Source organism: Mesorhizobium sp. M0011 (assembly GCF_040324155.1).
Taxonomy (GTDB): Bacteria; Pseudomonadota; Alphaproteobacteria; order Rhizobiales; family Rhizobiaceae; genus Mesorhizobium.
Genome location: NZ_JAMYVQ010000004.1, coordinates 225811 through 309676, shown reverse-complemented (window position 1 = coordinate 309676; position 83866 = coordinate 225811). Strand labels below are relative to the sequence as shown.

Genomic DNA, 83866 nt, shown 5'->3' with positions numbered 1-83866 from the left:
ATCCGGCGGGGGGGCGGGTTTTTTTTTAAAAGACACCGTAATCGGGTGGCGCGGGGGCTACTTCGGCCCCGGGCGGCGCCAGGGGGGCCCCAAAAATTGCGGCGGGCGCGCCGTGGCGGGCGCGCCCACCGCCGATGAGGAAGGTCAGTGTCTTGCGATCAGGCAAAGCTGTCGCGCAGGCTGGTCGCGGTGCCGGTGAAGCGGCCACGCACCACACCGACGACCGCGCCGAGCACCAGCCAGAACACCAGATTGGTCACGGTCACCGCCACCACGAACTGGTGATGCAGCCCTTCCGGAATCGCCGTCTCGTAACTGTCGGGCTGCGGTGCACCGACAACATGCGGTGCGACGATCAAAAAGACGGCAAGGATCGCCAGCGGCAGCGACTTGCGGAACGCGATCAGGCCGAGACCGGCAGCGGTTGCCGCCACCGTTGCCCACCACCAGATCTGCCGCTGGGTGAGATCGGCGGCCGGCATGGCTGGCAGTTCCGGCGGCAGGCCGAGGCCCGGTGCCAGCGTGAACACGGCAAAGCCGGCAAGGCCCCAGAACACGCCCTGGCGCCAGCCACCGATGCCGCCGGCGAATTCGGAGACCGCGACCAGGATCAAGGCGAAGCCGATGCCGGTGACGATATTGGCAAGCACGCTGAAGGCGAAACGCTCGAAACCGTCTGCCGGCGCCCAACCTTCGTCTGCCGGAGCGGCTTCCGCCGCAGCCGGGGCAGCAGAGCTCATCGCATCTCCCGCCGGAGCAGTTGTGCTCATGGCATTGCTATCCGTTGCGGCCGGAGTGGCATGGTCATGGTGATGCCCCCCGCCCGCCTGTTCGTAGACTTCCGCCTTCAGGATCAGCGGCACGGTGGCGTAGGCCTGCATGCAGGCGAGAACGACGCCGGCCACGAGCCCTGCGATCGCCGCGATGAACACGACGTTGCGAAACAGGTTCATGATGTCAGCCCCTCGTCAGTGGCAGGGAAACGCCATCGAATGGCGATAGTCGTGAGCCGCGTTGTGGACCGCATCGATATGCGAGAAGCCGACAAAGCCCATCACGAAAATGCCGAGCAGCCCGGCGAGCGCGAGCTGCATGAAGCGCGACTGCGAGGAGACGGAGGCGCCGAGGGAGACGGAAGCGGTAGTCATGTCTTGTCCTTTCGCCCTCCACCCGAGGGCATCGAAGTCAGTTTCCTGTCGCCGGCAGGTCTCCTGGCTCGCGGATCAGCGTCCTTCCCCACCTTCCCGAAGAAAAAATCTTCAGTGGCATATGGAGAGGACTACCGCACACAGTTGCGGGGGCAGCCACGGCATTGGGCAAAAACTCGCCCTCACCGCATTCCCTCTTGGCTCCAAAATGGAACCGACGACACCGGCGACTATAGGCAGAATCCTCGCCTCCGGCAAACCAAATTCCGCCGGCAACCATTGCGAATGCGTCGTGCCAATGCAGGATCACCGGCGCGGTGATTGGCAAAATTCCTGGCTTCCCGGCGCTGGCCCAATGCCGCAGCTGATCAGAGCTCCCGGTCTTCTTTTGTCCGGGGCAACCGTGATAGTCCTCCAGCGGGCTGAATCAGAATGCGAGACCATGAGCATCCAAACGCCGACCGCACCCGTTCCGGATCGACCAAAGCGCATCGTCGCCATCGACATCGTGCGCGGCATCGCGCTGATCGCCATGGCGAGCTACCATTTCACCTGGGATCTGGAGTTCTTCGGCTATACCGATCCCGGCCTGACCGCCTTCGGCTGGTGGAAGATCTACGCGCGCGGCATCGCTTCGACCTTCCTGTTCCTGGTCGGCGTCAGCCTGTATCTCGCCCATGGCCGACAAATCCGCTGGAACGGCTTCTGGAAGCGGTTCGCCATGGTCGCCGGAGCCGCGATCGCGATATCGGTCGTCACCCGTATCGCCACGCCGGATGGATTCATCTTCTTCGGCATTTTGCACGAGATCGCGCTGGCCAGCCTGCTCGGCCTCGCCTTTCTGCGGCTGCCGGCACTGCTGACGCTTGTCGTCGCCGCGCTCGTCATTGCGGCGCCTGTCTATCTGCGCCTCGAGGCGTTCGATCACCCATGGCTGTGGTGGGTAGGCCTGTCGGCGAACAATCCACGCTCCAACGACTACGTTCCGTTGTTTCCATGGTTCGGCGCCGTGCTTGCGGGCATCGCGGTGACGAAACTCGCCGCCGGTTCAGGCGTGCTTACCCGGCTTGCCGAATTGGCGCCCGGTCGCTGGGCCAACCCGCTGGTCTTTATCGGCCGGCACAGCCTGGCGTTCTACCTGATCCACCAGCCATTGCTGATCGGCTGCGTCTGGCTGTTCTCGCAGATCATGCCGGCGCAGGTCGAAACCCCGCAGGTGAATTTCCTCAAAACCTGCCAGCTGTCCTGCGAGCAGTCGCGCGACACCGAGTTCTGTACGAGCTACTGTGCCTGCATGCTCGATACGCTCGAGGGCGAGGCGACGCTTGATCGGCTCTACAACAACGACCAGACTGCGGAATGGAAGACGCATCTGTCCGATCTCGCCGGCATGTGCACCGCCAAGACGGACAGCAAGTTGATGGAGGAAGGGGTCAAATGACCGAGAACCAGCCGAAGCCGGGGCTCATACCGTGGCCGCCGCTGATCTACACCGCCGCCATCGCCATCAGCATCGCGCTGGGCCTGCTCTATCCCCTGCCCTGGATCGGTGACCTGCTGGGCGATATCCTGTTCGCGGCCGGCTGGGTGGCGCTGTTTGCCGTCGCCGCACTCTGGTTCACCGCGATCCGCACCATGATCCGGGCCAAGACCACGCTGAACCCCAACGCTGTGCCCGATCACCTTGTCACCACGGGTCCCTTCGGCATCACCCGCAATCCGATGTATCTGGCCAACACCCTGCTGTTGATCGGCGTCGCCTTTGTCTCGGGCATCGTGTGGTTCCTGCCGCTCGCGTTCATCGCCGCCTATGCCACGCAAAAAATGGCGATCGAAGGCGAGGAAAAGATGCTGGCGGCAAAATTCGGCAAGAAATACCGCGACTACGCGAAACGCGTGCGCCGCTGGATTTGAGCTGCCGTTCTGGTTTCCATCGCGTAGAGGTTTTGACAGGTGCACACTTCGGCGATTAGCCTAAGTCTTGCGAACTTCGTCATCCTAGGGCGAAGCAGGAGCGCAGCTCCGTCGCGGAGACCCTAGGATCCATGCCGTGACCTCGGTCGAGGAGTGCAGCGGAGCAAAATTCTGCGCCGTCGCGGCGCATTGAAGTCATGGCATGGATCCTAGGGTCTGCGCCGCGTCGCTACGCTCCTTGCTCCGCCCTAGGATGACGAAGGAATGGACGTTTCCGCTAATTCCGAACGCTAACGCCCGATAGAATCCAGTCCGCTCAGGTATTCACACCAAGCTCCACCAGCCGCTCCACACAAGACTCCTCGGCCTGATCGAGTTCGGCGAGCGTCTCCTCGAGGTCGCGGCGCTTCTGCCGGAGATCCTCGCGCTTTTCCTCGATGCGCTTGATCATCAGGTTGAGCTGGCCGACTTCGCCGGGCGGCTCCTTGTACATCTGGATGATTTCGCGGATTTCGTTGATCGAGAAACCAAGCCTCTTGCCGCGCATGATCTGACGGATGAGGTGCCGGTCGGAGGGGCGAAACAGCCGCGTGCGGCCACGCCGCACCGGCTGCACCAGCCCTTCGTCCTCGTAAAAGCGCAGCGTCCGCGTCGACACGTCGAACTCGCGGGTCAACTCGGTGATCGAATAATATTCTCGCATTGCCACTCCCGCACGCCGAAACCAAGGGGCGATCGCCATGCCGGCGTCACCCTTATGTCCCGAACCAAAACCCATGCCATGCCGGAATCGACATGGCGCCCCGCGCAAGCCTCGCACGGCATTTACGTAAAAGTCAATTAAGCCAAAAGGGGTGCCTTCAGGGCACACCGAACCACCACGTGGCAATGCCGAGAAATGCAAAGAAACCGACGACGTCGGTAACCGTGGTGACGAAGACCGCCGAAGCGACCGCCGGATCGATCTTGAAACGATCGAGCAGCAGCGGGATCAGGATGCCGGCCAGGGCGGCCACGAACATGTTGATGATCATCGCCGCCGCGATGATGCCGCCCAGATTGGGGTCACGGAACCAGGCTGCGGCAACGATGCCGATCAGGATGGCGAAGACGATGCCGTTGATGAAGCCGACACCCATCTCGCGGCGAATGATGCGGCCGGCATTGTAGATGTCGAGATCCCTGGTCGCCAACGCCCGCACGGTGACGGTCATGGTTTGCGAGCCGGCATTGCCGCCCATGCCGGCGACGATCGGCATCAGCACCGCCAGTGCCACGATGTGTTCGATCGTGCGGTCGAACAGGCTGATCACCGACGCCGCCAGGAACGCGGTCAGAAGGTTGATAAGCAACCACGGAACGCGTGAGCGCGAGGTCGAAAAGATGCTGTCGGAAAGCTCTTCGTCGCCGACGCCGCCCATGCGCATCAGATCTTCCTCTGCCTCCTGCTGGATGACGTCGACGACATCGTCGATCGTCAGAACGCCAACCAGCCGTTCGTTCTCGTCGACGACCGCGGCCGATAAAAGATCGTACTGCTCGAATTCCCGCGCCGCCTCTTCCTGGTCCATGGTGGCCGGAATGGCGTGCCGCGTCTCGTGCATCACTTCCTCGACCTTGACCGAACGCTTGGTGCGCAGGATCTGGTCGAGGTCGATGGCGCCGAGCAGCTTGAAGCTCGGATCAATGACGAAGATCTGGCTGAAGCGCTCGGGAAGGTTGTTGTCTTCGCGCATGTAGTCGATGGTCTGGCCGATCGTCCAGAACGGCGGAACCGCGACGAACTCGGTCTGCATGCGGCGGCCGGCCGTCTCTTCGGGATAATCGAGCGATCGGCGAAGCCTGATCCGCTCGGTGAACGGCAGTTGAGACAGGATCTCGTCCTGGTCTTCCTGGTCGAGATCCTCGAGAATGTAGACGGCGTCGTCGGAATCGAGCTCCTGCACCGCCTGCGCGATCTGCGCATTGGGCAGATTGTCGACGATCTCCATACGGATCGCCTCGTCGACCTCCGTCAGCGAGGAGAAGTCGAAATCAGCGCCCAAGAGTTCGACCAGCGCGCGGCGCTGTTCGGGATGCAGCGCCTCGAGCAGGTCGCCGAGTTCCGACTGGTGCAGGTCGTCGACTTCATGCTTGAGGGTCAGCGTGTCGCGGTCGGCGATCGCCGCGCCAATCCGCGCAAGGAAGGACGAAAGCACGGCGCCGTCCTCGCCATAGATATCGGCGTGGTTGTCCTCGGCGGCCCTGGCGCCGGTCATCCGTTCGTGCTCGCCTTCCACCAGCGCCTCCCGCCACAAGAATCCCGGAAAAGGTGCAAATCAGGTCTAGAGCATCGGACCCAAAAGGGGAAACCGGTTTTGGAAGAATCCGACGCTCAGAAAGAAAGTGGCGTAAAGTGCGGGAATATCAAACGAAATGCGCCCGGCCCGCAGCGGGCGAGACCGGTACAAATCGGACTCTGGGAAGAGAATGGTGCGGTCGAGAAGACTCGAACTTCCACGGGTTGCCCCACAGCGACCTCAACGCTGCGCGTCTACCAATTCCGCCACGACCGCACGTGGTAGAGCCGGAACCGACCGGCTCGCGGCGTGTAGCAAATCGTTTCCGGCGAAACAAGTGCACGGCAAGCAATAATGTCAGGCGATTGGCATAATGCTCCACAGGGTCCGAACGCAGCCCCGGAACTGGACGTTTGCGCCTGATATCGCCATATGGAAGGCAAGTTGATGTCACCCAAAGGTGCGAGGCGGTTTTGGGACGCGACATGCATAAGCGAAAAGACGATACGCCATGCCCGAACGCAGCCAGATCGCCACGTCGTTCCTGCCGCTCCCCGGTTCAGCACCGGTCGAATGGCTGATCGAGCCCGGCCTTACCGCCTATCCCGAAGCACTTGCCTTCATGGAGGCGCGCGCCGAGGCGATCCGCAGCGGGGCCGCCGGCGAAATGGTCTGGCTGGTCGAACACCCGCCGCTCTACACGGCCGGCACCAGCGCCCGCGGCGAGGACCTGATCGACGCCAACCGCTTCCCGGTGTTCGCGGCCGGCCGCGGCGGCGAATACACCTATCATGGGCCGGGCCAGCGGGTCGCCTATGTCATGCTTGATCTGAAGCGGCGGCGCGAGGACGTCCGCGCCTTCGTCGCGGCGCTCGAACAGTGGATCATCGGCACGCTGGCCGCCTTCAATGTGCGGGGCGAGCGCCGGGAGGACCGGGTCGGCGTCTGGGTCGTGCGGCCGAACCGCCCTGCCCTGCCGGACGGCTCGCCGGCCGAGGACAAGATCGCGGCCATAGGCATTCGGCTGCGGCGTTGGGTGAGCTTCCACGGCATCGCCATCAATGTCGAGCCCGATCTCGACCATTTCAGCGGCATCGTGCCTTGCGGCGTGCAGGACCACGGCGTCACCAGCCTCGTCGACCTCGGCCTTCCCCTGACCATGGCCGACCTTGATCTCGCGCTGAAATCCGCCTTCGAGGATGTCTTCGGTCTCGCCACGGTCCTGCCTGTCGAAGCCCCGCGCAAGGCCGGTTGAGCCTTCCTGATCCGGTACGGCTCAGATCAACTGAGCGGAGGCCCACAGGACGCCATAGCCATGGATGGCGAACACCGCCAGCAACGCCGCGGCCATGGCGAGGCGGTCGATGGTGCGGATCGGCTTCAGCTCGTAACGCGGCTTGACCCCGCTGCTCATCGTCAACAGGCTGAGGATCGAAAACACCGCTCCCGTCGCGAGCAGGAAATTGGAGGAAAAGCCGGCCTGCCAACCCACGGCCAGGAAAGCCGAGAGCAGGAAGAAGGAAGCCAGCGCCAGCGCGACCGGCCCCGGACAGATCTGGCGCAGCACCTGACCGCCGTCGAACTTCCACACCGGCACCAGATTGGCGATGTTGAACAGGGCGGCGAAGCCCGCCAGTGTCTCCAGCAGCGCCGCCGCCAGCCGATGTCCTTCAGCGCCGGCAAAGGTGCTGGCGGCGATAGCGATCGGCACCAGGAATGCGGAGAAGCCGGCGCCCATCAGCGCCACGAAGGCCACCTCGAAACGGCTGTCATAGGGCCGCCCGCCAATGGCGATGCCGCCGAGCAGCGGAATGAAGATCATCCGTGCCCGGTTGTGGCCCATCAGGCGGAATGCCGCCATGTGGCCGAGTTCGTGCAAGGCGACGACCGACGTCAGGATCGCGGCCAGCGCCAGGCCGCCGAGGTGAAGGCCGAAGAACGGCCACAGGATCAGTGCCGACAGCGCGGCGAAGCCGACCTGGCTGAGCGGATGCTCGAACCAGCCGCCCTTGCGATACTGCCCGGTCCGCGCCCAGCGCTGCAGTTTGCCAAGCTCGCGGCGCATGGCGAAATAGCGGAACACCAGGAAGGCAACGCCGCGATAGCGATCGGTCTGGCTGAGCGTCACCCGCGTGCCGTTGCCCTCGGAAACGAGCTCAGTGGTCTCGCGAAAATCCTTCCAGAATGAAGCGTCGAGCGCGGTGTCCTCGATGACGCGCATCGAGAAGCTGATACCTTCGACGACGTCCTCAAACCGCGACTTGCGTTCGATCGGCTTGCCGTCGCGACCTTCCCACGACAGCGTGATGCGGGCCACGCCCTCGCCGTCCGGCGCCTCGGCGGAAAGGATCTCACCGGACCAGCCGGCATCGCTGCCGAGCGGCCACAGCGCCTGCCAGAGGCGCTGCCGGTCCATCGCCACCAGACGAGTCAACCGGATCGTGCGCAGACCCAGCGGCACGGTCATCAAGAGAAAGATTAGCCCGAGATTGCTGGCCACCAGAATGGCCGTGACGATGGGCGACACCTGGACGTTGCTCCCTGTCTTGCCGGGGCACCCTAACGCCGCGACGGCAAGAAAAGCTTAACGGCGGAACGGCCTTCGACCGTGCGGGAACAGCGACGGCGAACGCCGCCAAATCACATGGCTCCGATCCAGATCGCCATGGAAACAAGGAATGTGCTCATGCAAACCAGTGAGATGACATCCTGAACCAGATCGGTCATAACTCTCTCCTGTTGTTGATATGTTCGCATTTTGTTCTAATTTTGTCTCAAAGTCAACGGGCACGATCCGCCCGCATCCGGATTTTTGCGGCGATCAGATCGGCAGGGTTAAGAAAAGGTTGATGGGCGTCGGACGGTGCTACGTGGTGAGATCGCAGCCTTTGCGATTAGCCAATACACCCATTGCTTCGTCATCCTAGGGCGGAGCAAGGAGCGGAGCGACGCGCACAGACCCTAGGATCCATGCCGTGACCTTGGGGCGATGCTACGGTGCAGAATTATCGCTCTGATAAAGGTCGCATATCCTCGACCCCTGCATTTGTCTCGAAAGTAACGGCATGGATCCTAGGGTCTACGCTCCGCTCCGCGGAGCTCCGCCCTAGGATGACGACATCGGAGACTAAAGCGGCACCACTTTGCCGTCGGCTAGCGTAACGCGCCGGTCCATGCGCGATGCCAGTTCGTGATTGTGGGTGGCGATCAGCGCTGCGAGGCCCGATTGCTTGACCAGTGCCGCCAGCGCCTCGAACACATAAGACGCGGTGACCGGATCGAGATTGCCGGTCGGCTCGTCCGCCAGCAGCACCAGCGGCGCATTGGCAACCGCGCGGGCAATGGCGACGCGCTGCTGCTCGCCGCCGGAGAGTTCGGACGGCCGGTGCGACGCGCGCTTGCCGATCTGCATGTAATCGAGCAGCTGCGCCGCGCGCTCGGCCGCGTCCTTGCGGCTCAGCCCTTTGATGAGCTGCGGCATCATGATGTTTTCCAGCGCCGAGAATTCCGGCAGCAGGTGATGGAACTGGTAGACGAAGCCGACATCGTTGCGGCGGATCGCCGTGCGCTCGTCGTCGGAGAGCCGTCCGCAGGCACGACCGGCGAGGATGACGTCACCCGCGTCGGGCCGCTCCAGCAGGCCAGCGGTGTGCAGCAGCGTCGACTTGCCGGTGCCCGACGGCGCCACCAGTGCCACCATCTCGCCGCGCTTCAGCGCGAAATCAGCGCCATTGAGAATGGTCAGCTTGCGCGGCCCCTGGACATAGTGCCGCTCGACGCTCTTCAGCTCGATAATGACCTCGGCCACTACTCGTACCTCAAGGCTTCGACCGGATCGAGACGCGCGGCCCGCCATGCCGGGAACACCGTTGCCAGGAAGGACAGGCCGAGCGCCATCAGGACGACATAGGTCGTCTCGCGCGGATCCATCTTCGCCGGCAACTGGCTGAGGAAATAGAGCTCCGGATTGAACAGCACCTTGCCGGTCATCCATGAGAAGAACTGGCGGATGGATTCGATGTTGGTGCAGATCAGCACGCCGAGCAGCACACCGGCGAGCGTGCCGGTCACGCCGATCGCCGCGCCCGTCATCAGGAAGATGCGCAGGATGGCGCCGCGCGAAGCCCCCATGGTGCGCAGGATGGCGATGTCGTGGCCCTTGTCCTTCACCAGCATGATCAGGCCGGAGATGATGTTGAGCGCCGCCACCAGCACGATCAGCGTCAGGATCATGAACATGACGTTGCGCTCGACCTGCAGGGCGGAGAAGAAGGTCTCGTTGCGCTGGCGCCAGTCGACCATGTCGATCGGCCGCTGCGCCGCCGCCTCCACCTTCGGTTTCAGCGCATCGACATCGTCGGGATTGTCGACATAGATCTCGATCGTCTGCGCCCGCCCATCCATGTTGAAATAGAGCTGCGCTTCCGAGAACGGCATGTAGACGATGGACGTGTCATACTCGGACATGCCGACTTCGAAGATCGCCGCGATCTTGTAGCCCTTCATGCGTGGCGTGGTGCCGATCGGCGTCACGTCGCCGTCGGGCGAAATCAAGGTGATCGTATCGCCAAGCGTCAGGCCGAGATTCTCGGCCATGCGCTTGCCGATGGCAACGCCCTCGCCGGAGTCGAAATCGGCGATCGAACCCTGCTTGATGTTGCTGGCAACGATGGCGATCTTGCTCAGATCCTCGCCGCGGATACCGCGCACCAGCGCTCCGGTCCCGCCGCCGACATTGCCTTGCGCAAGCACCTGGCCATCGATCAGCGGGATGGCATATTTGACGCCTGCTACACCGTTGATGCGGCTGGCGACCTGCGCATAGTCCTCCAGCGGCGAATCGAGCGGCTGCACGATCAGGTGACCGTTGACGCCGAGGATGCGCGTCAAAAGCTCCGCCCTGAAACCGTTCATCACCGCCATGACCACGATCAGCGTGGCGACGCCGAGCATGATGCCGAGGAAGGAGATCGAGGCGATCACCGAGATCACCGTCTCCTTGCGCCGCGAACGCAGATAGCGCCAGGCAACCATGCGCTCGAAGATGGAAAAGGGTCCGGCGCCGACCGGTCTTGCCGCCACCGCATCGCTCATGCGGCGACACCGAAGCGCTTTTTCACGTCTGCGATCGGCAGCGTCTCGCGCTCGCCGGTCTTGCGATTCTTGATCTCGATCTCGCCGGCGGCGACACCGCGCGGGCCGACGATCACTTGCCAGGGCAGGCCGATCAGGTCGGCGGTGGCGAACTTGCCGCCGGGCCTCTGGTCGGTGTCGTCATAGAGCACGTCCTTGCCGGCGGCGACGAAAGCGGCATGCAGCTCGTCGCAGACGCGGTCGCACTCGGCGTCGCCCGCTTTCATGTTGATCAGCCCGATGTCGAACGGCGCCACCGCCTCCGGCCAGATGATGCCGTTGTCGTCATGGCTGGCTTCGATGATCGCAGCGACCAGCCGCGACGGACCGATGCCATAGGAGCCTCCGGAGACGAAATGATCCTTGCCGTCTGGGCCGGTCACCTTGGCGCCCATGGGTTTCGAATATTTATCGCCGAAATGGAAGATGTGGCCGACCTCGATGCCGCGCGCCGAAACCTTGTCGCTCTCGCCGATCTTCTCCCACGCCGCCTCGTCATGCATCTCGTCGGTGGCCGCGTAGGGTGTCGTCCAAGTCTTGACGATATCGCCGATCTCGGCGGCATTGGCGAAGTTGGTCTTCTCTCCGGGCACATCGAGCGAAAGATAGTCGCGGTGGCAATAGACCTGGCTCTCGCCGGTGTCGGCCAGGATGATGAATTCATGGCTGAGATCGCCGCCGATCGGCCCGGTGTCGGCCCGCATCGGTATTGCCTGCAGCCCCATGCGCGTAAAAGTCCGGAGATAGGACACGAACATCCTGTTGTAGGCCGCCCTGGCGCCCTCGAAGTCGAGGTCGAAAGAATAGGCGTCCTTCATCAGGAACTCGCGCGAACGCATGACGCCGAAGCGCGGCCGCACTTCGTCGCGGAACTTCCACTGGATGTGGTAGAGATTGAGCGGCAGGTCCTTGTAGGACTTCACATAGGCGCGGACGATCTCGGTGACCACTTCCTCATTGGTCGGGCCGTAGAGCATGTCGCGGTCCTGCCGGTCCTTGATACGCAGCATCTCCTTGCCGTAGTCGTCATAGCGGCCGCTTTCGCGCCACAGATCGGCCGACTGGATGGTCGGCATCAGGATTTCCAGCGCACCGGCGCGATTCTGCTCCTCGCGAATAATGCGGCAGACCTTGTCCAGCACTCGCTTGCCGAGTGGCAGCCACGAGAAACTGCCCTGCCCCTGCTGGCGGATCATGCCGGCGCGCAGCATCAGCCGGTGCGAGACGATCTCGGCCTCGCGCGGATTTTCTTTGAGGATAGGCAGGAAATAGCGCGACAAACGCATGGACTGGTCCGTGAGTGAGGATGGCCGCGTCAGAATCGGCGCGACTTTGGCTTGCTTGACCCGGCTTCATAGCCATTTCAAGGCGGAATGGGAACCCGGACGCTTCGGCCCGAAAAGCGGCAATCGATTTTCAAAAAGCACGGGATAGCCGGGATCAGAAGCGTCGCACCGTCCTTCGCCCGCCCAGAAGACCCACGGCGCCGCAAGGCCTCCCGGTCACCGCGCGCGTCTTGATGATCGTTCGCCAAGCAACGCCTGCCACACTATTGTGCAGTGCAGCACGAGAATGCCCGTTTCAAGGCAAAATTCTTCGTGACATTGTCATTCGCCTTAGGCTAATGTACCTCGATAACCGAGAGGGTAGAAAAAAATCTGCTCTCCTACGCGGTCAAAGTCTTGGGAGGATGCGATCTAGGCGCGGTTACTCGCTGCCGCCGGAAACCGGAAACAGATCGGACGCGTTTAAATTGCAAGGCCTCGTGCCTTGCATTTTTTTTGTGCAATCATCTGCTTAGCGCAACGCGTTGCCAAACCACCTTACCTAGCGTCAGCGCTCGTCCGGCCGCAAAACGGCACGGCATTCCTGTCTGGAACCAAGCTGTTCCGACGGATGAAAACGTCTTTGCCGGACAAATCTTCTTGGGCCGGGACCGGCTATTTGGCTGGGGTTTGGCTGAATTCCGGCACGATGTGCGGGATGTCGTTGAGGCTGTATCCCAGCCCATGCGTCAGGCCATAGAAAATGCCCATCAGGATCGCGGTGGCGATGGTGGTGCGGATCACGGCGCGCAGCATGTGAGGTCCGCGCGGCGCGCTCGGAACCGTGCCAAGCGTCACGTCACGATCGTCGTCCTGCGTCCTCACGCTGAACGGCAGCACAGCGAACAGCACCACCCACCAGGTCGCGAAAAACAGGGCGGTGAACGAAACCCAGCTCATGATTGCTCCAGTTCGATCAGCGTTCCGAAGAAATCCTTCGGATGCAGGAACAGCACCGGCTTGCCGTGCGCGCCGATCTTCGGATTGCCGTCGCCCAGCACGCGGGCGCCGGCGGCCTTGAGCTGATCGCGCGCGGCCAGGATGTCATCGACCTCGTAGCAAAGATGATGCATGCCGCCGGAAGGATTCTTCTCCAGGAAGGCGGCGATCGGCGACCCCTCGCCCAAGGGCTCCAGAAGTTCGATCTTGGTGTTGCCGACATTGACGAACACCACCGTCACCCCATGCTCCGGCAGCGCCTGCGGCGCGGTCACTTCGGCACCCAGCGTGTTGCGATAAGCGGCGACGGCGGCCGCCAGATCCGGCACGGCAAGCGCGACATGGTTGAGACGTCCGAGCATTGGCACTCCCAGGTAAGGGAGTAGGGGAACAAGGGAGTAGGGGAAGACAGATATATCAGCTGCTTGCTCTTCCTACTCCCCTATTCCCCTATTCCCCTATTCCCCTATTCCCTTTCGTCACCTTGTGACGAATACAGTCACCAGCGGCTTCTTGCCCCAGGCTTCGTTGGCGGCGCCGCGCACGGCGCGCCGCACTGCTTCCTGCACCAGGTCGAGGTCTTTTCGGCGCTGACGGGGGATCGAGTCCACCGCGCCGATTGCCGCATCGATCATCAAGTCTTCCAGCGACTCGCCACGGCTATCGGCTTCGGCGACGCCGATGGCGACCAGGTCGGGGTCGCCCGCAAGCTCATATTTGTCATCCAACACGACATTGACCGCCACGTGGCCGGCAAAGGACAGCTTGCGCCGGTCGCGGATGCCCATCGCCTGATCGGTGCCGATCAGTCTGCCATCCTTGTAGATACGGCCGAACGGCACCTGATCCATGATGGTGGCTGGGCCGGGAGCAAGCCTGAGCATGTCGCCGTCGCGCACCTGCGCCACCTGGCCGATGCCCGATGTCGACATCAGCGAGCCCTGCGCCACCAGATGTGCCGCCTCGCCATGCACGGGAACGCCGATCTGCGGGCGCACCCATTCATACATCTTGCGCAATTCGCTGCGCCGCGGATGGCCCGAGACATGCACCAGTGCATCGCCGTCCTCTATGATCTTGACGCCGAGGTCGATGAGACGGTTCTTGATCTCGAGGATCGCCTTCTCGTTGCCGGGAATGGTACGCGAGGAAAACACCACCGTGTCGCCGGCCGTCAGTGACACCGACTTCATCTCTTCGCGCGACAGCTTGGCCAGTGCGGCCAGCGGCTCGCCCTGGCTGCCGGTGCAGATGATGACCAGGTTTTCGCGCGGGATGAAACCAAAATCCTCCTCGGCGATGAACTCCGGCAGACCGTCCATGTAGCCGAGTTCGCCGGCCACATCGATGACCCGCTTCAGCGAACGGCCAAGCACCAGACACTGGCGTCCGGCATCGCGCGCCGCTTTGGCGATCGAGACGATGCGTCCGACATTGGAGGAGAATGTGGTGACGGCGACACGCCCCTTGGCAGCCTGGATGACGCCTTTGAGGCCCTCGCCCACAGCCACTTCCGAAGGCGACTCACCTTCGCGCAGCGCATTGGTCGAATCACAGATCAGCGCCAGAACGCCCTTGTCGCCATAGGCCCGGAAACGCGCCTCGTCGGTCTTCGGCCCGATCGTCGGCTCCGGATCGATCTTCCAGTCACCGGTATGGATGACGGTGCCGGCCGGCGAGGTGATCGCCAGCGACATCGGCTCGGGAATCGAGTGCGCGACCGGAATGGCTTCGATCTCGAACGGGCCGACGGTGAATTTCTCGCCCGCCCGGTAGATCGTCACCGGTATTTTCGGCGCGCCCTGCTCGCCTTGCCGCTTGGCTTCCAGCAGGCCGGCGCTGAACGGCGTCATCCAGACCGGTGCCTTCAGCTTCGGCCATGTGTCGAGCAGCGCGCCGTAATGGTCTTCATGCGCGTGCGTGATGATGATGCCACGCAGATTGGCGAGGTTCTCCTCGATGAAGCGCGTGTCGGGCAGCACCAGGTCGACGCCCGGCAGGCTGGCATCGGGGAAGGTCACTCCGACATCGATGACGATCCATTCGCGCGCATTGGGCGGCCCGTAGCCGTAAAGAGCGAAGTTCATGCCGATCTCGCCGACGCCGCCGAGCGGCACGAAGACGAGTTCGGCGGTTTCCGCTTTCGCCATGATTTTTCCCTTCCTGGCCCTCAGGCCAAGCCCAAAAAGCAATTCCGGGAAAAGTGTGTAACGGTTTTCCCACCGGAGTTGCGCAAAAACAAACAGTTAGAACCGTTCATGAACGGCCCTATGCCCTGGCCGAAGCGACCGCGCCGAAATGCACATCGCCGGCGGCGATCGTCCGAACCGAACCTTCATCGTCGCGGATCACGAAACGGCAGTCCTCGTCAATGGTCTCGAACACCCCACGCACCACATTACCGTCAATTCTGACAGCAACCTCGCCGCCGAGCCCCGCAGCACGATCAAGCCACCGACGCCTGACGGCGGCAAGTCCGCGCCCCTCGTCCCACAACCGGGCATTCTCGCTCCAGGCATCCGACAGCGCCAGGAAAAGTGTTTCCGCATCGCATGCCGCGCCCAGCGCGCTGAGTGATGTTGCGGGATAGGGCAAATCCTCGGGGTATGCCACCACATTGACGCCGATTCCGACCGCCACCCCGAAACGGCCGCCTTCCAGGATTGCCGATTCCAGCAGGATGCCGGCCAGCTTGGCGCCGGAGGCAAGCACGTCGTTCGGCCATTTCAGTTCGAAACGGTTTTTCCCTTCGCTGCCACCGTCGAGGCCGATGGCGATCCGGCCCTTCGGCACCACGGCATCGAGAGCATCGGCCAGCGCCAGCCCGGCGACGAAGCCCAGCGTCGCGGCAAGGCGAAGCTCTGCCTTGGTGATGACGAGCAGCGTCGCCGCGAGGTTGCCTTCGGGGGTTGCCCAGACGCGGCCGCGCCGGCCACGCCCGCTTTCCTGTTTCTTGGAAACGACCCACAATTTGCCGGGGTCGCCTGCCCTTGCGTGGTCCAGTGCCAGCGCATTGGTGGAGCCGACGCTCTCATGCGCCTCGAGCCGGAACCCATCCGACGCCGAGGTTGGAGCCAGCCGAAATGCCATGCCGACTAGAAAAACGTCTTGGCGGCGGCTTCGGCATAGGTGCCGATCGGCCCGCCGATCAGCACGTAGAACAGCACGAAGGCGCCGGAGACGCCGAGCACGACACGCAATTCCGTCGCCATCGGCACGAAACCGCCGACCGGTTCGTCGAACCACATGATCTTGATGATGCGCAAATAGTAATAGGCGCCCACCACCGAGGCCAGCACGCCGATGATCGCCAACGCATAGAGATTGGCGTTGATGGCGGCGAGGAAGACGTACCATTTCCCCCAGAAGCCGGCGAGCGGCGGGATGCCGGCCAGCGAGAACATCAGGATGGTCAGGATCGTCGCCATGATCGGATTGGTCGACGACAGGCCGGCCAGCTCGCTGATCTGCTCGACATTGCCTTCCTTGCGCCGCATGGCGAGGATGAAGGCGAAGGTGCCGAGCGTCATCACCAGATAGATCAGCATGTAGATGGCAACGCCGCGCACGCCAGCCTGGCTGTTGGCGGCAAGGCCGACCAGCGCATAGCCCATATGGCCGATCGAGGAATAGGCCATCAGCCGCTTGATGTTGGTCTGGCCGATGGCGGCGAAAGCACCAAGCGCCATCGAGGCGATCGAGATGAAGACGATGATCTGCTGCCAGTCGGAGGCGATCGGCTTGAACGCACCCATGGTGACGCGCACCATCAGCGCCATCGCCGCCATCTTCGGTGCTGCCGCCAAAAAGGCCGTCACCGGTGTCGGCGCGCCCTCATAGACATCTGGCGTCCACATGTGGAACGGCACCGCCGAGATCTTGAAGGCCAGGCCGGCCAGCACGAAGACGAGGCCGAAAACGAGACCGAGCTGGCGCTCGCCGCTGCCGAGCGCAGAAGCGATCTCCTGGAAGCCGGTGTTGCCGGTGTAGCCGTAGACCAGGCTGATGCCATAGAGCAGCATGCCCGACGACAGCGCGCCGAGGACGAAATATTTGAGGCCTGCTTCGGTCGAGCGCAGATTGTCGCGATTGATCGCGCACAGCACATAGATCGCCAGCGACTGCAGCTCGAGGCCGAGATAGAGGCCGATCATGCTGTTGGCCGAGATCATCAGCATCATGCCGAGCGTGCAGAGCAGGATCAGCACCGGATATTCGAACTTGTCGAAGCGTTCAGCCTTGGCGAAGCGCATCGACATCACCAGCGTCACCGCCGAACCGATCAGCGCCAGCACCTTCATGAAGCGGCCGAAGGAATCCTGGATGAAGGCATTGCCGTAAGCGCTGCCCTGCCCGGTCCGGAAGATCAGCCAGGCGCCCGCGATCGCCAGAACGGCAACCGCAAGGCCGGTTACCGTGTTGGCCGTGTTGGCGCGCGAATAGGCTCCGACCATCAGCAGCGCCAGCGCGCCGACGGCAAGGATCAGCTCTGGCGTCGAGAGCGACAGGCTGGAGAGAAGGTCCGGCGTCATGGTTCGCAAAACCTCTGGTCAGTTCGCCGCCGCGGTCTGCGCGGCGCCGATGGATGCAGTGACATTGGTGACGAGCGACTTGACCGATTCGGCCGTCGCGTCGAAGACCGGGGCGGGATAGACGCCGAAGAAGATGACCAGCACGACCAGCGGATAGATGATCACCTTCTCGCGCGGCGACAGATCGAGCAGGCCCTTCAGGCTCTCCTTGGTCAGTGCGCCGAAGATCACCCGGCGGTAGAGCCAGAGCGCGTAGGCGGCCGACAGGATGACGCCGGTGGCGGCGAAGAACGCCACCCAGGTGTTGACCCGGAACACGCCCAGCATGGTCAGGAACTCGCCGACGAAGCCGCTGGTACCGGGCAGGCCGACATTGGCCATGGTGAAGATCAGGAACACCGTGGCGTATTTCGGCATGTTGTTGACCAGGCCGCCATAGGCGGCGATCTCACGTGTGTGCATGCGGTCGTAGATGACGCCGACGCACAGGAACAGCGCGCCGGAGACGAGGCCGTGGCTGAGCATCTGGAAAATCGCGCCCTGCACGCCTTCCTGGTTCATGGCGAAGATGCCCATGGTGACGAAGCCCATATGAGCAACCGACGAATAGGCGATCAGCTTCTTCATGTCTTCCTGCATCAGCGCCACCAGCGAGGTGTAGATGATGGCGACGACGGACAGCGCGAAGACCAGCGGCGCGAACATTTCCGACGCCAGCGGGAACATCGGCAAGGAGAATCGCAGGAAGCCATACCCCCCCATCTTCAACAGGATGCCGGCCAGGATGACGGAGCCCGCCGTCGGCGCCTCGACGTGCGCATCGGGCAGCCAGGTGTGCACCGGCCACATTGGCATCTTCACCGCGAAGGAGGCGAAGAAGGCAAGCCATAGCCAGGTCTGCATGTTGGCCGGGAAGTTGTGGGTCAGCAGCGTCGGGATGTCGGTTGTGCCGGACTGGAAGAACATCGCCATGATGGCGAGCAGCATCAGCACCGAGCCGGCGAGCGTGTAGAGGAAGAACTTGAACGAGGCGTAGACGCGCCGCTTGCCGCCCCAGACGCCGATGATGATGAACATCGGGATCAGGCCGGCTTCGAAGAAGACGTAGAACAGCACGATGTCCAGCGCGCAGAACACGCCGATCATCAGCGTTTCGAGCAGCAGGAAGGCAATCATGTAGGCCTTCACGCGCTTCTCGATCGATTCCCACGACGCCAGGATGCACAGCGGCATCAGGAACGTCGTCAGGATGACGAACAGCATCGAGATGCCGTCGACGCCCATATGGTAGGAAATGCCGGAGTCGAGCCACGCGACCTTCTCGACGAATTGGAAGCCGGACTGCGAATTGTCGAATCCGGTCCAGATGAACAGCGAGATGATGAACGTGAACGTCGTCGTCAACAGCGCGATGGAGCGGATGTTGCGGCGTGCATTTTCGCTGTCGTCATTGATGAACAGGATAAGCAGCACACCAACCAGCGGCAGGAAGGTGACCAGCGAGAGGATTGGCCAGGCGGTCATCAGAGCATCATCCAGGTGACGAGTGCGGCAACGCCGATCAGCATGGCGAAGGCGTAGTGGTAGAGATAGCCGGTCTGCAGCTTGACGACGCGGTCGGTGACATCGACGACGCGCGCCGAAATGCCATCCGGGCCGAGGCCGTCGATGATGGTGCCGTCGCCGGTCTTCCACAGGAAATGACCGAGGCGCTTGGCGGGCCGCACGAACAGGAAGTCGTAGAGCTCGTCGAAATACCACTTGTTGAGCAGGAAGGCGTACAGCCCGCGATGCTGCGCGGCCAGGTTGACCGGCATTTCCGGCGAGCGGATGTAGAATTTCCACGCCAGCGCGAAGCCGATCAGCATGGCGATGAATGGCGACAGTTCGACCCACAGCGGCAATTCGTGGATGTCGTGCAGGATGTGGTTGTCAGGCAGCGTGAACAGCGACGCCTTCCAGAACTCGGCATAGCCCTCGCCGATGAAGGCGCCGTGGAAGATGACGCCGGCAAACAGTGCGCCAGCGGCCAGGATGAACAGCGGCACCAGCATCACCGGCGGCGATTCATGGACATGGTGCATCACCTCATGGCTCGCCCGCGGCTTGCCGTGGAAGGTCATGAAGATCAGCCGCCAGGAGTAGAAGGAGGTGAAGCAGGCGGCGATGACCAAAAGCACGAAGGCCATGCCGGCAACCGAATTGTGGCCGGCAAAGGCGCTCTCGATGATCGCGTCCTTGGAGAAGAAGCCGGCGGTGCCGATGACCGTCACCGGAATGCCGACGCCGGTTAGCGCCAGCGTGCCGATCACCATCATCCAGTAGGTGGTCGGGATCAGTTTCCTGAGGCCGCCCATCTTGCGCATGTCCTGCTCGTCGGACACGGCATGGATGACCGAGCCCGAGCCGAGGAACAGCAGCGCCTTGAAGAAGGCATGCGTGAACAGGTGGAAGATCGCCGCGCCATAGGCGCCGACGCCGAGTGCGACGAACATGTAGCCGAGCTGCGAGCAGGTCGAGTAGGCGATGACGCGCTTGATGTCGTTCTGGACGAGACCGACCGTCGCCGCGAAGAAGGCGGTGAAGGCACCGATGAAGGTCACGACAGTCAGCGCCGAATGCGAGAGTTCGAACAGCGGAGACAGCCGTGCCAGCATGAACACGCCGGCCGTCACCATGGTGGCGGCATGGATCAGCGCGGAAACCGGTGTCGGGCCTTCCATGGCATCCGGCAGCCAAGTGTGCAACGGCACTTGCGCCGACTTGCCCATGGCGCCCATGAACAGCAGCAGGCAGACGATCGTCATGGCCGCCTGCTTGTCCAGCGCATAGCCGAGGAAGGTCAGCACCGCGGCGCCGTGCGGGGCGCCTTCGGCCGGAATGAACGTTGCCGCATTGGCGAAGATGGTGCCCAGATTGACCGAGCCGAACAGCACGAACACGCCGAAGATGCCGAGTGCGAAGCCGAAATCGCCGACGCGGTTGACGACAAAGGCCTTGATTGCCGCGGCATTGGCCGACGGCTTCTTGTACCAGAAGCCGATCAGCAGGTAGGACGCCAGCCCCACGCCTTCCCAGCCAAAGAACATCTGCACGAGGTTGTCCGCCGTCACCAGCATCAGCATGGCGAAGGTGAACAGCGACAGATAGGCGAAGAAGCGCGGCCGGTTCGGATCGTGGTGCATGTAGCCGATCGAATAGATGTGGACCAGCGCCGAGACGGTGTTGACCACCACCAGCATGACCACCGTCAGCGTGTCGATCCGGAGCGCCCAGGACGCTTCCAGCCCACCCGACTGTATCCAGCGCAGCACCGGCACGGTGAACACCTCGCCATGGCCGAAACCGATGGTGAAGAACGCGACCCACGACAGCACGGCCGCGATCACCAGGAAACCGGAGGTGATGTATTCGGACGCCTTGGCGCCGAGCGACGTGCCGAACAGGCCGACGATCAGGAAGCCGAGCAGGGGAAGGAAGACGATGGCCTGATACATGGTGGTTCCGTCAACCCTTCATCATGTTCACGTCTTCGACCGCGATCGAGCCGCGGTTGCGGAAGAAGACGACGAGAATGGCAAGTCCGATGGCGGCCTCGGCCGCCGCGACCGTCAGCACGAACAGCGCGAACACCTGGCCGACCAGATCGCCCAGCGCCGCCGAAAAGGCGACGAAATTGATGTTGACCGCCAGCAGGATCAGTTCGACCGACATCAGGATGACGATGACGTTCTTGCGGTTCAGGAAGATGCCGAACACGCCGAGCGTGAACAGAACAGCCGATACGGTCAGATAATGTGCGATGCCGACAACCATCTCAGAGTCCCTCGCCTGTCTTGACCTTGCGGATTTCCATGCCGGTCGCCGGCGTGCGGCCGACCTGGGCCGCGATCGACTGCCGCTTGACGCCCGGCTTATGGCGCAGCGTCAGCACGATGGCGCCAATCATGGCGACCAACAGGATGAGGCCCGAAATCTGGAAGTAGTAGAGGTAGTCGGTATAGAGGATGTCGCCGAGCGCGGCGGTGTTGGTCCGCGTGGCGAGATCCGGAATGGGCTTGGAGACCGTCGAAGCGAGCTGCGGCGCGAACGTATAGCCGCCGAGAACGACGATCAGCTCCGCCGCCAGGATCAGCCCGACCAGCGCGCCGATCGGCGCATATTGCAGGGCGCCTTCCTTCATCTCGGCGAAATCGACGTCGAGCATCATGACGACGAACAGAAACAGCACCATCACCGCGCCGACATAGACGACGAGCAGGATCATCGCCAGGAACTCGGCCCCGGTCAGCATGAACAGGCCGGCGGCGTTGAAAAAGGTCAGGATCAGGAACAGCACCGAATGCACGGGGTTGCGCGACGAAATGACCATGAACGCCGACGCCACCGCGACAAAGGCGAAGAGGTAGAAAAAGGCCGCCTCTAGTCCACTCAACATTGGGGATCCCCCGGGTTCCTGTACGAACAGGACGCTCGTCCTGTTTGTTGTCTCTGGCCTGGTTCCGCCTCCGGTTCCAAAGCCGCGTTGTCCTAGCCCATGTTCCGATCGGGTTGAAAGGCCCGATCGAAAGAAACATGGGCCACTCTGTATTCCGGAGCATGATCTGGTCCGAAAAGTCCGCAACTTTTCGGGATCATCCTCTGGACGAGGCCCCTGCCCCGCCCATGCGTCAAATATCAGCGGTAGGGCGAGTCCAGCGAGATGTTGCGCGCCAGTTCGCGCTCCCACCGGTCGCCATTCGCCAACAGCTTGTCCTTGTCGTAGTAGAGTTCCTCGCGCGTCTCCGTCGCGAACTCGAAATTCGGCCCCTCGACGATGGCGTCGACCGGGCAGGCTTCCTGGCAGAAGCCGCAATAGATGCACTTCACCATGTCGATGTCGTAGCGAACCGTGCGGCGCGTGCCGTCATTGCGGCGCGGGCCGGCCTCGATGGTGATGGCCTGCGCCGGGCAGATCGCCTCGCACAATTTGCAGGCGATGCAGCGTTCCTCGCCATTGGGATAGCGGCGCAACGCATGCTCGCCGCGGAAGCGCGGACTGGTCGGCCCCTTCTCGTGCGGATAATTGATCGTCTCTTTCGGCGCGAAGAACTGGCGCATCGACAGGAAGAAAGCGCTGACGAAATCCTGCAGCAGCAGCGATTTGGCGGCTTGGGAAAGAGCGGACATCACGCAAACCCCGTGATCTTGAGGAAGGCCGCGGTGGCGACCACCATGAACAGCGAGATCGGCAGGAACACTTTCCAGCCAAGCCGCATCAATTGGTCGTAGCGGTAGCGCGGCACGAAGGCCTTCACCATGGAGATGCCGAAGAACACGAAGCAGACTTTCAGCACGAACCAGATGACGCCCGGCACCCAGGTGAACGGCGCGAAGTCGAACGGAGGCAGCCAGCCGCCGAGGAACAGGATGGTGGCCAGCGCGCACATCAGCACGATGGCGACATACTCGCCGAGGAAGAACAAAAGGAACGGCGTCGACGAGTACTCGACCATGTGGCCGGCGACCAGTTCCGATTCGGCTTCCACCAGATCGAAAGGCGGCCGGTTCGTCTCGGCCAGCGCCGAGATGAAGAAGATGATGAACATCGGGAACAGCGCCAGCCAGTTCCAGTCGAGGAACGTATTGGGCAGGCCAAGCCGCGTACCAATTCCATCATGCTGCGACAGCACGATATCGGTGAGGTTGAGCGAGCCGGCGGTGAGCAGAACAGTGACGATGACGAAGCCGATCGAGACTTCGTAGGACACCATTTGTGCCGCCGAACGCAGCGCGCCGAGGAACGGATATTTCGAGTTGGAGGCCCAGCCGCCCATGATCACGCCATAGACCTCGAGCGAGGAGATGGCGAAGACATAGAGGATGCCGACATTGACGTTGGCGATCGCCCAGCCCTGATCGACCGGGATGACCGCCCAGGCCGAGATCGCCAACACGGCCGACACCAGCGGCGCCAAAAGGAACACGCCCTTGTTGGCGCCTGACGGGATCACCGGTTCCTTGAAGACGAATTTCAGCAGATCGGCGAAGGCCTGCAGCGTGCCCCAGGGGCCGACGACGTTCGGGCCACGGCGCAACTGCACCGCCGCCCAGATCTTGCGGTCGGCGTAGAGGATATAGGCGACGAAGATCAAAAGCACGACGATCAGCACGACCGACTTCAACAGGATCAGCAGCGCCGGCAGCACGTAGAAGGAGAAGAAAGTGTCCATGCTTATTCCGCCGCCTGCTTGAAGCCGCTCTTGGCCAGTGCCGAGCATTCCGCCATCACGGCCGATGCCCGCGCGATCGGGTTGGTCAGGTAGAAATCCGTCACCGGCGAGGTGAAGGCGCCCTTGTTCAGCCGCCCGCCGAGCTTCGCCACCCCAGCGATGTCCTCGGCATTGCCGGCCGCAACCTGGTCGATACGGGCCAGATGCGGGTATTCGCCATAGAGCTTGGCGCGCAGTTGCGGCAGCGAATCGAACGGCAGTTTCTTGCCCAGCACATCCGACAGTGCCCGCAGGATCGCCCAGTCCTCGCGCGCCTCGCCCGGCGCGAAGCCGGCGCGGTTGGTCTGCTGCACACGCCCTTCGGTGTTGACATAGGTGGCCGACTTTTCCGTGTAGGCGGCCGCCGGCAGGATGACATTGGCGCGGTGCGCGCCCTGATCGCCATGCGTGCCGATATAGACGACGAAGGCGCCGCCGGTCTTGGCCATGTCGATCTCGTCGGCGCCGAGCAGGAACAGGAGCTCCATTTCGCCCAGCATGCCGGCAACGTTTCTGCCGCCCTCGCCCGGCACGAAGCCGAGATCGAGACCGCCGACGCGCCCGGCCGCATTGTGCAGCACGGCAAAGCCGTTCCAATCCGCGCGGGCAGCGTTGACGGCGGCGGCGAGCTTGGCCGCCTGACCGAGCACGGCCGCGCCATCGGCGCGCGCCAGCGCGCCCTGGCCGACGATGATCAGCGGATGCGTCGCCTTCTTCAGCACCTGGAAGAACTTGCCATTGCCGTCAGCCAAATCCTTCAGCGAATCCGGTCCGGCGCCCAGCTGTTCGTAGTCGTAGCGTGTGTCGCCGACATCGCCGATGACGCCAACCGGCAGATTGCCGGTCCGCCAGCGCTTGCGGATACGGGCGTTGAGCACCGAGGCTTCATAGCGCGGGTTGGCGCCGATGATCAGCACCGCGTCGGCCTGCTCGATGCCTTCGATGGTCGGGTTGAAGATGTAGCTCGCCCGGCCCAGCGCCGGATCGAGTGCGGCACCATCCTGGCGGCAATCGGTATTCTTCGAGCCAAGCGAAGCCATCAGCAGCTTGAGCGCGTAGATTTCCTCAACCGCGGCAAGATCGCCCGATATGGCGCCGATCTTTTCGGGCGCCGTCTTCGACACCGCGTCCTTGATCGCAGCGAAGGCCTCGGCCCAGCTGGCGGCAACCAGCCTGCCGTCCTTGCGCACATAGGGGCGGTCGAGACGCTGCGTGCGCAGGCCGTCCCAGATGAAGCGGGTCTTGTCGGAGATCCACTCCTCGTTCACCGCCTCGTTGACGCGCGGCAGGATCCGCATCACTTCGCGGCCCCGGCTATCGACGCGAATCGCCGAGCCGACCGCATCCATCACGTCGATGGATTCGGTCTTGGTCAGCTCCCACGGTCGCGCCTGGAAGGCGAATGGCTTCGAGGTCAGCGCGCCGACCGGGCAAAGGTCGATGACATTGCCCTGCAGCTCCGAGGTCATCGCCTGTTCGAGATAGGTGGTGATCTCTGCATCCTCGCCACGGCCGATCAGGCCCAGTTCGGAAATGCCGGCGACTTCGGTGGTGAAGCGGACGCAGCGCGTGCAGTGGATGCAGCGATTCATCACCGTCTTGACCAGCGGTCCGATGTATTTGTCTTCGACCGCGCGCTTGTTCTCGTGATAGCGCGAGGAATCGACGCCGAAGGCCATCGCCTGGTCCTGCAGGTCGCATTCGCCGCCCTGGTCGCAGATCGGGCAATCCAGCGGATGGTTGATCAGCAGGAACTCCATCACGCCTTCCCGGGCCTTCTTGACCATCGGCGTGTTGGTGAAGATTTCCGGCGCCTCGCCATTCGGGCCGGGACGCAGGTCGCGCACATTCATGGCGCAGGAGGCCTGCGGCTTGGGCGGCCCGCCCTTCACCTCGATCAGGCACATGCGGCAATTGCCGGCGATCGACAGCCGCTCATGGAAGCAGAAGCGCGGCACTTCCGCGCCAGCGTCTTCAGCCGCCTGCAGCAGCGTGTAGTGGTCGGGTACAGTGATCTCTTTCCCGTCGACCTTGAGCTTTGCCATTCGCCTCAAACCCCTGCGGAGTTCCCGCAATCTCTTTTTCCGGACGCGGTCGAGACCACGTCGGGCACTTCATTCACTTCTTGACGGCGAGCGCCGCCGCTTGGGCTGTCCAATCGTCGCGGCCGATGCGGCCGCCGAGCGACAGATAGTCCTCGACCCAGGCAACCTCTTGCGGCGTCCATGCCGCGATCTGGGCATACGTCCAGATGCCGAGGCCGTTGAGAACCTTTTCCAGCTTCGGCCCGATGCCCGAGATGGCCTTGAGATCCGCCGGTTTGGCCGGCTTCTCCATGGCGTTGGGCTGCCTGAAATCCTCGGGCATCAGCGCATCGCCGGCGCCGCTTGTCGCCGGAGCGGCATTCGCGGCCGGCACGGCAGTGGCGGCTTCCTTGGCGGCAATATCGGTGACCTCCCTGGCGAAGGACTGCGCCTCGGCAATCATGCTTTTCGCCGTCGCCCGTGCCTTGGTGGAGGAAGGACTTGGATCTTCGAACTGCGCGACGCGCGCCTCGAAATCATCGACGATCGGCTGCAGCAGCCGCTGCGAGGCTTCTGCCGCACCTGAAAGCGCGCCCAGCCAGACGCCGAAAGCATGGTTGGCGAGCCCGAGGCCAAGCGCCGACATCGCCGCCGCACCCGCCACGGGATGCACGAAAAGGTTGACGGCGCTGGCCATCTCCTTCGGCATCATCCTGGTCAAGTCCTGGTTCATCTTCTCGATCTGGTCCAAATTGGGCATCAGCGGGTTCGAATACGGCGCCATAGAGTTCTCCTGGTCGTTTCTTCGTTCGCCCCGCCCTTCGCTGCGGACTTTCGTCCGCGTAAAACGTTCTTCTATTCCGCCGCCACCATCACAGGCTCGGTCCGGTGCGCATTGCGCGAAAACTCGTCGATGCGCCGCTCCACTTCGCCGCGGAAATGCCGCATCAGGCCCTGGATCGGCCATGCCGCCGCGTCGCCCAGCGCGCAGATCGTGTGGCCCTCGATCTGCTTGGTGACGTCGAGCAGCATATCGATCTCGCGCTTCTGCGCCTCGCCGCGCACCAGCCGTTCCATCACCCGCCACATCCAGCCGGTGCCTTCGCGGCATGGCGTGCACTGGCCGCAGCTCTCGTGCTTGTAGAAGTAGGAAAGCCGCGCGATCGCCTTCACGACATCGGTCGACTTGTCCATGACGATGACAGCCGCGGTTCCAAGGCCGGATTTGAGGTCGCGCAAGGCGTCGAAATCCATTGGCGCGTCGATGATCTGCTCGGCCGGCACCAGCGGCACCGAGGCGCCGCCCGGTATGACCGCCAAAAGATTGTCCCAGCCGCCACGAATGCCGCCGCAATGCGTCTCGATGAGCTCGCGGAACGGGATCGACATCGCCTCCTCGACCGTGCACGGATTGTTGACGTGGCCGGAGATGCAAAACAGCTTGGTGCCGACATTGTTGGGTCGGCCGAAGGACGAGAACCAGGCCGCACCGCGGCGCAGGATGGTCGGCGCAACCGCGATCGATTCGACATTGTTGACCGTGGTCGGGCAGCCATAGAGGCCGACATTGGCAGGGAATGGCGGCTTCAGCCGGGGCTGGCCCTTCTTGCCTTCGAGGCTTTCGAGGAGCGCTGTCTCCTCGCCGCAGATATAGGCGCCGGCGCCGTGGTGCATGTAGATGTCGAAATCGTAGCCGGACGTGTTGTTCTTGCCGATCAGCTTGGCCTCATAGGCTTCCTCGATCGCGCGCTGCAGCGCCTCGCGCTCGCGGATGAACTCACCGCGCACATAGATGTAGGCGGCAATCGCGCCCATGGCGAAACCGGCAAGCAGCGCGCCCTCGACCAGCGTGTGCGGGTCGTTGCGCAGGATGTCGCGGTCCTTGCAAGTGCCGGGCTCGGATTCGTCGGCGTTGATGACGAGATAGCTCGGCCGGCCGTCGCTCTGCTTGGGCATGAACGACCATTTGAGCCCGGTCGGGAAGCCTGCGCCGCCGCGGCCGCGCAGGCCCGACGCCTTCATCTCGTTGACGATCCACTCGCGCCCCTTGGCAACGATGCCGGGCGTGTTGTCCCAGGCGCCGCGCGCCATCGCGCCGGCCAGCGATTTGTCGAACAGGCCGTAGATATTGGTGAAGATGCGGTCTTTGTCCTGAAGCATTTTTCGTCCCTCAGACCGGCTTCTTGCCGAAGACGCGGATGTATTCGGCCACGCCACCCTTGGCGAGCGCCTTGGCCTGCTTGACCCAGTCGTCGCGATCGATGCGGCCCTGGAAAGAGAGATAGCCATCCACCCACTCGCGTTCGGCCTTCTTCCACGACGCGACCTGCGCGAAGGTAAAAATGCCCAGCGTATGCAGGATGCCCTCGATCTTGGGGCCGACGCCGGAGATCAGCTTCAGGTCATCGACCTGTACCGGTTTATCGATGCCGGCCGGACGGTTCTTGTCCTCGAGCGACGGTTTGGCCGGCTTGGCTGCCGGTACCTTGACCTCCGGCGCCTTGAAGGCGGATGCCGGCTCGGCCTTGGTTATTGGACCGTTGCGCTGCTTGGAAACCTGCTCGACCTTGGAGTCTGCCTTGTTGGCATTGGCGGCCGAATGCAGTGGGGCGGCAACGCTCGCCGCCTTTTCAACCGTCGGCGCGACCTTGGTTTTTGAAGGCGTCTTCAATGCCGGGCTGGTTTCAGGGGCGTCGGTCTTCGGCTTGCTGGTGTTGGACGGCGCGACAGGGGCCGCAGCCGGTGCCGGCACGGGCCCTGCGATGATCGCGTCGGGCGCCGCCCTGGCAGCCCTGGCCGCTTCCCTGGCTTCCCTTTCACGGGTCGACTTGAGGATCGCCTTTTCGCTCTTCAGCGTGGTGAGGCCGGAGGCCGGCTCCGAGCCGGTACGGCCGTTCTGCGGCCCCGGTTCCACCGAAGCACCCTTGCCGGCGTCATAAAGATCGATGATTTCAGCCAGGCGTTCCGGCGTCAGATCCTCGAACGTGTCCTTGAAGATCATGACCATCGGCGCGTTGACGCAGGCGCCAAGGCATTCGACCTCTTCCCAGGACAAGGTGCCTTTGTCGTTGGCGTGGAACTGGTCGTGATGGATCCTGGAGCGGCAGACATCCATCAGCGCTTCCGAACCGCGCAGCATGCAGGGCGTGGTGCCGCAGACCTGGATATGCGCACGCGTGCCGACCGGATTCAGCTGGTACTGCGTGTAGAAGGTCGCGACCTCGAGCCCGCGGATACGCGGCATGCCGAGCATGTCGGAGATCGTCTCGATCGCCGCCTTCGTCACCCAGCCTTCCTGCTCCTGCGCTATCATCAGCAAGGGAATGATGGCCGACTGTTCGCGACCCTTCGGATATTTCTTGATCCATTGCTTCGCCGCGGCCGCATTCGCCCGGTTGAAGGCGAAGGAGGCTGGCTGGACGCTGGCTTCTGCGAGACGGCGGACTGACATTTAGCGATCGACCTCACCAAACACGATGTCGAGGGAGCCGAGAACGGCGGTGACGTCGGCCAGCATGTGGCCGCGGCAGAGGAAATCCATCGCCTGCAGATGCGCGAACCCCGGCGCGCGCAGCTTGCAGCGGTAGGGCTTGTTGGAGCCGTCGGAAACCAGATAGACGCCGAATTCGCCCTTCGGCGCCTCGACCGCGGCGTAAACCTCGCCGGCTGGCACGCGATAACCCTCGGTGTAGAGCTTGAAGTGATGGATCAGCGCTTCCATCGAGCGCTTCATCGCCTGGCGCTTGGGCGGCACCACCTTGCCGTCGAGGTTCGACACCGGGCCGGTGCTTTCCTTGCCGAGCAAGAGATCGACGCACTGGCGCATGATCTTCGCCGACTGGCGCATTTCTTCCATGCGCACGAGGTAGCGGTCAAAGCAGTCGCCGTTCTTGCCGATCGGAATGTCGAAATCCATTTCCGAATAGCATTCATAGGGCTGCGACTTGCGCAGGTCCCAGGCTGCACCCGAGCCACGCACCATCACGCCCGAAAAACCCCAGGCCCAGGCATCCGCCAGCGAGACGATGCCGATATCGACATTGCGCTGCTTGAAGATGCGGTTGCCGGTCAGCAACTGATCGAGGTCGTCGATCGACTTCAGGAACGGGTCGATCCACTTGCCGATGTCCTCGACCAGCTTCTGCGGCAGGTCCTGATGGACGCCGCCGGGACGGAAATAGGCGGCATGCATGCGCGAACCGGAGGCGCGCTCATAGAACACCATCAGCTTTTCGCGCTCGACGAAGCCCCACAGCGGCGGCGTCAGCGCGCCGACGTCCATAGCCTGCGTCGTCACATTGAGGATGTGCGACATGATGCGGCCGATTTCGCAATAGAGCACGCGGATCAGCTGCCCGCGCTTCGGCACTTCGATGCCGAGCAGGCGCTCGGCGGCGAGCGCGAAGGCGTGCTCCTGGTTCATCGGCGCGCAATAGTCGAGCCGGTCGAGATAAGGGATCGCCTGCAAATAGGTTTTGGCTTCGATCAGCTTTTCGGTACCGCGATGCAAGAGCCCGATATGCGGATCGACGCGATCGACGACTTCGCCGTCCAGCTCCAGCACAAGGCGCAAAACGCCGTGCGCCGCAGGGTGTTGCGGGCCGAAATTGATGTTGAAGTTGCGGACCGAGGTTTCAGCCATTTACTGCTTTGCCTTCTCGTCCCCGGGCAGCACGTAATCGGTGCCTTCCCAAGGGGAAAGAAAATCGAAATTGCGGAATTCCTGCTTGAGCTCGACCGGCTCGTAGATGACGCGCTTGGCCTCGTCGTCGTAACGCACCTCGACGAATCCGGTCAGCGGGAAATCCTTGCGTAGCGGATGGCCTTCGAAACCGTAGTCGGTCAGCAGGCGGCGCAGATCCGGGTGGCCGGAGAACAGCACGCCGTAGAGATCGTAGGTCTCGCGCTCGAACCAGTCGGCACCGGGAAACACGCCGGTGATCGACGGCACCATCGTCTCCTCGTCGGCCAGAACCTTGACGCGGACGCGCACATTCTGCTTCGGCGACAGGAGATGATAGACGACGTCGAAGCGCTTGGCCCGCGACGGATAGTCGGCGCCGCAGACATCGATGATCGAGATGAACTGGCAGCGCGCATCGTCGCGCAGGAAGGTCATGACCTCGACCAGGTCGCGCGGCTCTACATGAACGGTAAGCTCGCCATAGGCAATCGCCGCTTCGTTCACGCGGCCGATCAGCTTCTCGCCGAGATAGGTCGACAGTTCGCTCAGGGATGCGGTCATGGATTTACCGTTCGATCGTGCCGGTGCGGCGGATCTTCTTCTGCAGCAGAAGAATGCCGTAGAGCAGCGCTTCGGCGCTCGGCGGACAGCCGGGCACATAGATGTCGACCGGCACGATGCGGTCGCAGCCGCGCACCACCGAATAGGAATAGTGGTAGTAGCCACCGCCATTGGCGCAGGAGCCCATCGAGATGACGTAACGCGGTTCCGGCATCTGGTCGTAGACCTTGCGCAGCGCCGGCGCCATCTTGTTGGTCAGCGTGCCGGCGACGATCATGATGTCGGACTGGCGCGGGGACGCGCGCGGCGCGACGCCGAACCGCTCCGAATCATAGCGCGGCATCGAGGTGTGGATCATCTCGACCGCGCAGCAAGCGAGGCCGAACGTCATGAACATCAGCGACCCGCTGCGCGCCCAGGTGATGAGCGCCTCGGTCGAAGTGACCAAAAAGCCCTTGTCGGCCAACTCATTGTTGATCTCGAGGAAGAAGGGATCGTCCTCCCCCACCGGCCTGCCGGTGTTGGGGTCGATAATACCCTTGGGCTTCGGCGCGACGAGGGTGCCTGAACTGTCGTTCAATCCCATTCCAGCGCTCCTTTTTTCCATTCATAGGCAAAGCCGATGGTCAGCACCGCCAAAAACACCATCATCGACCAGAAACCGAGCATGCCGATCTTCGAAAACGACACCGCCCACGGAAACAGGAAGGCCACTTCCAGGTCGAAGATGATGAACAGGATCGACACCAGGTAGAAACGGATGTCGAACTTCATGCGCGCGTCGTCGAACGAGTTGAAACCGCACTCATAGGCGGAAAGCTTTTCGGGATCTGGATTGCGGTAGGCCACCAGAAAGGGCGCGGCCAGCAGCGCCAGGCCGACAACCAGCGCCACGCCTATGAACAGGACGATGGGCAGGTATGAGCTCAAGAGTGCGTTCATGCTCGGCTTTCCGTTGGCGCCAATCCACTTTGATTACAGCACCGGACCCTAATGCGGAAGCGTGACAGTTTAACCGCTGAACCGTTTTAAGGGCCTATGCTGCAACGCGGCGAGGGTTAGCGCAGCACTTCCAGCGAAGCAAGTCAAACCTTGTTCAAAACACCGACCTGGACGGCATATCGCGGCAAACTGGTCCGATCCGCTCCTGTTTGATTTCCTGCGCCTATTACTCCACTTTTCTCTCCTGACATGGATGCCGCCAAAACCCTGCTAGCATGGGTTGGAATCAGCCTTTCGACCCTCGGTCAAAACACTTCAAAGTGATGCCTGCATGAAGGAAAAGATCTCGCTCCCCACGGCCCGTCGCATCGCGCTTGCCGCCCAGGGGTTCCTCGATCCCCGCCCGACCGGTACGCCCGACCGCCGGCATTTTGCCCGCACCCTCTCCCGCACCGGCCTGCTGCAGATCGATTCCGTCAGCGCCGTGGTGCGCGCTCATTATATGCCGCTCTATTCGCGCCTTGGCCCCTACCCGTTCTCGCTGCTCGACAACGCGGCCGTGACGCGCAAGCGCACTGTTTTCGAATACTGGGCGCACGAGGCCTCCTTCCTGCCGGTCGAGACATACCCGCTGATGCGCTGGCGCATGCAGCGCGCCGAGCGCGGCGAGGAAATGTATCTGGGGCTCGCCAAATGGGGCCGCGAGCACGCCGGCTACATCGAAGAGATCTACCGCCAGGTCGCCGAGCGCGGCCCGATCGCCGCTTCCGCGCTGGAGGGCCAGAAAGGCTCGGGCGGCTGGTGGGGCTGGAGCCATGCCAAGCACGCCTTCGAATGGCTGTTCTGGGCCGGCCGCATCACCACGGCGCACCGTCGCGGGTTCGAGCGTTTCTATGATCTGCCCGAGCGCGTGCTGCCGCAGGCGGTCCTCGACCTTCCAGTGCCGACGCCTGAGGACGCGCACCGCGAATTGCTGCGCATTTCCGCCCGCGCCCACGGCGTGGCGACTTCAGGCGATTTGCGCGATTATTTCCGGCTGTCGCCCGCCGACATGAAAGGCCGGCTGGAGGAGCTCGTCGAAACAGGCGAGTTGATGCCGGTGCGTGTCGAAGGCTGGGACAAGCCGGCCTATCTTCACCGGGACGCCCGCCAGCCGCGCAAAGTCGAGGCCCGCGCCCTGCTGGCACCCTTCGATCCGGTCGTCTTCGAGCGTTCGCGCACCGAGCGGCTGTTCGACTTCCACTACCGCATCGAGATCTACACGCCGGCCGACAAGCGGCAATACGGCTATTATGTCCTGCCGTTCCTGCTCGGCGACAGGATCGTGGCACGCGTCGACCTCAAGGCCGATCGCCCGGCCAGCATACTGCGCGTCCATGCGGCCTATGCGGAGCCCGGTGCACCGCCTGAAACCGCTGCAGAGCTGTTCGAGGAATTGAAGCAGATGCAGGGCTGGCTCGGTCTCGAACGCATCGAAGTGACGCCTGCCGGGGATTTGGGGCCGGCGCTGGCCGACATCGCCGTGTCGTAAGCTCGCGTTGACACCGCCGCCCGCAAAAGCCTAAATCCGGTTCCAGATGGTCCCTTGCCCGCAACGGCAAGGGCTAAGAGGGAATGCGGTGCGGGGCAAAATCCCAAATCCGCGGCTGTCCCCGCAACTGTAAGCGAAGAGCCAAGGCCGAAAGCCACTGGGGAGTTCCCGGGAAGGCGGCTACCAAGGCGATGACCCGCGAGCCAGGAGACCTGCCGTCTGCGACTTTAGAATCCGATCGCCCGGCGGGTTTCCGGGCAAGGAGCACGATCTTGGACCACGACAGCAGTTTTTCGGCTGGCACAGCGGATATCTCGTCCGGCCATGATGATGCCTTGGCCGGCGTCACCATCATCGTCTGCGCCTCCTGCCGCGATGAGACCGGCGCCGACGCTCATCCCCGCGCCGGCGAATTGCTGGCGGACGACACGCGCCGCGCCGCATCTGGCGACGACATCCGCATCCGCAGCGTCGAATGCCTCGGCAATTGCAAGCGCCGCCTCAGCGCCGCCATCCTGCGCGACGGTTGCTGGAGCTATGTCTTCGGCGACCTGACAGCGACCAGCGGCGCCGACCTCATCACGGGTGCCAAGCTTTTCGCCACCTCGATCGACGGTCTGATCCCGTGGCGTGGCCGTCCCGATAGCCTGAAGCGCGGCCTCGTTGCCCGCATCCCTCCCCTAGACCTGCTGAAGGATTGACCATGACTGCCCCAGATTCGCCTGCGAACCTCTCCCGCGTTCCCTGCACCGTCGTCACCGGCTTCCTCGGCGCCGGCAAGACGACGCTGGTCCGTCACCTCCTGGAAAACGCCGGCGGCAAGCGCATTGCCATCATCGTCAACGAATTCGGCGACATCGGCATCGACGGCGAGATCCTCAAGGGCTGCGGCATAGACACCTGCCCGGAGGAAAATATCGTCGAACTGGCCAATGGCTGCATCTGCTGCACCGTCGCCGACGATTTCGTCCCGGCGCTCGACAAGATCCTCGCGCTGACGCCGAGGGTCGACCACATCCTGATCGAGACTTCGGGCCTGGCGCTGCCCAAGCCGCTGGTCCAGGCCTTTCAATGGCCGAGCGTGAAGAGCCGCGTCACAGTCGACGGCGTCATCGCCGTGGTCGACGGGCCGGCACTGGCCGAAGGCCGCGTCGCCAACGACATGAATGCCTTGCAGGCGCAGCGCGCCGGGGACGAGACGCTCGACCATGACGATCCGGTGGAAGAAGTGTTCGAGGATCAGATCGCCTGCGCCGACCTGATCATCCTGTCGAAGAGCGACCTGATGGACGCCGCCGGCACCGCCCGCGCCAACGCCATCATCAACGAACATTCCGCCCGCGCGGTGAAGATCGTGCCGACGTCGCATGGCAAGGTCGATCCCTCCGTGCTGCTCGGTCTCGGTCTCGCCGTCGAGGACGACATCGAAAACCGCAAGTCCCACCATGACGGCGCATTCGACCATGAGCATGACGACTTCGACACCTTCATCGTCGACATTGCCTCGATCGCCAATCCGGACGAGTTGGCAAAGCGCGTCGCCACCGTCGCCGAAGAAGAGAACGTGCTGCGCGTAAAAGGCTTCGTCGAGGTCGGCGGCAAGCCCATGCGGCTCTTGCTGCAGGCCGTCGGGCCGCGCGTCAATCATTACTATGACCGCGCCTGGACCGCGCAGGACGACCGCCGCTCGCGTCTCGTCGTCATCGGCCTGAAGGGGCTGAACCGCCCGGCGATCGAGCGTATACTCGCCGGCTGATCTCGGACACGGGTTGCGATGCACATCCTCACCACGACATCCGCCTCGCTCGACGACCTCGCCGAGCCGGTCGATCTGCGGCAGGCGCCGGCGGATATCGTGGCCCTGTCCTTCACCGACAGCGACCTCGCCGGACTGGCGGCAGCCTGGAAGGCCGATGCCGGCCGCCTGCCCTCGATGCGGCTGGCTGCCCTGCGTGACCTGCGCCATCCCATGTCCGTCGACCTCTGGGTCGACAGCGTCGCCCGTCACGCCAAGGTCATCCTCGTGCGCATCCTCGGCGGCTACGACTGGTGGCGCTACGGCTGCGACCAGCTTGCCTCGACCGCCCGCGCACACGGCATAAAGCTGGCGCTGCTGCCCGGCGAATGCCGCGACGAGGATCTGCGCCTGATCGAAGCCTCGACGCTGCCGCGCGAGGAGCTCGATGGCCTGCTCGACTATTTCCGCGAGGGCGGCCCGGCGAATATGAGCGCGCTGGTGCGGAGGCTGGCGCGACTGGCGGGACAGGATGCGGCTTTTGCAGAGCCGGTTCCAGTGCCGAAAGCCGGGTTTTATGAGCCAGGACTTGGGGTCGTTGGTGATCCTTCACACCCCCCTCTGTCCTGCCGGACATCTCCCCCGCAAGGGGGGAGATCGGACTTCATCAAAGCCGGCTCTTTTCCCGTTTCATTAGAAGCTGACGCGTCCGCAACCTCGACAATTGGCGAAATCTCCAATGACAGCGCAATCTCCCCCCTTGCGGGGGAGATGTCCGGCAGGACAGAGGGGGGTGTGAAGGAACTCGACGCTGACAACGTCAACGCTCCTATCATCCCCATCCTGTTCTATCGCTCGATGCTATTGGCCGCCGATGTCGCGCCCATCGATGCGCTTTTCCACGCGCTCCGCCAGCGCGGCATCAATCCGGTCCCCATCTTCGTCTCCAGCCTCAAGGACCCCTCATCCCTGGCGTTCGTGGAAACCGCACTCGCCGCGCTCAATCCCGCCGCCATCATCACCGCGACCGCTTTCGCGTCCGGCGCCGAACCCGGCATTGAAACCCTGTTCGACCGCGCCGGCGTACCGGTCTTCCAGGTCATCGTCGCCACCACCCGCCGCGACGTCTGGGAGACCAACCAGCGCGGCCTGGCGCCCGCCGACCTCGCCATGCATGTCGTGCTGCCCGAACTCGACGGCCGCATCCTGGCCGGCGCCATTTCCTTTAAGGGCGAGAGCGAGATCGATCCAGCACTTGGCCACCGCGCCTTTGCCAACCGGCCGGAACCGGATCGTGTGGCGCAAGTGGCTGACCGCGTCGCGGCCTTTATCCGCCTGCAGGAGACAGCCCGCGCCGAACGCAAGCTGGCCATCCTGATGCCGGATTATCCCAGTGCCCCCGGCCGCACCGGCTACGCCGTGGGTTTGGATGTCCCGTCCAGCGTGCTGGCCATGCTGCAGGACCTCAGCGAACAGGGCTATGTCGTTGAGGGGATTCCGCAAACGCCGCGTGAGTTGCTGGCGCGGCTGGGCCAGGGCGGGCATGGCTTGGCCTTGAGGGATTATGTGGAGTTCTCGAAGGCACTGCCGTCTGCAGCAATTGCTGCCGTAGATGCAGCTTGGAAGGCTGAATATGAGATAGGTTTGTGCGAGGCACCCCCCTCTGTCCTGCCGGACATCTCCCCCGCAAGGAGGGAGATCGGCAGTTCCGCCATCGGCGCTCATTCTGCGACGTTCGTAGCTGGCGAAAGCGGCAATGAGAGCTCAATCTCCCCCCTTGCGGGGGAGATGTCCGGCAGGACAGAGGGGGGTGCTCAAGCGCCAACCGCCGCCCACTTCCCCTTCCGCGCTGCCACCTTCGGCAACATCACGGTCGCCCTCGCCCCAGACCGCGGCCGCTCCGTCGACCGCCGCGCCGACTACCACGACCCGACGCTCCCGCCGCGCCATGCGCTGATCGCCTTCGGCCTGTGGCTGCGCAAATCGCTCGGCGTCCATGCGCTCGTCCATGTCGGCGCGCATGGCACGCTGGAGTGGCTGCCGGGCAAGACCGTTGCGCTTTCGGAGAACTGCTTTCCCGAGATCGTCACCGGCGCCATGCCCGTCATCTATCCCTTCATCGTCTCCAACCCCGGCGAAGCGGCGCAGGCCAAGCGGCGCATTGCCGCCGTCACCCTTGGCCACCTGCCGCCGCCACTGACCGATGCCGAGCTGGACGAGAACCAGCACAAGCTGGAACGGTTGGTCGACGAATACGCCCAGGCCGACGGGCTCGACCGCCGCCGCCGCGACCGCCTTGCCAAGCTGATCGTCGAGACGGCGCAGAAGACCGGCCTCGCTTCCGAAGCCGGCGTCGCCACGACCGACGCGCCCGACGAAGCGTTGCGCCGCATCGACGCCTGGCTCTGCGACCTCAAGGATTTTGCCATCAAGGACGGGCTGCATATCTATGGCCGCGCCCCTGAGGACGAGCCCGACGCCATGCGGCGCCAGAGTGCGGCAGCCGAGAAGGCGGCGCTGCTCGCCGCACTCGATGGCCGCCACGTCAAGGCCGGCCCGGCCGGCGCGCCCGCGCGGGGTCGCTCGGACGTTCTGCCCACCGGCCGCAACCTGTTCACCTCGGACCCGCGCACCATGCCGACGCCGACCGCTTATGATCTGGGCAAGGCAGCGGCGGAGGAAGTGGTGCGCGGCTACATGCAATCGCATGGCGACTGGCCGCGCTCGCTGGTCATCGATCTCTGGGGCTCGGCCTCACTGCGCACCGGCGGCGAGGAGATCGCGCAAGGATTGGCGCTGATGGGCTGCCGGCCGCAATGGGATTCGGCGACCGGCCGCATCACCGGCATCGAGGTATTGTCGCCGGCCACGCTCGGAAGGCCACGCGTCGATGTCACCTGGCGCATATCAGGCCTGTTCCGCGATATGTTCCCGACCCAGATCGCACTGATCGATGCCGCCGCCAACGCCGTTGCCGCTCGCGACGAAGAGGATTCGGAAAACCCGCTCGCAGCCAGGACCCGCGCTGACGGCAAGATCAGCCCTCGCATCTTCGGCACCTCGCCCGGCACGTACGGCGCCGGCGTCGAGGATATCTTGTCCTCCGGCAACTGGGCGGCGCGCGAAGAAATCGGCCGCGCCTATCTCGACGCCACCTCGCACGCCTATGGCGGCGCAGAAGGAGAAGGCATCTCGGTGCCCGGCGCCTTCGAAACCCGCATCGCCGAGGCCGATCTTCTCGTCCACACCGGCGACGACCCCGGCCGCGACATCCTCGAAGGCTCCGCCGACGTCGCCTTCATCGGCGGCTTTTCGGCCGCCTTGGCAACGCTCGGCAGGAATGCCGACGTCATCGTGCTCGACACCACGGACCCGCAAAAGCCGAAGCCGCGCTCGGTCAGCGAGGCTGTGTCGCGGGTGGTTCGCGCACGCGCCGTCAATCCACGCTTCATATCAGGCCAGATGCGCCATGGCCCGCGCGGCGCCTCCGAATTCGCCGAAACGGTCGACCGGCTGGTCGGCTTTGCCGAAACCACGCACGCCATTTCGGGAGCGCTGATCGAGGCGGTGCATGATGCCTATCTCGGCGATCCCGAGGTTCGCGCCTTCATCCTGCGCGAAAACCCCGCCGCTGCCAAAGTCATCGCCGAGCGCTTCCTGTCGGCGCGACGGCGTGGCCTCTGGCATCCCCTGCGCAATTCCATCGACGACGACTTGACGGCCATGATTGCCGAGGCCGAGGCGCTTGGGGTGGCTGCATGAACGCCTTCTCGCGCCGCGGCGCCTGCCCGGCTTTGTCGGCGCCAATGCAAACCGGCGACGGGCTTTTGGTGCGGCTCAACCCGGTCGCTGGAGGCCCATCTTCTGGAGGATTGTCGCCGAAGCTTTTGATCGGGTTAGCCGAATCGGCTTTGCGGCATGGCAACGGCATCATGGAAGTGACCGCGCGCGGCAGCCTGCAGATACGCGGGCTGACGGCGGACAGCGCGGCGTTGCTGGCGGCGGAGGTCGATGCGCTTGATATCGCGGTGCGCACCGGCGTGCCGGTCGAGACCGGGCCGCTGGCCGGCATCGATCCGCAAGAGATTGCCGATCCCCGGCCACTGGCCGAGCGGATCAGGGCGGCGATTGGCGAGGCTGGGCTGACGCAACGGCTCGGGCCGAAGGTTTCCGTGATTGTCGATGGCGGTGGGCAGTTGACCATGGATGCGGTGACGGCCGATGTGCGGCTGAAGGCGGTGCGGGCCAGCGCTGGCGTGCTGTGGGCTGTGTCTGTTTCAGGTGACGGCCAAAGCGCGAGGCCGCTTGCGACGGTCGATGACGATGTAGCGCGCGATATTGCCGTTGCGGTGCTCAGGATGATTGCCGAGAAGAGTCGGGAGGCGCATGCGAGGGATTTGACGGACCGCCAATTGGCCTCTCTCGCAGGTTGGCACTCCGTCACACCCCCCTCTGTCCTGCCGGACATCTCCCCCGCAAGGGGGGAGATCGGCAGTTCCGACGCCGGCTCTCGTCCTGCAACATCGGCGGTGGACGTGACGTCGGCAATTGGCGAAAGCGCCGATGACGGCTCAATCTCCCCCCTTGCGGGGGAGATGTCCGGCAGGACAGAGGGGGGTGTGCAGGATCGCCGGCCTATCGGTCTTTTCTCTTTATCGACCGACCACGCCCTCGGCATCGCTCTCCCCTACGGCAGCATGCCGGCGGACAAAATCATCTCTCTCGCCCAGAGTGCCCTCACCCTCGGCACCACCGAAATCCGCCTCGCCCCCGGCCGTGCCCTGCTTTTCCTTGGTCAACCAACCGCCGCCAACCAAACCCTTCAGCACACCGCCGCCACCCTCGGCTTCGTCACCGCCCCCACCGACCCGCGCACGCGCATCGCCGCTTGCCCCGGCACACCGGCCTGCGCCTCCGGCCGCATCGCCACGCGCGACATTGCCGAGACGATTGCCGCTGAAACTGCCGACATCCCAGACCTCACCCTGCACATTTCCGGATGCGCCAAGGGCTGCGCCCACCCCGGCGTAGCGGCGTTAACAATAGTCGGCGGCGAAAACGGAGCCGGACTTGTCGTGAACGCGACGGCAAAGGCTCTTCCTGCCGGCTACAGGCCGGGCTATGACGCCGCGCGCGGCATCAGCCGCGTCGCGGCAATGATCCGCAGCGCACGATATCAAGGCGAAACCGCCGCCGCTTGCCTGACAAGGCTCGGGCCGGTGGCAATCGCCGAGGCTTACCGACAGGCCCAAACTGAAAAACGGAAATGAGCATGGCCGCCTACGACTATATCCATGACGGCACGGCGATCTACGAGCGCTCCTTCGCCATCATCCGCGCCGAGGCCGATCTGTCGCGCTTCTCCGAAGCCGAGGCCGATGTCGCCATCCGCATGATCCATGCCTGCGGCCAGGTCGAAGCCGCCAGTCATTTCGTCTTCTCCACCGATTTCGTTGCCGCCGCGCGCACCGCTTTGGCGGCTGGCGCGCCAATTTTCTGCGACGCGGAAATGGTCTCGCATGGCGTCACCCGCGCCAGGCTGCCGGCCGGCAACGAGGTGATCTGCACCTTGCGCGACCCGCGCACGCACGACATCGCCAGGGAGATCGGCAACACCCGTTCGGCCGCCGCGATCGACCTGTGGGGCGAGCGCATGGCCGGCTCGCTGGTCGCCATCGGCAATGCGCCGACCGCGCTCTTCTATCTCCTGGAAAAACTGCGCGACGGCGCGCCGAAGCCAGCGGCCATCATCGGCATGCCGGTCGGCTTCGTCGGCGCGGCCGAATCCAAGGATGCTTTGGCCGAGAATTCCTATGGCGTTCCCTACGCCATCGTGCGCGGCCGGCTCGGTGGCAGCGCCATGACCGCCGCCGCGCTCAATTCATTGGCGAGGCCGGGCCTGTGAACGCCTTTCTCAAAGGCCGTCTCATCGGCGTCGGCACCGGTCCCGGCGACCCCGAACTGCTGACGCTAAAAGCCGCGCGCGTCTTGGCGGAAGCCGATGTCGTGGCCTATTTCGCCAAGCGCGGCAACAACAGCAACGCGCGTGCCATTGTCGAAGCGCAGTTCCGGCCCGAAATGACGGAATTGCCGCTGCTCTATCCCGTCACCACCGAAATCGACAAGGATCACGACGACTACCGCTCGCAGATCACGGCTTTCTACGAGGAGTCCGCCGAGAAGGTCGCCGAACACCTTCAGGCGGGCAGAATGGTTGCCGTGCTGTCCGAGGGCGATCCGCTTTTCTACGGCTCCTACATGCATCTGCATGTGCGGCTCGCTCATCGCTTCCCGACCGAAGTCATTCCCGGAATCACCGCCATGTCCGGCTGCTGGTCGCAGACTGGTGTTCCGATCGTCCAGGGCGACGATGTGCTGACGGTGCTGCCCGGCACGATGAGCGAGTTCGAGCTGACGCGCCGGCTGGCTGACACCGATGCCGCCGTCATCATGAAGGTCGGCCGCAACCTGCCCAAGATCAGGCGTGCGCTGGAGGCTACGGCCAAGCTGTCGCGCGCCGTCTATGTCGAGCGCGGCACCATGGCCGGCAGCGTGTCGATGAAGCTTGCCGACAAGCCGGACGACAAGGCCCCCTATTTCGCCATCGTGCTGGTCGCCGGCTGGTCCGGCCGCCCCGGCGCTTTGGGAGCGCAAGCATGAGCGGCCGTCTCACCGTCATCGGGCTTGGCCCCGGCAATACCGATCAGGTCACGCCGGAAGCCAGCCGCGCCGTCGCCGAGGCCAAATTCTTTTACGGCTACAAACCCTATCTCGACCGGCTGGACCTGCGCCCGGATCAGACCCGCGTCGCTTCCGACAATCGCGAGGAACTTGCCCGCTCCAAGGACGCACTGGTCAAAGCCGCCGAGGGCCACGACGTCGCGGTGGTTTCCGGTGGCGATCCCGGCGTGTTCGCGATGGCGGCGGCCGTCTGCGAGGCGATGGAGGCCGGACCGGCCGAATGGCGCGCGGTCGATGTCGCTGTGGTGCCCGGCATCACCGCCATGCTGGCGGTCGCCGCCCGCATCGGCGCGCCGCTTGGCCATGATTTCTGCGCCATCTCGCTGTCCGACAATCTCAAGCCGTGGGAGCTGATCGAATTGCGTCTGCTGGCGGCGGCCGGCGCCGGCTTCGTCATCGCGCTCTACAACCCGATCAGCAAGGCACGCCCCTGGCAGCTCGGCCGCGCCTTCGAATGCCTCACCGCGATCCTGCCAGGCACCACGCCAGTGATTTTCGGCCGCGCCGCCGGCCGCCCGGACGAGCGTATTGAGGTCTACCTGCTGGCAGACGTCGACGCGCAAAAGGCCGACATGGCGACCTGCATCATCATCGGCTCGCCGGAAACCCGCATCATCAAGCGCGCTGAGAAGCCGGCGCTGGTTTACACGCCGCGCTCGTCCACGGGGCGGACAAAATGATCGACCATCACGGTCAGCGCTTCAACGCTTTCAGCCGCGGGAACATCCGGCAAGGTTGGCCGTTGGATCATGACCACCTCGAGGCCAAGCGCCCGCGCCGCGGCGATCTTGCCATAAGTCGCTTCGCCGCCGCTGTTCTTGGACACGACGACATCGATGCCTTGCTTTTCGAGCAGCGCGCGTTCCTCCGCCTCACGAAACGGGCCACGGGCCAGAAGATAGCTCGCATCCGGCACGGCAAGCTTGGGCTCGATCGCGTCGACGCTGCGGACGAGATAATGATGCTGGGGCGCAGCTTCGAAAGCGGCGACCTCTTGCCGGCCCAGCGCCAGGAAAACACGGCGCGGCGCCAGTCCAAGTGCTCGCGCGGCATCGCCGGATGTATTGACCTCAGTCCAGCGGTCGCCTTCGACAGGCTCCCAGCCGGGGCGTCGCAGCGCAAGGATCGGCACACCGGCCGCGCGCGCGGCTTGCGCCGCATTGGCGGAGATCTGCGCCGCATACGGGTGCGTCGCGTCGATCAGCAGGTCGATAGGCTCTTTCCGCAGATAGTCGGCCAGCCCATCGGCACCGCCAAAGCCTCCGCTTCGCACCGGCACGCCTTGCGCGACCGGGCTTTCAGTGCGGCCAGCCAGCGACAGCGTGACCGAGGCGCGCGCCGCCAGTTTTCCGGCCAGTTGCCGGGCTTCGGTGGTGCCGCCGAGGATCAGAATACGGTGGGTCATCATGCCTGCTGAAGGTCCGCGCGGTGCCAAGCTCACCCCAAAATGGCTCACAATCGTCGGCATCGGCGAGGACGGTTTAGCGGGTCTCGGCGACGAGGCCAAGCAGCGGATTGCCCAGGCGGAGATCATCTTCGGCGGCAAGCGGCACCTGGCGCTGGTCGCTTCCTGCGCCAAGGGCGAGCCGCACCCGTGGCCGGTTCCGTTCGATGCCGAGATGGCTGACGTGCTGGCGCTTGCGGGTAGGCGCGTCTGCGTGCTCGCTTCCGGCGATCCGTTCTTCCACGGCGTCGGCGCCACCCTCGCGCGCAAGGTCAAGCCACAGGAGATGCATGTCATCCCCGCACCGTCGGCCGTTTCGCTGGCGGCCGCGCGCCTTGGTTGGGCGCTGCAGGACATCGAGACCGTCTCGCTGCACGGCCGGCCGCTCGACTTGATCCGGCCGCTGCTGCAGCCAGGCGCGCGCATTTTGGCACTGACGTCGGATAGCGATGCGCCGGCGGCAATAGCGCGCCTGCTCACCGAACTCGACTTCGGCGCCTCGCGGCTGACAATCCTGGAGGCACTAGGCGGGCCAAGCGAAAACCGGCGCACCGCCCGCGCCGATGCTTTCGATCTCGAAAACATCAATCCGCTCAACGTGCTGGCGATCGAAGTTGAATCCGGTCCGGACGCGCGCGTCCTGCCTCTCACATCAGGTCTTGCCGACCATCTGTTCGATCACGACGGCCAGATCACCAAACGCGAAATCCGTGCGATCACCCTGTCAGCGCTGGCGCCCAAGCGCGGCGAATTGCTGTGGGACATCGGCGCCGGCTCCGGTTCTATCGGCATCGAATGGATGCTGGCCCATCCTTCGATGCGCACCATAGCCATCGAGGCCGATCCGATCCGCGCCGCCCGCACTGGCCGCAACGCCGCCGCATGCGGCGTTCCCGGCCTTGTCGTGGTCGAAGGCAGCGCCCCCAAGGCACTTGCCAGGCTGGACACGCCGGACGCGATCTTCATCGGCGGCGGCGGCAGCGATGCCGGTGTCTTGAACGCTGCCATCAAAGCGCTGCGCACTGGCGGCCGTCTTGTGGCCAATGCGGTGACGCTGGAGATGGAAGCCTTGCTTCTCGCCCGCCATGTCTCGCTTGGCGGCGATCTCACCCGCATCGCCATCTCTCGCGCGTCGCCGGTCGGCGCGATGCAGGCATGGCGGCCAGCCATGCCGGTCACGCAATGGAGCTGGGTGAAGCCATGATGGTCGCGGGTATTGGCAGCCGAAAAGGCGTGAGCGTCGAGGACGTGCTTGCGGCGATAGAAACCGCTGTGGAAGCGCATGGGCTTGCGATGACGGCGCTTTCGGCACTGGCGACGACCGAGTTCAAGAAGGATGAAGAAGCGATCTCTGCCGCTGGCCGCGTGCTGAATCTTCCGGTCATCGTCGTCGATGATGCAGCACTTCAGGCCGTCTCGTCGGACACGCTCAGCCATTCCGAGCTCTCGCAAGAACTCGCCGGCACCCCATCGGTTTCCGAGGCATCCGCCCTTGCCGTCGCCGGCAAAGGCGCCAGACTGCTCGGGCCCCGCACGGTGCTCGGCCCGGTCACCTGCGCCATCGCCATCAGTGGAGATGCGCCATGACCGTCCATTTCATCGGCGCCGGTCCGGGTGCCGCCGACCTCATCACGCTGCGCGGTGCGAGGCTGCTGGCAAGCTGCCCGGTCTGTCTTCACGCTGGTTCGATCGTCGCACCCGAATTGCTGCAGCACTGCGCGCCGGGGACAAAACTGATCGACACCGCACCGATGTCGCTCGACGAGATCGAGGCCGAGTATGTCGCGGCCCATAAGGCCGGCCATGATGTCGCCCGTCTCCATTCCGGCGACCTGTCGGTGTGGAGCGCTGTTGCCGAGCAGATCCGCCGGCTGGAAAAGCACGGCATCCCTTATACGCTGACGCCCGGCGTCCCCTCTTTCGCCGCTGCCGCCGCCGCATTGCGCCGCGAGCTGACCATTCCCGAGGTCGCGCAAAGCCTGGTGCTGACCCGCATTTCCGGACGCGCCTCGAAAATGCCGCCCGGCGAAACGCTGGCCGGCTTCGGCCGTACCGGCGCCACGCTTGCCATTCATCTGGCCATCCACGCCATCGACCGCGTCGTCGTCGAGCTGACGCCGCACTATGGCGGCGATTGCCCGGTGGCGATCGTCTTCCGCGCCTCCTGGCCGGACGAGCGTGTGCTGACCGGCACGCTGGCGACCATCGAGGCACAACTCGCCGCCGACCCGATGGAGCGCACGGCGATCATCTTCGTCGGCCGCTCGCTGGCGGCGGAAGGTTTTGGCGAGAGTTCATTGTACGACGCCCACTACCAGCGGCGTTTTCGCGGACGGGACGGATTGTGAGCGGCAGCACCAAAAACAACGGCCAAAACGCCACGCTCGAAAAAGCCTTGTCCCGGCTGAACTTCAAGCCGCGCCGCCTGGAACCGGGGCACGTCTGGCTGGCCGGCGCCGGCCCCGGCGACCCCGGCTGCCTGACGCTCGAAGTGTTGGCGGCTTTGGCCGAGGCGGATGCGCTGGTCTACGACGCGCTGGTCTCATCAGATGTCGTCGCCGTTGCGCAAAATGCCGAGCTTTTCTTTGCCGGCAAGCGCGGCGGCAAACCGTCAATGAAACAGGACGACATCACCGCGCTGCTGGTGCGGCTGGCGCGCGACGGCCGCCGCGTCGTCAGGCTGAAGGGCGGCGATCCCTATATTTTCGGCCGTGGCGGCGAAGAAGCTCTGGCGCTGGCGCGGGAAAACATCCCGTTCCGCGTGCTGCCAGGCCTGACCTCGGGCCTCAGCGCGCTGGCCGCGACCGGCATTCCCGCCACCATGCGCGGCATCAACAAGGCGGTGATCCTGGCCACCGGCCACGCCGCCGGCACCGATGACGATCTCGACTGGGCGGCAATCGCCCGCACCGGCCAGCCTGTCGTCGTCTATATGGGCATGGCCAATCTGCCGCTGATATCAGCGGCACTGCTGGATGGCGGACTGGCGCCGTCGACACCGGCGGCAGTGATCGTCGCCGCGACGACGCCGCAGGAACGAACCGTCGTCGCCACGCTCGCCACCATTGCCGAGGAAGCCGCGGCCGCCGGCCTTGCCTCGCCGGCGCTGATCGTCGTCGGCGGCATCGTCGCCATGCGCGCGGCACTGGTAGGTGCTTTGTGACCGCCCGCGCGATCATCATCGGCGCGCCGCGCTCCGGCTCCGGCAAGACCAGCGTCACCATCGGCATTTTACGCGCGCTCACACGGCGCGGGTTGAAAGTGCGCGGCGCCAAATCCGGCCCCGACTATATCGACCCCGGCTTCCACACCGCCGCCACGGGCCTGTCCGGCGTCAATCTGGACAGCTGGGCGATGCCGCCATCGCTGCTCAACGCGCTCGCCGCGCAGGCCGCCGATGACACCGATTTCGTCATCCTCGAAAGCGCCATGGGCCTGTTCGATGGCATTCCGGCCTCGCCGGGGCGCACCGGCTCGGCGGCCGATCTGGCCCGGCTCTACGGCCTGCCGGTGCTGCTGGTGCTCGACGTTTCCGGCCAGTCGACCACCGCGGCCGCCGTCGCCAAGGGTTTTGCCACCTATGATCCGGACGTGCGCATGGCGGGCGTCGTGCTCAACCGGCTGGGCAGCGAGCGGCACCGCAAGCTGTGCAGCGAGGCCATCGAGGCGATCGGCCTGCCGGTCGTCGGCGCCATCCTGCGCGATCCCACGCTCAATTTGCCCGAACGCCATCTCGGCCTCGTCCAGGCTGGAGAATATGACGACCTGATGGCGCATCTCGACCGGCTGGCCGACATGGCGGAAAAGTCGCTCGACCTCGATGCGATCATGACCCTGGCGACACCCCTCACCCCGGCACATGGCGGCTTCGACGACGCGCTGGCGCCGCCCGGCCAGCGCATCGCGTTGGCCGAGGATGCCGCCTTCACCTTCCTCTATCCACATGTCGCCGCCTACTGGCGCAAGGCGGGTGCGGAAATCGTCCCGTTCTCGCCGCTCGCCGACGAAGCGCCCCACGAGACCTGCGATGTCTGCTGGCTGCCCGGCGGCTATCCCGAGCTACACGCCGGCAAGCTCGCCGCCGCCGCGAATTTCCGCGCCGGGATGGCGTGTTTTGCAGCAACAAAGCCCATCCATGGCGAGTGCGGTGGCTTCATGGTGTTGGGCGAAGCGCTGGAGGATGCGTCGGGCGAAACGCATGCGATGCTCGGCCTGCTCGGCCATTCCACCAGCTTCGCCAAACGCAAGATGAATCTCGGCTACCGCGAGGCGCGGTTGCGCGTCGACTGCCCGCTGGGCTCACAAGGTGCGCTGATCCGCGGCCACGAATTCCACTATGCGCAGATGACGGCCACCGGCAATGACGAGCCGCTGGCCGACCTTGCCGACGGCCAGGGCAATCCGATCGGCGCCTCGGGCTATCGGCGCGGCTATGTCAGCGGCACCTTCTTCCATGCGATAGCGAGGGGCTAGAGCATGAAGTTCAAGAATCTGGCTCTTTCACCACGGCAGGTCGTCGACGACATCGCGCTTTGCCTGGTCTTCTTCACCCGTCTGCCGCTGCCCGTCTTCGATTTTCGCGGCCGCAGTCTTGCCGCCGCGATCTGGGCAGCCCCCATTGCCGGACTTGTCGTCGGCATGATCGGCGCCATCGTCTTCGCCACGGCGGAACGGTTTGGGCTGGCCATGGGGCCGGCGGCCGCACTTGCGCTTGTGGCAACCGTGCTCACCACCGGCTGCCTGCATGAGGACGGGCTATCCGACGTCGCCGACGGCTTTGGCGGCGGCAAATCACGCGGCCGCAAACTCGAGATCATGCGCGACAGCCGCATCGGCGCCTATGGTGCGGCGGCGCTGGGCCTGTCGCTGCTGATCCGCTGGAGCGCGCTGTCGGAGTTCGTCGATCCCACTCAGGCCCTCTTCGCCCTCATAGCCGCACACGCGGCCTCGCGCGGCGTGATCGGCGCTTTCATGCATCTGCTGCCTCCAGCGCGCGTCGACGGCCTCTCGGCCGATGCCGGCACCGTCTCGCAGGAGGCCGCCATGGCAGGCGCCGTGCTCGGCGCGATCCCGCTGCTCCTGCTCGGATTGGGCGGCGCCGTCTTCGCGCTGATCCTGCTTGGCCTGCTGTTTGCCGCTTTCCGCGCCCTTTGCCTCAACCAGATCGATGGCCAGACCGGCGACACGATCGGAGCCTTGCAGCAGGCAAGCGAGATCGCGGTGCTGCTCGTCGCTTCGGTAGCGCTTTCCTGATCCCTTGGCCTGATCCCTTGGCCTGATTCCTTTTCGGAGACTTTGCCCTCATGCCTTTCAAATCGCTTAGTGAATTGCGCGCCGCCTGCCTCGACCTGCCGGCCGGCAGCGATGCCGCGGCCAATGCGGTCGCCCGCCGCCAGGACACGCTGACCAAGCCGCAAGGCAGCCTTGGCCGGCTGGAGACGGTCGCCGCCTGGCTGGCGCGCTGGCAGGGCCGCGACATGCCGAAACTCGACCGCGTAAAAGTCTTCGTCTTCGCCGGCAACCACGGCGTCACCGCGCAAGGCGTGTCGGCCTATCCCTCGGAAGTCACCGTGCAGATGGTGGCGAACTTCGCCGGCGGCGGCGCCGCCATCAACCAGCTTGCCCGCATGGCCGGCGCCGAACTCGACGTCATCCCGCTCGATCTCGACCATCCGACCGGCGACTTCACGCAAGGGCCAGCGATGAATGAGGAAGCTTTTCTCGCCGCCGTCTCGACCGGCTACGACGCGGTGACGAAAGACCTCGACCTTATCTGCTTCGGTGAAATGGGCATCGGCAACACGACGCCGGCGGCCGCCATCTCAGCAGCCCTGTTCGGCGGTGGAGCGGAAAAATGGACCGGACGCGGCACCGGCGTCGACGACGCCGGCCTCAAGCGCAAGGTGGTCGCCATCGAAGCCGGCCTGAAGCGCCACGCCGCCGCCCTTGCCGATCCGCTAGGGATCGCCGCCGCGCTTGGCGGACGCGAACTCGCCGCCATCTTCGGCGCGACGCTGGCCGCCCGCCATCTCGGCATACCCGTGCTGCTCGACGGCTTCGTCTGCACCGCAGCCGCGGCCCCACTGGCAAAGCTGCACCCAACCGGCCTCGCCCACACCATCGCAGCCCACGTCTCCGCTGAGTCAGGCCATCGCGGCCTGCTCGAAGCGCTTGGCCTGCCGCCTCTGCTCGATCTCGGCATGCGGCTCGGCGAAGGCTCCGGCGCCTGCCTCGCCGTCAACATCGTCCGCTCGGCGCTGGAATGTCACGTCAGGATGGCGAGTTTTGCAGAGGCGGGCGTTTCGGAGAAGTAGATCCGTCAAAATTTCAACGTGATTGAGCCAAAACAATAACGCCGTTTTGATTGTGCCATGAGACGAGGAAATCTCATGGAGAAATCGAATGATGTATTTGAAGACAACAATTATCGTTGCGCTGTTTTGCAGCACTGTTGCGCCGGCATTTTCTCAGATCCTTGACGAGACAGGCCGGCCGCGGCGGCCCGGCGACGACGGCCTTGCCAAGGTGCAGTCCGGTATCACCATGAGCATTCCGGTCAAGGACGGCGAAGACATCGCGGTGCAGCAGGAGGCCGGGCTTCGTTCCTTCTACAAGCTCGCGGCCGGCAGTTGCGCCATGGTGCTCGAAACCATCGCCGACAGCTGCGAAGTCACCAACGTCACCACCAATGTCAACGCCAGGGATCGCAGCATGGGCGCCGCCGCCGGATCGCAGATCACCGTGACCGGCCAGATCGCCATGAAGGTCAAGTTCAAGGCCAGCCTCGGCAAGCCCGCGCCGTGATCGGCGCCAGGCTCGAGACGCGTCAAACGCGTCTCGTTTTCAGGGTCTTTCCACCAACTCTTCTAGGAATTTGGTGGGTGCGCACAGGATTGAACTGTGGACCCGCTGATTAAGAGTCAGCTGCTCTACCAACTGAGCTACGCACCCACTCGGCCGGCAAAAACCGGCGTTGGCGGGCATATAGCCGCCACCATCCGTCATGTCCAGCCCTGCCGGAGTCATTTCCCGACAAATCGCTTTCAGCCCGCCGCGATCAGACGAACAGCTTGCCCTCCGCCACCTTGATCGCGTTGCCGCCAATGCGCGCCGAGGCCAGTTTTCCGCCTTGCACGGTCAGTTCGAGGCGGATGCGCGATGGCCGGCCCATCTCCAGCCCCTGCTCGATCCACAGCTGCGAAATGCCGTCGGTCGGCGCGTCGAAATGCATGATGGCGCCGGCAAAGGCCGCAGCCGCCGAGCCGGTCGCCGGATCCTCGTAGGAAGGCGTGCCGGGCACAATCATGCGCACATGGAAGGCGCTTTCGTGGTTCACCGTTTCGCGGCAGTAGACATAGGGACTGGCGAAGGCCCACTCGCTCTTGCGCGGCGCCAGTTCCGACCAGGCCTGGTTGTCCAGCCGGATCCGGCCCGCCGCCTCGAGATTGGCAACCGGAATGGTGACGTAGGGTACGCCGGCCGACCAGAACGCGACGCGGTGATTCTCGAAGCCGATTTCGTGCGGCGTCAACCCAAGGGCGGCGCCGATCGCCTCCGGATCGGCCTCGAGCTTCAGCGGTTCCGGCAGCTTCGCCAGATCGAACTCGGCAAAGGTGTTGCCGTCATGCTTGCTGACGGCGCACCGCACCGGGCCGATGTTTTCTTCCAGCACGAAGATGCCGGCGCCGCCCTCTTCCGCCAGTTCGGCCAGCGCGATCGCGGCGCCGACCGTCGGATGGCCGGCGAACGGCATTTCATAGTCGGGCGTGAAGATGCGGATGCGATTTTTATGCTTGGGATTGTCCGGCGGCAGCACGAAAACCGATTCCGACAGGTTGAATTCGCGCGCGATGGCCTGCATCGCGGCCGTGTCCAATCCCTTGCTGTCCAGCACGACGGCCAAGGGATTGCCGGCCAGTCGCTCGGTCGTAAACACATCGTAAAGCAAGTAATTCCGGGTTTTCATTCCTGCCTCAATCCCAACATGGGCGAAATTTAATTTGATATTTGAACCAGTAAGCCTGATCTGTGCACAGATAGGGACACTACGCATTATAGGGGTCCAGCGTGGACCAGATTGTCAATCTGCCAAAGACGGAATCGGATTCCGCCATCGAGACGGCGCTTGGGCTCGACCAGAGGGGGCGGCGCAAGTCGCGCCGGCGCGGCTGGCTCTATGCGCTGCTGGCGCTGATCGTGCTCGTCGCCGGGCTTGGTGCCTATCAGTGGTATGCCGGCTCGCCGGCCAGGATTGACTACACCACAGTGCCTGCCGCCAAGGCTGATCTCACCGTCGCGGTGTCGGCAACCGGCACGCTGCAGCCGCTCACCCAGGTCGACATTTCAAGCGAACTGTCCGGCATCATCCGCTCGGTCTCGGCCGAGGAGAACCAGCAGGTCAAGAAGGGTGACGTGCTGGCGACACTCGACACCGTGAAACTCGAAGTCCAGATCGAGCGCGCCGAAGCTTCGGCCAAGGCCGCCGCCGCCAATGTCGAGGACGCCACGGTTACGCTGACCGAAAACGAGAAGGCGCTGGTGCGCGCCGCCGAACTGACCAGGCGTGGCATGGCGACCGACCAGTCGCTTGAAGCAGCAACCGCCACGCGCGACCGTTCCAAGGCAGCGCTCGACAGTGCGCAGGCCAACCTCGCCATCGCCCAGGCCGACCTCAAGGCGCAGCAGACCGACCTTGCCAAGAGCACCATCTATGCGCCGATCGACGGCATCGTGCTGACGCGCTCGGTCGATCCCGGCCAGACGGTCGCCTCCTCCCTGCAGGCGCCGGTGCTGTTCATCATCGCCGCCGATCTCAGGAACATGGAACTGGTGGCGGCGGTCGACGAAGCCGACATCGGCGCGGTCAAATCCGGCCAGCATGCCCGCTTCACCGTCGATGCCTTCCCCGAGCGGCCGTTCGACGCCGAGATCCGCGACATCTCCTATGCCTCGGTCACCACCGACGGCGTCGTCACCTACAATGCGCGGCTCGAGGTCGACAACAACGAGCTGTTGCTGCGGCCCGGCATGACCGCAACCGTTTCGGTCGTCACCAAACAGGCCAAGGGCGTGCTCACCGTGCCGGCCACCGCCTTCCGCTATCGTCCGGCGCAGCAGGCCGCCCGCGGCTGGAGCCTGAGCGACCTGTTCACCGGCCGCATGGGGCGCCCCGGCGGCAACCGCCAGCGCCAGGCCGCCACAGTGCCCACCGACGGCTCGCGCACGCTCTACGTGCTGGAGAACGGGCGTCCGCACCCGGTCAACGTCAAGATCGGCTCGACCGACGGCGAACTGACCGAGATCATTTCGGGCCTGGACGAAGGCGCTCAAATCATCACCGCGTCGCAGCAGCGGAGCTGATGCCGTGGCTGCGGGCGCGACCCTCATCACCTTCGACAAGGTCTGGAAGAGCTACGGCCAGGGCGAGGCCAAGGTGCATGCGCTGGCCGGCGTCGATCTTGCCATCCGGCGTGGCGAATTCGTCGCCATCATGGGTCCGTCCGGCTCCGGCAAGTCGACGGCGATGAACATCATCGGCTGCCTCGACACGCCGACGGCCGGAACCTATTCCTTCATGGGCATCGACGCCGGCCGCCTCGACCGCAACCGCCGTGCCATGCTGCGCAACCTCTATGTCGGCTTCGTCTTCCAGGGCTACAACCTGCTGGCCCGCACCACGGCGGCCGAAAATGTCGAACTGCCGCTGATCTATCGCGGCGTCGCCGCCCGCGAGCGCCGCGACCTGGCCATGCAGGCCTTGGCGCAGGTCGGCCTTGTCGGCCGCGAGCACCACACGCCGGCCGAACTGTCCGGCGGCCAGCAGCAGCGCGTGGCGATCGCGCGCGCCATCGTCACGCGCCCGACACTGCTCGTCGCCGACGAGCCGACCGGCAATCTCGACACCGCCCGCACGCACGAGATCATGGAGCTGCTGACCCGGCTCAACACCGGGCTTGGCCTGACCGTCGCCATGGTTACGCATGAGGCCGACGTCGCCGACTATGCCGAACGAACCATCCGCTTCCTCGACGGTCATGTCGCCTCCGACACAATGAAGCTGGAGACGGCATAACCATGATCTGGGAAACCGTCCGCCTCTCGCTGCGCTCGATCCGCCGCAACGTGCTGCGCTCGTTCCTGACCTTGCTCGGCATCGTCATCGGTGTTGCCGCCGTCATTGCCATGCTTACCATCGGCTCGGGTACCACAGCAAAGGTCAAGGCCGACATCTCCAAGCTCGGCAGCAATCTACTGGTGGTCCGCTCCGGCCGTCCGGCCGGCCCCGGCGGACCGGGCGGGCTCGACCAGGTGGTGCGTCCGCTCGCGGAAAAGGACCTTGCGGCACTTGTGGCGCATCTCAGCGGCGCGCGCGCGATTTCACCGGCCTCGCAAAAGCAGGTCCGCGTCATCTTCGGCACCGAGAGCCTGACCTCGGGCGTCACCGGCACCGACAGCGCCTATCTCGATGCGCGCGACTGGAAGCTGGTGTCGGGCCGCCCGTTCAGCGATTCCGAAACCCGCTCGGGCACCGGCGTGTGCCTGATCGGCGAGACCGTGCGCCAGCAATTCTTCGGCGCCGGCGATCCCGAAGGCGAGATCATCCGCGTCAACCGCACCTCCTGCAAGATCATCGGCCTGCTCGAGCCCAAGGGCTATACCGGCTTCGGCCAGGACCAGGACAATGTCGTGCTGATGCCGCTGCATGCCTACCAGCGCCGCATCGCCGGCAACCGCGACATCGACAACATCTACATCGCCGCCGACGACCGCACGCCGACCAGCGAGTTGCAGCCCCGCGTCGAGGACATTTTGCGAGACGCGCGCCGCATCACGCCCGACCGCGAGAGCGATTTCGCCATCCGCGACATGACCCAGATCGCCGACGCCATGGCCAGCGCCACAACCACCATGACCGGCATGCTGGGCGCCGTCGCCGGCGTCAGCCTGCTGGTCGGCGGCATCGGCATCATGAACATCATGCTGGTGTCGGTCACCGAACGCACACGCGAGATCGGCATCAGGCTGGCCATCGGCGCGCATGAAAAGCACATCCTCATCCAGTTCCTGGTCGAGGCGACGGTGCTGTCGCTGCTCGGGGGCATCATCGGCATCCTGATCGGCCTGGCGCTGGCCGGCCTCGCCGCGGTGACGCTGACCATCCCGTTTGCGCCGAGCCCGGCGGTGATCCTGCTCGCCGTCGGCTTTTCCGCCCTGATCGGCATGGTCTTCGGCTTCTTCCCAGCATTGCGCGGCGCCAGGCTCGATCCGATCGACGCGCTAAGGCACGAATAGGGCAACCCGGCCAGAACGCGGCCGGCGCTCCGACCGGTTTTGCACAGTCTTCGACGTTTCCACCCGGCCCGCCACTGTCCCGACACTGTTCGCGATGCTAGGGCAATTGACCTTGGGTGGAGGAATAGCGGGATGAGCAAGAAGGCGCGACTGGTCCTGGCGATGGTGGTCATCGAGGCAGGTCTTGCAGGCATCTGGTGGTATCTCGCCCGCTTCGGCATGGCCAATCCCGATCGCGTCACATCAGATTTCCAGGCAGTCGTCGGCCAGACCATGGGAATGGCGATGGGCGGCTTGCTCGGCATCGGCTTCATCCTGTTCCTCGTCGCCGCCCGCAACGATCGCAACGCGGCACAGAACAAGACGCGCCCTTAATTCCTGTTTGCGAAATGCCACTCGATCAGCGGCTTCATGTGCGGCGAGAGCCCATCCGGCAGGTCGGCCGCATGGCGGATGATCACCGGCCCCTGGATCTCCGGCTCGGTCTCGGTGGCGACGAAGGCTGAGATGCGCCTGGCGATCTCGTCTGCGGGCGCCGTCTCGTGATAGCGGCGGAAGATCACCGTGCCGCTGCTGGTCGACATGGCGTGGTAGCGCTTGCCGCGTTCAGCACCTGACAGGTCGAGACCGGTTTCCTCGCGCACCTCGCGGATCATGTTGAAATCGACATCGACCAGCCCATCGCGAAAATCGATCGGCTCGAACGAGCCGGCAGCGAAATAGACGCGGCCGGCGTTGACTGTGTGAGGACCCATGCGGATCGCCACCAGCGCATTGTCGCCGGCCACCAGCATGGCATGGGCATAGGCATGCTCGGCGCCCGAATTCTCGCGCCGCTTCCGCCACAGCATGAACGTCGAGTAGTTGACCGCATGGCAGCGGCCGACGAGACGGTTATCGCGGTAAGCGAGTTGCGACAGCAGCACCACGGTGCCGTCGAACAGCGCCGGATTGGCTGATATCTCGCGCTGCCAGTTCTCGGCGATCGCCTCTGCATTATCCCGGGCGAAGGGATGCGGGCCAGGATCGAGCCTGACATCGACGGCATCGACCGGCAGGATGACATTGCGGGGCAGGTCGAAGCTCATCTTGCTCTAACGCAGCTCAGGTCATGTCCAGCGTGATCGCCACCGGGCAATGGTCCGATGCCTTCGGCCGGTCCCAGCCGGCGCGCGGAAACCGCTCGACCTCCTGGCCGGGCGGAAAAATGGTGCGCCAGGGCTGGCCGTTGCGGATGATGTCGGGAACGGCCGTCGCGTTGCTGGCGGCGAGCCCCTTCGACAACAGGATGTAGTCGAGCTGGCACAGATGCCGCTCTTCCGGTCCGCGCGTGTGGTAAAAACTCCAGCGGTTCATCTCCGGCCGCCGCTCGACGACATTTTCGCAAAAGCCGCCTGCCGTCAGCACGTTGATGCAGGACAGGGCTTCGTCGACCACCTCGAAGCGATAACCGTCGATCGCATCGCCGGCCACCTTCACGCGCTGGCGATAATCATTCATGTCGCCGCATATCGCCCAATTCTTGTCGGCGGCATAGTCCTTGCCGAAGCGCTCCTCGATGATGCGACGCACGGCCTGCGCCTCTGCGATGCGCACCGGAATCGTCGCCTCGCGCCCGTCGAGCCCGTTGCGCGGCGAGCCCATCGACTTGAAATGCACGAGATAGAGCGTCAGCGGCACGCCACCCACGGTGACGTCGATCTCCAGGCAGTCGCGCCGGAAAATGCGCTCATTGGCCTGATTGCCCAGTACCTCGAGTTCCGGCGTGTGCAGCCCGAACTGCTCGTAGGTGACGTAGGCGTGGCTGGTCATGCGCACGAATTCGATCGGCTGGCCCTGCGCGGTCTCGTTGCGCATCATCACGGCAACGTCGATACCGCGCGAATCATTGCCCGATGTGGTGTATTTCTGCCGGTAGCCCTGCCCCACCATCTTGAACAAATAGCCGTATTCGAAGGCCTTCAGCGCTTCGATGTTGTCGACCTCCTGCATGCAGATGATGTCGGCCCGGGTGGCAGCGATTGCCAGCGCCGTCAGTTGGCGCGTGTCGTCGGACTGGGCGATGGCGCGGGCCTGCTCCAGGATCCTGTATTCCGCCTCGCTCTGGATATCGAACAGCGCCAGCGTTCGATCCTCGTTGAGCTGGTTGCGATAGCCGGAAAAATCGAACCTGTTCATCAGGTTCTCGACATTGAAGGTGGCAAGGCGCAGCGACATGCCATGACCTTTGCCCGCAAGTGCTTCGGAAAACAAGCGCGCAAAACCACCATCTGAGATCGATTGGTCCTGGGCGCGTTCGCGTCATGGTTGACGGAACCTTTCCGTTCATCCGCCGTTCAGATGCAAACATCCATTGTTGCCCATTCCTCGGGTGGGCGTGGGGCCTGTAACTCTTGGAGAGTGCAATGAGTTCGCTCTTTTCTTCCACGGTCAAATCGGGGCTGATAGCCCTCGGTATCCTGTCCGGCGTCACGGCACCGTCCGCCGCCGGACCGATCATGCAGCCGGATCTGTCGATACCAACCAGCACGGCGGCGCCGAATGTCACGCCGGTTCGCGACAGTTGGGCCGGCGGCAACAACCGTCAGTTCAACAACGACGATTGGAGATGGCGCCGGTCGGGCAATTGGGACGGCGGCCGTCGACACTGGCAGGGCGGCGGCGGTAACTGGAATGGTGGAGACAACTGGCGTTGGCGCCATGGTCGCCATCACTATCGCGGCGGCCGTTACTACGATGATGGCGCGAGTGCCGCGATCCTGGGCCTTGGCCTGGGGCTTGGCCTCGGCAGCATGTACAACAATTACGACTACTATGACCGGCCGGCGCCGCGCCGCTACTACCGCGCGGGACGGCTTTCGAGCGCCCATGTCCAATGGTGCTACAACCGCTACCGGTCGTACCGGGCCTACGACAACACCTTCCAGCCCTACAACGGCCCGCGCCAGCAGTGCTACTCACCCTATTGAGCTGACCTGTAGCTGAGCCGACCGACAGAATGAAAAAACGGCGCCACTTGGCGCCGTTTTTTGTTCATGGAAGCCGCTGTTTTCGAGCGCTTGTGGATTTCGCTCAGTTCTTGGCCTTGTCGACCAGCTTGTTCTTGGAAATCCAGGGCATCATCGCGCGCAGCTTGGCGCCGACTTCCTCGATCTGGTGGCTGTCATTGTTGCGGCGGATGCCTTTGAAGCGGGACATGCCGGCGCGATATTCCTGCATCCACTCCGAGGTGAATTTTCCCGTCTGGATGTCCTTCAGCACGCGCTTCATCTCGGCCTTGGTCTCGGCGGTGATGATGCGCGGACCCGAGACATATTCGCCCCATTCGGCGGTGTTCGAGATCGAGTAGTTCATGTTGGCGATGCCGCCTTCATAGATCAGGTCGACGATCAGCTTGACCTCGTGCAGGCACTCGAAATAGGCCATCTCAGGCGCGTAGCCGGCTTCCACCAGCGTCTCGAAACCGGCCCGGATCAACTCGACCAGACCGCCGCACAGCACGACCTGCTCGCCGAACAGGTCGGTCTCGCATTCCTCGCGGAAATTGGTCTCGATGATGCCCGAACGGCCGCCGCCGACGCCGCAGGCGTAGGACAGCGCCAGGTCGAGCGCATTGCCCGAGGCATCCTGGTTGACGGCGACCAGGCACGGCACGCCGCCGCCCTTCTGGTATTCGCCGCGCACCGTGTGGCCGGGACCCTTCGGTGCGATCATGACGACGTCGACCGTCGACTTCGGCTCGATCAGGCCGAAATGCACGTTGAGGCCATGCGCGAAGGCGATAGCGGCACCATCGCGGATATTCGGCGCGATCTCGTTTTTGTAGATGTCGGCCTGCAGTTCGTCCGGCGTTGCCATCATCATCAGGTCGGCCCATTTGGCGGCGTCCGCCACGCTCATCACCTTGAGCCCGTCGGCCTCGACCTTCTTGGCGGTCGCCGAGCCGGCCTTGAGGCCGATGGCGATCTCCTTGGCGCCGGAATCCTTGAGGTTGAGCGCATGCGCCCTGCCTTGGCTGCCATAGCCGATGATGGCGACCTTCTTGCCCTTGATCAGATTGAGATCGGCATCACGATCGTAATAGACGCGCATTTTGTCTTCCTTCCCGTTTTTACAAATCAGAGGGCCTTGCGGCCGGTTGTTGCTCCATGAAGAGCGAGAAACTGCTGCGTCGCGCGCGCGGCATCGCCGCCGATTGCCACCTCAGTCAATTCCAGCCGGTCGCCAAGCAGCAGACGGATCTGCACGTCGCGGGCGACCAGCCCGAAAAAGGTGCGGAACGCCGTCTCGGCATCCGTGAAATCCAAAAGCCCGGTCCGTCGGCCGGCCTCAAGCACCGGCTTCAACCGTTTGGCCAATGCGAAGCGGCCGTTCTCAAGCACGACGGCGCCGAGATTGTCCTTACCCGAGCCCGCATGGCTGACCGCCACCCGGTTGAGGGCGATCGAGGTGTCGCTGGAGATCACCTTAAGCCAGTCCGAGGCAAAGCGTTCGAGGCTTGCGGTCAGCGAGGCAAGATCGAGCCCCTTGCCGTCAACCGGCGCCACCCGCACTTTCGAGGCCTGCCACTGCACCGTCGCCGTCAGCAGCCCGTCACGGTCGCCGAACCATTTGTAGAGCGTTTCCTTGGAGCAGCTAGCGCGGCGCGCCACGGCGGTCATGGTCAGATGATCGCCCTCCTCGACCAGCAGCCGCAACGCCGCGTCGAGGACGGCCTTCTGCCGTTCTGTCAGCGCTTCGCTGGTGTCTATATCGGGCAAGATGTGCAACACGCTCTTCTCTCGAAAGGCAGGCCACCGATCACTCGGCAATCCGTACCGTACGTTACGGTTCGGCATATTGCGCATTCCAAGGCCGCACGCAAGAGGACGAGAGCAAAATATCTGCAAGTGGATGAGCGTTGCCGCGCGCGACAGCCTCGCCTAGTCGCCGGCTGGCGGTTGACGCAGCCGTCCAAGCAATGCCGAGACCATGGTCAGCTCATCCGCCGACAATTTGGCGCCTACCAGTTCCGCAATCGAGCGTCCGTAGACAGCCCACATCTGGCGGCGTATCTCTCGCCCGCTGGCGGTGATGCGGATGGTCTGGCCACGGCCGTCATCGGCCACCGGCAGCTTCTCCACCAGTCCGTCGGCCTCTAGGCGGGCCAGAAGCCGGGAGATGTTGTATTGCGCGAACAGCGTGCGCTCGATGAGCTGGAACGGCCGCAGCCCGCCCTCACCCGCCTCGGCGAGCTCATGCAGCACGTCGTACCAGGCAAGCGGCGGCAGGCCGGCGGCCTTCAACGCCTCTTCGGCGCTTTCCATCAGTTGGCGCGAAACCCGCATCAGGCGAGCCCATGCCTTGATGGCGGCTGGCGGAGGCGTGGCTTTCTCGGTCATGACCAAGCATAGGCAGTAGATGCATCTGCATCAAGCTTGACGATCGATGCACATGCATCTATATAGATGCAAATGCATTAACCTTGGAAAACCTGATGAAACACAAGCTCATCCTCGTCAGCCACCACCTTTGCCCCTATGTGCAGCGCGCCGCGATTTCGCTGGCCGAAAAGGGCGTGCCGTTCGAGCGCGTCGATATCGACCTCGCCAACAAACCGGACTGGTTCAAGGCGATCTCGCCGCTCGGCAAGGTGCCGCTGCTGCGGGTACAGCGAAATGGTGAGGAAACGGCGATCTTCGAATCGGCCGTCATCCTCGAATTCCTCGAAGAGACGCAGGCCAACCCCCTCCACCCTGTCGATCCCTATGCCCGCGCCCGTCATCGCGCCTGGATCGAGTTCGGTTCGGCAACCCTCAACGCCATCGGCCGGTTCTATTCAGCCTCGACCGAGGCTGGCTTCCTTGCCGAATCCAGCGCGCTGTCCGCCATGTTCGATCGCCTCGAAGCCGAGCTGGCGGACGAGCCCGGCGGACCCTGGTTCGCCAGCAAGCACTTTTCGCTGGTCGACGCCGTTTACGGTCCGGTCTTCCGCTATCTCGATGTCTTCGACCGCATCGGTGATTTCGGCATTCTGGACGGCAAACCGCTCGTCCGAGCCTGGCGCAAGGCGTTGAGTGAACGCCCGTCGATCAGGCAAGCCGTGGCGCCGGACTATCCGCAGCGCCTGCATGCTTTCCTGCAAGCGAAGGGATCGCACCTTTCAGGCCTCATCCGGCAAAACGATCCAGCCACCGCGCTTCGGTCAGCCCAATCCGCTTGAACGGATCGATCACCGTACCGGCCACCATCGAGGCGAGAAACTGCGGCGCCGGCGGGATTTTTGCCACCGTCGCCACCAGCCTGTCGCGGATGAAGGGCAGCGCCACCGAATCCGACTGGTAGAACGGCGTGAATGCCAGCGACAGCGCCTGGAAGATGCGGACATGCCAGCGCCGCGCCTTCGCATAAGCCTCCAGTGCTGCCCCGACACTCGTTGTCCGCACCAGCGCATGGCTGAGCGCCGCCGCGTCGAGCAGCGCCATGTTCGCCCCTTGCCCGAGTTGCGGACTGGTGGAATGCGCCGCGTCGCCGATGACGGCCAATCGCCTACCGGCCGGAAGCTTCATCGTGTGGTGGCCGTAGCGGGCCAGCGAGAGCTGGTCGAAACTGTCGATCTGGCTGGTGAACGCCTCGCTCTGTGGCCACAGCCGGACCACCCTTTCCTTCCAGGCGTTCAGGCCGCGGACGCGCACCTCATCGGCATCCGACGGCTTCAGGCTCCAGAAGAAGGCCGCCATCTTTTCAGCGCCCGGCTGCGGCCGGCCGACCGGCAGCACGCCGATCATCACGCTCGCTTTGTCGTAGCGTTGCAGCAGCGCATGCTCATCGAAACCGTCGCCGCGCCAACCAAGCGAGGCCCAGAACGCGCCATAGGTGAGTGCTCTTGGCTCTCCTGGAGCGCTCGCGCGGCGCAGTTTCGAGCGCGAACCGCTGGCGTCGATGACGAGGTCGAACGGCCCTGCCCTTCGTCGGTTGCCGCATATCAGCGTCGCCCGTTCGCCGGTCTCCAGAGCCTCGATCTCGACGCCGGTCTCGATGGCGATCGCCTCGCGCTGCGCGGCGCGGAAAAGCACGCCGAACAAGGCCGCCCGGTGCACCGCCAGCCCGAAGCGGCCACCGCGTTGCGCATCGTAGCGGACATCGAGCACCGTACGGCCCGTGGAAGCATCGGCGCCATGCAGGCGGTCGATACGGCTGCCCAGCGCGAGTATGTCGTCAAGCAGGCCAAGATCGGCCAGGACCGTCAGCCCTGTCGGCTGCAGAATCAGCCCGGAGCCGACCGGCTTCGGCTCATCGAAGCGCTCGAAGACCGTGACCCGATGCCCGGCACGCTTGAGATAGAGCGCCATGGCCAATCCCGCCGGCCCGGCGCCGGCAATTGCTATGTCGTAGGAAATGCCAATGCCCCCAAGCCGAACTGGCCGGGACAATCCTTCAGCCGCCCGACGAAATCAAGCCGCGGGTTTTAGCTGCCGTTCAAGCCTGCATGGCATCAAAGCCGGAACGCGCGTCGCGCACCGCGTCATGATTGAGTTCGGCCCATAGGATCAGCTGATGCAAGGCGCCGAACATCGAATGCCCGAGGTCGGTCAGGCTGTATTCGACGCTCGGCGGCTTGGTCGGGAACACTTCGCGATGCACATAGCCGTCACGCTGCAAATCATGGAGCGTCTGCGTCAGCATGCGCTGTGAGATATCGGGCACCAGCCGCCGCAATTCGCCAAACCGATAGGGCTTTTCGGCCAGCGCCATCATCAGCAGCGAGCTCCATTTCCCGCTCACCCCCTGGATGACATCGCGGACTGGACAATTTGCAAAATTGCCGCCGCCGGAGATCGCCTTGTAGACCTCCATCTTCGATCTCAGATTGACGATCTTGCTGTCCACCGCTGGTTCCCTGCGCCTGCCTACCTCCCGAAAAACTGCCTTCTTTACGGCCATGGGTCAATTCCTATTTTAGTGCTGGTCTCTTTTTGAGACTGCCACTCGAACCGCCTTAGCGGCGCAATGTCAGGATCTTCCATGACCGAAACCCTTCTCATCACCGGCGCTTCCGGCCAGCTCGGCCGCGGCGTCATCAACCATCTGCTGGACACGTTCAAGGTTCCAGCGGCACGGATCATCGCCGCCACCCGCAATCCGGAAAACCTCGCCGGCCTGGCGGCGCGAGGCGTCATCACAAGGGCGGCTGACTTCGACGACACACTATCGTTGGAGGCTGCGTTCAAGGGCGCCGACAGGGTGCTGATCATCTCGACCGGCGAGATCGACCTGCTTCACGGCAAGCGCCTGAGGCAGCACGAGAACGCGGTTGCCGCCGGGAAGAAGGCCGGTGTTTCCCACCTTCTCTACACCTCGATGCCTAATCCAGAACCGGTTTCGCCGGTGCTGTTTGCCAATGATCACTACGGCACCGAGCAGGCGATCAAGGCGAGCGGCATCCCCTACACGATCTTCCGCAACGGCTGGTACCAGGAGAACCTGTTCATGGCCCTGCCGCACGCGATCGCTTCGGGAAAATGGTACACGTCCGCCGGCGACGGCCGCATGGCGCACGGTGCGCGCGACGACATGGCGGCAGCGATTGCCGCCGGCCTCGTTACCGTTTCGAACGAAAGCAAGACTTACACCTTGACCGGCCCGCAGGCCTACACCACCGCGGAGATTGCGGCCCTGGTAAGCGAGGTCACCGGCAAGCCGCTAGATGTCGTGCAGGTTCCGGATGAAGCCCTGACCGAGGGCGTGAAGGCGGCTGGCGTTCCCGAGGACTTTGCCCGCATCATCGTGTCGTTCGACGCCAACACGCGTTCCGGCCGCATCGCCATGGTGACGGACGCGGTCGAGACGCTTTCCGGCCGGAAGTCGAAGACGCTGAAGCAGTTCCTCGAGGCAAACAAGGCCGCGCTGGCCGGTTGAAGCGGAGTGACATGGACTGTGCCGTGAAGCACAGTCCATTCGCCGATCCGCCAGGGCATGTCCTAGATCGCCACCTGCGTGCCGATCTCGACCACGCGCCCGGTCGGGATTTGGAAATACTCCGTCGCATCGGCCGCCGTGCGCGCCAGGCCGATGAACAGCCGATCCTGCCACACCGGCATGCCGGAATTGGGCGAGGCCTTGAGCGAACGCCGTGACAGGAAGAACGAGGTCGTCATGATGTCGAACTTCCAGCCCTGCTTGCGGCAGATCGCCAGCGCGCGCGGGATGTTCGGCTGCTCCATGTAGCCGAAGGTCAGCGTCACCCGCATGAACAGCTCGTTGACCGTCTCCATCTTGACCCGGTCGCTGTCGGGCACCACCGGTTGCGGCGCGGTCACCACCGAAAGGATGACGTTCTGCTCGTGCAGCACCTTGTAGTGCTTCAGGCTGTGCATCAGCGCGGTTGGCGCGCTGAGTGGATCGCTCGTCAGGAACACCGCGGTGCCGGACACCAGCTGCGGCTTTTTCTTCAGGAGATTGCCGGCGAGGAAATCGAGCGGGATTTCGTTGCGGCGGGTCTTGTCGAACAGATAGCGGCTGCCGCGCACCCAGGTCCACATGGCCAGCACGATGGTGAAGGCCACGGCCAGCGAGGCCCAGCCGCCCTCGAACACTTTGACGATGTTGGAGGCAAAAAAGCCGACGTCGATGAAGCCGAACAGCGCCGTCATGGCGACCGCCACCCACAGCCGCCATTTCCAAATCCGCGTCATGACCACAAACAAGAGCACTGTGGTCACCAGCATGTTGCCGGTCACCGAGATGCCGTATGCCGACGCCAGCCTGCTGGATTCGCCGAAGCCGACGACCAGCATCATCACCACCAGCGCCAGCAGCAAGTTGACGCGCGGCATGTAGATCTGGCCGGACTGTTTCTCCGAGGTGTGCAGGATTTCAAGGCGCGGCAGCATGTTGAGCTGCACCGCCTGCCTGGTCAGCGAGAAGGCGCCCGAGATCACCGCCTGGCTGGCGATGACCGTCGCGGCGGTCGCCAGCACGACCATCGGGATCAGCGTCCAGCCTTCATTCATTTCGAAGAACGGATGGCCGACGACGCCGTTCTTGGCCAGCACGAAAGCGCCCTGCCCGGCATAATTGAGCAGCAGGCACGGAAACACGACCCACAGCCAGGCGAGCACGATCGGCTTGCGGCCGAAATGACCGAGATCGGCATAGAGTGCTTCCGCGCCGGTGACGGCGAGGAAGATGGCGCCGATGGTCACGAAAGCGACGTCGGGCGAATTGATCAGGAAGGCGACGATGTAGTGCGGGCTCACCGCCCACAGGATTTCCGGATCGGCGATGATGTGGTTGAGACCTGAAAGGCCGATCGCCAGGAACCACACCGCCGTCACGGGACCGAAGACCAATCCCACCCCGCCCGTGCCAAAGCGCTGCACCGCAAACACCATGGCAAGAATGACCAGTGTCAGCGGCACGACATAGGGCTGGAAGGTCGGCGTGACGACATTCATGCCCTCAACCGCCGACAGCACCGATATCGCCGGCGTGATGACGGCATCACCGAAGAAAAGCGATGCCCCGACAATGCCGATGCCGAGCATCAGCGCCGAGCGCTTGGGGAAACTGCCGCGCGCCAGCGCCATCAGCGACAGCACGCCGCCCTCGCCGCGGTTGTTCGCCCGCAGCACGAACATGATGTATTTGATGGTGACGATGATCGTCAGCGACCAGATGATCAGCGACAAAACGCCCAGAATATCGCCGCGCTGGGCGACTTGTCCGCCCGACGACGCCACCAGCGCCTCGCGAAAGGCGTAGATCGGGCTGGTGCCGATATCCCCATAGACGACACCGAGCGCGCCCAGCATCAGAACCTTGGTGCTGTGCTGCTCGACTTCCGAATGGCTCGATTGTTCGACGGGTTCTGCCTCACTACCAGTATTGGTAAGGGCCATGGACGACACTCCGATAGCGCGCGGTGCTCTACGCTTGCTGCAATGCAATATCAAGTGCCGTCGCGTAATGGCTGCCATGCCTGCCACGCGAGGCTGCCATCGCTACCATCCGCAGGCCTTGAGGAACCGACCCACCGTGCCGGCCATGCCATACTCCAACGCGTCGGCTGTCAACCCATGTCCGATCGACACTTCGGCCAATGCCGGAATGCGCTTGGCAAGTGCGGGCAGATTGCTGACCACCAGATCGTGCCCGGCATTGACCTGAAGCCCGGCAGCAAGCGCGGCGTCGGCGGTTTTTCCCAGTCTTTCCAGCTCCTTAGCCGCTTTGGCGGAATCTGTGTGATAGCTACCATATGGACCCGTATAGAGTTCGATACGGTCGGCGCCGACATCGCGGGCGGCCGCCACCCAATCGGGGTCCGGATCGGAAAACAGCGACACGCGAAAGCCCCCCTTTTTCAGACGCTTGACGATCGGTGTGAGGAACGCGGCCCGGGTGGCGAAGTTCCAGCCATGGTCCGATGTCGCCTGGGCCGGATCGTCCGGCACCAAAGTCACCTGTTCGGGCTGGTGCTTTTCCACAAGCACCAGGAAATCCTCGGTCGGATAGCCCTCGATGTTGAATTCCGCGCGCGGAAACTCGTCGTCGATCAGCGACCGAATCTCAGGCAGATCGGAGTGTCTTGTGTGCCGCTCGTCGGGGCGTGGATGCACCGTCAGCCCATGCGCTCCGGCCGCCAGCGCAATGCGGCCGAGGCCGGTCACGCTTGGCCACGGCAGGTCGCGCCGGTTGCGCAGCATGGCGATGGCATTGAGGTTGACGGAGAGCTTTGCAGGCATGCGGGTGGCCTCGGAAATCATTCAACGCGCCCACCTATAATGCCTTTGACGGGAACAGTAATGCCTTTGGTGGGAACAGACTGGGGGTTTCGCGTGTTCCAAGCCTGATGAGCGAACCCGGGAAAGGACGCACCGATGAATTTTCTCGATGAGGTTCCGGCAATCCGCCGTATCGAGACCAGCCGCGACGACCTTTTCGCCATCGATGTCGTCGGGCACGTTTCCGCGGCCGACGGTGAAAATCTTTTCGGGCTGCTGGAGGCAGCCTATGCCCTGCACCCGCGCATCGATGTGCTGGTGCGCCTCGTCGACCACGATGGCGTCGACTGGGCCGACATCGCGGACGAGACCCTGAAGCAGGGTGCCATTCATGCATTGGAACATGTCGGCCGTTGCGCAACCATCGGCGAACCGGACTGGATAGCGGACGCACAACGCTTTCTGCCGTCCTCACCGCCCATCGAAATCAGGCATTTCAGGGCGGAGGACGAGGCTGCCGCCTGGCAATGGCTTGCCGCACAGCCTATCGGGGCAACAGCATCCGGAGCCCCTACCTGACGATCGTCAGCCGTTCGGCCGCCCGCGTGATGGCGGTGTAGAGCCAGCGCTGGCGGGTTTCCTTGAAGGCCCAGCTTTCATCGAACAGCACAATCTCGTTCCACTGCGAGCCCTGCGCCTTGTGCACGGTCAGCGCGTAGCCATAGTCGAAATCGTCGAAGCGCTTCTTCTGCTGCCAGGGGATATCGGCATCGGGATCCTCGAACGCCGCCTTGAGCAGCTTGATCTTGGCGACGCCACGATCCGGATCGTCCTCTTCCGGCGACACCAGAAGGTTGATGCCGGGCTTCACCGTCTCGCGCGACGAGGTCATCACCTTCCACAGCGAGCCATTGAGCAGGCCCTTGGCCGGATCGTTGCGCAGGCAGACCAGCTTGTCGCCGGCTTGCGGATAATCGGCGTTGAAGCCCTTGAGCTCGCGCAGCCGCTGATTGTAGCGGCGACGCGTGCGGTTGGTGCCGACCAGCACCTGGTCCGCCTTCAGCACCAGCTCCTGGGTGACGTCTTCCTTGCCGATCACCTGCGCCGTGCCATAGTCGCCACGCATGAATTCACGGCCCTCGCGCACATCGAGCGCCAGCCGCAGGATCGGGTTGTCGCGCGCCTGCCGGTGGATTTCGGTCAGCAAAAAATCCGGCTCGTGGTCGGTGAAGAAGCCGCCGCCCGAGATCGGCGGCAGCTGGCCGGGGTCGCCCAGCACCAGGATCGGCGTGCCGAAACTCATCAGGTCGCGGCCGAGCTGCTCGTCGACCATCGAGCATTCGTCGATGACGACCAGTTTCGCCCGCGTAATCGGGCTCTGGCGGTTGAGCGAGAAGGTCGGCGACATCGACGTCTTGCCGGTGACCTCGTCCGATACCGATTCCTCGCCCTTCGGCCGATAGATCAGCGAATGGATGGTGCGCGCATTGACTGCACCCTTGGAGCGCAGCACCTGCGCCGCCTTGCCGGTAAAGGCGGCGAACTGCACCTGGCCGTCGACATGTTCGGCGAAATACCGCGCCAAGGTCGTCTTGCCGGTGCCGGCATAGCCGAACAGCCGGAACAGCTGCGGCTGGCCGGTCTTCAGCCATTGGGCGACCGCCTTCAGCGCGTCGTCCTGTTGGGGAGAGAATTCCATCAGCGCGAGAGACCGGATTCGCAAGGGAAAGACAAGACAGCGGCCACCATCATCGATGCGCCGGGACGCTTCAATGCCGCCGACGGGTCAGGCTATCAGGCGCAGACAAGAACGTAAAGGGAACATACAAGCTCGCCCCACACCTTATCGAATCGGCTGGGGATCGTTTTCCAGCAGGATCGGCTTGCCGTGCGGCGTGGCATGCGCGGCGCGCTCCCAGGCTTCAGCCATAGCGTCGACATCCGACTTCGCGGCCAGCCCTTTGATGGCAAGCAGGCTTTCCAGCGCCGCCAGCCAATGTTCGTAATAATCATGGCCGTCCGCTGCGGCGCCCGGTCTCTTCACTTTTTCCGACAGTGCCTGCGCCCACTCGCTCCACGAAAACAGGCCCTTGTCGTGCAACGCCACCGTCATGGCGAAAGCCTCGGCCTGCCATGGCTCGGCAAACACCCGCGCATCGACGCCCGGCGGCAGCTCGGGCAGATCCGTATCACGCCGGCTCAAGATAGCTCTCCCAGGCGTCTATCGACACGCTTAGCGTCGGGTCGGCGCCCTCGCCCCAGATTTCCGGCCCTTCGAAAACCACGGTGTAGACCCATTGCGGATTTTCGCCGTGTCCATGCGCGTTGCTGTCGGGGAACACGAAACCGTCGTGCACCGCCTCAATCACCCCCTGCTTGGCGCGCGCATAGCGCGGCAGCCGCGTGTGGCCGCTCGGGTTGAAGTTCTTGGTCCGTACAGGATCGCCGGCCTTGAACCGCGCTGGCTGTGCCACCGGCCGGTCGCAAGGCCCACCCTTGGCCAGCACGGCAGGCACGTTTTCCGCCTTCAGCACCCTTTTCGGTGTCGCAGCCGGATCAATCGCTCGGCCCTCAGCCAAGTCGCGCTCGCTGACAAACCCATGGCGCTTGAGCAGCACCTCCAGCGCCTTGATCCAGATCTCGTAGTAGCTGGAGGCATAATAGTCGGCCGGATGCAATGATTCCCGCGCATGCCGGCTCTCGTCGATGTTCCAGGCTCCCATGGCGCCGGCAGTCAGCGTCACGCCGAGCGCCCGCCTCTCCCATGCGGCATGAAAATACGGCTCGTCCTGTTCGGGCGCGACGGGACCGAACCCCATTTGTCCGCCGAGATCCTGCGGCCCGTTCATGCCGGCTGCCCCTCTATTTCAGGTCTTTGGGCCAAGCCGGTCCCGATCATCGCATCACGGCTGACCAACTCCGCCAGCCGCTCCTCGCTCCAGCCTTCGGTATTTTCGGGCCGCATCGGCACGACGAGATAGCGCAGCTCGGCGGTCGAATCCCAGACGCGGATTTTCTTGTCCGCCGGCAGCGTCAGCCCGAACTCCTCCAGCACGCCGCGCGGATCGATGACGGCACGCGAACGATAGGGCGGCGCCTTGTACCAGACCGGCGGCAGGCCGAGCACCGACCACGGATAGCAGGAGCACAGCGTGCAGACGACGAGATTGTGCGTCTCCTCGGTGTTGAACACCGCCTGCATGTGCTCGCCCTGCCGCCCGGTATAGCTCAGCGATTCGATCGCCGCCGTCGCATCGCGTTTCAGCCATTCGGCATAGGCGGGATCGCTCCAGGCCTTCGCCACCACCCTGGCGCCGTTGCGCGGGCCGATTTTCGTCTCGTAGGTATCGACGATGACGTCGATCGCCGCCGGATCGATCAGCCCCTTTTGGGTGAGGATGGTTTCCAGCGCGCGGACGCGGGCGGCAAACGGATCGAGTTCGTTGTCGTGGTCATGATCGTGTGACATGGCCGCAAACTACGTTTCCAGTGATGCCGCCGCAAGCGCAACGGCTTGGGCCAACGGCACATGGCGCTGGCCCTGTCACATCATTCGGCCGCCGCCCGCTGCGGTTCGGGCAGCATGTCTTCCCTGGCTTCGAATAGCGACGGCTGATCCCCCGCTTCGACCGGGCCTGGCTCGCCCTTGCGCTTCGACCAAAGCCCGACCAGCCAGCCAGAGAAATTCTCCATGTAGACATAGATCACCGGCGTCACGAACAGGGTCAGCGCCTGCGAGGCAAGCAGACCACCGACAACGGCAACGCCCAGCGGCTGGCGCAGTTCGGCGCTGGCGCCGGTGCCGAGCGCAATCGGGAATGTGCCCATCAGTGCCGCCAGCGTCGTCATCATGATCGGCCTGAACCGCATCAGGCAGGCCTTGTGGATCGACTCGGTCGCGGACATGCCGTCTCGTCGCAGTTCAAGCGCGACGTCGACCATCATGATGCCGTTCTTCTTGACGATGCCGATCAGCATCAGGATGCCGATCACCGCGATGACAGACAGATCCATACCGGCGAAGCGCAAGGCAACAACCGCCCCGAGCACAGCCGACGGCAGGCCGGTGAGGATTGTCAGCGGGTGGATGAAGCTCTCGTAGAGGATGCCGAGCACGATGTAGATGGTCAGGATTGCGCCGCCGACCAGAAAACCCTGGTTGGCAAGAGAATCCTGGAAGGTCTTGGCCGTCCCGGCGAAGGTGGTCGAGATCACCGTCGGCATGCCGATCTGCTCCTTCAGCGCATTGATGCGCGTCACGCTGTCGCCCAGCGCCACGCCCTGCGGCAGATTGTAGGAGATGGTCACGGCTGGAAGCTGGCCGAGCTGGTTGACAGTCAGGGCGCCGGCCGTGCGATCGACCCGGGCGAACGCGCCGAGCGGAACCAGACTGCCGCTCGCCGTCCTCATCTGGATGGCCAGCATCCGCTCGGGCGACCACTCGATCTTTGGATCGAGCTCGGTGATGACTTCGTAGCTGTCGGCCGAACCGAAGATTGTCGAAACCTGGTCGGTGCCGAACCCGCCATAGAGGGCGGAGCGCAACGTGTCGGTATCGATACCGAGCTGGGCGGCCTTGTCGCGATCCACCACCAGCGTCGCCTGCAACGCATTGTTCTGCAGGTCGCTGGTGACGTCGGTGAAGTTCGCATGGTCGGCCGCCATCGCGTCGTTCAGTTTCTGCGCCCAAATATCGGTCAGGCCGGTATCAAGGCCCTGAACCACGAGCTGGTAGGCGCTTGCCGACGACCGCGAGCCCAGCCTCAAATTCTGCACCGGCTGCATGTAGGTCTCGATGCCCGCCACGCCGGCCAGTTGCTTGCGCAGATCCGAAAGCACCTTCTCGATATCGGGGCGCTGGTCCTTGCCCTTGAGCTGGACGAAAAGCTGCCCCTGATTGAGCGCATTGTTGCCGCTGCCCGCCGACCACGCCACATGGTCGACATAGGGCGAATGCGAGAAGACGCTGGCGACCTGTCCTTGCAGCCTGGACATGGCATCGAAAGAGATGTCCTGACGTGCGATGGTGGTCACCGATATCTGGCCGATGTCCTCCTGCGGGAAGAAACCCTTCGGCGAAGTCTGGATCAGCCACACCGACGCTGCCGCGGTGCCGACGAAGACGAGGAACACCAGGAAGGTGTGGCGCAGGCAGAAGCTCAAGACCCTGTCGTAGCCGCGGGTGACGAGGTCCTGCTTATGACCGGGGCCATGCTTGTCACGGTCGGCTTTGGTCACCGACAGCAGCCGCGAGCACAGCATCGGCGTCAGCGTCAGCGACACGAACATCGACGCCAGGATGGCGACCGTCACCACGACGGCGAACTCGTTGAAGATGCGCCCGATGACGCCACCCATCAGCAGCACGGGGATGAACACCGCCACCAGCGAGATCGAGATCGAGATGATGGTGAAGCCGATTTCGCGCGCGCCCTTCAGCGATGCGTCGAAGGCCGACAGCCCGTCCTCCTCCATATGGCGGAAGATGTTTTCAAGCATCACGATGGCGTCGTCGACGACGAGGCCGACCGCCAGCGTCAGGCCCATCAGCGATATGTTGTCGATGGAAAAGCCGAACAGGAACATCGCGCCGAGCGTGGCGATCAGCGAGATCGGCACAGCCACGGCCGGGATGATGGTCGCCGTCACCCGGCGTAGGAACACGAAGATCACCATGATCACCAGGGCAATGGTGAGCAACAGCGTGAACTGCACGTCGCTGACCGCCTGCCGGATCGAACTGGAGCGGTCGTTAAGCAGCTTGATGTCGGCGGCGGCCGGCATCTGGTCCTTGAAGGACGGCAGCATCGCCTTGACCTTGTCGACGACGTCGACAGTGTTGGCATCGGGCTGGCGCTGCACGGCCATGATGATCGCGCGGGTGCCATCGTACCAACTTGCGGTGGTGGTGGTCTGCACCGAATCGACCACGCGGGTCACCTCGCCCAGCCGCACGGGATGACCGTTTTTGGTGGCGATGATGATGTTGGAGAAGCCGGCGGCGTCGGTCAGCTGCGTGTTGGCGGTGATGGTGAGCTGCTGCTTGTCGTTCTGCAGCACGCCCAGCGGCGTGTTGCTGTTGGCCGAGGCGACCGCCGCCTGCAGCTGATCGATCGAGATGCCGCGCGCGGCAAGCGCGGTCGGGTCGATCTGGATGCGCACCGCGTATTTCTGTTGGCCGAAGATCGAGACCTGCGCCACGCCGTCGATGGTCGACAGCGACGGCGAGATGACATTTTCCGCGAAAGCATCGAGATCGGTCAGCGGAACCGTGTCGCTGACCAGCGACATCAAAAGGATCGGCGCGTCGGCCGGATTGACCTTGCGATAGCTCGGCGGCGCCGTCATCTGCGGCGGCAATGATTTCTGCGTGCGCGCGATCGCCGCCTGCACATCGGCCGCCGCCGCATCGATGTCGCGGTTGAGCACGAACTGGATGGCGATCGAGGTCTGGCCAAGCGAGTTCGTGGTCGAGATCGAATCGATGCCGGCGATGGTGGCAAACTGCTTGATCAGCGGCGTCGCCACCGATGTCGCCATGGTTTCCGGCGAGGCGCCGGGCAGCGAAGCCGAGACATTGACCACCGGGAATTCGGCGCTGGGCAGTGCGGCCACCGGGAGGAACTTGTAGGCGAACAGCCCGCCCAGCACGAGGGCGAACGACATCAGAAGGGTGGCGACGGGTCGGCGTATGCAGAATTCGGAGATCATTGGGCCGCCTCGCCGGCGTTGGTCGCCTCGGCCACCTTGGGCGCGGCTGCACTCGCCGTGGCCTTGCCTTCATGCACGGCGGCGCCGTCCTTCAGCCTTGTCTGACCTTCGGTGACAACCTTCTCACCGCTTTTCAGCCCCTGGCTGATGGCGCTGTTGTCGCCTTCGGTCAGCGCCACCTGCACCGGCCGCATCTCGACCGTGTTGTCCGGCTTGACCACATAGACGAACGGCCCCTTCTGGCTTGGCTGCACCGCGACCGTGGGAACCGATGTCATCTGCGGCATGATGCCGGCGTCGAGCACGACATTCACATACTGGCCGGGCCATAGCGAAAGATCGGCATTGGGAATGCTTGCCCGCGTGGCAATCGTGCCCGACGCGGTGTCGACGCTGGAGTCGACGAAATCGAGCGTACCCTTGCCGATCGGCGTCGGGTCGCCATCCTTGGTCAGCGTCACCGCGCCCTGCTGCGGGTCGGCGAGCGCCTTGTGCAGCAGGGCCAGATTGCTCTCGGGAAGATTGAAGTTGACCTGCAGCGGGTCCATCTGGGTGATGGTCACCAGCGGGGTCGCCGTGCTGCTGTTGCCATTGCTGACGGTGACGAGATCGCCGACGGCGACGCTGACAGCGCCCAGCCTGCCGGAAATCGGCGCCGTGATCGTGGCGAAGCCAAGCTGGACATTGTCGGCGTCGATTGTCGCCTTGTCGGCATCGACAGTCGCTGCGGCAGCCTTCTGCGCGGCGACGGCCTGGTCGTAGGTCTGCTGCGTGCCTGCCTGCTTGGCGACCAGATCCTTGGCGCGCTGGAGATCGGACTGCGAGCTGGCGAGCATCGCCTGATCCTTGGCCAGCGCCGCTTGATCCTTGGCTAGCTGCGCCTTCAGCGCCCGGTCATCGAGCGAAAACAGCAGATCGCCGGTCTTGACCATCTGCCCGTCCTTGACGTCGATCGACACGATCTGGCTGGACACCCGCGCGTTGATGTTGACGACGGCGGGAGAGGAGACGAAGCCGATCGCATAACGCCGGATCGGGAAATCGGCTGTCGAGGCGACGGCCGAGAGGATGGAGGCCGAGCGCCCGGCATTGTCGGCCTTCTTGTCCGAAGCCGGGGCCTGTTTGTCCGGCGCGGTAACCGGCTTTGCACCGATAACCTGCTGGACCCTGCCAAGCACGTCGGGCGAAAGATAAAGCCACCCGGCCGCACCCAGGCAGGCGACGGCCAGCAACGAAAGAACGACTTTTCCACGCATGGTCAAAGGCCCTCTCCACCCGACACGTCGTGGTCCGATGGTTCTATTCCAACGCGGCCCGTTGCCGCGATTTCGCCGAATAGATAGGACACGCCTTTGTCGGAAAAGGGCCAAAAGGCGGCATTACGAAGATTTAATGTGCACTGCACAACGGATGTGCAACACGGGCTCAATCCCGATCTGGGCGGTACGCCCGAGACTCCGGATCCTGTCCCTTAAAGATCAGATGATGCGCCCCGGGCCTACCTCAGCATCGGCCAAAGCGTCGCCGCCAGCAGCACGCCCATGGCGATGTTGAACCATTTCAGCCGCACCGGGTCCGACAGGAAACCGCGCAGTGCGGTGCCGAACCCAGCCCACACCGAGACGCTCGGCAAATTGACGATGGTGAAAGCCACGGCGATCAACACCACCGACAGGAACGGGTGCTCGGCATTGGCATAGACGGCCATGGCGGTGATCGCCATCACCCACGCCTTGGGATTGACCCACTGGAATGCGGCTGCCTCGATGAAGCGCATGGGCCGCGCTTTCGTCTCGCCCTTGCCGGTCAGCGTGCGCGACATGGCGATCTTCCAGGCGAGGTACAAAAGATAGGCGCCGCCGGCGATCTTGAGCGCGGTATGCAGCGCCGGAAACGCCGTCAACACAGCGCCGAGGCCAAGACCGACGGCAAGCAGCAGCACGAGGAAACCCATGCTGATGCCCAGCATGTGCGGAACGGTTCTGACGAGGCCGAAATTCACGCCCGATGCCAGAAGCATGAGATTGTTTGGCCCCGGCGTGATCGACGTCACGAAGGCGTAGACAAGCAGGGCAAGGAATGCGTCGAGCGACATGGATATCTTCCCTGACAAGTCAGCATCTTGTCCCTTCTCGGCGACCCCGCAAAGGCTACGGACGGCCTCACCATGGAAACTGGCTGACGCGTTCGACGCCAGCCCCGCCGAAGTCCTACATCGCCTGCGGGCCGCGGTTTAACGCTGCCACGCCGGTGCGGCAGATTTCGACCAGGCCGAGCGGTTTCATGATGGCGATGAACTGGTCGATCTTGGAGCCTTTGCCGGTGATCTCGAAGATGAAATGCTCGGTGTTGGCGTCGATGACGCTGGCGCGGAACGCATCGGCCAGCCGCAACGCCTCGACGCGGGCCTCGCCGGTGCCCGCGACTTTGACCAGCGCCAGTTCGCGCTCCAGCGGCCGCTCCTGGCCGGATTCATGCGAACGCACGGTCAGGTCGACGACGCGGTGAACCGGCACGATGCGCTCGAGCTGGTGCTTGATCTGCTCCAGCACATGCGGCGTGCCGCGCGTCACGATGGTGATGCGCGACAGGTGTTTTTCATGCTCGGTCTCGGAGACGGTCAGGCTCTCGATGTTGTAGCCACGCCCGGAAAACAGGCCGATGACCCTGGCAAGCACGCCCGGCTCGTTGTCGACCAGCACGGAAAGCGTGTGGTTTTCCGGCTTTTCCGTCTCCTTGGCGATGAAATAGGCGGAGCCGGTCGGTTGTAGCTGTGCGTTCATGACATGAATCTCGTTTTTCAAGCTCTTGAGCTAATTCTCTGTTTGCGCGGGGCTTTCTTGCGACAGCCCTGCCTTGGTTCTGCCGGCTACACCAGTTCCCTGCCCTTGGCGTCGATGGCATTGGCCACCGCCTCGTCGGTCGCCTCGTCGGGCAAGAGCATCTCATTGTGCGCCTTGCCCGACGGAATCATCGGGAAGCAGTTGGCGAGCGTCGCCACGCGGCAGTCGAACAGCACCGGCTTCCTGACCGAGATCATCTCCTTGATCGCGTCGTCCAGCTCGTCCGGCTTCTCGCAGCGAATGCCGTGGCCGCCATAGGCCTCGGCCAGCTTGACGAAGTCCGGCATCGCCTCGGTGTAGGAATGCGACAGCCGGTTGCCGTGCAGCAACTGCTGCCACTGCCGCACCATGCCCATATACTGGTTGTTCAAGATAAAGATCTTGATCGGCGCGTCGTGCTGCACGGCCGCGCTCATCTCCTGCATCGTCATCTGCACGGAGGCGTCGCCGGCAATGTCGATGACCAGCGCGCCTGGATGCGCGATCTGCACGCCGAGTGCCGCCGGCAGGCCGTAACCCATCGTGCCCAGCCCGCCCGACGTCATCCAGCGGTTCGGCTTCTCGAAATGATAGTGCTGCGCCGCCCACATCTGGTGCTGGCCGACCTCGGTGGTGATGTAGGTGTCCAGACCCTTGGTCAGTTCGTAGAGCCGCTCGATGGCGTATTGCGGCATGATCACGTCGTTGTTCATCTTGTAGGCGAGCGAGTCGCGCGCACGCCATTTGGCGATCTGCTCCCACCAGGGGTAGAGCGCCTTCTTGTCGGCCTTGGCGCTCGCACGCCACAAACGCACCATATCCTCCAGCACCCGGCCGACATCGCCGATGATCGGGACCTCGGTGTGGACGTTCTTGTTGATCGACGACGGATCGATGTCGATGTGGATCTTCTTCGAGTTCGGCGAGAAGGCGGTCAGCCGCCCGGTGATGCGGTCGTCGAAACGCGCGCCGATGCAGATCATCACGTCGCAGTCATGCATGGCCATGTTGGCTTCATAGGTGCCGTGCATGCCGAGCATGCCCATCCAGTTCTTGCCCGATGCTGGATAGGCGCCGAGGCCCATCAGCGTCGAGGTGATCGGGAAACCGGTGAGATCGACCAGTTCGCGCAGCAGATGGCTCGCTTCCGGGCCGGAATTGATGACGCCGCCGCCGCTGTAGATGATCGGCTTCTTGGCACCGGCCATCAGCTCGACCGCCGCCTTGATCTTTTCCAGGTCGCCCTGGACCTTTGGCTGGTAGCTGGTGCGCGGCGCGATCTGCGGCGGGACGTAGAATCCCCTGGCGAACTGCACGTCCTTCGGGATATCGACGACGACCGGACCGGGGCGGCCGGTGGTCGCGACATGGAAAGCCTCGTGGATGGTCGCAGCGAGCTCGTTGACGTCCTTCACCAGCCAGTTGTGCTTGGTGCAGGGGCGGGTAATGCCAACCGTATCGCATTCCTGAAAAGCGTCGGAGCCGATCAGCGAGGTCGGCACCTGCCCCGTCAGGCAGACCAGCGGGATCGAATCCATCAGCGCGTCCTGCAGCGGCGTCACGGCATTGGTGGCACCGGGGCCGGAGGTCACCAGCATGACGCCGGCCTTGCCGGTCGAGCGCGCATAGCCTTCGGCTGCATGGCCGGCGCCCTGCTCGTGGCGCACCAGTATGTGCTCGACATCGTCCTGCTGGAAGATCTCGTCATAGATCGGAAGGACAGCGCCGCCCGGATAGCCGAAGACATGCTTGACGCCATTGTCCTTCAGCGCCTGCACCACCATTTCGGCACCTGTCATCTCGCGCCGCTCGTTCTGTCCGTTGCTCATCGGTCTGGTCCCGTACTGTCGCCATTGGGCGTTTGCTGGTCGTTTAGTCGTGTTTCAGGCAATAAAAAAGGCCCCCGAGGGAGCCTGTGTCTTGCGCATGGGGGGTTTTCGCCCGGCGGTTACACCGCCTTGCCCACGCGCTTTCCTACGAGAATGAGTGCCGTTTTCATGGTGGCGGACACTAAGGGCGGGCAAGGCAGCCTGTCAACGGGAAAAATCGCGCCGGCGCGCACAGCGTGCCGGCACGATCGAGGTGGTCAGCCCGGCGCCTTGCAGCGGGAAACGCGTGGATCGCATTTGGACGCCTTCCTGGCCTGCATCTTCGCTGGCGGATGGTGGGGTGCCACCCTTGCCGGGCCATGGTGCTGGGGCATGTGCATTGCCAGCGCCTGCTGATGCGGCTTTTGTTGCCCGCCACCGAGTGCAAGACGCTGCCCCGAAACCGGCTTGGGCGAAACCGGTTTGGGCGACGATTTGACAACGATGCGTCCGTCGCCCGCGGTCCTGTCGACATGCAGCTTGAGCGCATCGGCCTTCGCGCCGTTGCCGGCGACCATCCGCTTGCGCACGGAGTCGCCAGGCTTCACGACGGCCGGATTGCTGGCAGCCACCGCGCCGGGGGAAATGGCCTTGCCGCCGATCGCAGTCTTGGAGCCCGCCACGATTTGCCCGTTCCCCTTTGTATTGCCGGCAAGTCTCTTGATCTCGGCGCCCCTGGAAGCATCGAGCCGTGCACTGGCAAACACGCCTTTGCGCGGAGGAACCAATTTTGCCGCCTTGATCGACTCGATGACGGGCTTCGGGAGTTGCTGCAGCCGGGGTCCGGCATTGATTGCAACCACCTGATTGCCAAGCCGCACGTGCGGCGCATTGTTGACCAGGACCGTCTGGTTGATGATCGTCGTGTTGCGCATGAGGACGACGTTTTCCTGCACCGGCCGCACCACCCTGACCAGATCGACCGCGCCGATCGCCGCCACAGGCACGAAACACCACCAGGCGTCGTCGAAGGCGACACCGACGTTGGGCGGCGCTGGAGCCCAACCGACGTCATTGCCGCCCTGGCGCCACACCACCCAGGCTGGCGCCCATTGATCGCCGGCGATCCACACCCAGCCGAAATCGGGATCGTAGGCCCAGCGGCCATAGTGATAGACGACATCGCCGAATGGCTCGGTGGACTGCCAGTACCAGCCATCGTCGGTCCAGACCCACCTGCCTTCGGTGTAGGGCCGCCATTCGGTACGGACCGAGGGAACCCAGACATCGCCGAAGCGGCTGGAGGTTCGCCATCCGCCATAGTTCGAAAGCCTTTCGCGGACGGTAACGGCAATTTCCGCCGCATGCGCCTGCGTTCCGGGCAGCACCAGCGGGCCGGTCAGGGTCGCGCTCAAGGCCATGACCGCGGCCATTGCCGCTGCGCGTCCACGCCGGCTAAGGGAGCGACATGAAGACGCTTGGATAAAAGGTATGATGATCATAACGGGCTCCAGAGTTCCGCATCCAGAAAATCCCGGGAACCGTCCTGTTGCCCGCCACCGCTTCCCGGCTTCTCACCGATCGGTTGTCATCGGCCTCGGTGACCGCATTGCGGCATTTGACCATCAATTTTGCGCGACCGGCGCGGCATTCACAAATGGGACGTTCGTTTCCGGCGCCCGGGCGATTCCGAAACCGTCCGGCGATCTCATTTATAGGATAGACCATTGAAATCGCTGGAAACTATGGTGGGGCGTGACGAGGGCCGCCATCTCTGACGATACTTGATCGTCCGGCGGCGAGCCCGGCGGAGCCACCACCATGACGATCTGGATTTCACGGGAGGAAACCTGATGCTCGACAAGCCCTCTAGCAAGAACAAGGCCCCTAGCAAGAAACTGTCCGACCTGCTCGATCAATTCGGCGCCGCGCTTGCTGCCAATGACATCGAGAAGGCGGTCGATTGCTTTCAAGAGGATTGCTACTGGCGCGACCTCGTTACCTTCACCTGGAACATCAAGACCATGGAAGGCCGCGACCAGGTCCGCGACATGCTGAAAAGCCAATTGTCGAACACCAGGCCCTCGCACTTCGCCATCGCCAAGGGCGAGGACACGACCGAGAGCGGCGAACTGATCGAGGGCTGGATCAGCTTCGAGACGGAAGTGGCACGCGGCTTCGGCCATATCAGGCTGAAGAACGGCAAGATCTGGACGTTGCTGACCACCATGGCCGAACTGAAAGGCCACGAGGAGCCGGCAGGCTTTGCGCGGCCGATGGGGGCCAGGCACGGCTCGGGCAAGAACCGTCCGACATGGAAAGAAGAACGCGAGAGGGAAGCCGCCGAGCTCGGCTTCAAGACGCAGCCCTATACGGTGATCATCGGTGGTGGCCAGGGCGGTATCGCGCTCGGCGCGCGGCTGCGGCAGCTTGGCGTGCCGACCATCATCATCGAGAAGAACGAGCGGGCCGGCGACAGCTGGCGCAAGCGCTACAAGTCGCTGTGCCTGCATGACCCGGTCTGGTACGACCATCTGCCCTATATCGACTTCCCGAAGAACTGGCCGGTTTTCTCGCCCAAGGACAAGATCGGCGACTGGCTGGAAATGTATACCAAGGTGATGGAGCTGAATTACTGGTCCTCGACCGAGGCCAAAAGCGCGTCCTATGACGACAAGACGAAGGAATGGACCGTTCTCGTCCACCGCGACGGCAAGGACATCACGCTGAAGCCGAAGCAGCTGGTGTTGGCCACCGGACAGTCCGGCAAGGCCAATCTGCCGAAATTCAAGGGCATGGAGACCTTCAAGGGCGACCAGCACCACTCCTCGAAGCACCCGGGTCCCGACGCCTATGCCGGCAAAAAGGCCGTCGTCATAGGCTCCAACAATTCCGCCCATGACATCGCAGCGGCACTTTGGGAAGCCGGCGCCGACGTGACCATGGTGCAGCGCTCGAGCACCCATATCTCCAGGTCCGACACGTTGATGGAAATCGGACTGGGTTCGCTCTATTCGGAGCAGGCGCTGCAGAATGGCATCACCACCGCCAAGGCTGATCTCATCTTCGCTTCGCTGCCCTACAAGATTCTGCACGAGTTCCAGATCCCGGCCTATGCCGAGATGAAGAAGCGCGACGCGGCATTCTACAAGGGTCTGGAAAAGGCCGGCTTCATGCTCGACTGGGGCGACGACGAATCCGGCCTGTTCATGAAGTATCTCCGGCGCGGCTCCGGCTACTATATCGATGTTGGCGCCTCGCAGCTGGTCATCGATGGTTCGATCAAGCTGAAGAGCGGCGTCGACGTCGAGGAAATCAAGCAGCACTCTGTTCTGCTCAGCGACGGGTCGGAACTGCCTGCGGACCTCATCGTCTACGCCACCGGCTACGGCTCGATGAACGGCTGGGCCGCCGATCTGATATCCCGCGAAACCGCCGACAAGGTCGGCAAATGCTGGGGCCTCGGCTCGAACACCACCAAGGATCCCGGCCCCTGGGAAGGTGAGCTGCGCAACATGTGGAAGCCGACGCAACAGGAAGCGCTGTGGTTCCACGGCGGCAATCTGCACCAGTCACGTCACTATTCGCAATTTCTGTCGCTGCAATTGAAGGCCAGGCAGGCAGGCCTGCCGACGCCGGTCTACGGGCTGCAGCAGGTGCACCATAAGGGATAGCCGAGCGCCATTCCGGCAAAGCCGGAAGAAAGAAGGAGGCACGGCTTGCACCCTGCCTCCTTCCCTGGGGAATTTACGCCGGCTTGCCCGCGGCGAACTGCGTCACCACCCGCTGCAGCAGCGGCACGTAATCGCGAAATGCCCGTGTCTTCATGTTGGCGATCTTGCCGCTCTCGTCCCAGATGCGGACCCGGACCGCTTCCTCATGGAAGGGGTTCTTGCGGAACTCGGCGACCTCCTCGGCATTCATCGGCCCGCCCTGCAGCGACAGCGTGTGCACCGAGGCCTGCGAAAGCCTGCCGAAATAGGTCGGGTCGGTGGCGCAGAGATAGCGCTTGGCGGCGACATGCAGCCTGACGCATTCGACGATGACAGGTGGAAAGAACGGCGCCAGCACCTCGCCGCCGGCCTCGTCATGATGCTTGTCCTCGACATCCTCGGGTGAATAGGTGCCGAACTCGCTGGTGTAATGGCCGATGTCGTGCAGCAGCGCCGCCGCCACCAGTTCGTCCGGCGCGCCGTCCTTTTCAGCGAACCAGGCACCCTGCAGCATGTGCTCCGACATGGTGACGGGTTCGCCGAGATAGGATTCGGCGCCCCCGGCGCTCGAAGATGTCGGCGATGAACTCGACGATGGTGTCCGCGTTCAAATCCTGGCCGCTCATTCCGCCGCCTCCTTGAACCCGTGCTCGATTGCCGCGAGCGTCGACAGCAGACCGTCCTTGTCTGCGTAGCAACCCTGCAGCCAGCGCTTACCGGTACCGGAAAACGCCTTGCGGGCATGCATGACGCGGGTGTTGTCGACGATGAACGCTTGCCCCGCTTCGAGCTTGAACGTCACCTCGAAGGATGGATCCTCGATCAGTTCCGCAAACCGGCGATAGGCGGCGTAGTACGCTTCCATATCGCTGAACGGCACGTCGACCGTCGGCGCCAGCGAGCGGTTGTTGAAGCGGATGCAAATCAGCTCGCCATCGGGCCCGAGCTCGATCATCGGCCGCTTCGCCTGCAGCCGCACGCCGGAAGAGCCGGCATACTCGAAGCGCGCCGGGCATGAGCTCAGCAGCCGGAAGCCTTCCGGGTTCTCAGCCTGCAGCGCAGCCGCGACTGCAAACCCGTCGACGACACTGGACTCGCCGCCCTCAACCGTATTCTCGATGCAGGACAGGATCTGCAGCGTCGGCACAGGGTCGCGATAGGGATTGTCGGTGTGCGCCTGGAGGCCGAGATTCGTGTAGGCGAGATTGCTCGGATTGACCTCGGCGCGCACTTCGAACCAGCGCCCGTAATTGGTCTCCCTGATATAGCCGAACAGATCGGACACTTTGCACAGTGCCCCGGATTCGGTCGGCAGATCATCCATCACCGCGAAGCCATAGGTTTTCACCGCCGACAGCCATTGCCCCAGCACAGCGCGATCGCGGCTGGCCGCAACATAGCCGGCGCGCGGCACCGAATTCTGCATCGAGGCCTTGGTCCATCGCACGGTGGCCTCGCCTGTCCAGCCGGGCTGGCGGCCTGCGTCACGATCATAGGCATTGGCGCTCAGCCATGCCGCGGGAAAGCTGACCGTCTTCTGCTCGGGCACGAAGCTGACTTCCAGGGCGCCGCCTTTGATCGACGCGGCGCCGATCCTGGTGTCGGCGGGAATGTCGAGAATGGTGATGAGCCGTTGACCATTGCCGGCGCTGCGCGTCTTGTCGTCCAGCGCATTGTCGCGCAGCCACATGGCGTGAAAACGGCTGCGCGACCCGTCCTGCCAGCCAAGGTCGATTGTTCTGCCTTCGTCGCCGATCCGCGCCTGGGTGAGCATGGAGATCCGTTCCTGTCCATTGCGTCCCCCGCAGCCTGATCCGCAGGGTTTCGATTGCATGTTGATCGCGCGACAGACATAACTCAAATTATCATTTTTTAGCCAATGACCGCAGAATACTAATGGCTCGTACAAATACACCGGTGCCGCCTCTGGACTGGCTGCGCAGTTTCGAGGCGGCGGCGCGGCTGTCGAATTTCACCGCGGCGGCAGCCGAGCTCGGTCTCACCCAGGCAGCCGTCAGCCAGCACATCCGGTTTCTCGAGGAGCGGCTCAAGACACGTTTGTTTTCGCGGCTGGCGCGGGGCGTCGCACTGTCGCCGGAGGGAGCAGCCTACCTGCCTCACATCCAGTCGGCCTTCGCCACCATCGGCAACAGCACCGCGGAACTGTTCGAGCCGCGTGCCGTCCAGACCGTGACCATCCGGGCGCCGATCTCCTTTGCCTTGCTCATGCTGGTTCCGGCGCTGCCCGATCTGGCAAAGTCACTGCCGCGCATCCAGCTCGATCTGGTGACGATCCATCGCCCTGCTGACTACGATCTGCCGGGCTCGGTGCTCGACATCCGCTTCGGCAACGGATCCTTCCCCGGCCGCGAAGCCGACAGGCTGACCGCCGAGCGGCTCGTGCCGGTGGCCGCACCTGCGCTCGCCGGCGACGACGACTGGCCTTCCCAACCGCTGCTTCTGGTCGCCGGCGCGCGCGAGATGTGGGCGGAATGGTTCGCCGCCGCTGGACTGGCTGGCCATCCCAGGCGATCGCACCGCTTCGACAGTTTCGTTACCGCCATGGAGGCGGCGAGCGCCGGCGCCGGCGTGCTTTTGGGCTCGCGGCCGCTGGTCGATGCGGCGCTCGACAGCA

79 protein-coding genes, 2 tRNA genes, 1 pseudogene and 2 riboswitches (1 of these 84 cut by a window edge) are annotated in these 83866 nt (G+C 63.8%); of the genes and pseudogenes, 30 read left to right on the top strand and 52 right to left on the bottom strand.

The features are described 5' to 3' along the window. Positions 1-158 precede the first annotated feature (158 nt). Positions 159-953: a CbtA family protein gene (locus NKK51_RS07055; RefSeq protein ID WP_352551968.1), complete on the bottom strand. Its 795-nt coding sequence runs from the start codon at positions 951-953 to the stop codon at positions 159-161. 15 nt (positions 954-968) lie between these two features. Then, positions 969-1148 (bottom strand): CbtB domain-containing protein, encoded by a 180-nt coding sequence (locus NKK51_RS07050; protein WP_027034790.1) that lies wholly within the window; start codon positions 1146-1148, stop codon positions 969-971. Between the two features lie 36 nt (positions 1149-1184). Next, a riboswitch (cobalamin riboswitch) is annotated at positions 1185-1391 on the bottom strand. Positions 1392-1590: 199 nt separating this feature from the next. Between NKK51_RS07050 and NKK51_RS07045 the strand changes: the two genes are divergently transcribed. Both NKK51_RS07045 and NKK51_RS07040 read left to right on the top strand, forming a co-directional pair. After that, the gene (locus tag NKK51_RS07045) at positions 1591-2589 is read left to right on the top strand and encodes a heparan-alpha-glucosaminide N-acetyltransferase (RefSeq protein ID WP_352551966.1); all 999 of its coding nucleotides are present in this window, start codon (positions 1591-1593) and stop codon (positions 2587-2589) included. Next, on the top strand, positions 2586-3062 hold the full coding sequence (locus NKK51_RS07040) for a methyltransferase family protein (RefSeq protein ID WP_128304413.1): 477 nt from the start codon (positions 2586-2588) through the stop codon (positions 3060-3062). The genes NKK51_RS07045 and NKK51_RS07040 overlap by 4 nt, the downstream gene beginning before the upstream one ends. A 316-nt stretch (positions 3063-3378) precedes the next feature. On the opposite strand, the gene NKK51_RS07035 is transcribed toward NKK51_RS07040, so the two are convergent. From NKK51_RS07035 to NKK51_RS07025, 3 genes are all read right to left on the bottom strand, one after another. Then, on the bottom strand, positions 3379-3765 hold the full coding sequence (locus tag NKK51_RS07035) for a MerR family transcriptional regulator (RefSeq protein WP_023685221.1): 387 nt from the start codon (positions 3763-3765) through the stop codon (positions 3379-3381). A 157-nt stretch (positions 3766-3922) separates the two neighbouring features. Continuing rightward, positions 3923-5320 (bottom strand): magnesium transporter, encoded by a 1398-nt coding sequence (mgtE, locus tag NKK51_RS07030; protein ID WP_352551978.1) that lies wholly within the window; start codon positions 5318-5320, stop codon positions 3923-3925. Between the two features lie 212 nt (positions 5321-5532). Then, positions 5533-5617, bottom strand: a tRNA-Leu gene (locus NKK51_RS07025). Between the two features lie 235 nt (positions 5618-5852). Here NKK51_RS07025 and lipB point away from each other — a divergent pair. Beyond that, positions 5853-6596 carry a lipoyl(octanoyl) transferase LipB gene (lipB, locus tag NKK51_RS07020; RefSeq protein WP_352551964.1) on the top strand — a complete coding sequence of 248 codons (744 nt, stop codon included), beginning with the start codon at positions 5853-5855 and terminating at the stop codon, positions 6594-6596. A 21-nt stretch (positions 6597-6617) separates the two neighbouring features. Here the strand turns inward: lipB and NKK51_RS07015 are convergent, their stop codons facing one another. From NKK51_RS07015 to NKK51_RS06905, 23 genes are all read right to left on the bottom strand, one after another. Beyond that, positions 6618-7868, bottom strand: a complete 1251-nt coding sequence (locus tag NKK51_RS07015; protein WP_352551962.1) for a site-2 protease family protein — start codon at positions 7866-7868, stop codon at positions 6618-6620. Between the two features lie 600 nt (positions 7869-8468). After that, positions 8469-9197: an ABC transporter ATP-binding protein gene (locus NKK51_RS07010; RefSeq protein ID WP_196815336.1), complete on the bottom strand. Its 729-nt coding sequence runs from the start codon at positions 9195-9197 to the stop codon at positions 8469-8471. Next, complete coding sequence (locus tag NKK51_RS07005) at positions 9149-10435, bottom strand: lipoprotein-releasing ABC transporter permease subunit (RefSeq protein ID WP_352551960.1); 1287 nt, start codon at positions 10433-10435, stop codon at positions 9149-9151. Before NKK51_RS07005 ends, NKK51_RS07010 begins: the two co-directional genes overlap by 49 nt. After that, positions 10432-11760 (bottom strand): proline--tRNA ligase, encoded by a 1329-nt coding sequence (proS, locus tag NKK51_RS07000; RefSeq protein ID WP_128304417.1) that lies wholly within the window; start codon positions 11758-11760, stop codon positions 10432-10434. Before proS ends, NKK51_RS07005 begins: the two co-directional genes overlap by 4 nt. Before the next feature lie 654 nt (positions 11761-12414). Then, positions 12415-12699, bottom strand: a complete 285-nt coding sequence (locus NKK51_RS06995; protein WP_023812375.1) for a DUF1467 family protein — start codon at positions 12697-12699, stop codon at positions 12415-12417. Next, positions 12696-13100, bottom strand: a complete 405-nt coding sequence (gene mce, locus NKK51_RS06990) for a methylmalonyl-CoA epimerase (RefSeq protein WP_128304418.1) — start codon at positions 13098-13100, stop codon at positions 12696-12698. Before mce ends, NKK51_RS06995 begins: the two co-directional genes overlap by 4 nt. 117 nt (positions 13101-13217) lie before the next feature. Further along, positions 13218-14888, bottom strand: coding sequence for a ribonuclease J (locus tag NKK51_RS06985; RefSeq protein ID WP_352551957.1), 1671 nt, complete (start codon positions 14886-14888; stop codon positions 13218-13220). 118 nt (positions 14889-15006) lie between these two features. Further along, positions 15007-15828 (bottom strand): biotin--[acetyl-CoA-carboxylase] ligase, encoded by an 822-nt coding sequence (locus NKK51_RS06980; protein WP_352551955.1) that lies wholly within the window; start codon positions 15826-15828, stop codon positions 15007-15009. Between the two features lie 5 nt (positions 15829-15833). Then, positions 15834-17270, bottom strand: coding sequence for an NADH-quinone oxidoreductase subunit NuoN (nuoN, locus tag NKK51_RS06975; protein ID WP_352551953.1), 1437 nt, complete (start codon positions 17268-17270; stop codon positions 15834-15836). 18 nt (positions 17271-17288) lie between these two features. Continuing rightward, entirely contained in the window at positions 17289-18794 is a 1506-nt protein-coding gene (locus NKK51_RS06970; protein ID WP_023812379.1) for an NADH-quinone oxidoreductase subunit M, read from the bottom strand. After that, positions 18794-20767: an NADH-quinone oxidoreductase subunit L gene (nuoL, locus tag NKK51_RS06965; RefSeq protein ID WP_352439829.1), complete on the bottom strand. Its 1974-nt coding sequence runs from the start codon at positions 20765-20767 to the stop codon at positions 18794-18796. Before nuoL ends, NKK51_RS06970 begins: the two co-directional genes overlap by 1 nt. 10 nt (positions 20768-20777) lie before the next feature. Continuing rightward, positions 20778-21086 carry an NADH-quinone oxidoreductase subunit NuoK gene (gene nuoK / locus NKK51_RS06960; RefSeq protein WP_010910101.1) on the bottom strand — a complete coding sequence of 103 codons (309 nt, stop codon included), beginning with the start codon at positions 21084-21086 and terminating at the stop codon, positions 20778-20780. A 1-nt stretch (position 21087) separates the two neighbouring features. After that, positions 21088-21708: an NADH-quinone oxidoreductase subunit J gene (locus tag NKK51_RS06955; protein ID WP_023812381.1), complete on the bottom strand. Its 621-nt coding sequence runs from the start codon at positions 21706-21708 to the stop codon at positions 21088-21090. A gap of 239 nt (positions 21709-21947) precedes the next feature. Next, the gene (nuoI, locus tag NKK51_RS06950) at positions 21948-22439 is read right to left on the bottom strand and encodes an NADH-quinone oxidoreductase subunit NuoI (protein ID WP_023812382.1); all 492 of its coding nucleotides are present in this window, start codon (positions 22437-22439) and stop codon (positions 21948-21950) included. Then, on the bottom strand, positions 22439-23482 hold the full coding sequence (nuoH, locus tag NKK51_RS06945; RefSeq protein WP_352551951.1) for an NADH-quinone oxidoreductase subunit NuoH: 1044 nt from the start codon (positions 23480-23482) through the stop codon (positions 22439-22441). The genes nuoI and nuoH overlap by 1 nt, the downstream gene beginning before the upstream one ends. A gap of 2 nt (positions 23483-23484) precedes the next feature. Continuing rightward, positions 23485-25566, bottom strand: coding sequence for an NADH-quinone oxidoreductase subunit NuoG (nuoG, locus tag NKK51_RS06940; protein WP_352551950.1), 2082 nt, complete (start codon positions 25564-25566; stop codon positions 23485-23487). A gap of 73 nt (positions 25567-25639) precedes the next feature. Next, positions 25640-26329 carry a helix-hairpin-helix domain-containing protein gene (locus tag NKK51_RS06935; RefSeq protein ID WP_352551948.1) on the bottom strand — a complete coding sequence of 230 codons (690 nt, stop codon included), beginning with the start codon at positions 26327-26329 and terminating at the stop codon, positions 25640-25642. A 71-nt stretch (positions 26330-26400) separates the two neighbouring features. Continuing rightward, positions 26401-27705 carry an NADH-quinone oxidoreductase subunit NuoF gene (gene nuoF / locus NKK51_RS06930; protein WP_352551946.1) on the bottom strand — a complete coding sequence of 435 codons (1305 nt, stop codon included), beginning with the start codon at positions 27703-27705 and terminating at the stop codon, positions 26401-26403. Positions 27706-27715: 10 nt separating this feature from the next. After that, positions 27716-28996 (bottom strand): NADH-quinone oxidoreductase subunit E, encoded by a 1281-nt coding sequence (locus NKK51_RS06925; protein ID WP_023812386.1) that lies wholly within the window; start codon positions 28994-28996, stop codon positions 27716-27718. Then, positions 28997-30187 (bottom strand): NADH-quinone oxidoreductase subunit D, encoded by a 1191-nt coding sequence (locus NKK51_RS06920; protein ID WP_127260745.1) that lies wholly within the window; start codon positions 30185-30187, stop codon positions 28997-28999. Further along, the gene (locus tag NKK51_RS06915; protein ID WP_023812388.1) at positions 30188-30790 is read right to left on the bottom strand and encodes an NADH-quinone oxidoreductase subunit C; all 603 of its coding nucleotides are present in this window, start codon (positions 30788-30790) and stop codon (positions 30188-30190) included. Positions 30791-30794: 4 nt separating this feature from the next. After that, complete coding sequence (locus NKK51_RS06910; RefSeq protein WP_013531090.1) at positions 30795-31376, bottom strand: NuoB/complex I 20 kDa subunit family protein; 582 nt, start codon at positions 31374-31376, stop codon at positions 30795-30797. After that, positions 31367-31732, bottom strand: coding sequence for an NADH-quinone oxidoreductase subunit A (locus NKK51_RS06905; protein ID WP_010910112.1), 366 nt, complete (start codon positions 31730-31732; stop codon positions 31367-31369). The genes NKK51_RS06910 and NKK51_RS06905 overlap by 10 nt, the downstream gene beginning before the upstream one ends. Before the next feature lie 331 nt (positions 31733-32063). Here NKK51_RS06905 and NKK51_RS06900 point away from each other — a divergent pair, with 331 nt between their 5' ends. From NKK51_RS06900 to NKK51_RS06865, 8 genes are all read left to right on the top strand, one after another. Beyond that, the gene (locus tag NKK51_RS06900; RefSeq protein ID WP_352551944.1) at positions 32064-33263 is read left to right on the top strand and encodes a winged helix-turn-helix domain-containing protein; all 1200 of its coding nucleotides are present in this window, start codon (positions 32064-32066) and stop codon (positions 33261-33263) included. Positions 33264-33293: 30 nt separating this feature from the next. Next, a riboswitch (cobalamin riboswitch) is annotated at positions 33294-33497 on the top strand. A 38-nt stretch (positions 33498-33535) separates the two neighbouring features. Then, positions 33536-33964, top strand: coding sequence for a DUF1636 family protein (locus tag NKK51_RS06895; protein WP_352551942.1), 429 nt, complete (start codon positions 33536-33538; stop codon positions 33962-33964). A gap of 2 nt (positions 33965-33966) precedes the next feature. Continuing rightward, a complete protein-coding gene (gene cobW, locus NKK51_RS06890) occupies positions 33967-35019 on the top strand; it encodes a cobalamin biosynthesis protein CobW (RefSeq protein WP_352551940.1) in 1053 nt (350 codons plus the stop codon). A gap of 18 nt (positions 35020-35037) precedes the next feature. Beyond that, on the top strand, positions 35038-38760 hold the full coding sequence (locus NKK51_RS06885; RefSeq protein WP_352551938.1) for a cobaltochelatase subunit CobN: 3723 nt from the start codon (positions 35038-35040) through the stop codon (positions 38758-38760). Beyond that, entirely contained in the window at positions 38757-40268 is a 1512-nt protein-coding gene (cobG, locus tag NKK51_RS06880) for a precorrin-3B synthase (protein ID WP_352439820.1), read from the top strand. The genes NKK51_RS06885 and cobG overlap by 4 nt, the downstream gene beginning before the upstream one ends. Positions 40269-40270: 2 nt before the next feature. Then, entirely contained in the window at positions 40271-40903 is a 633-nt protein-coding gene (locus NKK51_RS06875; protein ID WP_352551936.1) for a precorrin-8X methylmutase, read from the top strand. Further along, the gene (locus NKK51_RS06870) at positions 40900-41658 is read left to right on the top strand and encodes a precorrin-2 C(20)-methyltransferase (protein WP_352551934.1); all 759 of its coding nucleotides are present in this window, start codon (positions 40900-40902) and stop codon (positions 41656-41658) included. Before NKK51_RS06875 ends, NKK51_RS06870 begins: the two co-directional genes overlap by 4 nt. Continuing rightward, entirely contained in the window at positions 41655-42419 is a 765-nt protein-coding gene (locus tag NKK51_RS06865) for a precorrin-3B C(17)-methyltransferase (protein ID WP_352551932.1), read from the top strand. The genes NKK51_RS06870 and NKK51_RS06865 overlap by 4 nt, the downstream gene beginning before the upstream one ends. Here the strand turns inward: NKK51_RS06865 and NKK51_RS06860 are convergent. Continuing rightward, the gene (locus NKK51_RS06860; RefSeq protein WP_352551930.1) at positions 42383-43144 is read right to left on the bottom strand and encodes a cobalt-precorrin-6A reductase; all 762 of its coding nucleotides are present in this window, start codon (positions 43142-43144) and stop codon (positions 42383-42385) included. The two genes, NKK51_RS06865 and NKK51_RS06860, sit on opposite strands and share 37 nt — an antisense overlap. 1 nt (position 43145) lies before the next feature. Here NKK51_RS06860 and cbiE point away from each other — a divergent pair, with 1 nt between their 5' ends. The 8 genes from cbiE to NKK51_RS06820 all read left to right on the top strand — a co-directional run bounded on the left by cbiE (position 43146) and on the right by NKK51_RS06820 (position 49987). After that, positions 43146-44387, top strand: coding sequence for a precorrin-6y C5,15-methyltransferase (decarboxylating) subunit CbiE (gene cbiE / locus NKK51_RS06855; protein WP_352551928.1), 1242 nt, complete (start codon positions 43146-43148; stop codon positions 44385-44387). After that, positions 44384-44770 (top strand): cobalamin biosynthesis protein, encoded by a 387-nt coding sequence (locus tag NKK51_RS06850; RefSeq protein WP_352551926.1) that lies wholly within the window; start codon positions 44384-44386, stop codon positions 44768-44770. Before cbiE ends, NKK51_RS06850 begins: the two co-directional genes overlap by 4 nt. Continuing rightward, positions 44767-45531, top strand: a complete 765-nt coding sequence (gene cobM, locus NKK51_RS06845; protein ID WP_352551924.1) for a precorrin-4 C(11)-methyltransferase — start codon at positions 44767-44769, stop codon at positions 45529-45531. The genes NKK51_RS06850 and cobM overlap by 4 nt, the downstream gene beginning before the upstream one ends. Further along, positions 45528-46346 carry a uroporphyrinogen-III C-methyltransferase gene (cobA, locus tag NKK51_RS06840; protein WP_352551922.1) on the top strand — a complete coding sequence of 273 codons (819 nt, stop codon included), beginning with the start codon at positions 45528-45530 and terminating at the stop codon, positions 46344-46346. Before cobM ends, cobA begins: the two co-directional genes overlap by 4 nt. Next, positions 46343-47656 carry a cobyrinic acid a,c-diamide synthase CobB gene (locus tag NKK51_RS06835; protein ID WP_352551920.1) on the top strand — a complete coding sequence of 438 codons (1314 nt, stop codon included), beginning with the start codon at positions 46343-46345 and terminating at the stop codon, positions 47654-47656. The genes cobA and NKK51_RS06835 overlap by 4 nt, the downstream gene beginning before the upstream one ends. Before the next feature lie 3 nt (positions 47657-47659). Then, the gene (locus tag NKK51_RS06830) at positions 47660-48436 is read left to right on the top strand and encodes an adenosylcobinamide-GDP ribazoletransferase (RefSeq protein ID WP_352551918.1); all 777 of its coding nucleotides are present in this window, start codon (positions 47660-47662) and stop codon (positions 48434-48436) included. Between the two features lie 50 nt (positions 48437-48486). Further along, the gene (gene cobT / locus NKK51_RS06825) at positions 48487-49497 is read left to right on the top strand and encodes a nicotinate-nucleotide--dimethylbenzimidazole phosphoribosyltransferase (RefSeq protein WP_352551916.1); all 1011 of its coding nucleotides are present in this window, start codon (positions 48487-48489) and stop codon (positions 49495-49497) included. A gap of 88 nt (positions 49498-49585) precedes the next feature. Then, the gene (locus tag NKK51_RS06820) at positions 49586-49987 is read left to right on the top strand and encodes a hypothetical protein (protein ID WP_352551914.1); all 402 of its coding nucleotides are present in this window, start codon (positions 49586-49588) and stop codon (positions 49985-49987) included. A 71-nt stretch (positions 49988-50058) separates the two neighbouring features. Here NKK51_RS06820 and NKK51_RS06815 read toward each other — a convergent pair. Continuing rightward, a tRNA-Lys gene (locus NKK51_RS06815) sits at positions 50059-50134 on the bottom strand. Positions 50135-50240: 106 nt separating this feature from the next. After that, positions 50241-51149, bottom strand: a complete 909-nt coding sequence (locus NKK51_RS06810; protein ID WP_352551912.1) for a PhzF family phenazine biosynthesis protein — start codon at positions 51147-51149, stop codon at positions 50241-50243. Between the two features lie 101 nt (positions 51150-51250). Between NKK51_RS06810 and NKK51_RS06805 the strand changes: the two genes are divergently transcribed. From NKK51_RS06805 to NKK51_RS06790, 4 genes are all read left to right on the top strand, one after another. Beyond that, entirely contained in the window at positions 51251-52543 is a 1293-nt protein-coding gene (locus NKK51_RS06805; protein ID WP_352551910.1) for an efflux RND transporter periplasmic adaptor subunit, read from the top strand. Positions 52544-52547: 4 nt separating this feature from the next. Beyond that, positions 52548-53255: an ABC transporter ATP-binding protein gene (locus NKK51_RS06800; protein WP_023812409.1), complete on the top strand. Its 708-nt coding sequence runs from the start codon at positions 52548-52550 to the stop codon at positions 53253-53255. Positions 53256-53257: 2 nt separating this feature from the next. Next, positions 53258-54475 (top strand): ABC transporter permease, encoded by a 1218-nt coding sequence (locus NKK51_RS06795; RefSeq protein WP_023812410.1) that lies wholly within the window; start codon positions 53258-53260, stop codon positions 54473-54475. 132 nt (positions 54476-54607) lie between these two features. Next, positions 54608-54850 (top strand): hypothetical protein, encoded by a 243-nt coding sequence (locus NKK51_RS06790; protein WP_352439810.1) that lies wholly within the window; start codon positions 54608-54610, stop codon positions 54848-54850. Here NKK51_RS06790 and NKK51_RS06785 read toward each other — a convergent pair. Together NKK51_RS06785 and NKK51_RS06780 are read right to left on the bottom strand one after the other, a co-directional pair. Next, a complete protein-coding gene (locus NKK51_RS06785) occupies positions 54847-55563 on the bottom strand; it encodes a hypothetical protein (RefSeq protein ID WP_352551908.1) in 717 nt (238 codons plus the stop codon). The two genes, NKK51_RS06790 and NKK51_RS06785, sit on opposite strands and share 4 nt — an antisense overlap. Before the next feature lie 16 nt (positions 55564-55579). Beyond that, positions 55580-56692 carry an endonuclease/exonuclease/phosphatase family protein gene (locus NKK51_RS06780; protein ID WP_352551906.1) on the bottom strand — a complete coding sequence of 371 codons (1113 nt, stop codon included), beginning with the start codon at positions 56690-56692 and terminating at the stop codon, positions 55580-55582. A gap of 188 nt (positions 56693-56880) precedes the next feature. Between NKK51_RS06780 and NKK51_RS06775 the strand changes: the two genes are divergently transcribed. Then, positions 56881-57444 carry a BA14K family protein gene (locus tag NKK51_RS06775; RefSeq protein ID WP_023812414.1) on the top strand — a complete coding sequence of 188 codons (564 nt, stop codon included), beginning with the start codon at positions 56881-56883 and terminating at the stop codon, positions 57442-57444. Positions 57445-57547: 103 nt separating this feature from the next. Here NKK51_RS06775 and ilvC read toward each other — a convergent pair whose 3' ends face one another. The 3 genes from ilvC to NKK51_RS06760 all read right to left on the bottom strand — a co-directional run bounded on the left by ilvC (position 57548) and on the right by NKK51_RS06760 (position 59856). After that, on the bottom strand, positions 57548-58567 hold the full coding sequence (gene ilvC / locus NKK51_RS06770; RefSeq protein WP_013531065.1) for a ketol-acid reductoisomerase: 1020 nt from the start codon (positions 58565-58567) through the stop codon (positions 57548-57550). Between the two features lie 26 nt (positions 58568-58593). Then, on the bottom strand, positions 58594-59247 hold the full coding sequence (locus NKK51_RS06765) for a TetR/AcrR family transcriptional regulator (RefSeq protein ID WP_352551903.1): 654 nt from the start codon (positions 59245-59247) through the stop codon (positions 58594-58596). A 150-nt stretch (positions 59248-59397) separates the two neighbouring features. Then, on the bottom strand, positions 59398-59856 hold the full coding sequence (locus NKK51_RS06760; protein WP_352551901.1) for a MarR family winged helix-turn-helix transcriptional regulator: 459 nt from the start codon (positions 59854-59856) through the stop codon (positions 59398-59400). Positions 59857-59951: 95 nt separating this feature from the next. Between NKK51_RS06760 and NKK51_RS06755 the strand changes: the two genes are divergently transcribed. Next, positions 59952-60677 carry a glutathione S-transferase family protein gene (locus NKK51_RS06755; RefSeq protein ID WP_352551899.1) on the top strand — a complete coding sequence of 242 codons (726 nt, stop codon included), beginning with the start codon at positions 59952-59954 and terminating at the stop codon, positions 60675-60677. On the opposite strand, the gene NKK51_RS06750 is transcribed toward NKK51_RS06755, so the two are convergent. Both NKK51_RS06750 and NKK51_RS06745 read right to left on the bottom strand, forming a co-directional pair. Next, a complete protein-coding gene (locus NKK51_RS06750; RefSeq protein WP_352551897.1) occupies positions 60625-61887 on the bottom strand; it encodes an FAD-dependent oxidoreductase in 1263 nt (420 codons plus the stop codon). The two genes, NKK51_RS06755 and NKK51_RS06750, sit on opposite strands and share 53 nt — an antisense overlap. A gap of 46 nt (positions 61888-61933) precedes the next feature. Beyond that, positions 61934-62344, bottom strand: a complete 411-nt coding sequence (locus NKK51_RS06745; protein ID WP_127293162.1) for a winged helix-turn-helix transcriptional regulator — start codon at positions 62342-62344, stop codon at positions 61934-61936. Between the two features lie 135 nt (positions 62345-62479). On the opposite strand from NKK51_RS06745, the gene NKK51_RS06740 reads away from it, so the two are divergent. Next, positions 62480-63373 carry an SDR family oxidoreductase gene (locus NKK51_RS06740; protein WP_352551895.1) on the top strand — a complete coding sequence of 298 codons (894 nt, stop codon included), beginning with the start codon at positions 62480-62482 and terminating at the stop codon, positions 63371-63373. A 62-nt stretch (positions 63374-63435) separates the two neighbouring features. Here the strand turns inward: NKK51_RS06740 and NKK51_RS06735 are convergent, their stop codons facing one another. Together NKK51_RS06735 and NKK51_RS06730 are read right to left on the bottom strand one after the other, a co-directional pair. Beyond that, a complete protein-coding gene (locus NKK51_RS06735) occupies positions 63436-65355 on the bottom strand; it encodes a potassium transporter Kup (protein ID WP_352551893.1) in 1920 nt (639 codons plus the stop codon). Positions 65356-65457: 102 nt separating this feature from the next. Next, positions 65458-66198 carry a pyridoxine 5'-phosphate synthase gene (locus NKK51_RS06730; protein WP_023813048.1) on the bottom strand — a complete coding sequence of 247 codons (741 nt, stop codon included), beginning with the start codon at positions 66196-66198 and terminating at the stop codon, positions 65458-65460. Positions 66199-66333: 135 nt separating this feature from the next. Between NKK51_RS06730 and NKK51_RS06725 the strand changes: the two genes are divergently transcribed. After that, positions 66334-66756: a SpoIIAA family protein gene (locus NKK51_RS06725; RefSeq protein WP_352442857.1), complete on the top strand. Its 423-nt coding sequence runs from the start codon at positions 66334-66336 to the stop codon at positions 66754-66756. Here NKK51_RS06725 and NKK51_RS06720 read toward each other — a convergent pair. From NKK51_RS06720 to NKK51_RS06675, 10 genes are all read right to left on the bottom strand, one after another. Further along, positions 66749-67876 (bottom strand): ATP-dependent DNA helicase, encoded by a 1128-nt coding sequence (locus tag NKK51_RS06720; protein WP_027034850.1) that lies wholly within the window; start codon positions 67874-67876, stop codon positions 66749-66751. The two genes, NKK51_RS06725 and NKK51_RS06720, sit on opposite strands and share 8 nt — an antisense overlap. Before the next feature lie 144 nt (positions 67877-68020). Continuing rightward, the gene (locus NKK51_RS06715; protein WP_352551890.1) at positions 68021-68380 is read right to left on the bottom strand and encodes a nitrile hydratase accessory protein; all 360 of its coding nucleotides are present in this window, start codon (positions 68378-68380) and stop codon (positions 68021-68023) included. After that, entirely contained in the window at positions 68367-69026 is a 660-nt protein-coding gene (gene nthB, locus NKK51_RS06710) for a nitrile hydratase subunit beta (RefSeq protein ID WP_023813052.1), read from the bottom strand. The genes NKK51_RS06715 and nthB overlap by 14 nt, the downstream gene beginning before the upstream one ends. Beyond that, complete coding sequence (gene nthA, locus NKK51_RS06705) at positions 69023-69646, bottom strand: nitrile hydratase subunit alpha (RefSeq protein ID WP_352551888.1); 624 nt, start codon at positions 69644-69646, stop codon at positions 69023-69025. The genes nthB and nthA overlap by 4 nt, the downstream gene beginning before the upstream one ends. An 80-nt stretch (positions 69647-69726) precedes the next feature. Beyond that, positions 69727-72888 (bottom strand): efflux RND transporter permease subunit, encoded by a 3162-nt coding sequence (locus tag NKK51_RS06700; RefSeq protein ID WP_128305792.1) that lies wholly within the window; start codon positions 72886-72888, stop codon positions 69727-69729. Beyond that, on the bottom strand, positions 72885-74144 hold the full coding sequence (locus tag NKK51_RS06695; protein ID WP_352551886.1) for an efflux RND transporter periplasmic adaptor subunit: 1260 nt from the start codon (positions 74142-74144) through the stop codon (positions 72885-72887). The genes NKK51_RS06700 and NKK51_RS06695 overlap by 4 nt, the downstream gene beginning before the upstream one ends. A gap of 242 nt (positions 74145-74386) precedes the next feature. Continuing rightward, positions 74387-74983: a LysE family translocator gene (locus NKK51_RS06690; protein ID WP_127293144.1), complete on the bottom strand. Its 597-nt coding sequence runs from the start codon at positions 74981-74983 to the stop codon at positions 74387-74389. 115 nt (positions 74984-75098) lie between these two features. Then, on the bottom strand, positions 75099-75671 hold the full coding sequence (gene ilvN, locus NKK51_RS06685; protein ID WP_023757090.1) for an acetolactate synthase small subunit: 573 nt from the start codon (positions 75669-75671) through the stop codon (positions 75099-75101). Between the two features lie 86 nt (positions 75672-75757). Further along, positions 75758-77539: an acetolactate synthase 3 large subunit gene (locus NKK51_RS06680; RefSeq protein ID WP_081734942.1), complete on the bottom strand. Its 1782-nt coding sequence runs from the start codon at positions 77537-77539 to the stop codon at positions 75758-75760. 257 nt (positions 77540-77796) lie between these two features. Further along, complete coding sequence (locus NKK51_RS06675; protein WP_352551884.1) at positions 77797-78951, bottom strand: DUF6600 domain-containing protein; 1155 nt, start codon at positions 78949-78951, stop codon at positions 77797-77799. A 58-nt stretch (positions 78952-79009) separates the two neighbouring features. On the opposite strand from NKK51_RS06675, the gene NKK51_RS06670 reads away from it, so the two are divergent. Then, positions 79010-79249: a hypothetical protein gene (locus NKK51_RS06670; protein WP_352551883.1), complete on the top strand. Its 240-nt coding sequence runs from the start codon at positions 79010-79012 to the stop codon at positions 79247-79249. A gap of 122 nt (positions 79250-79371) precedes the next feature. Then, a complete protein-coding gene (locus NKK51_RS06665) occupies positions 79372-81192 on the top strand; it encodes an NAD(P)-binding domain-containing protein (RefSeq protein WP_352551881.1) in 1821 nt (606 codons plus the stop codon). Positions 81193-81265: 73 nt separating this feature from the next. Here the strand turns inward: NKK51_RS06665 and tmpB are convergent. Both tmpB and tmpA read right to left on the bottom strand, forming a co-directional pair. After that, positions 81266-81857: pseudogene (gene tmpB, locus NKK51_RS06660) on the bottom strand ((R)-1-hydroxy-2-trimethylaminoethylphosphonate oxygenase). Continuing rightward, entirely contained in the window at positions 81854-83005 is a 1152-nt protein-coding gene (gene tmpA / locus NKK51_RS06655) for a 2-trimethylaminoethylphosphonate dioxygenase (protein ID WP_352551880.1), read from the bottom strand. The pseudogene tmpB and the gene tmpA overlap by 4 nt, the downstream one beginning before the upstream one ends. 122 nt (positions 83006-83127) lie before the next feature. On the opposite strand from tmpA, the gene NKK51_RS06650 reads away from it, so the two are divergent. Then, positions 83128-83866, top strand: partial view of a LysR family transcriptional regulator gene (locus tag NKK51_RS06650; protein WP_352551879.1) — the 5' portion only. The gene runs 146 nt beyond the window's last position; the window shows 739 of its 885 coding nt (coding positions 1-739); it begins with the start codon at positions 83128-83130; the stop codon falls past the right edge of the window.

Coding starts and splice junctions, on each gene's coding strand:
- NKK51_RS07055 (WP_352551968.1), bottom strand. CDS start 953: ATGAACCTGTTTCGCAACGTCGTGTTCATCGCGGCGATCGCAGGGCTC.
- NKK51_RS07050 (WP_027034790.1), bottom strand. CDS start 1,148: ATGACTACCGCTTCCGTCTCCCTCGGCGCCTCCGTCTCCTCGCAGTCG.
- NKK51_RS07045 (WP_352551966.1), top strand. CDS start 1,591: ATGAGCATCCAAACGCCGACCGCACCCGTTCCGGATCGACCAAAGCGC.
- NKK51_RS07040 (WP_128304413.1), top strand. CDS start 2,586: ATGACCGAGAACCAGCCGAAGCCGGGGCTCATACCGTGGCCGCCGCTG.
- NKK51_RS07035 (WP_023685221.1), bottom strand. CDS start 3,765: ATGCGAGAATATTATTCGATCACCGAGTTGACCCGCGAGTTCGACGTG.
- mgtE (WP_352551978.1), bottom strand. CDS start 5,320: ATGACCGGCGCCAGGGCCGCCGAGGACAACCACGCCGATATCTATGGC.
- lipB (WP_352551964.1), top strand. CDS start 5,853: ATGCCCGAACGCAGCCAGATCGCCACGTCGTTCCTGCCGCTCCCCGGT.
- NKK51_RS07010 (WP_196815336.1), bottom strand. CDS start 9,197: ATGGCGGGCCGCGCGTCTCGATCCGGTCGAAGCCTTGAGGTACGAGTA.
- NKK51_RS07005 (WP_352551960.1), bottom strand. CDS start 10,435: ATGAGCGATGCGGTGGCGGCAAGACCGGTCGGCGCCGGACCCTTTTCC.
- proS (WP_128304417.1), bottom strand. CDS start 11,760: ATGCGTTTGTCGCGCTATTTCCTGCCTATCCTCAAAGAAAATCCGCGC.
- NKK51_RS06995 (WP_023812375.1), bottom strand. CDS start 12,699: ATGAGCTGGGTTTCGTTCACCGCCCTGTTTTTCGCGACCTGGTGGGTG.
- mce (WP_128304418.1), bottom strand. CDS start 13,100: ATGCTCGGACGTCTCAACCATGTCGCGCTTGCCGTGCCGGATCTGGCG.
- NKK51_RS06985 (WP_352551957.1), bottom strand. CDS start 14,888: ATGGCGAAAGCGGAAACCGCCGAACTCGTCTTCGTGCCGCTCGGCGGC.
- NKK51_RS06980 (WP_352551955.1), bottom strand. CDS start 15,828: ATGGCATTTCGGCTGGCTCCAACCTCGGCGTCGGATGGGTTCCGGCTC.
- nuoN (WP_352551953.1), bottom strand. CDS start 17,270: ATGACGCCGGACCTTCTCTCCAGCCTGTCGCTCTCGACGCCAGAGCTG.
- NKK51_RS06970 (WP_023812379.1), bottom strand. CDS start 18,794: ATGACCGCCTGGCCAATCCTCTCGCTGGTCACCTTCCTGCCGCTGGTT.
- nuoL (WP_352439829.1), bottom strand. CDS start 20,767: ATGTATCAGGCCATCGTCTTCCTTCCCCTGCTCGGCTTCCTGATCGTC.
- nuoK (WP_010910101.1), bottom strand. CDS start 21,086: ATGGTTGTCGGCATCGCACATTATCTGACCGTATCGGCTGTTCTGTTC.
- NKK51_RS06955 (WP_023812381.1), bottom strand. CDS start 21,708: ATGTTGAGTGGACTAGAGGCGGCCTTTTTCTACCTCTTCGCCTTTGTC.
- nuoI (WP_023812382.1), bottom strand. CDS start 22,439: ATGTCCGCTCTTTCCCAAGCCGCCAAATCGCTGCTGCTGCAGGATTTC.
- nuoH (WP_352551951.1), bottom strand. CDS start 23,482: ATGGACACTTTCTTCTCCTTCTACGTGCTGCCGGCGCTGCTGATCCTG.
- nuoG (WP_352551950.1), bottom strand. CDS start 25,566: ATGGCAAAGCTCAAGGTCGACGGGAAAGAGATCACTGTACCCGACCAC.
- NKK51_RS06935 (WP_352551948.1), bottom strand. CDS start 26,329: ATGGCGCCGTATTCGAACCCGCTGATGCCCAATTTGGACCAGATCGAG.
- nuoF (WP_352551946.1), bottom strand. CDS start 27,705: ATGCTTCAGGACAAAGACCGCATCTTCACCAATATCTACGGCCTGTTC.
- NKK51_RS06925 (WP_023812386.1), bottom strand. CDS start 28,996: ATGTCAGTCCGCCGTCTCGCAGAAGCCAGCGTCCAGCCAGCCTCCTTC.
- NKK51_RS06920 (WP_127260745.1), bottom strand. CDS start 30,187: ATGGCTGAAACCTCGGTCCGCAACTTCAACATCAATTTCGGCCCGCAA.
- NKK51_RS06915 (WP_023812388.1), bottom strand. CDS start 30,790: ATGACCGCATCCCTGAGCGAACTGTCGACCTATCTCGGCGAGAAGCTG.
- NKK51_RS06910 (WP_013531090.1), bottom strand. CDS start 31,376: ATGGGATTGAACGACAGTTCAGGCACCCTCGTCGCGCCGAAGCCCAAG.
- NKK51_RS06905 (WP_010910112.1), bottom strand. CDS start 31,732: ATGAACGCACTCTTGAGCTCATACCTGCCCATCGTCCTGTTCATAGGC.
- NKK51_RS06900 (WP_352551944.1), top strand. CDS start 32,064: ATGAAGGAAAAGATCTCGCTCCCCACGGCCCGTCGCATCGCGCTTGCC.
- cobW (WP_352551940.1), top strand. CDS start 33,967: ATGACTGCCCCAGATTCGCCTGCGAACCTCTCCCGCGTTCCCTGCACC.
- NKK51_RS06885 (WP_352551938.1), top strand. CDS start 35,038: ATGCACATCCTCACCACGACATCCGCCTCGCTCGACGACCTCGCCGAG.
- cobG (WP_352439820.1), top strand. CDS start 38,757: ATGAACGCCTTCTCGCGCCGCGGCGCCTGCCCGGCTTTGTCGGCGCCA.
- NKK51_RS06875 (WP_352551936.1), top strand. CDS start 40,271: ATGGCCGCCTACGACTATATCCATGACGGCACGGCGATCTACGAGCGC.
- NKK51_RS06865 (WP_352551932.1), top strand. CDS start 41,655: ATGAGCGGCCGTCTCACCGTCATCGGGCTTGGCCCCGGCAATACCGAT.
- NKK51_RS06860 (WP_352551930.1), bottom strand. CDS start 43,144: ATGACCCACCGTATTCTGATCCTCGGCGGCACCACCGAAGCCCGGCAA.
- cbiE (WP_352551928.1), top strand. CDS start 43,146: ATGCCTGCTGAAGGTCCGCGCGGTGCCAAGCTCACCCCAAAATGGCTC.
- NKK51_RS06850 (WP_352551926.1), top strand. CDS start 44,384: ATGATGGTCGCGGGTATTGGCAGCCGAAAAGGCGTGAGCGTCGAGGAC.
- cobM (WP_352551924.1), top strand. CDS start 44,767: ATGACCGTCCATTTCATCGGCGCCGGTCCGGGTGCCGCCGACCTCATC.
- NKK51_RS06830 (WP_352551918.1), top strand. CDS start 47,660: ATGAAGTTCAAGAATCTGGCTCTTTCACCACGGCAGGTCGTCGACGAC.
- cobT (WP_352551916.1), top strand. CDS start 48,487: ATGCCTTTCAAATCGCTTAGTGAATTGCGCGCCGCCTGCCTCGACCTG.
- NKK51_RS06820 (WP_352551914.1), top strand. CDS start 49,586: ATGATGTATTTGAAGACAACAATTATCGTTGCGCTGTTTTGCAGCACT.
- NKK51_RS06810 (WP_352551912.1), bottom strand. CDS start 51,149: ATGAAAACCCGGAATTACTTGCTTTACGATGTGTTTACGACCGAGCGA.
- NKK51_RS06795 (WP_023812410.1), top strand. CDS start 53,258: ATGATCTGGGAAACCGTCCGCCTCTCGCTGCGCTCGATCCGCCGCAAC.
- NKK51_RS06790 (WP_352439810.1), top strand. CDS start 54,608: ATGAGCAAGAAGGCGCGACTGGTCCTGGCGATGGTGGTCATCGAGGCA.
- NKK51_RS06785 (WP_352551908.1), bottom strand. CDS start 55,563: ATGAGCTTCGACCTGCCCCGCAATGTCATCCTGCCGGTCGATGCCGTC.
- NKK51_RS06780 (WP_352551906.1), bottom strand. CDS start 56,692: ATGTCGCTGCGCCTTGCCACCTTCAATGTCGAGAACCTGATGAACAGG.
- NKK51_RS06775 (WP_023812414.1), top strand. CDS start 56,881: ATGAGTTCGCTCTTTTCTTCCACGGTCAAATCGGGGCTGATAGCCCTC.
- ilvC (WP_013531065.1), bottom strand. CDS start 58,567: ATGCGCGTCTATTACGATCGTGATGCCGATCTCAATCTGATCAAGGGC.
- NKK51_RS06760 (WP_352551901.1), bottom strand. CDS start 59,856: ATGACCGAGAAAGCCACGCCTCCGCCAGCCGCCATCAAGGCATGGGCT.
- NKK51_RS06755 (WP_352551899.1), top strand. CDS start 59,952: ATGAAACACAAGCTCATCCTCGTCAGCCACCACCTTTGCCCCTATGTG.
- NKK51_RS06740 (WP_352551895.1), top strand. CDS start 62,480: ATGACCGAAACCCTTCTCATCACCGGCGCTTCCGGCCAGCTCGGCCGC.
- NKK51_RS06735 (WP_352551893.1), bottom strand. CDS start 65,355: ATGGCCCTTACCAATACTGGTAGTGAGGCAGAACCCGTCGAACAATCG.
- NKK51_RS06730 (WP_023813048.1), bottom strand. CDS start 66,198: ATGCCTGCAAAGCTCTCCGTCAACCTCAATGCCATCGCCATGCTGCGC.
- NKK51_RS06725 (WP_352442857.1), top strand. CDS start 66,334: ATGAATTTTCTCGATGAGGTTCCGGCAATCCGCCGTATCGAGACCAGC.
- NKK51_RS06720 (WP_027034850.1), bottom strand. CDS start 67,876: ATGGAATTCTCTCCCCAACAGGACGACGCGCTGAAGGCGGTCGCCCAA.
- nthB (WP_023813052.1), bottom strand. CDS start 69,026: ATGAACGGGCCGCAGGATCTCGGCGGACAAATGGGGTTCGGTCCCGTC.
- nthA (WP_352551888.1), bottom strand. CDS start 69,646: ATGTCACACGATCATGACCACGACAACGAACTCGATCCGTTTGCCGCC.
- NKK51_RS06700 (WP_128305792.1), bottom strand. CDS start 72,888: ATGATCTCCGAATTCTGCATACGCCGACCCGTCGCCACCCTTCTGATG.
- NKK51_RS06695 (WP_352551886.1), bottom strand. CDS start 74,144: ATGCGTGGAAAAGTCGTTCTTTCGTTGCTGGCCGTCGCCTGCCTGGGT.
- NKK51_RS06690 (WP_127293144.1), bottom strand. CDS start 74,983: ATGTCGCTCGACGCATTCCTTGCCCTGCTTGTCTACGCCTTCGTGACG.
- ilvN (WP_023757090.1), bottom strand. CDS start 75,671: ATGAACGCACAGCTACAACCGACCGGCTCCGCCTATTTCATCGCCAAG.
- NKK51_RS06680 (WP_081734942.1), bottom strand. CDS start 77,539: ATGAGCAACGGACAGAACGAGCGGCGCGAGATGACAGGTGCCGAAATG.
- NKK51_RS06675 (WP_352551884.1), bottom strand. CDS start 78,951: ATGGCCGCGGTCATGGCCTTGAGCGCGACCCTGACCGGCCCGCTGGTG.
- NKK51_RS06670 (WP_352551883.1), top strand. CDS start 79,010: ATGATGATCATAACGGGCTCCAGAGTTCCGCATCCAGAAAATCCCGGG.
- NKK51_RS06665 (WP_352551881.1), top strand. CDS start 79,372: ATGCTCGACAAGCCCTCTAGCAAGAACAAGGCCCCTAGCAAGAAACTG.
- tmpA (WP_352551880.1), bottom strand. CDS start 83,005: ATGCTCACCCAGGCGCGGATCGGCGACGAAGGCAGAACAATCGACCTT.